The 115,343-nt window shown below is 61.3% G+C and carries 88 protein-coding genes and 1 riboswitch (2 of these 89 running past the window's edge); of the genes, 46 read left to right on the plus strand and 42 right to left on the minus strand.

What is annotated here, in order from left to right; all coding sequences use genetic code 11:
• The 3 genes in view from mutL to E4631_RS05575 are tightly spaced (at most 48 nt apart) and all read left to right on the plus strand, a layout consistent with a single transcriptional unit that may run on beyond the window.
• Positions 1-384 carry the 3' portion of a DNA mismatch repair endonuclease MutL gene (mutL, locus tag E4631_RS05565; RefSeq protein WP_133660113.1) on the plus strand. The gene continues 1,617 nt to the left of window position 1, outside the view, so the window shows 384 of its 2,001 coding nt (coding positions 1,618-2,001); the start codon falls outside the window, past its left edge; the stop codon is at positions 382-384.
• Between the two features lie 48 nt (positions 385-432).
• Positions 433-1,230, plus strand: a complete 798-nt coding sequence (locus tag E4631_RS05570) for a rhomboid family intramembrane serine protease (protein WP_133660114.1) — start codon at positions 433-435, stop codon at positions 1,228-1,230.
• 15 nt (positions 1,231-1,245) lie between these two features.
• Positions 1,246-2,145, plus strand: coding sequence for a rhomboid family intramembrane serine protease (locus tag E4631_RS05575; RefSeq protein ID WP_133660115.1), 900 nt, complete (start codon positions 1,246-1,248; stop codon positions 2,143-2,145).
• A gap of 98 nt (positions 2,146-2,243) precedes the next feature.
• Here the strand turns inward: E4631_RS05575 and E4631_RS05580 are convergent, their stop codons facing one another.
• Together E4631_RS05580 and E4631_RS05585 are read right to left on the minus strand one after the other, a co-directional pair.
• Positions 2,244-2,621 carry a hypothetical protein gene (locus tag E4631_RS05580; protein WP_174805482.1) on the minus strand — a complete coding sequence of 126 codons (378 nt, stop codon included), beginning with the start codon at positions 2,619-2,621 and terminating at the stop codon, positions 2,244-2,246.
• A 39-nt stretch (positions 2,622-2,660) separates the two neighbouring features.
• Positions 2,661-3,269, minus strand: coding sequence for an RNA polymerase sigma factor (locus E4631_RS05585; RefSeq protein WP_133660116.1), 609 nt, complete (start codon positions 3,267-3,269; stop codon positions 2,661-2,663).
• A gap of 294 nt (positions 3,270-3,563) precedes the next feature.
• On the opposite strand from E4631_RS05585, the gene nuoK reads away from it, so the two are divergent.
• The 4 genes from nuoK (at position 3,564) to E4631_RS05605 (ending at position 9,924) form a co-directional block, all read left to right on the plus strand.
• Complete coding sequence (gene nuoK, locus E4631_RS05590; protein WP_133660117.1) at positions 3,564-3,902, plus strand: NADH-quinone oxidoreductase subunit NuoK; 339 nt, start codon at positions 3,564-3,566, stop codon at positions 3,900-3,902.
• Positions 3,903-4,045: 143 nt separating this feature from the next.
• A complete protein-coding gene (nuoL, locus tag E4631_RS05595; RefSeq protein WP_133660118.1) occupies positions 4,046-5,995 on the plus strand; it encodes an NADH-quinone oxidoreductase subunit L in 1,950 nt (649 codons plus the stop codon).
• Positions 5,996-6,161: 166 nt separating this feature from the next.
• Complete coding sequence (locus tag E4631_RS05600) at positions 6,162-8,612, plus strand: prolyl oligopeptidase family serine peptidase (RefSeq protein WP_133660119.1); 2,451 nt, start codon at positions 6,162-6,164, stop codon at positions 8,610-8,612.
• Positions 8,613-8,841: 229 nt separating this feature from the next.
• The gene (locus E4631_RS05605; RefSeq protein ID WP_133660120.1) at positions 8,842-9,924 is read left to right on the plus strand and encodes an NAD(P)-dependent alcohol dehydrogenase; all 1,083 of its coding nucleotides are present in this window, start codon (positions 8,842-8,844) and stop codon (positions 9,922-9,924) included.
• A 102-nt stretch (positions 9,925-10,026) separates the two neighbouring features.
• Here E4631_RS05605 and E4631_RS05610 read toward each other — a convergent pair whose 3' ends face one another.
• From E4631_RS05610 to E4631_RS05660, 11 genes are all read right to left on the minus strand, one after another.
• The gene (locus tag E4631_RS05610) at positions 10,027-10,524 is read right to left on the minus strand and encodes a cupin domain-containing protein (protein ID WP_133660121.1); all 498 of its coding nucleotides are present in this window, start codon (positions 10,522-10,524) and stop codon (positions 10,027-10,029) included.
• A gap of 144 nt (positions 10,525-10,668) precedes the next feature.
• On the minus strand, positions 10,669-13,038 hold the full coding sequence (bglX, locus tag E4631_RS05615; RefSeq protein ID WP_166648270.1) for a beta-glucosidase BglX: 2,370 nt from the start codon (positions 13,036-13,038) through the stop codon (positions 10,669-10,671).
• 307 nt (positions 13,039-13,345) lie between these two features.
• Positions 13,346-13,771: a fibronectin type III domain-containing protein gene (locus E4631_RS05620; protein ID WP_133660122.1), complete on the minus strand. Its 426-nt coding sequence runs from the start codon at positions 13,769-13,771 to the stop codon at positions 13,346-13,348.
• Between the two features lie 40 nt (positions 13,772-13,811).
• Entirely contained in the window at positions 13,812-14,036 is a 225-nt protein-coding gene (locus E4631_RS05625; RefSeq protein ID WP_133660123.1) for a hypothetical protein, read from the minus strand.
• A 119-nt stretch (positions 14,037-14,155) separates the two neighbouring features.
• Positions 14,156-16,201, minus strand: a complete 2,046-nt coding sequence (locus E4631_RS05630) for an ATP-binding domain-containing protein (protein WP_133660124.1) — start codon at positions 16,199-16,201, stop codon at positions 14,156-14,158.
• Between the two features lie 210 nt (positions 16,202-16,411).
• On the minus strand, positions 16,412-16,759 hold the full coding sequence (locus E4631_RS05635; RefSeq protein WP_133660125.1) for a hypothetical protein: 348 nt from the start codon (positions 16,757-16,759) through the stop codon (positions 16,412-16,414).
• Between the two features lie 11 nt (positions 16,760-16,770).
• The gene (locus E4631_RS26750) at positions 16,771-16,983 is read right to left on the minus strand and encodes a transposase (protein ID WP_262709784.1); all 213 of its coding nucleotides are present in this window, start codon (positions 16,981-16,983) and stop codon (positions 16,771-16,773) included.
• Positions 16,984-17,313: 330 nt separating this feature from the next.
• Positions 17,314-18,591 (minus strand): dihydroorotase, encoded by a 1,278-nt coding sequence (locus E4631_RS05645; protein ID WP_135318589.1) that lies wholly within the window; start codon positions 18,589-18,591, stop codon positions 17,314-17,316.
• Positions 18,592-18,689: 98 nt separating this feature from the next.
• Positions 18,690-19,670 (minus strand): aspartate carbamoyltransferase catalytic subunit, encoded by a 981-nt coding sequence (locus tag E4631_RS05650; RefSeq protein WP_135318590.1) that lies wholly within the window; start codon positions 19,668-19,670, stop codon positions 18,690-18,692.
• A gap of 556 nt (positions 19,671-20,226) precedes the next feature.
• Positions 20,227-20,739, minus strand: a complete 513-nt coding sequence (locus tag E4631_RS25815; RefSeq protein WP_166647948.1) for a transposase — start codon at positions 20,737-20,739, stop codon at positions 20,227-20,229.
• Between the two features lie 72 nt (positions 20,740-20,811).
• A complete protein-coding gene (locus E4631_RS05660; RefSeq protein ID WP_133655932.1) occupies positions 20,812-21,108 on the minus strand; it encodes a transposase in 297 nt (98 codons plus the stop codon).
• A gap of 1,003 nt (positions 21,109-22,111) precedes the next feature.
• Here E4631_RS05660 and E4631_RS05665 point away from each other — a divergent pair.
• Positions 22,112-25,168, plus strand: a complete 3,057-nt coding sequence (locus tag E4631_RS05665; protein WP_166647947.1) for a TonB-dependent receptor — start codon at positions 22,112-22,114, stop codon at positions 25,166-25,168.
• A 19-nt stretch (positions 25,169-25,187) separates the two neighbouring features.
• Positions 25,188-26,702: a RagB/SusD family nutrient uptake outer membrane protein gene (locus E4631_RS05670; RefSeq protein WP_133655930.1), complete on the plus strand. Its 1,515-nt coding sequence runs from the start codon at positions 25,188-25,190 to the stop codon at positions 26,700-26,702.
• A 420-nt stretch (positions 26,703-27,122) separates the two neighbouring features.
• On the opposite strand, the gene E4631_RS05675 is transcribed toward E4631_RS05670, so the two are convergent.
• Positions 27,123-27,344, minus strand: a complete 222-nt coding sequence (locus E4631_RS05675; RefSeq protein WP_133655929.1) for a hypothetical protein — start codon at positions 27,342-27,344, stop codon at positions 27,123-27,125.
• On the opposite strand from E4631_RS05675, the gene E4631_RS27020 reads away from it, so the two are divergent.
• The gene (locus tag E4631_RS27020) at positions 27,322-27,603 is read left to right on the plus strand and encodes a hypothetical protein (RefSeq protein WP_368027861.1); all 282 of its coding nucleotides are present in this window, start codon (positions 27,322-27,324) and stop codon (positions 27,601-27,603) included. The two genes, E4631_RS05675 and E4631_RS27020, sit on opposite strands and share 23 nt — an antisense overlap.
• A 179-nt stretch (positions 27,604-27,782) precedes the next feature.
• On the opposite strand, the gene E4631_RS05685 is transcribed toward E4631_RS27020, so the two are convergent.
• The 4 genes from E4631_RS05685 to E4631_RS05700 all read right to left on the minus strand — a co-directional run bounded on the left by E4631_RS05685 (position 27,783) and on the right by E4631_RS05700 (position 36,873).
• On the minus strand, positions 27,783-29,936 hold the full coding sequence (locus E4631_RS05685; protein WP_133655928.1) for a glycoside hydrolase family 3 C-terminal domain-containing protein: 2,154 nt from the start codon (positions 29,934-29,936) through the stop codon (positions 27,783-27,785).
• Between the two features lie 174 nt (positions 29,937-30,110).
• Entirely contained in the window at positions 30,111-32,525 is a 2,415-nt protein-coding gene (locus E4631_RS05690; RefSeq protein ID WP_133655927.1) for an alpha-xylosidase, read from the minus strand.
• Between the two features lie 78 nt (positions 32,526-32,603).
• Entirely contained in the window at positions 32,604-35,384 is a 2,781-nt protein-coding gene (locus E4631_RS05695) for a glycoside hydrolase family 2 TIM barrel-domain containing protein (protein ID WP_240734700.1), read from the minus strand.
• A 124-nt stretch (positions 35,385-35,508) separates the two neighbouring features.
• The gene (locus E4631_RS05700) at positions 35,509-36,873 is read right to left on the minus strand and encodes a glucoamylase family protein (protein WP_133655926.1); all 1,365 of its coding nucleotides are present in this window, start codon (positions 36,871-36,873) and stop codon (positions 35,509-35,511) included.
• Between the two features lie 322 nt (positions 36,874-37,195).
• On the opposite strand from E4631_RS05700, the gene E4631_RS05705 reads away from it, so the two are divergent.
• The 5 genes from E4631_RS05705 (at position 37,196) to E4631_RS05725 (ending at position 47,097) form a co-directional block, all read left to right on the plus strand.
• Entirely contained in the window at positions 37,196-40,231 is a 3,036-nt protein-coding gene (locus tag E4631_RS05705; RefSeq protein ID WP_133655925.1) for a TonB-dependent receptor, read from the plus strand.
• Positions 40,232-40,246: 15 nt separating this feature from the next.
• Positions 40,247-41,794, plus strand: a complete 1,548-nt coding sequence (locus E4631_RS05710) for a RagB/SusD family nutrient uptake outer membrane protein (RefSeq protein ID WP_133655924.1) — start codon at positions 40,247-40,249, stop codon at positions 41,792-41,794.
• A 261-nt stretch (positions 41,795-42,055) separates the two neighbouring features.
• The gene (locus E4631_RS26900; protein ID WP_166647946.1) at positions 42,056-43,681 is read left to right on the plus strand and encodes an OmpA family protein; all 1,626 of its coding nucleotides are present in this window, start codon (positions 42,056-42,058) and stop codon (positions 43,679-43,681) included.
• 441 nt (positions 43,682-44,122) lie between these two features.
• Positions 44,123-45,511 (plus strand): sorbosone dehydrogenase family protein, encoded by a 1,389-nt coding sequence (locus tag E4631_RS05720; protein WP_133655922.1) that lies wholly within the window; start codon positions 44,123-44,125, stop codon positions 45,509-45,511.
• 134 nt (positions 45,512-45,645) lie between these two features.
• On the plus strand, positions 45,646-47,097 hold the full coding sequence (locus E4631_RS05725) for an amidohydrolase family protein (RefSeq protein ID WP_133655921.1): 1,452 nt from the start codon (positions 45,646-45,648) through the stop codon (positions 47,095-47,097).
• A 155-nt stretch (positions 47,098-47,252) separates the two neighbouring features.
• Here the strand turns inward: E4631_RS05725 and E4631_RS05730 are convergent, their stop codons facing one another.
• Positions 47,253-48,320 (minus strand): glycoside hydrolase family 43 protein, encoded by a 1,068-nt coding sequence (locus E4631_RS05730; protein ID WP_205704207.1) that lies wholly within the window; start codon positions 48,318-48,320, stop codon positions 47,253-47,255.
• A gap of 234 nt (positions 48,321-48,554) precedes the next feature.
• On the opposite strand from E4631_RS05730, the gene E4631_RS05735 reads away from it, so the two are divergent.
• From E4631_RS05735 to E4631_RS05765, 7 genes are all read left to right on the plus strand, one after another.
• Positions 48,555-49,184, plus strand: a complete 630-nt coding sequence (locus E4631_RS05735) for an RNA polymerase sigma factor (RefSeq protein WP_133655920.1) — start codon at positions 48,555-48,557, stop codon at positions 49,182-49,184.
• Positions 49,185-49,281: 97 nt separating this feature from the next.
• Positions 49,282-50,328 carry a FecR family protein gene (locus E4631_RS05740; protein WP_135318591.1) on the plus strand — a complete coding sequence of 349 codons (1,047 nt, stop codon included), beginning with the start codon at positions 49,282-49,284 and terminating at the stop codon, positions 50,326-50,328.
• Positions 50,329-50,382: 54 nt separating this feature from the next.
• Positions 50,383-53,784 (plus strand): TonB-dependent receptor, encoded by a 3,402-nt coding sequence (locus E4631_RS05745; RefSeq protein ID WP_133655918.1) that lies wholly within the window; start codon positions 50,383-50,385, stop codon positions 53,782-53,784.
• A 46-nt stretch (positions 53,785-53,830) separates the two neighbouring features.
• Positions 53,831-55,408 carry a RagB/SusD family nutrient uptake outer membrane protein gene (locus E4631_RS05750; protein ID WP_133655917.1) on the plus strand — a complete coding sequence of 526 codons (1,578 nt, stop codon included), beginning with the start codon at positions 53,831-53,833 and terminating at the stop codon, positions 55,406-55,408.
• An 85-nt stretch (positions 55,409-55,493) separates the two neighbouring features.
• Positions 55,494-56,567, plus strand: a complete 1,074-nt coding sequence (locus tag E4631_RS05755; RefSeq protein WP_133655916.1) for a family 43 glycosylhydrolase — start codon at positions 55,494-55,496, stop codon at positions 56,565-56,567.
• 79 nt (positions 56,568-56,646) lie between these two features.
• Complete coding sequence (locus tag E4631_RS05760; protein ID WP_133655915.1) at positions 56,647-58,269, plus strand: family 43 glycosylhydrolase; 1,623 nt, start codon at positions 56,647-56,649, stop codon at positions 58,267-58,269.
• 87 nt (positions 58,270-58,356) lie between these two features.
• Positions 58,357-59,463 carry a 1,4-beta-xylanase gene (locus tag E4631_RS05765; protein ID WP_174805433.1) on the plus strand — a complete coding sequence of 369 codons (1,107 nt, stop codon included), beginning with the start codon at positions 58,357-58,359 and terminating at the stop codon, positions 59,461-59,463.
• 138 nt (positions 59,464-59,601) lie between these two features.
• Here the strand turns inward: E4631_RS05765 and E4631_RS05770 are convergent, their stop codons facing one another.
• On the minus strand, positions 59,602-60,279 hold the full coding sequence (locus E4631_RS05770; RefSeq protein WP_133655914.1) for a hypothetical protein: 678 nt from the start codon (positions 60,277-60,279) through the stop codon (positions 59,602-59,604).
• A 187-nt stretch (positions 60,280-60,466) separates the two neighbouring features.
• On the opposite strand from E4631_RS05770, the gene E4631_RS05775 reads away from it, so the two are divergent.
• From E4631_RS05775 to E4631_RS05795, 5 genes are all read left to right on the plus strand, one after another.
• Complete coding sequence (locus E4631_RS05775) at positions 60,467-62,545, plus strand: hypothetical protein (protein ID WP_133655913.1); 2,079 nt, start codon at positions 60,467-60,469, stop codon at positions 62,543-62,545.
• Between the two features lie 185 nt (positions 62,546-62,730).
• Positions 62,731-62,994: a hypothetical protein gene (locus E4631_RS05780; RefSeq protein ID WP_133655912.1), complete on the plus strand. Its 264-nt coding sequence runs from the start codon at positions 62,731-62,733 to the stop codon at positions 62,992-62,994.
• Positions 62,995-63,392: 398 nt separating this feature from the next.
• Positions 63,393-64,319: an NmrA family NAD(P)-binding protein gene (locus E4631_RS05785; RefSeq protein WP_240734703.1), complete on the plus strand. Its 927-nt coding sequence runs from the start codon at positions 63,393-63,395 to the stop codon at positions 64,317-64,319.
• A gap of 264 nt (positions 64,320-64,583) precedes the next feature.
• Entirely contained in the window at positions 64,584-64,841 is a 258-nt protein-coding gene (locus E4631_RS05790) for a hypothetical protein (protein WP_133655910.1), read from the plus strand.
• Between the two features lie 279 nt (positions 64,842-65,120).
• Positions 65,121-65,843 (plus strand): NADPH-dependent F420 reductase, encoded by a 723-nt coding sequence (locus E4631_RS05795; RefSeq protein WP_133655909.1) that lies wholly within the window; start codon positions 65,121-65,123, stop codon positions 65,841-65,843.
• A 174-nt stretch (positions 65,844-66,017) separates the two neighbouring features.
• Here the strand turns inward: E4631_RS05795 and E4631_RS05800 are convergent, their stop codons facing one another.
• Entirely contained in the window at positions 66,018-66,728 is a 711-nt protein-coding gene (locus tag E4631_RS05800) for an SDR family oxidoreductase (RefSeq protein ID WP_133655908.1), read from the minus strand.
• 294 nt (positions 66,729-67,022) lie between these two features.
• A complete protein-coding gene (locus E4631_RS05805) occupies positions 67,023-67,958 on the minus strand; it encodes an AraC family transcriptional regulator (protein WP_133655907.1) in 936 nt (311 codons plus the stop codon).
• Between the two features lie 158 nt (positions 67,959-68,116).
• On the opposite strand from E4631_RS05805, the gene E4631_RS25820 reads away from it, so the two are divergent.
• From E4631_RS25820 to clpB, 5 genes are all read left to right on the plus strand, one after another.
• Positions 68,117-68,284, plus strand: coding sequence for a hypothetical protein (locus E4631_RS25820; protein ID WP_166647945.1), 168 nt, complete (start codon positions 68,117-68,119; stop codon positions 68,282-68,284).
• 65 nt (positions 68,285-68,349) lie between these two features.
• Complete coding sequence (locus E4631_RS05810; protein WP_133655906.1) at positions 68,350-68,574, plus strand: hypothetical protein; 225 nt, start codon at positions 68,350-68,352, stop codon at positions 68,572-68,574.
• The gene (locus E4631_RS05815; RefSeq protein ID WP_133655905.1) at positions 68,567-68,830 is read left to right on the plus strand and encodes a Txe/YoeB family addiction module toxin; all 264 of its coding nucleotides are present in this window, start codon (positions 68,567-68,569) and stop codon (positions 68,828-68,830) included. The genes E4631_RS05810 and E4631_RS05815 overlap by 8 nt, the downstream gene beginning before the upstream one ends.
• A gap of 319 nt (positions 68,831-69,149) precedes the next feature.
• Positions 69,150-70,613: a hypothetical protein gene (locus tag E4631_RS05820; protein WP_133655904.1), complete on the plus strand. Its 1,464-nt coding sequence runs from the start codon at positions 69,150-69,152 to the stop codon at positions 70,611-70,613.
• Positions 70,614-70,764: 151 nt separating this feature from the next.
• On the plus strand, positions 70,765-73,371 hold the full coding sequence (gene clpB, locus E4631_RS05825) for an ATP-dependent chaperone ClpB (protein WP_133655903.1): 2,607 nt from the start codon (positions 70,765-70,767) through the stop codon (positions 73,369-73,371).
• A gap of 423 nt (positions 73,372-73,794) precedes the next feature.
• Here clpB and E4631_RS05830 read toward each other — a convergent pair whose 3' ends face one another.
• Positions 73,795-74,115 carry a hypothetical protein gene (locus E4631_RS05830; protein ID WP_133655902.1) on the minus strand — a complete coding sequence of 107 codons (321 nt, stop codon included), beginning with the start codon at positions 74,113-74,115 and terminating at the stop codon, positions 73,795-73,797.
• A gap of 393 nt (positions 74,116-74,508) precedes the next feature.
• Here E4631_RS05830 and E4631_RS05835 point away from each other — a divergent pair, with 393 nt between their 5' ends.
• The gene (locus tag E4631_RS05835; protein WP_133655901.1) at positions 74,509-75,816 is read left to right on the plus strand and encodes an NAD(P)/FAD-dependent oxidoreductase; all 1,308 of its coding nucleotides are present in this window, start codon (positions 74,509-74,511) and stop codon (positions 75,814-75,816) included.
• A 149-nt stretch (positions 75,817-75,965) separates the two neighbouring features.
• Here the strand turns inward: E4631_RS05835 and E4631_RS05840 are convergent, their stop codons facing one another.
• From E4631_RS05840 to E4631_RS05890, 11 genes are all read right to left on the minus strand, one after another.
• Entirely contained in the window at positions 75,966-77,249 is a 1,284-nt protein-coding gene (locus tag E4631_RS05840) for a TSUP family transporter (RefSeq protein ID WP_133655900.1), read from the minus strand.
• A 20-nt stretch (positions 77,250-77,269) separates the two neighbouring features.
• Positions 77,270-78,991, minus strand: a complete 1,722-nt coding sequence (locus tag E4631_RS05845; protein WP_133655899.1) for an NADPH-dependent assimilatory sulfite reductase hemoprotein subunit — start codon at positions 78,989-78,991, stop codon at positions 77,270-77,272.
• A 44-nt stretch (positions 78,992-79,035) separates the two neighbouring features.
• A complete protein-coding gene (locus tag E4631_RS05850) occupies positions 79,036-79,713 on the minus strand; it encodes a DUF2490 domain-containing protein (protein ID WP_166647944.1) in 678 nt (225 codons plus the stop codon).
• Between the two features lie 12 nt (positions 79,714-79,725).
• Entirely contained in the window at positions 79,726-81,549 is a 1,824-nt protein-coding gene (locus E4631_RS05855) for an assimilatory sulfite reductase (NADPH) flavoprotein subunit (protein ID WP_133655897.1), read from the minus strand.
• 68 nt (positions 81,550-81,617) lie between these two features.
• Positions 81,618-82,913 carry a sulfate adenylyltransferase subunit 1 gene (locus E4631_RS05860; protein WP_133655896.1) on the minus strand — a complete coding sequence of 432 codons (1,296 nt, stop codon included), beginning with the start codon at positions 82,911-82,913 and terminating at the stop codon, positions 81,618-81,620.
• 162 nt (positions 82,914-83,075) lie between these two features.
• The gene (gene cysD, locus E4631_RS05865; RefSeq protein ID WP_133655895.1) at positions 83,076-83,990 is read right to left on the minus strand and encodes a sulfate adenylyltransferase subunit CysD; all 915 of its coding nucleotides are present in this window, start codon (positions 83,988-83,990) and stop codon (positions 83,076-83,078) included.
• 70 nt (positions 83,991-84,060) lie between these two features.
• Positions 84,061-84,819 carry a phosphoadenylyl-sulfate reductase gene (locus tag E4631_RS05870; protein ID WP_133655894.1) on the minus strand — a complete coding sequence of 253 codons (759 nt, stop codon included), beginning with the start codon at positions 84,817-84,819 and terminating at the stop codon, positions 84,061-84,063.
• Between the two features lie 281 nt (positions 84,820-85,100).
• Positions 85,101-85,194: riboswitch (SAM riboswitch) on the minus strand.
• Positions 85,195-85,399: 205 nt separating this feature from the next.
• Complete coding sequence (pruA, locus tag E4631_RS05875) at positions 85,400-87,064, minus strand: L-glutamate gamma-semialdehyde dehydrogenase (RefSeq protein ID WP_133655893.1); 1,665 nt, start codon at positions 87,062-87,064, stop codon at positions 85,400-85,402.
• A 94-nt stretch (positions 87,065-87,158) separates the two neighbouring features.
• On the minus strand, positions 87,159-87,857 hold the full coding sequence (locus E4631_RS05880; RefSeq protein ID WP_133655892.1) for a YjjG family noncanonical pyrimidine nucleotidase: 699 nt from the start codon (positions 87,855-87,857) through the stop codon (positions 87,159-87,161).
• A 36-nt stretch (positions 87,858-87,893) separates the two neighbouring features.
• Positions 87,894-88,211 (minus strand): ferredoxin, encoded by a 318-nt coding sequence (locus E4631_RS05885; protein ID WP_133655891.1) that lies wholly within the window; start codon positions 88,209-88,211, stop codon positions 87,894-87,896.
• 14 nt (positions 88,212-88,225) lie between these two features.
• Positions 88,226-88,624 (minus strand): metalloregulator ArsR/SmtB family transcription factor, encoded by a 399-nt coding sequence (locus E4631_RS05890; protein WP_133655890.1) that lies wholly within the window; start codon positions 88,622-88,624, stop codon positions 88,226-88,228.
• Between the two features lie 112 nt (positions 88,625-88,736).
• Here E4631_RS05890 and E4631_RS05895 point away from each other — a divergent pair, with 112 nt between their 5' ends.
• Both E4631_RS05895 and E4631_RS05900 read left to right on the plus strand, forming a co-directional pair.
• On the plus strand, positions 88,737-89,411 hold the full coding sequence (locus tag E4631_RS05895; protein WP_166647943.1) for a carboxypeptidase-like regulatory domain-containing protein: 675 nt from the start codon (positions 88,737-88,739) through the stop codon (positions 89,409-89,411).
• A gap of 86 nt (positions 89,412-89,497) precedes the next feature.
• On the plus strand, positions 89,498-90,892 hold the full coding sequence (locus E4631_RS05900; protein ID WP_133655888.1) for an NAD(P)/FAD-dependent oxidoreductase: 1,395 nt from the start codon (positions 89,498-89,500) through the stop codon (positions 90,890-90,892).
• A 75-nt stretch (positions 90,893-90,967) separates the two neighbouring features.
• Here E4631_RS05900 and E4631_RS05905 read toward each other — a convergent pair whose 3' ends face one another.
• Together E4631_RS05905 and E4631_RS05910 are read right to left on the minus strand one after the other, a co-directional pair.
• Positions 90,968-92,392, minus strand: coding sequence for an NADH-quinone oxidoreductase subunit N (locus E4631_RS05905; protein WP_133655887.1), 1,425 nt, complete (start codon positions 92,390-92,392; stop codon positions 90,968-90,970).
• 169 nt (positions 92,393-92,561) lie between these two features.
• The gene (locus E4631_RS05910; protein ID WP_133655886.1) at positions 92,562-94,040 is read right to left on the minus strand and encodes a NuoM family protein; all 1,479 of its coding nucleotides are present in this window, start codon (positions 94,038-94,040) and stop codon (positions 92,562-92,564) included.
• Between the two features lie 109 nt (positions 94,041-94,149).
• On the opposite strand from E4631_RS05910, the gene mnmH reads away from it, so the two are divergent.
• The 4 genes from mnmH to E4631_RS05930 all read left to right on the plus strand — a co-directional run bounded on the left by mnmH (position 94,150) and on the right by E4631_RS05930 (position 97,798).
• Positions 94,150-95,325, plus strand: a complete 1,176-nt coding sequence (gene mnmH / locus E4631_RS05915; RefSeq protein WP_240734705.1) for a tRNA 2-selenouridine(34) synthase MnmH — start codon at positions 94,150-94,152, stop codon at positions 95,323-95,325.
• On the plus strand, positions 95,322-95,711 hold the full coding sequence (locus tag E4631_RS05920; protein WP_133655885.1) for a VOC family protein: 390 nt from the start codon (positions 95,322-95,324) through the stop codon (positions 95,709-95,711). The genes mnmH and E4631_RS05920 overlap by 4 nt, the downstream gene beginning before the upstream one ends.
• 14 nt (positions 95,712-95,725) lie before the next feature.
• A complete protein-coding gene (selD, locus tag E4631_RS05925) occupies positions 95,726-96,787 on the plus strand; it encodes a selenide, water dikinase SelD (RefSeq protein ID WP_133655884.1) in 1,062 nt (353 codons plus the stop codon).
• 129 nt (positions 96,788-96,916) lie between these two features.
• Positions 96,917-97,798 carry a glutamate--tRNA ligase family protein gene (locus E4631_RS05930; protein ID WP_133657772.1) on the plus strand — a complete coding sequence of 294 codons (882 nt, stop codon included), beginning with the start codon at positions 96,917-96,919 and terminating at the stop codon, positions 97,796-97,798.
• 22 nt (positions 97,799-97,820) lie between these two features.
• On the opposite strand, the gene E4631_RS05935 is transcribed toward E4631_RS05930, so the two are convergent.
• Both E4631_RS05935 and nfi read right to left on the minus strand, forming a co-directional pair.
• Complete coding sequence (locus E4631_RS05935; protein ID WP_133657771.1) at positions 97,821-100,514, minus strand: M43 family zinc metalloprotease; 2,694 nt, start codon at positions 100,512-100,514, stop codon at positions 97,821-97,823.
• A 431-nt stretch (positions 100,515-100,945) separates the two neighbouring features.
• Positions 100,946-101,635 carry a deoxyribonuclease V gene (gene nfi / locus E4631_RS05940; protein WP_133657710.1) on the minus strand — a complete coding sequence of 230 codons (690 nt, stop codon included), beginning with the start codon at positions 101,633-101,635 and terminating at the stop codon, positions 100,946-100,948.
• Positions 101,636-101,849: 214 nt separating this feature from the next.
• On the opposite strand from nfi, the gene E4631_RS05945 reads away from it, so the two are divergent.
• The 4 genes from E4631_RS05945 to E4631_RS05960 all read left to right on the plus strand — a co-directional run bounded on the left by E4631_RS05945 (position 101,850) and on the right by E4631_RS05960 (position 105,065).
• The gene (locus E4631_RS05945; RefSeq protein WP_133657709.1) at positions 101,850-102,425 is read left to right on the plus strand and encodes a DUF1990 family protein; all 576 of its coding nucleotides are present in this window, start codon (positions 101,850-101,852) and stop codon (positions 102,423-102,425) included.
• Complete coding sequence (locus tag E4631_RS05950) at positions 102,418-103,104, plus strand: DUF1990 domain-containing protein (RefSeq protein WP_133657708.1); 687 nt, start codon at positions 102,418-102,420, stop codon at positions 103,102-103,104. The genes E4631_RS05945 and E4631_RS05950 overlap by 8 nt, the downstream gene beginning before the upstream one ends.
• Positions 103,105-103,189: 85 nt before the next feature.
• Positions 103,190-104,239, plus strand: coding sequence for an NAD(P)-dependent alcohol dehydrogenase (locus tag E4631_RS05955; protein ID WP_133657707.1), 1,050 nt, complete (start codon positions 103,190-103,192; stop codon positions 104,237-104,239).
• A gap of 235 nt (positions 104,240-104,474) precedes the next feature.
• Entirely contained in the window at positions 104,475-105,065 is a 591-nt protein-coding gene (locus E4631_RS05960; protein ID WP_133657706.1) for a DUF4468 domain-containing protein, read from the plus strand.
• A 25-nt stretch (positions 105,066-105,090) separates the two neighbouring features.
• On the opposite strand, the gene E4631_RS05965 is transcribed toward E4631_RS05960, so the two are convergent.
• The 4 genes from E4631_RS05965 to E4631_RS05980 form a co-directional block, all read right to left on the minus strand.
• Positions 105,091-107,418, minus strand: coding sequence for a M20/M25/M40 family metallo-hydrolase (locus E4631_RS05965; RefSeq protein ID WP_133657705.1), 2,328 nt, complete (start codon positions 107,416-107,418; stop codon positions 105,091-105,093).
• Positions 107,419-107,566: 148 nt separating this feature from the next.
• Complete coding sequence (locus E4631_RS05970; protein ID WP_133657704.1) at positions 107,567-109,783, minus strand: T9SS type A sorting domain-containing protein; 2,217 nt, start codon at positions 109,781-109,783, stop codon at positions 107,567-107,569.
• Positions 109,784-110,180: 397 nt separating this feature from the next.
• Positions 110,181-110,996, minus strand: a complete 816-nt coding sequence (locus E4631_RS05975) for a T9SS type A sorting domain-containing protein (protein ID WP_166648094.1) — start codon at positions 110,994-110,996, stop codon at positions 110,181-110,183.
• Between the two features lie 605 nt (positions 110,997-111,601).
• Positions 111,602-112,411, minus strand: coding sequence for a ribonuclease H-like domain-containing protein (locus tag E4631_RS05980; RefSeq protein WP_205704209.1), 810 nt, complete (start codon positions 112,409-112,411; stop codon positions 111,602-111,604).
• Between the two features lie 88 nt (positions 112,412-112,499).
• Here E4631_RS05980 and E4631_RS05985 point away from each other — a divergent pair, with 88 nt between their 5' ends.
• The 3 genes from E4631_RS05985 to E4631_RS05995 form a co-directional block, all read left to right on the plus strand.
• Positions 112,500-113,798, plus strand: coding sequence for an AraC family transcriptional regulator (locus tag E4631_RS05985; protein WP_166648093.1), 1,299 nt, complete (start codon positions 112,500-112,502; stop codon positions 113,796-113,798).
• Positions 113,799-113,890: 92 nt separating this feature from the next.
• The gene (locus E4631_RS05990) at positions 113,891-114,256 is read left to right on the plus strand and encodes a hypothetical protein (RefSeq protein WP_133657701.1); all 366 of its coding nucleotides are present in this window, start codon (positions 113,891-113,893) and stop codon (positions 114,254-114,256) included.
• Between the two features lie 156 nt (positions 114,257-114,412).
• Positions 114,413-115,343, plus strand: partial view of a TonB-dependent receptor gene (locus tag E4631_RS05995; protein ID WP_166648092.1) — the start only. 1,577 nt of this gene lie beyond the right edge of the window; the window shows 931 of its 2,508 coding nt (coding positions 1-931); the start codon lies at positions 114,413-114,415; its stop codon lies off the right edge, out of view.

A 115,343-nucleotide genomic window follows, 5' to 3' on the forward strand; every position in this document is an offset into this window, starting at 1 on the left:
GCCGTGCTGGGCGAGCTCACGCCCACGCTGCACCTGCTGGGCTTTCGCTTCGCCGAGTTTGGGCCGCACACTATCGCCATTGAAGCCGTGCCCGCCGACCTGCCCGCGCAGGGCGAACAGGAGCTGCTCGAAGGCCTCATTGAGCAGTTTCGGAGCGGGGCCGCGCCGCTGCGCCTCGACCGCCGCGAGGCGCTGACCCGCGCCCTGGCCCGGCGCGTGGCCCAGGCCACCAGCCAGCCCCGCCTACCCGATGTGGAGCTAAGCGCATTGGTGGACAAACTCTTCGCCTGCCAGGTACCCAACTATACCCCCGATGGCCGCCCCACCGTTGTCTTGCTCGACGGCGAGCAGCTGGCTGCCTTTTTCCGTAAAGCCGGCGCGTAGCCGGCCCGGTGCGAACTTTGCGGCTCCGAGCCGCTTCGCCTACCCCCCATGTTCAACCTCACGCCCACCGTTCGCAACCTGCTGCTGCTTAACATAGCTGTTTTTCTAGCTCAGGAAAATCTGCGCAGCATCCCTGTCACGCAGCTGGCAAGCCTCTACCCACTCGGGTCGCCTTATTTCCACTTCTGGCAGTTTTTCACCCACATGTTTCTGCACGGCAGCTGGGGGCATATTTTTTCGAATATGTTCGGCCTTATCTCCTTCGGGCCGCTGCTGGAGCAGCGCTGGGGCGGGCGGCGGTTTCTGGCCTTCTGGCTGATGTGCGGGGTAGGCGCCGGGGTGATGTACGAAGGGGTGCGCACCTATGAGATGCACAAGCTGGAAGCCACCTACACCGAATTTGTGCGCAGCCCCGATGCGGTGAGCTACGACCAGGTGATGCGGCAAAGCGGTTATAAGCAAGCCGAAGATGACGCGGCCGCCGCCGCCTTGCAGCGCAGCCCCAACGACCAGGAGCTCAAGCAAGCCATTGTGGCGCACGTCAAGCAAGTGTATGAGGCTGTGCACGACTCGCCCCGGTCCGGCATGCTGGGCGCCTCGGGGGCGTTGTTCGGCGTGCTGTTCGCCTTCGCCTACCTCTTCCCCAATACCGAACTGTTCCTGCTCTTTATCCCGTTTCCCATCAAGGCGAAGTACTTTGTCTTCTTTTACGGGGCCTACGAGCTGTATAGCGGCGTGCACCAGACGCCGGGCGACAACGTGGCCCATTTTGCTCACATCGGCGGGCTGCTGATTGGGTTCATTATTCTTAAATTCTGGGAAAGCGGCCGTGCTCGCTTCTACTAAAAATCCATCACTTCCATGAGTTTAACCCAGGATATCCGCGAGGCCTTTTCGCGGCGCGATAATGCGTTAAATCAGCTCATTATCCTCAATGGGCTGGTGTTCGCGGTGCTCATCATTCTGCGGGCCATCTTCTTCATTTCGCAGTCCGATGGCGTGTACGTGCTCATCATGCGCCAGCTGGCCCTCTCGTCGGATGGCCTGGTGCTGCTGCGCCATCCCTGGACGCTGCTCACCTACGCTTTCGTGCACGAAGGCTTTCTGCACGTGCTGTTTAATATGCTGAACCTCTACTGGTTCGGGCAGATTATTCGGGAGTACTTGGGCGACCGCCGACTGGTGAGCCTCTACGTGCTGGGCGCGCTAGCCGGGGCCGCGTTTTTTCTATTGGCTTATAATTTTATTCCCGTGCTGCGGCCGGGGGTAGGGCTGCCGGTTATCGGGGCGTCGGCGTCGGTTACGGCCATTATAGTGGCGGCGGCTACGTTGCTGCCCGATTACACCTTCATGCTCTTTATCATTGGGGCAGTCAAAATCAAGTGGATAGCCGTGGCAGTGGTCCTGATTTCATTGGCGGGCATCAACGGCGGCAACCCCGGCGGCGAAATCACGCACCTCGGCGGGGCACTGATAGGCTTTATTTTCATCAAGCAGATGAAGGCCGGGCGCGACATGGGCCAGCCCGTAGTAGCCGTGGGCAACTGGTTTAGCCGCCTCTTCCAGGGCCGCCCCGCCATGAAGGTGACGCACCGCAGCACCGTAGCCGCGCCGCGCGCCACGGCCACCGCCGGCAAGGCCGGGCCTAGCGCTACCCCCCCCGAAGAGGTTGACCTCATCCTAGATAAAATCTCGCGCTCGGGCTACGAAAGCCTGTCGAAAGACGAGAAGCAGAAGCTATTTCGCGCCAGCCAGCAGTAGCAGATGCTTGCTGTTTAACCAAAGAAAAAGGCCGTCGAATCGACGGCCTTTTTGCTGGAACAAATGGACAGAAAATAGGTGAGGGTGACAGGCGAGTTTTATACCGCAGATTCGGCCGTGGCTGTGGCCTCCGTGGCTGCCGGGCGGCCCCAGGAGCCAGCGCAGCGGCTGCGCATCTGCTGCCGGAATTTCTCGCGCTCGGCGGGCGAGAAGGCCTCCATGCGCTGCGTCATCTGGCGCTTCCAGGCGCGGCCGCGGGCCCAGCCGCCCTGCCCGCCGCGACCAAAGCCGCCGGTGAGAATGCGGCTCAGCACGACCAGCCCCAGCGTCTGCCAGAAGTTAAGTATGGGAAGGTGGAAAATCATGGGCATCAGCCAGTTCCACAGGCTCATGGTGGCGAATACGGCGACGGTTACGAAAAGCGCCGCGAAAAAAACAAATTTGGCGGCTTTGGCCAGCCAGAAGGAGCGGTTCATAATGCTGAATAAAGAAAATAGTAGAAGGGAAGGAGCGAGCTAGTCCGTAAACAGCTCGTCGTACAGCTTTTGCAGGCGCTTGCGCAGGTGTTTCACGGCGTAGTGCTTGCGGGAGATGAGGGTTTTTAGCGGCACGCCGGTGTCGGCTACCATCTCGTTGAAGGACTTGTCCTCGAGCTCGTGCCACACGAACACCTGGCGCTGCTCGGCGGGCAGCTCGGCCAGCGCGTCGGTGAGGGCGTCCATGATGGTTTCGCGCAGCAGGCGGTTTTCGGGCGAGTCGTCGGGCGCCGGCAGCACGTCTTGCAGCAGGCGGGCGGGCTCGTCGCCATCGCCGGCGCCGAGCGGCGCATCCAGCGACACCGTGCGCTGGGCCGGCACGCGCCGGTAGCGGTCAATGATGCGGTTGCGCGCCACCCGAAACAGCCAGGCCGCCGCCTGCTCCACGGGCTTGAGCAGGCGGTAGCTCTCCACCAGCTCGGCAAATACATCCTGCAAAATATCTTCGGCCTCGGCGGGGTCGGGCACGCGCCGCTCGATAAACCGCAGCAGGCGGCCGCGCTGCTCGCGCACGGCCGTCTGTATCTGCTGGTCCTGGCCGGCGGCGGTCGTCATGAGCACGGAGAGGGGTAGGGCAAAAGCTTCCATCGTGCCTAAGCAGACGCGGGGCCGTCGCCAATATTTTGTCCGAACCGCGGATTTATCGGATGGGTCGGATTTATCGGATTTTGGGGCCGACCCGTTGGGGATGGGTCGGTTTTTTAGGTGGCTGTCAGCTGGTGGTTCCGGTCCTACGCAGCGGGTCCGGCCGGCAAGTTGCTCCGTAAATAACCAGCCTCAAAATCCGACTAATCCGAAAAATCCGACTAATCCGCGGTTCAGACAATAACTTTGCCCGCTAAGTCGGCCCAGGCCGGCCGGCTTTTCCGCAGTTTTCTTGCCATGACCAACGCTTCCATCGTTCCCGCCGTCATCCACGAAGTGCCCTTGCAGTACTACGTGTTTTTCGCCACTGCCCTTTTCTGCATCGGCGTTACGGGGGTACTCATTCGGCGCAACGCCATCATCATCTTCATGTGCATCGAGCTGATGCTCAACGCCGTGAATATTCTGTTGACAGCCTTCGCCGCTTACCGCGCCGACCCCAACGGGCAAGTGTTCGTGTTTTTCATCATGGCCGTGGCCGCCGCCGAAGTATCGGTGGGCCTGGGCATCATCGTCATGATTTACCGCAACTTCCAGAATACCGACGTCAACCTGCTCAGCCGGCTGAAAGGGTAATCCGCTTCGTCTGTCATTGCGAGCCTGCGAAGCAATCGCACCTGCACGATAACCAAACAATTCGTTCTGGTGCGATTGCTTCGCAGGCTCGCAATGACAGACTTGTTTTCGCATTGACAGCCGCATAGGTGCTACTTTATATCATGCAAGAAACTGTTCTCCCCGGTGCCACGGCGCCTTTCTCCACGCTGCTGTACATCCTCATTCCGGGGCTGCCCTTCCTGGGTTTTCTGCTTAATGGATTGTTAAACAGAAAGTTGTCGGGCACGGTGGCCGGTGCTATCGGCACGCTCGCGGTGCTGGGTTCGTTTGGCCTGTCGCTGTTTCTGTTCCTCAATTTTCAGTACCAGTACACTGTCAACCTGTTCGACTGGATTTCGGTGGGCTCGCTGCAAATCCCGTTCAGCTACCAGATTGACCAGCTCAGCCTGCTCATGCTGCTGCTGATAACGGGGGTAGGCACGCTGATTCACATCTACAGCATCGGCTACATGCACCACGACGAAAACGTGGGCAAGTTCTTCAGCTTTCTCAACCTGTTCGTGTTCAGCATGTTGATTCTGGTGCTGGGCGCCAACTTCGTTATCCTATTCATCGGCTGGGAAGGGGTAGGGCTGTGCTCGTACCTGCTCATCGGCTTCTGGAACAAGAACACCAGCTACAACAACGCCGCCAAAAAGGCCTTCATCATCAACCGCGTCGGTGACCTGGGCTTCCTGCTCGGCATATTCCTGATGTACATGACTTTCAACTCGGTACAATACGCCGAGGTGTTCCAGAAGGCCAGCCTGGGCCAGTTTGGCAACTACGGTGTGGGCGTGGTCACGTTCATTACGCTGCTGCTCTTCGTGGGCGCCATGGGTAAGTCGGCCCAGCTGCCGCTCTACACCTGGCTGCCCGACGCCATGGCCGGCCCTACCCCCGTGTCGGCGCTCATTCACGCCGCGACCATGGTAACGGCGGGTATTTACCTCGTGCTGCGCGCCAACGTGCTCTTCACGCTGGCCCCGCACACGCTGGAAGTCGTGGGCATTATAGGTTTGGCCACGGCGCTGTTTGCGGCCACTATTGGCCTAGCGCAGAACGACATCAAGAAGGTACTTGCTTACTCCACCGTGTCGCAGCTGGGCTACATGTTCCTGGCGCTGGGCGTGATGGGCTATACCTCGTCGTTCTTCCACGTACTCACGCACGCCTTCTTCAAGGCATTGCTCTTCCTGGGCGCCGGCTCGGTTATCCACGCCATGAGCAACGAGCAGGACATGCGCCGCATGGGCGGCCTGCGCAAAGCCCTACCCATCACATTTTTAACGATGCTCATCGGCTGCCTGGCCATCAGCGGTATTCCGCCGTTCGCGGGCTTTTTCTCGAAAGATGAAATCTTGAGCCACGTGTACGAGCATAGCAAGGTGATGTGGGGCATCGGCGTGTTTACCTCGTTCCTGACGGCGTTCTACATGTTCCGCCTGCTGTTCCTGACCTTCTTCGGCGAGTTCCGAGGCACTGAGGAGCAGCGCCACCACCTGCATGAGTCGCCGGCCAGCATGACGCTGCCGCTGATTGTGCTCGCCATTCTCTCGGCCGTGGGCGGCTTCATGGGCGCCCCGATGTTCGTGGGTAAGCACTACCTGGCCGACTACCTGGCCCCCATTTTTACCTACTCCAAGCAGCTGCTGCCGGCCGCCTTCAACACCGAGCCTGAGCGCAATACGGAGCTTATGCTGATGGGCATTTCGGTGCTGGTGGCCGTGGTGGGCATCGTGCTGGCCTATGTGATGTACGTGGCCCGCAAGCAGCGCCCCGCCGAGGACGAGGCCCAGCGCTCGGCCCCCGAGAGCCTGGTGTACCACAAGTACTACGTAGATGAGCTTTATGACAACCTCATCGTGAAGCCGGTAATGGCCCTCTCGACTGGCCTTTACAAGTTCGTTGAAAACGGCATCATCGACCCCATTGCCAACGGTGTGGGCCGTGTGACGCTGGCCGGCGGCCAGCTCCTGCGCAACGTGCAGACCGGCTCGGTCGAAACCTACCTCATCATGATGGTCATCGGCATCGTGCTCATTCTGGGGCTGAATTTTGGCCGCCTATAGTGGTAAATAGCTGAGTGTGACGTAACATTGAACGTCATGCTGAGCTTGTCGAAGCATCTCGCTCGCCTCGTTGGGTTACTACCCCCAATGGCGTGAGCAAGATGCTTCGACAAGCTCAGCATGACGTTCTTTCGGTTTCTTCAACTCTACGCCAGCTGTTTTCCCCATGAAAAAACTCTTACCCGTGCTGCTGCTGCTCGCAGCCCCCGCCATGGCCCAGGAAACCCAGTACCAGCAGCCGCCCGCCGCTATCCGCGACTTGCTGCTGGCCCCGCCTACCCCCCGCGTGAGCCTCGCCGGTGATGGCAGCGTGCTGGCCATCCTGGCCGTGCAGGATTTCCCGACCATCGCCGAGCTTAGCCAGCCCGAGCTGCGGCTGGCCGGCCTGCGCCTCAACCCACGCACCAACGGCCAGAGCCGGGTGAGCTACGCAGTGGGAATGCAGTTTAAGCGCCTGCCCGGCGGGGCCGAAACGCCCGTGCGGGACCTGCCCGCCCAGGCGCGCATCAGCAGCCCCAGCTGGTCGCCTGATAATCAGCACCTCGCCTTTACCCTGACTACACCCGCCGCCGAGGGGGTAGGGGGGCGGGTCGAATTGTGGGTGGCCGACGTGGCTACCAACTCGGCCCGCCGCCTGCTGGCCACGCCGCTCAATGACGTGTTCGGTACCTCTTTCGAGTGGGTGTCGGATAGCCAGTCGCTGCTGGCGCGCACCGTGCCCGCTGGGCGCGGCGCGGCCCCGGCCGCCGATGCCACGCCCACCGGCCCGGCCGTGCAGGAAACCGGTAGCGGCAAGAAGTCGGGCGCCCGCACCTACCAGGATTTGCTGAAAAACCCCGCCGATGAGCGGACTTTCGAATATTACGCTACCGCGCAGCTCGTGCGTGTGAAGCTGGCCGACGGCAGCGCCCAGCCGCTGGGCCAGCCGGGCGTGCTGCGCACGGCGTCGCCCTCGCCCGATGGCCGCTACGTGCTGGTGCGCACGGCCCACCGGCCGTTCTCTTACACATTGCCTATCAGTGGCTTCCCGCAGCGCATCGACGTGCTCGACCTGGCCACGGGCAGCGTGGTGAAGACCATCGCCGACCTGCCGCTGGCCGACAACGTGCCCACCAATTTCGACGCCGTGCCCACCGGCCCGCGCGACCACGGCTGGCGCACCGACGCGCCCGCCACTCTCAGCTACGCCGAGGCCCAGGACGGCGGCGACCCCAAGGTGAAAGCCGACGTGCGCGACAAGGTGTACCTGCTGCCCGCGCCTTTCACCGGCCCAGCGCAGGAGCTGGCCGCCCTACCCCTCCGCTATGCCGGCATGACCTGGGGCACCGACCACCTGGCGCTGGTGGATGGCTACCGCTGGGCCGACCGCCACGAAACCACCTGGCAACTCGACCCCGCTACCCCCGGCCAGCCGTTGAAGGTGCTCTTCGATGGCTCGTCGCAGGATACCTACCACAATCCCGGCTCGCCGGTCACGCGCCGCAATGCGCAGGGCCGCAGCGTGCTGCGCCTGGCCCAGAGCGGCCAGGCCCTCTACCTGATGGGCCAGGGCGCCTCACCCGAAGGCGACCGGCCCTTCGTGGATGAGCTGAACCTGACCACCAATAAGACTACCCGCCTATGGCGCTCCGAAGCCCCGCACTACGAGATTCCGGCCGCGCTTTTCGACGGCAAAAAAGGCCAGCTGCAGCTGCTGACCCGCCGCGAGGCCGCCGACCAGGTGCCCAACTACTACCTGCGCGAGCTGGGCAAGAAGGGCCAGCCGCTGGCCCTCACGCACTTCGCCAACCCCTACGCCGCGTTTGGGGGTAGCTTCCGCAAGCAGGTGCTGCACTACAAGCGCGCCGATGGGGTAGCCCTCACGGCCAACCTCTACCTGCCGCCCAATTACAAGAAAACCGACGGCCCGCTGCCCACGCTCATGGAGGCCTACCCCGTCGAGTTCAAGGATAAGGCCAATGCCGGGCAGGTGAGCGGCTCGCCCTACACCTTCACGCGCCTCAGCTGGGCCTCGCCCGTGTATTGGGTCACGCAGGGCTACGCCGTGCTCGAAAGCGCCACCGTGCCCATCGTGGGCGAGGGCACTGCCGAGCCCAACGATACCTACACCGAGCAGCTGGTGAGCAGCGCCAAGGCTGCCATCGACGAGGGCCAGCGCCTGGGCGTGGTCGACCCCGCCCGCGTGGCCGTGATGGGCCACAGCTACGGGGCCTTTATGACGGCTAACCTGCTGGCGCACTCCGACTTATTCAAAGCCGGTATCGCCCGTAGCGGCGCCTACAACCGCACCCTCACGCCCTTTGGCTTCCAGGGCGAGGAGCGCACCTACTGGCAAGCCAAGAGCGTGTACGATGCCATGTCGCCGTTCAACTACGCCGATAAAATCAAGACGCCCATCCTGCTCATTCACGGCGAGGCCGACAACAACTCGGGCACGTTTCCTATCCAGAGCGAACGCTTCTACGCCGCCCTCAAGGGCCAGGGCGCCACGGCCCGCTACGTGGTGCTGCCCGCTGAGTCGCACGGCTATTCGGCCCGCGAAAACCTGCTCCACATGCTCTGGGAGATGGATTCGTGGCTGGACAAGTACGTGAAGACGCCGCCGGCCATGAACTAGGGGGTAGGAAGAAAAGCGTAAAAAAAGACGGTCATGCTGAGCTTGTCGAAGCATCTTGGTCGCTTCATCCAACGGAGCGGTAGAGATGCTTCGATAAGCTCAGCATGACCGTCTTTTTGTTTCCAATAGTTCTGTTTAAGCTGTTACAGCAGTCCATCCGGCCGTAACTCAGTAGCGGTTTGGGTCGTTTAGTAAAGAGCAATCCTTTTCTAACCTTCCTTTTCCGCTTATGCAAGCTACCATTCCTACCAAGGCCTACGGGGCCAGCGGCTCCATCTTCAACGGCCTCAAGCCGATGGACATCGAGCGCAATCCGCCGCAGGCCGACGAAATTCACATCGACATCCTGTACTGCGGCGTGTGCCACTCCGACCTGCACCAGGTCAAGAACGACTGGCACAACACGATTTATCCCTGCGTGCCGGGCCATGAGGTAGTCGGCCGCGTGGACCAGATTGGCTCCGCCGTTACCAAGTTCAAAGTGGGTGATATTGTGGGGGTAGGCTGCATGGTTGATTCGTGCGGCGTGTGCCCGGCCTGCAAGGAAAAAGAGGAAAACTACTGCGAAGGCCCCGTGAGTTGGACGGCCACCTACAACGGCTACATGAAGCCCGAAAACAAGGACTTCAACACCTTCGGCGGCTACTCGACCAACATGACGGTGAAGGAGTCGTTTGCCCTCAAAATCCCGGCTACGCTGGATATTAAGGCGGCGGCCCCGATTCTGTGCGCCGGCATTACTACCTATTCGCCCCTCAAATACTGGAACGTCGGCCCCGGCCAGAGCGTGGCCGTGGTGGGCATTGGTGGGCTGGGCCACATGGCCGTGCAGCTAGCGCGGGCGCTGGGTGCCACGGTCACGGCCGTGACCCGCGACGAAAAAAAGCGCGAGGCCGCCGAGCAGCTCGGCGCCCACGAGGTGCTGATTTCGACCGATGCCGACTCGATGAAGGCGCACGAGCTGAAGTACGACTTCATCCTCATCACCATCCCCGACATGTTCGACGTGAACGACTACGTGAAGCTGGCCAAGCGCAACGGCATCATCACCACGGTGGGCCTACTAGGGCCGTATAAGCTGCCCCTCAATAATATGGAGGTAGCCCTGCACCGCCGCACGGTGGCCGGCTCGGTCATCGGTGGCATTGCCGAAACCCAGGAAGTATTGGATTTTTGCGCCGAGCACCACATCCTGCCCGAGGTGGAAATGATAAAGATGCAGGATATCAACGTTGCCTTCGACAAGATGATGGACGAGGAAGTGCGCTTCCGCTACGTCATCGACATGCAGTCACTGAAAGACGCTGAGTAGGCTCGCCCTACCCCCCTTAATGCTCTAAACAACAAGCGCCCGGTAGTTGCCAGGCGCTTGTTGTTTAGGGTTGTCATGTGATTGTTTTCGACGCGAAAAGCGTTATTTCTTCAAATAATCGGGTGGAAAAAGCTCTTGGCCGTGTCGCTCGGCTGCGGCCTGCATCTGCTGTAGCTGGGAGGGGGTAGGCTCCTGCTGGGGCAAAAACTCGCCGGCCGCCACGGGCTGGCCAATCTCTTCAAACAGCTTTTCCAGGCCGGCCGGCACTACCACGCACAGCAGGTGCGCCACGGCGTCCGACTCGTTGGTGAAGCTGTGCACGGCGCCACCTTTGGGAATATCCACGAAATCGCCCTGGCGCGCCGTGTACGTCTGGGTTTCCGACCGCACCACTACTTCGCCCGCAATGACATAAAATGCCTCCTGAATGTCGGTGTGGGCGTGGGGGCCGGGCCCACCCCCCGGCGGCACCAGCATATCGATGATGGCGTAGGCGCCGCTGGTTTGCTCACCCGAGGTCACGATGCGGTAGGTATCGCCGACGACTGAGAGGGACGGGCCCGCCTGGGCGGCGAGTGTTCTGATTGACGTGGGACGCATGAGGTATACTATCTGGTGATGAGCTTAATAACCTATACGGCGCCCTGCGTAATGAGGCTGCCGGATGGTTAAGTAATGTGGCTCGGAGCCACAAAAAAAGCGGCGGCAACCGAAGTTTCCGCCGCTTTTTTTGTGCTCAGTACCTCACTTCGTCAGCGTGAAGCTGGTCATCTGCACGTCGCGCGAGTTGCCGCCGGTCATCACCTGAAACTCGCCGGGCTCGGACACGAACTGCAGGTTGTCGTTGTAAAATTTCAGGTCGTTGGCCGCCAGGTGGAAGGTGAGTTGGCGGCTTTCACCCTTTTTGAGGGTGATTTTCTGGAAGCCTTTCAACTCCTGCACCGGGCGGGTGCTGCTGCCCACCATATCGCGCAGGTAGCATTGGGCAATCTCGGTGCCGTCGTACTGGCCGGTGTTCTGCACCGTCACGGTCACTTCGAGGTCCTGGCCGGGGCTGATGCTGGCCTGGCTTACCGTAGGCTTGCCGTAGGTGAACGTGGTGTAGCTCAGGCCGTAGCCGAAGGGGTAGAGCGGGTCATTGGGAATGTCGAGGTAGCGCGACTTATACTTATCGAGTAGCACGCCGGCGTAGGGGCGGCCGGTACTCTTGTGGTTGTAATAAATTGGAATTTGCCCCACCGCCCGCGGAAACGTCATCGTGAGCTTGCCCGACGGGTTATACACCCCAAATAGCGCATCGGCCACCGCGTTGCCGGCCTGCGTGCCGCCAAACCACGTTTCGAGGATGGCGTCGGCGTGCTGGTCTTCCCAGGGTAGGGTGAGCGGGCGGCCATTCACGAGCACCACCACCAGCGGCTTGCCGGTGGCTTTCAGCGCCTTGAGCAGGTCGAGCTGGCGGCCGGGCAGGCCGATGTCGGCGCGGCTGGCGGCCTCGCCGGTCATGCCCTGGCTTTCGCCCACCACGGCCACCACCACGTCGGAGCCCTGGGCGGCCTGCACGGCTTCGGCAATCATCGTTTCGGCCGAGCGGGTGTCGATGTTCAGCTCGCCGCCGTGGGCGTTGAGGCGCTGAATCATCTGCTGGTCGTCGGTCACGTTGGCGCCCTGGGCGTAGGTCACGTGCACGCCTGCGCCGCCCACGTTCTTGATTCCCTGCAGGATGGAGATGGCCTGCTTGCCGTCGCCGGCGCCGCTCCAGTTGCCAATCATGTCGCGGCTGCGGTCGGCCAGCGGGCCCACCACGGCCACGTTCACCGTGTTTTTGAGGGGTAGGGTCTGCTTGTCATTCTTGAGCAGCACCAGCGTGCGGCGCGTGATGTCGCGGGCATCGGCGATGTACGCGGGCTTCATCTCGGTGGCCTTGGCGCGCTCCTCCGTCACGCCCCGGTAGGGGTCCGTAAAGAGGCCGAGCTTGTACTTGGCCTCCAGCACCCGGCGGCAGGCCTGGTCGATGGCCGCCTGGGTCACGGTGCCTTCCTTGAGATTGGTAGCTAATTGCCTAAGAAAAACCTCGCCCACCATGTCCATGTCCACGCCCGCGTTCAGAGCCAGTTCCGATACCTTTTTCTCATCGCCCATGCCGTGAGCTGTCAGCTCCGGGATGCCCGTGTAGTCGGTAGAAACGAAGCCTTGGAAACTCCACTGCTTGCGCAGCAAATCGGTGAGCAGCCACTTGTTGGCCGTGGCCGGAATGCCGTTGATGTCATTAAACGACGCCATCACCGAGCCCACGCCCGCCCGCACCGCCGCCCGATAGGGGGGTAGGTACTCGTTGTACATGCGCTGGCGGCTCATGTCGGTGGTGTTGTAGTCGCGGCCGGCCTCGGCGGCGCCGTACAGGGCAAAGTGCTTGAGGCAGGCCATCACCGTTTCGGGCTTGGTCATGTCGTTGGTCGGCCCCTGAAAGCCGCGCACCATGGCCTCCGCAATGCGCGAGCCCAGGTACGGGTCCTCGCCGGCGCCCTCGGCCACCCGGCCCCAGCGCGGGTCGCGGGCAATGTCTACCATCGGCGAATACACCCAGTTCAAGCCATCGGCCGAGGCCTCGGCGGCCGCGATGCGGGCGCTGCGCTCCATGGCGTCGAGGTCCCAGGAGGCAGCCAGGCCCAGCGGAATCGGGAAGATGGTGCGGTGCCCGTGAATGACGTCGTAGCCCAAAATGAGCGGAATGTGCAGCCGCGTATCCTGAATGGCCTGCTGCTGCAGCTTGCGCGCCGCCACCGGCGTAAAGGTGTTGAGCACCGCGCCCACCAGGCCTTTTTTAATGTTGGCGTCCACGTTCTGGCTCACCACGGGGCCCGTCACGTCGAAGCCCACCGACACGAGGTTGAGCTGGCCGATTTTCTCCTCCAGCGTCATCTTCTGCATCAGGCTCGTCACGAACTGCTGCATCTGCGGGTCCACGGCGGGCGAGCCGGGGGTAGGGGCGGGGGCGGCAGGCTTGGCCTTAGGTTTAGCCGGGGCTTTGGCGCGCACCTGGGCCTGGGCGTTGGTGCCGGCCAGGCCCAGCGCCAGCAGCAAAGCGGCCCGAAATAGCGATTGGCGGTGTTTCATGAGGAAGGGTGGGGTAGGAATGAAAGCGGAAAGTTAGGCCGTAGCGCAAGCTGTTAGAAAATGTCCTCTGCGCGCTATAAAGGCACTTCGTGGCCTTTGTGGAAGTAGCTAAACGGCTTGGCGTGTGCAGTAGCCGCCGGCCAGCTGCCGCTCAACCGGGCACTTGCGCCGCCCAAAGGTGGGTAGGCGTGTGTCGTAACTGCGTGAATACCCCGATTGGGCAATCAGAAAACGGGAAAAGAAGATTTTCAAAAAATAGCTCACTGACCAACGCCGAAGAGCGCCCGCGAGCAATAAGCAGCCGGTTTTACTCCGCCTTGCTAACGGCCGTGCGGCCCGATACGCCGTTCTCATTAATGGCCTCAATGGTGAAATAATACGGTAGGTCCTTGTCCATGCCTTTGAAATAGTAATCGTTGGCCTCGTGCACCATAATGCAGCTATACAGCTTATCGGGCGCCAGCCCGGTGTAGATATTACAGGCGTAAGCACCGTCTACCGGGGCCCAGCGCAGCCAGGCGCTGCGCTTGTCGGTGGCCGTGCGCAGCACCACAAAATCCTTCACTGCTGCCGGCCGTGCGCCACTACCCTGCCCAAATACCCGCAAGCCGCTGAGGGCAACCTTGCCGGTGGGCATATGCACGTTTTCGAGCTTGAGGTAGCGGGTGCGCAGCGGTGTTTTCAGCGCCAGGTAGTCGTGCGGGATGTCTGTTTTGTTGCGGCTTTTATCCACCAGCAGCGTCCAGACTCTACCATCCAGCGAGTAGTAGCGTTTATATTGATGGATAGAGCCCCGGCTGCCGGCTCATAAAAACCGGGTTCACACCCTGGTCGGCGTAGTTGATTTGCACGGCGCGTACGGTGCTCACCTGGCCCAGGTCGGTCTGGAAATATTCGCTGGGGTTGGCAGTGGCGGCGCTCCAGTAGGTCTGGATGCGCTCCTCCACGGCCAGGTTGGGCACGTGGCCACACGTGAGGTTCTTAGCTGAATTCTGCAACAGCCGCGAACAGTTAATGAATGTTATCGCCTGCTCTAGTCATTTGATGGACGAGACTCTGTCTTGGGTGACAAACTCGCTTCAAGTAAGTCCAAAGCTAGTTGGCGAGGCTCAGCAGGTCAGCGTGACAAGAAGGGAGTGATAGCCTGCGTATAAGTCAGCGAGAGCTGATGCATGGCGCGGGTGCACGCCACGTAAAGCATACCCTGGTCTACCTCCGTTTTGTAGGTGGCGGCTGAGGCAAACGGCACAATAACCTCGTCAAATTCGAGGCCCTTCGCCAAGTAGGCCGTAGTGATGATTACGCCTTCTTTAAAAGCGGTGGACTCGGCCGTGAGCAGCTGTACGCCGGGGCCCTGCAGCACCTGCTGCACCTGGGTAGCCTGCCGCAGGGTTTTGCAAATGATGCCGAGCGACTGCTGGCCGCTACTTTGGAAGGCAGTGACCAGCAGCTGCACTGCCTGCAGCTCTTCGGTGGGGCTGTCGAAGCGCGCTACCAGCGGCTCGCGGCCGTGCCTTTCTAGGGCAATGAGGTCGGGGTTAGGCGTGATGCGCTGCGCAAAGGCCGTGATTTCGAGCGTAGAGCGGTAGCTGCGGTGCAGCCTGACGACCTCGGCCTGGGGAAAGACGCGCTCGATGGTTTCGGCGGAGGACGCACTGTAGGGGTTCACCGTCTGGTTGACATCGCCCAGGATGGTTTTGCGGCAGGGGAATAGGCGAGACAGCACGGCGTAGTGCACGGGGGTATAGTCCTGCATTTCATCCACCACCAGGTGCTTTACGTGCTCGTAGGCCGTGAGGCCCTCTAGCCGCAGGCGCAGGTAAATGAGCGCAAACACATCTGCGTATTCCACCCGCTGGCCCGGCTCGACCCGGCAGAGCTCGGGACGGCCTAGCCAGCGGTAGAAATCGCGGTAGAAATCCAGCACCTGGGTGAACTTGAACATGCCCGGAATGGCGTCGCCGATGAGGGATTTCTCCTGCCCGGTTAGCTTGCGCTGGGTGGCGTCGCGCACGTAGGTGCGCACATCCTGGGCCACCAGCGGAAAGCGTTTCAGCATCGGCACCCGGTGGTAGGCCTTGAACCGCCCCAGGATAAACGGCAGCGGCACGAGCAGCCGGCCCAGCCGCAGCTCACTACCCGTGAAGTAGTTGTTCTCCACATGCAGCAAGTACTTATTGAGCTGGCTCAAAAACTCGCCCGATGACTTGAACCGGATGCGCTCGACGAAGGCGGGGTCGGGGTTTTCGAGCAGCGCCGACACCTGCTCGAAAAAGGACTGGAACGGGTACCGGTTTTCGAGCAAGTCGGCCGCCAGCTCTTCCATGCCCAGCTCCGGAATGTGCTCCTCGCCCAGCTCGGGCAACACGTTGGAGATATAGTCGGCGAAGACTTTATTGGGCGAGATGATGAGCACGTCTTTGGCCGCAATCGTGTCGCGGTAGCGGTAGAGCAAAAAGGCAATCCGGTGCAGGGCAATCGAGGTTTTGCCCGAGCCCGCCACGCCCTGAATGACCATCACCGACGCCGTTTCGTTGCGAATCACCGCATTCTGGTCGCGCTGAATAGTGGCGACGATGTTCTTCATCTTCTCGTCGGACGACTTAGCCAGCTCGCGCTGCAGCACGTCGTCGTGGATATTCACGTCGTTTTCGAGCACAAACTCCAGCTGGCCGTCGCGAATCTTGTACTGCCGCTTTAACTCGATGGTGCCTGCAATCGAGCCCGACGGCGTGGGATAGGCGGCTTCCCCCAGCTCATAGTCGTAGAACAGCGACGAGATGGGCGCCCGCCAGTCGTAAATCAGGTTTTGGCGCTGCCGCTCGTCCAGGAAGGAATGCACGCCGATGTACACCAGTGATTTGGCCCCGCCCTGCGCCACAAAGTCGATGCGCCCGAAGTAGGGTGATTGCAGCAGCTTGAGCAGCTTGCGCTTGCGAGCCACGGCGGCCTCCCCCGTGAAGGCCATGCGGTTGATGGACTGGTCGGCGGCCACCATATCCGCGTCGTCCATGCTCGACTGGTGCTCGTGCAGGTACTGCTTTTTCTCCCGCAGCTCGCTGGAAAACTGCTTCACGGCCTCGTCGCCGCGCCGAATAGCCAGCGCTAGCTTCTCCTTGATTTCTTCCAGGTATTCTCTTTCTGCGTGCTCTGTGTCATTCATCCCGGGTAGGTCTTGGCTAGTGGGGTGCAAAGGTGAGCCAAAAGGCTGGTCTAGCGAAAAGCTGGCGGAGGTAGCAGCGTGCCTTGCCTTACCGCAATGGCCTTGGTTAAAAGTTTGGTCCAAAAGTCGCATTTAGCGCACAAGGACGACGCAGGCCCTTGCTGCATGTCGAACAACTGGGTCAGCAGCAAGGCAGCGGTCAACGGCTGGTTAGGCTGGTGCAGCCCCGCAGGCTGGCACTCCGGGCTGACCCAGCAACTCGTGCGTGGTAGCCACCTCGTCCCAGAAGGCAACGGCGGCGGCCCCGTCCACGGCATCCGCAGGCAGCACCCGACTAGCCAGTACATGACCCAGCGTGTCGGTCAGCACCAGGCGTTTACGCCCTTTGACCAACTTGCCCGCGTCGAAGCCCACCGTGGCCCCGGTGGCAGTCGCCGCATTCTTAACGCTTTGCGTGTCCAGAATTACGGCCGTGGGGCAGGCTTTTTTTAGGCCTGTTCCCGGCTCGCCACCGTCAGGCAGGCGCTCACCCGGGCCCAGGTGCCGTCTGCCTCCCACTTGTCGAAATATCAGTACACGGTGCCCCAGGGCGGCAAATCGCCCGGTACATCCTGCCAGACGCAGCCGTTTTTGTGGACGTACAAAGTGGCATTGACAATCTCCACCAGCGGCCACTTGCTGCGCCGTTGCACGACCAGCAACGGCTCCAGACGCCCCCAGTCATGCGAGCAAAGGTCTGAACTATAAACCTTTCGCTGTGAGTGGACTACTTCTTTTATCAAGAAAATTTAACTCAAACAGCTTCTGAACAAGTTTCCTGAACCATGGGGTGTTCCCTGCCTAGGTTGCTCGGTAGCGAACGTCGAGGCATATTGTTCAGTAAAACGGAGGTTTCGCTGAACAAACACGTTCTACGGACCACTGAATGCCGTTTTTAAACGGTGGTCACGGCGTTTGAAGCAACTCGTTTAACTTCCGTACCAAACGTTTAACCGAGGCCAGTCTTCTTCGGCAGTCCAGCTGCCTTTTCGGTCTGGTCACATTTTCTAAACGAACTCCCAGCAAGTGCGACGGAGCAAAAAAGACATTTTAGAAACGAGCGCAACGAACCCTCAGCGCTCCAGCAGGATTTCCGAACCTAAAATCACCACGTCTACCCGGCCTTTCAGCGTCTGGTCGATGAAGGGCGTGTTCTGGGATTTGGATTTCATGAATTCCCGCGTGAAGGTCGTTTCCGCTTCGGTATCGAACAGAACGCAGTTGGCTTCTTGGCCGACTTCGATGGCGGCTACCGGCAGGCCCATCAGGCGGCGGGGCTCCGCCGAATAGCGCTTCACCACCACGTCCCATCCAAATTTTCCGGGCTCGACGAAGTGGTGATGAAGCGAGACAAGGGCCGTATCCAGGCCGGTAATGCCATTGGGCGCGCTGATAAAATCCTGGGCTTTTTCGAACGGCGTGTGCGGCGCATGGTCGGTGGCAATGAGGTCGAATACCCCTTCAATGAGTCCTTCCAGCAGCGCATCACAATCGGCCTGCGTCCGCAGCGGCGGGTTCATCTTGTAGTTCGTGTCGTAGTCGCCAATGTGCTCGTCGGTGAACAGCAGGTGGTGCGGCATCACTTCCGCCGTCACCTTCACATCGCCGCGCGATTTCCACCAGCGGATGGTTTCCATGCCGAGCTTGCTGGACACGTGCTGGATGTGCACGTGTGCGCCCGCCGCGTGGGCCAGGCGGATGTCGCGGTCAATAATAATTTCCTCCGCGCACGCCGGCGAGCCCTTGATGCCAAGCCGGTAGCTCATCACCCCTTCGTTCAGAGCGCGTGGCCCGGCCAGCTCCGATACCTCGCAGTGGCTGGCAAAAAACATCCCAAACTCGGTGGCGTACTGCATCGCCCGCAGCAGCACTGCTGGGTCGGCGGTGGTGTCCCCGTCGTCGGTGAGCATTTTCACGCCGAGTCCGCGCATGCCCTCGATTTCCGCCAGCTCCTTGCCCTCGCGGTTCTTGGTGACGCAGCCGGAGGTGTACACCGGAATACGGGACCGGTGCTTGGCATTTTCCAGCACGGTGGCTATCGCAGTCGCCGAGTCGAGCGCCGGGCGGGTATTCGGCATCATGACCACGCCGGTAATGCCGCCGTTGATGGCCGCTTCGCTCCCGGTAGTGATAGTTTCCTTGTTTTCAAACCCTGGGGCGCGGAAATGGACGTGGGCATCGAACATGCCGGGCATAAGAACCCGGCCGCGCGCGTCGATGACCCGGGCACCCTCGGGAATGGCCAGGTTGCTGCCGATGTCCTGAATTTTTCCTTCGACAATCAGGACATCGCCCTCGATAAGTACGGGTGAATTTTCGGAGGCGATGCGGGCGTTTTGAAGGAGAAGCATGGCTGGATGAGTGCTGTAAACCGGCAAGGGGGGGGTAGGGATATTTGGGCTAGTGAAGAAGAAAATACACGGGCGGCACCAGCCGCCGCTTGCGCCGCTTAGGACGTAAGCAGCGCTGAACCAGCGCGCTGCCGCGCGACATACGATTCCTGCCGCGGAAACTCCCCGCCCGGCGTGAGCCAGTCGAGCACGGCCATGCGAATGGAAATCCCGTTTTCGACCTGGTTGGTGATGAGGCTGCGCTCGTAGTCCATGACGGCGTCGCACAGCTCGACCCCCCGGTTCACGGGGCCGGGGTGCATGATGTAGAGGCCGCGGTCGCGGATTTCCGCCAGCCGGGTATTAGTGATGCCGTAGACCCGGTGGTATTCGCGGAGGCTGGGAAAAAATTGCACGTCCTGGCGCTCCATCTGCACACGGAGCAGGTATACCACATCGGGCGCCCAGGCCATGGCCGCCTCGTAGTCGGTGAAGCGGGGGATGGTGGCCGGGCCGTATTTGGGCACCAGCGACCCCGGGCCGAGATAAGCAACCTCAACGCCCAGCTTTTGCAGCAGGGTGCTGGTAGAGCGCGCAACGCGGGAGTGGAGAATATCGCCGATGATGAGGACTTTTTTGCCCCTGGGGTCAGGAAATTTTTCCCTGATGGTGAAGGCGTCCAGCAAAGCCTGGGTAGGGTGCTCATGCGCCCCGTCGCCGGCATTGATGACCGACGCTGTGGTTTGGCGGGCAATCATGCCGGGCAGGCCGGAGTGGCTGTGGCGAACGACGATGTAGTCGGTCCGCATGGCCTGGAGCGTCTCGATGGTCTCGCGCACCGACTCGCCCTTGGTGATGGAGGAGTGGGCGACGTCGAAATTCGTCACCTCCGCCGAGAGGCGTTTGGCCGCGACCTCGAAGGAAGAGTGCGTCCGGGTGCTGGCCTCGTAGAACAGCATGAGCACGGACTTGCCCTCGAGGGCGGGGATTTTTTTCACCGAGTGGGCGAACAATTTTTTAAAGGACGTGGATTGGTCGAGCAGGAACTCGATTTCCTCACGGTGAAGGGATGCGATGTCGAGCAGGTCTTTACGTGCCATACCGGAGTGGAGGAAAAGTGAGGTTGACTAGCTAAAACGGACTAGGTGAAGCAGTATCTGCCCCTACCCATGCCGGGGAAACCGGCTACCGGTGTGGGCCGCGGTGATGGTGGCAGCTATGGTTAGGGGAGCGGGTGTTAGCGTCCAGGGGGGGTAGGGGGTTGCTGGCTGAAAGGATTACCAGGCAGCAGGTAACGAACTCAACGGGCATAAAAAAACCGTTTCGGAGTCCGAAACGGTGGCGGGGCAACACTCAGAAAAAACAACGGAAATGCCAAAGGCAAAATCAGGAAAACCAATGGTGGCGAAGACCTTCCGGGCCACTCGCGGCTCCCTGCTAAGCAGGGTCCCGCGCTTCGTTAACAGGTTTTTTGGTTGAAGCACGGTGCAAAGCTACGGCATTGTTACGTATCCTTTGAGCATAGTAGGAAAGAATTTCCGTTGAGGCGAACGTACCAAAGCGCCTTTATTCAAGGTGCTATACAGAAGCGTTTCGGGCCGGTTGGCGCCTTAGACGTCGGTTAAAAGTAGGGTCCTAAAGTCAAACGCGCGTCGGCTAAGTCGGCAAAAACCGGCCATTCCCAGCGTTCAAGCTCTTCGGTTTTGAAGCGCGACCACAAGCTTTCTGCTTGGGCATTATCGTAGCAGTCGCCGCGTCGGCTCTGCGAACGAAGGGCTCGGTGCTGGTGCAACAGGGCGCGGTAGGCGTTACCGCAGTACTGCCCGCCGCGGTCGAGGTGAGTGATGAATTCCGGGGTAGGCGGTTGGGCGCGCAACGCAAGCTATGCGCCGAATAGGTCGTGCGCGGGGTGTAAGCCTTGGGCTGGAGCGCGTGCCGGCCCCGGCGGCGCATGGCCGTGCGCAGGCGCTGATGGCCCGCCCGGTGCCCTTTTTGGCGCAAGGCCACCTGGAGGCGGCGGGTGCCGTAGCGGCGTTTGTAGACGTTAACTACCTTGACCAGCGCTGTTTCCCAGGCCGGTGATTCGCTGCTCACTGCCCGTTGCGGGCCTTGTTGCCAGGCATAAAAGCCGCTGGCCGGCACGCCCGGCACCTGGCAGAGCTGGCGCATGGGGTAGTGGTCGCGCTCGGCGGCGATAAAGCGGTAGTGGCTCGTGGCGTCTCGGTCTGCGAGAGCCTGCGCTCATAGCAGGCAACTGGCAATGGCTTTTTTTGAAATTTCCAGTTCCTGCGCCTGCCGCCGGGCCAGGGCCCGCAACTGGCGCAGTTCGGCGGCCGTGGCCGGGTCCAGGGCGGCCCCCAACGCGGCGGCCACCGGCGTTGGGGCGGCTTTCTGCCACTGGCAGATGCGCTTCGGGTCGATATTGAGCGCTCGTGCAGCGGCTTGAGTCGAGCGGCTTTGCTCGGCCAGGCGCAAGGCTTCGGCACGGAAAGGCGCATCGTACCTGCGGCGTTTAGCAGGTTTTGGCGTGTCTTTCATGACGAAGGAAATATACTACCCCGTTCTGTCCAGGTCTACCCGACTACCTCAGAGACTATCTGGGGGCCGTGGTAGCAGCTTGCCAACCCCGCCGGTGGTCCTGATGCCGACTCGACCTTCCACTCGCAGAGCACTTATATTCTGCCGGTGGCGGGTAAAAGCATGCCTTCATTTTTAGGGCCGACCACTGGACGCCCAAGAATCCCATCGACGGCGGTTACATCTGGTTGCCGCTGAGCTTTGAGGGCCAGCAGCCGCGCTTACAGTGGCACGACTGCTGGAACCTGGGCATATTCGACCAGCCCAAGGTCCGGGCTCTGAACCCCTAGCCCGCGCCCGGCCGGCTATCTCGGGCCAACCAGGATGAGCAGCAGCTAAAAATAATTAATTATTTGTCTAATAAATAGTTAGGAGATATGGGCTGAAAAATAAAGGCGAATTTACCCCCCTTATTTACTTAAAAAGCCCTTGCTTTCTTCCTGCCAGGGTCAATACTTTTGAGCAGGCTACCTGGCTGGAATAGCGGCTTTTTCTACGTCGCTGGTTGCAATCAAATTTGCCTGGCGCGGTGCGCTTTCACGATGACTCTTTTCTCCCACCCAGGCTGCTTCAGCCACTTTTTCAGGCCCTATGGAGGTCAATGCGGTACGTTTATGGGAACATACACATCCAGGGGCATCGCTGCGCCAGCTGGCCTGGTCTGCCTATGCCAAAGGTCCGCCGGATAAGAACATAGCCCGGAATGGCACCAGATGCCCCACTGCTGGCGAGAACTAAAAACTGACCTGTTGCAGCGGCTTGCCGACCTGTAATTTCTGCTGTCTGCCTTTACTATTCCCACCCATCTTACGCTGTTTGTATGTCAAACCTTTCTTCACTCAAATCCTGCTCGCTTTTGCTGGTCTGCGCTTTCCCTCCCGCGCTGGCCCTCGCAAAAAGTACCGCTGCAGCGGCTGCTTTTAGTAAGCCGGCAATACCTTCAAAAAAGAGTGGTTTTTTGCCTGTGGTTACGCAATCATTTGTAGATAACTACCTGCTGGCTAACGCTTACGCTGCGCAGGCACCACTGCCCGTAAAAGGCAGGGTAGTAGGCCCAAACAATGAAAGCATTCCCGGCGCTACGGTGGTGGTAAAAGGCACTACGCTCGGCACTACCTCCGACGAGTCGGGTAATTTCAGTCTGAACCTGCCCGATGGCAATGCCACCCTGGTCATCTCGTCCATCGGTTTTGCTACCCAGGAAATTGCAGTGAATGGCCGGGCGACGCTGACCATTAGCTTACAAAACGATGTGAAAGCCCTCAACGACGTGGTGGTGGTAGGCTACGGCACGCAGCGGCGCGAAGATGTGACGGGCGCTATCTCGTCGATAAAAGCCGAGGACATTCGCACGCAGGGGTCCAATACGGTGCAGAAATCGTTGCAGGGCCGGGTCGCGGGCGTGCAGATTGAGTCGTCAGGCGGCGACCCGGGCTCGGGGGTGCGGGTGGTCATCCGGGGCGCCGGCTCGCTCAACAACAACAACCCGCTCTACATCGTGGACGGCGTGCAGGTGGATAACATCAACAACCTCCAGCCCACGGATATTGCGTCGTTTGATGTGCTGAAGGATGCCTCGGCGGCGGCCATCTACGGCTCGCGCGCGGCCAATGGCGTTATTCTCATTACTACGAAAGGCGGCAAAAAAGGCGAAAACCGCCTTGACTTCAACGCCTATTACGGCGTGCAGCAGCAAGCTAAGAAAATTGACGTGCTGAATGCCTCGCAGTGGGCCACCGTCAGCAACGCCGCGCACGACAATGCGGGCCTACCCCGGCTCGACATTGCCAAGAACCCCGAAACCCTGGGCGCTGGTACCGACTGGCAAAAGGAAATCTACCGCACCGCGCCCATGCAGAACTACACGCTGGGCGCCAGCGGGGGTAGCGACAACTTCACCTATAGCCTGTCGGGCGGCTACCTCGACCAGCAGGGCATCGTCAAGAAAACGGATTACGACCGCTGGAACCTGCGCCTGAAAACGGACTTCACCAAAGGCCGGGTGCGCATTGGCGAAACGATTATCCTGACCCGGGAATACTGGCGCGGCATGGCCGGTGGCTGGGGCGGCCAGGGCGGCAACCCCGTTGGCTCGGCCCTGAAAATGATTCCGGTGTTTCAGGTGTATGACCCCACGGCGGTGGGCGGCTACGGCGGCGCCTATGGCCCCGTAACCAACATTGCCAACCCCGTGGCGCAGCTGAACCTGGAGGTGCCGGAAACCAGAAGCACCACCGCCATTCTGAATGGCTTTGCGGAAGTTTCGATTGTAGACGGCCTGAAATACCGGCTTAACCTGGGCTACACCAGCACGTTCGGCTCCTATAGCGACTACGCCTACCCGTACACCGTGGGAACGCTGTTCAACAACGCTGACCCCGATTTAGCGCAGAATAAAAGTGAGCGTAACTACTTTCTGCAGGAGCACACCCTGAACTACAGCAAAGTATTCGGCAAGCACAATGTGCAGGCGCTGGTGGGCTACACCTACCAGGATACGAAGTACAACGCGCTGAGCGGCTCGAAGAGCGGAATGCCCAACGGCATTCAGGTCCTCGACGCTGGCACCACCAACATTGCCAGCGGCGGCTACGCCTACGAGAGCGTGCTGCTTTCGTACCTGGGCCGGCTGGTGTATTCCTATGATAACCGCTACGTGGTAACCGGCACGTTCCGCCGCGATGGCTCCTCGCGCTTTGGGCCGGCCTATAAATACGGCAACTTCCCATCGGTGGCCCTGGCCTGGAACGTGGTGAACGAGAGCTTCTTTAAGCCGCTGGAAGGGGTGATAACCAACCTGAAAATCCGGGGTAGCTATGGCATCCTGGGCAACCAGGAAATCCCGGACTACCGGTACGTGCCGCTCATCAGCGCAAACACGAACTACGTGATTGGCCAGACGCAGCAGCTGTGGCCCGGCGCTATCCAAACTGCTTTTGCTACCCCCGACATTAAGTGGGAAACCTCCAAAACCTTTGATATCGGCACGGATTGGGGCTTTCTGGACAACAAGCTGAACCTGACGGCCGACTACTTCGTGCGCCGCAACTCCGACATTCTGCTGCAGGTGCCGATTCCGCTGTCCTCGGGGGCCAGCGGCACGAGCCCCTACATTAACGCGGGCCAAATCACGAACAAAGGCATAGAAACCGCCTTGACGTACAACAACAAAGTCGGCGAGTTCAACTACCAGCTAACGGGTACGTTCACGGCCATCCAGAACAACGTGGACTTTCTGGGCACCGGCACGCAGCAGATTTCGGGCGGGCAGCCCACGCACCACGGCGCGTCGGCCACCATTACGCAGGCCGGCGGCCCGGTGGGCGCTTTTTACCTGATTAAAACGGCTGGCATCTTCAACTCGCAGGATGAGATAAATGCCTATAACGTAGATGGCAAGCTCGTGCAGCCCGGCGCCAAGCCCGGCGATGTGAAGTTTGTGGATGCCAACGGCGACGGCCAGATTGACCAGAACGACCGGCAGTACTGCGGCAGCCCTACCCCCAAGTTTACCTACGGCTTCGGCAGCAACGCTTCCTGGCGCAGCTTCGATTTGAGCTTCTTTTTCCAGGGCACCTACGGCAACAAAATCTACAATGGCGCCCGCGAGGATTTGGAGAGCATGAGTGTGGAAGCCAACTACTCGCCTGCCACGCTCAATGCCTGGACGCCCGACCACCACACGGATTTTCCGCGCGCCGTTATCAACGACCCCAACCTGAATGCCCAGACCTCGGACCGGTTTCTGGAAAGCGGCTCCTACCTGCGCCTGCGCACGCTGCAGCTCGGCTACACCCTGTCGAAAGGCGTGCTGAGCGCAATTAAGCTCAATAGCTGCCGTTTCTATATCAGCTTTGATAACCTGTTCACCATCACCAAGTACACGGGCTTCAACCCCGACCTGGGCCGCTATAACGCCGGGGCAACGGGCGGGGGCATCCTCGACCGGGGCGTGGACTTTCCGCACGTTGCCTATCCGCTGGCCCGCACATCCCTGCTCGGGGTGCAGGTTTCGTTCTAACCTTTCTATTCCCACGATAATGAAACGTATTGTATATGCTTCGCTGCTGGTCCTAAGCCTTGGTGCCTGCACCAAGAATCTGGACCAGGTAAGTCCCAACTCCATCGTTCAAAGCACTTTCTGGAAAACAGACGCCGATTTTCTGTCGGGCCTGGCGGCTACCTACAAGGTTTTTCACGATGTGAACAACGGCTACTACGGCGTGCGTGGTATTGAAACCACCAATGGCCGCGGCGACGACTTTTTCATTCGCAACGACGTGAAGGACTTGTACCAGCTGTCGACCTTCACCAACAACCCCACCACCGGCACGCCCGGCGGCATTTTTACGGGCCTCTACACCGGCATCTTCCGGTGCAACCAGGTAATAGAGCAGGCGCCCCTCAGCGACATTGCCAGCGACTCCAAAAAGCAGTACGTCGCGGAGGCGCAGTTTCTGCGGGGGCTCAACTACTTTCTGCTGGCCACCAACTTTGGCTCGGTGCCGATTATTACCAAAGTGCCGGTGCAGCGGGCCGATTATTTTGTGAGCAAGTCGCCGGAGGCCGACGTGTGGGCGCAGGCTGTCAGCGACTTGCAGGCTGGTGCGGCCGGCTTGCCGGTTTCCTACCCCTCCGCCTGGGTAGGGCGGGCCACCAAGGGCGCCGCCCTGGGTATGCTGGGCAAAGCCTACGTGTACCAGAAGAACTGGGCGGAGGCGGAAAAAGTATTTAAGCAGCTGGCGCAGCCCGACGGCACCGCGCAGGCGCCCTACACGTATGCCCTGATGGCCAATTTTGAAGACAACTTCTCGAAAGGCTCCGATAACAATGTGGAGTCGCTGTTCGAGATTCAGAACCAGAACGTGGGCGGCTCGCAGCCCTGGGCTGGCGAAAATGCCAATGAAGCCCTGGGCGTGACCACGGCGCAGGAATTTGCACCTACCGAGGTGGCCGGCTGGTTTGAGGTGTCGCCCACCGACAAGCTGTTCAACGAGTTTAAGCTGGAGAAGGCCGTGGGCGGCGATTACGACGCCCGCATGTACGCCACGCTGGTATGGGACTATCCGGGAGCCATGTACTACAACAAGCCGTTCAAGGACTTCAAGCTGGTTTTTGGCTACAGCGCGCTGATTCGCAAGTACCAGAACTGGCACGATAACAACGAGGGTATCTGGATTTCGGACATTAACGAAAAGGTGCTGCGCTACGCCGATATCCTGCTGCTGTATGCCGAAACGCTGACCATGCAGGGCCGCGCCAGCGAAGCCATGCCGCTGCTGAACAAGGTGCGCACCCGGGCCAAGCTGGCCGCGCTAGCTGCCGGCTTGTCGACTGCGCAGATGATGACCGAAATTCGCCACCAGCGCATGCTGGAGTTCTTCCGCGAAGGCCAGCGCTTTTATGATTTGAAACGCTGGGGCCTGCTGGAGCAGGAAATCAAGAACAGCGACAAAGTAGGCAAGGAGTTCTTCGCGCCCAAGTTTGCCTATTTCCCCATTCCGCAGGGCGAGCTGAACACCAACCCCAATATCACGCAAAACACCGGCTGGTAAGTGCGTGCGGTAGTCGCAAAAGCGCCATTAATGCCGCTGAGAGCGGCCGGCCTGTGCGGGGTTGCGCTAGAGGATTACTCTAAGCTTCAAAGTGTTGTTTATCAATATGCTTTGCTAGCGTCCCATAAAACGCTCGTTTTCTGAACTAGTACAGAACCCACGCAAACGCCCCTAAAAATGCCAGTTTTTAGGGGCGTTTTGCTGCACCAAATCCTGGAAAAGGCTTTGTGCGTAGCAAGCGAACCGTCGACACGGAGGCTGGATTTGGCGCTCCTCGTTGCCGGGCTACTTCGTCAGGGTCCAGGTGAAACCAATACCCCGGGCTTCATCCGTCGCCAGATTGGCCGTGATTCCGGTCGGCGGTGTGGGGCCGGAGTACGGGCGCCGTTCTCTCGTGTCCCCTACCAGGGAGAGGTTCTCCTACAACACGAATACGTGAATGCGGCCCCCGGGCTGGGCAGAGGGCGCAAAATCCAGCAAGTCCACCTGGGCCGTAGGCACCAGCTTGGTTGCCAACACTGGGCGCCGGCCCCGAAATAGCGTCACTTCCGCTTCGCGCAACTGGTAGCTCATTGCCAAAGCCGGCCTCTCGCCCCGCGAGTACACTTCTGGCCCCAGCGTGCGGGGCAAAGTCCGTATCACGAAGATGAGCGGGGGCTTAATTCGCGGCAAACTCTTCAGGTGCAGCTTCACCGCCATCAAATTCAATACGGCGTGTAAAGCGCTCTACGACCGATTAGTAGCGAAGGATAAAAACGGAAAGGCAGCCTTGATTGCCGTCTGCAACAAGCCTTTGGCATTGTCAAATCCGGCGTATCCTACCAAGCTGATTTCTACGGCCGACTTTAGCGTGGTCCTTCTCCCGCAACCTACTGACTTTTCAGGGAAGACAATCCACTGAGAGCGAACACCTTGCACATGATAAGTAATACACCCGATTACATGCTTTTAGCCCGGAGTAACGGAACGGAGAATTCCTCAATGTCTGTTTTAGATAGAACAACTAATTAATATTCAGTATCTTAGGCAATACGGAGGCCAGAGGAGGTAACGGCCCTACCCCCTCACCTAGTCTTAGTCTTAGTTCTGCACTACCTGCTGAAATTTCACCGCCGCCGCCGAAGTGCCCACCAGCACGTTCAAGGCGTCTTTTTCCAGCACAAACTGCTGCCTGCCCTGGTCCCAATAGCGCAAGCTCTCGGCGCGTAGGAGCAGGTGCACCGTGCGCTTTTCCTGCGGGTTGAGCGTGACGCGCTGAAAGCCTTTCAGCTCTTTGCGGGGCCGCTCCACGGCCGAGTGCAGGTGGCTGACGTAGAGCTGCACCACCTCATCGCCGGTGCGGGTGCCGGTATTTTGCACGTCGACGCTTACCATAATTTCGCCCGCTTTGTTGAATTTTGACGAGCTCAGCCGGAAGTTGGAATACTGGAACGTGGTGTAGCTCAGGCCGAAGCCAAAGGGGTAGAGCGGCTCACCCTTGAAATACTGGTAGGTGCGGCCGTTGCGAATGTTGTAGTCCATCATGGGCGGCAGCTGGTCCAGGGAGCGCGGCCAGGTTTGGGTGAGGCGGCCGCCGGGGTTGTAGTCGCCAAAAAGCACGTCGGCCAGCGCGTTGCCCAGCTCCTGGCTGTTTTGGGCTAGGTGCACGATGGCGGGCACGTTCTGCTGCGTCCAGGTGATGGCGTAGGGAAAGCTCGACACCAGCACCACAATGGTGCGGGGATTGGCCCGGCGCACCTGCTTGATAAGCAGCTCGTCGGTGAGGGTGAGCGACTTACGGTCCACGGCTTCTTTGCCTTCCGAGGCGTCGGGGCAGTTGGCCCAGCCGGCGTTGCAGGTGGGGTGGTTGCCCACGATGACGATGGCCACGTCGGCCGCCTGGGCGGCATTCACGGCGCGGTTGTCCTGGTTGGTTTCCGCGTAGCTAACCTGCACCTGGGGCCCCACCTTGGCTTTTATGCCGGCCAGCGGGCTCACGGTGTAGGGCGGCGTGCCGCTGTACCAATCGAGCAGCACTTGGTCGGCCCGGGGCCCGATGACGGCGATGGTCTTGACCCGGCTTTTGTCGAGGGGTAGGAGGTTGCCCTCGTTCTTGAGCAGCACAATGGACTTCTGCGTCACCCGGCGGGCCACGGCCTTGTGCTGGTCCGAGAGCCACGGCTCGGGCCCGTCCTTGATGGCGGCGTACTTGTTCGCGCCGGGTGGGTCGAGCAAGCCCAGCTTCAGCATCACCCGAAAATCGCCCCGAATCACCCGGTCAATGTCCTGCTCGGTCAGCAGCTTCTCTTTCAGCGCATTGGTAATCGGCACTTTGTACTCATCCAGAAACTGGTTGATGCCCATCTTCACGGCCGCGGCGGCCGCCCACGCGCTATCGGGGTAGTACTTGTGCTCCCTGACCAGCAGCTTCAGCGCGCCGCCGTCGGTGCAGATGATGCCGTTCTGGCCCCACTGGTCCACTGTCACAGCGCGCAGCACCGGGTTCACCATCATCGGAATGCCGTTCCAGGCGTTGTACGAGGCCATGTAGGCCCGCGAGCCGCCCAGCGTTACCCCCATCCGAAACGGCACGGCGTAGTACTCGTGAAAGAGGCGCTCGTCGAAATTCGACGAGCTACGCTCCCTCCCCACCTCGTTGCTGTTGGCCAGGAAGTGCTTCATCAGCGCGGCCGTTTGCCAGTAGGTGGGGTCATCGCCCTGCAAACCCTTAATCAGGCCCACGGCCATGGTGCCGTTGAAAAACGGGTCTTCGCCGTAGCATTCCTCGGTGCGGCCCCAGCGCGGGTCGCGGCCCAGGTCGGCGTTGGGGGCCCTAATCACGAGGCTGCCCGTGCCGTATTTGGGGTTTTGCAGGGCGTAGCGCGCCTCGTAGCCCTCTACCTGGCCCACCTGCCGCGTGAGGTCCGGGTCCCAGGTTTCGCCCAGGCCGTAGCTCTGCGGAAACTGCGTGGTCGGCACCATATGCTGGCGGTTCCACTTGGCCGGGCCGCCGAGCGCCAGCCCGTGCAGGCCCTCCGAATGGCCCGTGCCCACGATGCCCAGCCGCGGAATGCTGGGGTCGGTGCCCAAGCAAGTAATTTTTTCCTCCAGAGTGAGCAGCGACAGGATGTTGTCGATGCGCTGCTCGGCGGGGAGCCGGGGGTTTTGGAAGGGGTAGGCGGTTTGCGCCGTGGCGCGCAGGGTGAAGGTGAGCAGGAGGGTGCCGGTGGCAAGCAGCTGGCTAAATGATTTCACAGATAGTTTATTTTTAACGAGTTATGAAATAAATTTTCAAAAAAAACGTCATTCCAAGCCTGCGAGGAATCTCGGTCGCGCCGCTCGGATGTCGTGGAAATGTCGTTCGGGCGAGATTCCTCGCAGGCTCGGAATGACGTTCTTTTTCCTGCCTGGTTACTTCCGACGCGCCACTTATTCCCCCGCCTTGGCATACTCTGCGTTCGTCTGCACCTGCCATTTTACCTTGCCTTTCAGCGGGTCATTGGCCAGTTGAAAAGCGCTGCCCTGCTTGGTGAGCGTCACTTCGCGCAACACGTTGTCGGCGGGCAGGCACACGTAGCCTTTGGCCGCTTGCGCATCGGCAGCGTAGGCCACCAGGTGCAGGCTTTTCCAGTCCATCTGCATGGTCGATTGGGCCAGCTTGATGTGCGGAATCATGGCGCCGTCGCGCACCAGCACCACCGCCTGCACCGCGCCGGGCTTGATGGTCTGCCAGCCGCCGGCGTACACCTGGCCCGACTGGTAGTCTATCCACTTGCCGGCCGGCAGGTACACATTGCGCTGCGGAGCGGCCTCAAACATGGGGGCCACCAGCATATCCGAGCCAAACATGTACTCGTTATCCACGAGCCAGGCGCCCGCATCCTGCGGAAATTCCACGAACAGGGCCCGCACCATAGGCAGGCCTTTTTGGGTGCACTGGCGGGCCTGCGCGTAGATGTAGGGCATCAGCTTGTAGCGCATCTCATCGGCCAGGCGGAAGTTTTTCAGAAATTCCGGGCTCAGCAGCCAGGCTTCCTTAGGTGGCGCGCCGTGGCTGCGGGTGTGCGACGACAGCATCCCGAACGCCGCCCAGCGCGTGAACAAGTCCTCCGGCGTTCGCTCCACGAAGCCTCCAATGTCGTGGCTCCAGAACGAGAAGCCCGACAGCCCAAACGAGAGGCCGCCGCGCAGCTCGGCGGCCATCGCGTCGTCGGTGTTTTCGGCGTCGCCGCCCCAGTGCAGGGGGTAGCGCTGGCTGCCCGCCCAGGTGCTGCGCGCCCAGATAATGTTGTCGCCGCTCACCTTTCGGGTGATGTCGGCCACCGCCTTGTTGTAGCGCAGGGGGTAGAGATTGTGCTCGTAGAAGCCCGTGCGGCCCGAGTAGTAAAGCCCGGTGGCTGGCGCGGCCTCGCCAAAATCGACCTTGATGGCGCCGACGCCCAGCTTGAGCAGGCCCGCAATTTTGTCCTGATACCAGGTCACGGTCGCGGGGTTCGAGAAGTCGAGCGTGGCGTCTTCGTAGGGTAGGTTGCCCTTGGCGTCCTTCACCACCAGGCCCTTGGCAATCAGCTCCGGCGTGAGTGTGTTGCGCGGCGTGAAGTAGGGCAGCTGCCACAGCGAGATGTGAAAGCCCTCCTTTTTCAGGTCCGTAATCATGCCCTTGGGGTCGGCAAACCGAGCAGGCGCAAACTTGTAGTCGGTGCGCCAGTCGGTGGTAAACCAGCCCGTGTCGAAGTGAATCACATCGGCCGGAATCCGGTTTTCGCGCAGCTTGCCGGCTATTTCGCGCCCTTCTTTCTCGGAGAAATACGTGATGCGGCTTTGCCAAAACCCAAACGACCACAGCGGCGGCATGGCGGCCTTGCCGGTCAGGGTGGTGTACTCGTCGAGCACGTCTTTGGGCTCGCCCAGAAACACGAATAAGTCCAGCGCATCGTCGCCAATCAGCAGGGAATTGACGGCGTTGAAGTACTTGCCAAAGTCGCAGGTAATCGGCGACGAGGTGTGCATAAACATGCCGTAGCCGCGGCTGCTCATAAAGAACGGGATGGGCTTGTACATCGTCTCGTTCTGCACGCCGTTGGCGTCGTCGGCCCACAGCACCACCTTTTGCCCCCGCTTGTTGAACTGCGTAAACGACTCGCCGCAGCCAAAAATCTTCTCATCGGGCGAGAGCGCAAAGGCCGCCGACATGCTCCGCGAGTAGTCCTGCGCCCGGCGCACAAACGAAAACGGCATCACCGGCGTGTACGACGCGTCGGCATTGTCGCGGTGGTGAATGGTTTTGGTGAGCAGCTTGCCCTGCGCATCCCGAATCTCGACATGCCACGGGTACGTCAGCACCGTCACCGAGCCGTAGGCGCTGGTGTAGCGGTGCCCGCCGGCCACTTGGCTGTACTGCCACGATTTGGTATCGACGGGGGCCCTACCCCCCACTAGCATCAGCGACTCGGCGTTGGGGTGCAGCTGGGGCCCCGACGCCGCCCGAATCCGCACCGTGCGCGCCGACACAAACTCCAGCGAAAACGGCAGGGCCGGCGCCGCGGCGTACTCCGTGGTCGGAAACTCGTTGGCCGCCGCCGGCCGCAGCACGCCCAGCATGTTGTTGAAAGCCTGCCGTGTATAGTAGTTGTAGCGCTTGTACTGCACCTCGCCCGAGGCGGTGGCCGGGTCAAATTTTCCGAGGCTATCGGCCAGATAATAGGTGTTGGTGAAGCTGCGAAAGTCGTCGCTGATGTCGATGGGCTCGTTCAGCAGCTTCATATTTTGCAGCTGCGCAAAGGCCTTGCCGTGGGTGAGGAGCCCGAGCAGGAAGGCGCCGGCGTAAAGTCGGTGTTTTGGCATGGGGTGGGAAAAGGAGTAAGGTTTGTACCGGTTATTTCGCCCTTTCAGGGGGTAGGGCACTCACAAGGAGAGCCTAACTCACCGAAAGTCAAACCACAAGCTACCGCTAACTGGCGTGTAGTTCAGCATCAGGTCGCGCTGGCTCCGCGGCCCCAGCGCGGCGGGCGGCTGAAACTTGGTGCCAATGGGTGCGATGGCCGTCAGAAAACCCAGATTTCCTTCGGGGAAAAGCGACGAGGTATTCTCGTTTTGCGCCCCCACGGGCCGGGTAGGCTTCAGCATCTGCAGGAAAATGCCCTGGTTGTCGGCGTACACCGTGAACGGCGCTTCCTTGTTTTCAACCACCACCCAGTACAGGTCGGCGTGGTAGCCTTTGAACTCCGGATACTGCCAGGTTTCGCCCGTAATGGCGTCGTTATAAGCCTTGTGCCACACGCCGAACTGCTGGCCCTTCAGTCGGTTTTTCCAGACCCGGTAGGGGCCCTGGCCCAGCCATTTCATGCCCGTGATTTTCTCCTCGGGGTAAGTGAAGGTGAGGCCGATAAAGTCGGCATCGCCCCGCTGCGCGTACTGGTATTCCAGCCGCGCGGGCCGGCCCGAGGCAAACGTCCACTTGGCTTGGAAACTGTTTTTGTCGCCTTCGTAAGTGGCTTCTACTACGTGCACCGGGCCCGCCGCGTAGTGCTTGAATTCCTTCAGGTTCTGCTTGATGCCGGCCAGCACCGGCCCGCCCGCCAGCGAGATGGTAGCCTTCGGGTTGACGACGTGTTGGAGGTAGCCCGTCGTTTTATCGAAGGCATAGCTGAGGCCATCCACCTTCACCAGCAGCGTGTTGCCCTGCTCCGTGGCTTCGACGGCGGACGGGGGGGTAGGGCGGGGCATCGCCACTTTGGTCACTTCCCGCGGGTATTTGATGGGCCAGCTCCAGGTGAAGATTTCGCGCTTGTCGGGCCCGTAGGCGGTGAGGTACAGCGCGTCGCTCTGGTGCCAGGTGGCGGGCAGCGGCAGGGCCAGGTAGCCTTTTTCGCCGGGCGCCATGGCGGGGGCCGGCGCGGCACCGCTGGCATTGACCTTAGGCGTCGTAGTAGTGGCGCCCGGCGCGGCAAACGACACCAGCTTCCAGCTAAACGTGCACTGGCTCAGGTTGGTAAACGCGTAGCGGTTCTCCACGGCCAACCGGCCATCGAAGCCCGCGCCGATAAACTTCTTGTTGAATACTACCGGCGACCACAGCTCTTTAATGGTATAAAAACTGGCCTCCTTCTCGCGGTGCGGCCCCAGGATGCCATCGGGTGCCGAGTTGCCGGCCGCGTCGAGCCGGCCGTTCTGGTCGGTGCGCACCACGGCCTCGTCGTGAAACGACCACAGGAAGCCGCCGCCCAGGTAAGGATGCTTCAGCATCAGGTTCCAGAAGTCTTCCAGCCCCGCGCCGTGGCCGCCGTCGTAGAGGCCGTGCATAAACTCGGTCGGCATGAACACCTCCTGGCCGTACAGCACCGAGTTGACCACGTAGTTATAGTCGGGGTAGTGCTTGGTATCGGTGCCGTTGAAGCGCTCCCAGGGGTGCAGCACGGGCCGTTTCTGCGGGTCGTAGAGCGCGTAGTCGCCGTCGAGGGCGCGGTTGAAGCCGCCCTCGTTGCCGTTGTCCCAGAAGATGATGCTGGGGTGGTTCACGTCGCGCACCACCAGCTCGCGCACCAGCTTGCGGCCCACGATGGTGTCGTACTGCGCCTGCCAGCCGGTTAGCTCATCCAGCACAAACAGGCCCAGCGAGTCGCACACGTCCAGGAAATGCGCGTCGGGCGGGTAGTGCGACATGCGCACGGCGTTCATGTTCATTTCCTTCATCAGCTTCACGTCGAGCAGGCTGATTTCTTTGCTCAGCGCCCGGCCCGATTCGGGCCATTCGCTGTGCCGGCACACGCCTTTCAGAATGGTCCGCTTGCCATTTACGTAGAGGCCATCCTGCGGCCGCAGCTCCATGGTGCGAAAGCCGAAACGCTGCGTCACGCGGTGCACGGGGCCTTTGGCATCGGCCAGCGTCAGCACCAGGTTGTAGAGCTTGGGCGCTTCCGGGTTCCAGGCCCGAATGCCGCTGAGCTGGGCGCGGAGGGTGGTTTTTTCTGCGCCGGGCACCGCGCGTACCGCAAACGGCGCGCCCACGGCCTTGCCGCTCAGCTCCTGCACCTGGCCGGTAATGGTCTGGCCGGCCGTGGCGTTCACGGCAAAGGCGTCCACGCGCAGCGCGCCGTTGGCCTGGGCAGCCAGGGCCAGGTGGTCGAGGTAGGCGGGGGGTACAATCTCCAGGTACACCGGCCGGAAAATGCCACCAAACAGCCAGAAGTCGGCTTTGCGCTCGGCCTGGTTGATGGAGGCGTTGGCCGAGTGCTTGCTCACCGTCACTTCCAGCAGGTTATCCTGGCCGGTGGGTTTTAGCTTATCGGTAATGTCGTACTTGAAGCGGTAGAAGCCACCCTGGTGCACGGGGCCCGCCAGCTGCCCATTCACCTTCACCTCAGTATCGGTCATGCTGGCCTCAAACACGATAAACACGTGCTTACCCCGGCCGGCGGCCGGCACCCGAAACGCGTGCTTGTAGCGCCCCTGCTCGTCGGGGTTCTTCTCGTCGCGGTAGTAGTTGTAGGTGCCGAAGCCCTGGGTTTCCCAGTTCGAGGGCACCGCGATTTTGCTCCACTTGCCGCTGTTCTGGCCCTTGGTGCAGTAAAAATCCCACTGCACGGTGTGGTCTTTGTCGAGGCCCGACAGGTATTGCGTGATGGTTTGCTGGGCCTGGGCTGGCATCCGCAACAGGCTCAGCAGGGCCAGTAGCAGCGTTACTCGTAGGGTACTACGCACCATGTGTACAGTTGAAAGTTGGGTATGAGGTCATGGCCGCAGTGTAAGCAGCAAGCAGGGGTTTAAAATGGAGTCGGCCACAAAATCCGACTAATCCGACCAATCCGAAAAAATCCGCGGTTCAGACCTATTTCAAATACGGGCTCTCAAACCCCAGTTTCTTCAGCCCGCGCTGCACCTCGGGCGAGCCCATAAACAGCTTCCACAACAGTCCCGAGCGGGCGTTTTCCATCATCACCACTATCGGCCCCTGGTCGATGGCCAGGTGCGAGCTGGCGGCCCAATCGTGCTGCTCGCTGAAGGCATCCACGAAGCCGTATTGGCTCCATATTTTATCGCCCAGGTCCTCGTAAAAGTGCCGCATGGCCGCCATCGACTCGGCCCGCGCGTAGGGTAGGGCCGAAAGCGCCGCCGTGGGCGAAATCACGCCCAGGTCCTCGGTGGGCGAGTGCGCCGCGTAGCCCCGGTAGCTATCGGAGGCCGTGAGGCCCCAGCAATTGGGTCCGTAGCCCTTGTAGTGTTTGGGGTTGGCCTGGCAGTAGGCGTAGTTGATGCGGGTGTGGGCCTGGTTTTGGGCCCAGTAGTCGGCGTGCGCATCCTTGAGGCCGTGCGGGTCGAGGCCCATAAACGAGTAGTGCGTGAAGAATAGCGGCCCGCCCAGCTCGGGACCGAGGGGTAGGGTGGTGTTGTAGTACTGCTTGCCGTTCACGTACTCGGGGCCGGTGGCCCAGCCCTGGTCATACACCTGCTTATCAATGGCATACTTGGGCGACGAGGCGGCCAGCACGTAGGTAATCAGGCACTCGTTCCAGCCGTGAATCTGGTGGTTCATGCTCCAGCCGTTGTTGGGGCTCCAGTGCCAATACAGCACGTTCTGGCCCTGCGTAAACCAGCTCCACTCCACGCCCTCCCACATCCAGAGGATTTTGTTGCGCACGTTGGTCTCGTCGGGCGTGTCCTTGGTGAAGTACTGCCGGGCGCAAATCAGGCCCTCATACAGAAAAGAAGTCTCGACAATATCGGCCCCGTCATCCTTGATGCCGAAGCGGATGGTGTGGCCCGTTTCGCCATTGAGCCAGTGCGGAAACGCGCCGTGGTACATATCGGCTTTCCACAGAAAATTGACGATTTTATTCATGCGCGCCGCCGCCTCGGCGCGGGTTATCCAGCCCCGGTCGGCCGCCGCAATGAGCGCCATGATGCCGAAGCCCGTGCCGCCGGTCGTCACCACCTCGGGCCCGGTATCAAACGACGCGTTGCTGCGCTCGCGGGCCATGCCCGAGTTGCGCTCGCCCAGCACCCAGAAGTACTGAAACGTCTGGCGCTGCACCTGGTCCAGCAGCTGCTCGTCGGTGAGGTGGCGCGGCCGCTGGCGGGCATCGAACCTGGCGGGGGGGGTAGGGGTCTTGGCTGCGGCCCTGCGCAGGGCCTGCGCGGGAGCAAGTGCCGGCACCAGCAGTAGGCCGCTGAACAGTAGAAAAAGCAGTTTCATGGGTGGGAAAAGAAAGAAAAGAAGAAAAAGCTACCATGTAAAGTACTGCTTTTTGGCAGTACTTTACATGGTTGTAAAACTCAGATAAACAAGCGATTATATGTGAATAAGTGGTTAATTAATAAGCTGGGGCGAATGGGGCCGGTTGGCAGGGACCGGTTGAGCTTGGCAGTTGCACCGATTTGACTTTACGAAAGTATAGCGCTAACAAACGTTTGTTGCGGCAGTAGCTTACTTTTACTAAAGTTTATCGGCAAATAATGCCACTTCGTCGGCAGAATTGCTAAACTTCACGCAAGCTTCACCTTTTCCCGCCCCTTTTATGAAAAACATCCACTTACTCACGTGGCTGCTATTGGCTTTTGCGCTGTTGCCGAGCGCGTTGCGGGCCCAGCAGGCGCCGATTACGGGCGTTGTCACTGACGCCACGTCTCAGGAAGCGCTGATTGGCGTAACGGTGCTCATTAAAGGCAATACGTCGGTGAACGCCCAGACCGGCCTCGACGGCCGCTACTCCATTCAGGCGCCCGCCGATGCGGTGCTCACGTTCAACTACGTAGGCTACGCGCAGCAGGAGATTCCGGTGGCCGGCAAAACGGCCATCAACGTGGCGCTGGCTTCTACTACCAAGCTCAACGAGGTAGTCGTAGTGGGCTACGGAACCCAGAAAAAGCGCGACCTCACCGGCGCCGTGGCCCGCGTGGAGGGTAGCGAAATCGTGAACCAGCCCGTGCAAACGCCTACCCAGGCGCTGCAGGGCAAGCTGGCCGGCGTGCAGATTATCAGCGACGGCACACCCAACTCGCAGCCCACGGTGCGCATCCGGGGCACGGGCACGCTGCTGGCCGGCGCCAACCCGCTCTACGTGGTAGATGGCGTGCAGACTACTGATATTCGTAACCTTAGCAATGCCGACATCGCCTCGATTGACGTGCTGAAGGATGCTTCGGCGGCGGCCATTTACGGTGTGCGCGGCGCCAACGGCGTCATCATCGTGACCACTAAAAAGGGTGCGGTGGGCAAGCCGGTGCTCAGCTACAGCGGCACCTACGGCTTCAAGGAAGCGGCCCACCTGGTGCAGATGGCCAACGCCGATGAGTACAAGAGCTACATCACCGACACGGCGCCGGGCACCACGTTTCCGAGCTACCCCGGCTTCGGGGCGGCTACCACCAACTGGTACAAGGAAATCCTGAAGCGCGGCACCTTCCAAAACCACAATCTGGCCGTGTCGGGCGCTACCGACAACGTGCGCTACTACTTCTCGGGCAACCTGCTGCAGGACGACGGCATCGTGACGCAGAACAAGTTTCAGCGCCTCACAGTGCGCTCCAATACCTCGTTTTCGCTTTCTGATAAGGTCACCATCAGTTCACAAGCCTCGTTCAGCCACGCCAATACGCAGGGCGTGAACCTGGGCGCGGCCTACCCCGATGCCTACCGCGCGGCCCCGATTATTCCGGCCAAGCAAGGCCCGCTCTACGGCAACACCGCCGCTTATGGCAACGTGGGCAACCCGGTGCTTGATATCGACAAAAACAACAACCGCTCGGTTGAAAACCGCTTGCAGGGCAACGTTGGCATCGACGTGCGGCCCGTGGAGTGGCTCACGCTGCGCTCGGCCATCAACGTGGACCTGAACTTCAACAATACCACGGACTACAATTACCAGTTCAACAACGATAACACCACGTTCATCATCGCTGGCGGCAACCAGCGTAACCCCACCAGCAGCCTGGGCGTGATGCAAACCAACTCCTACCGCTACCTGTGGGAGAACACGGCCACGTTTCACAAGGTATTCAACGAGAAGCACGACCTGACCATCCTGGCCGGTACGACCACCGAGGAGGGTCAGTACACGCCGCTCTACGGCTACCGCCGCGGCGTGCCCGCCGACCCCAACCAGTGGTACCTGAACACCGGCGACCCCAACACGTCAGTCGTCAATCCCTACGACCCGAACAACCCCAATCCCGATATGCTGCCGTCCAAAGACCGCCGCTTTTCGGTGCTGGGCCGCGTCAACTACGCCTACAACAGCCGCTACCTGCTCACGGCCAACCTGCGCTACGATGCGTCGTCGAAATTTGCCGCCAGCCGCCGCGAGGGCGTGTTTCCGTCGCTGGGCCTGGGCTGGGTCATTTCGGATGAGGACTTTCTCAAGGACGTGAAGGGCCTGAGCTTCCTGAAGCTGCGCACCAGCTACGGCCGCCTGGCCAACGACCAGATTCCGGTCAACTCCTACGTAACCACGGCCGACATCAACATTCCTTACCTCTTCAATGGTCAGCCGGTGCTGGGCGCCGTTATCAGCCAGCTCAAAGATGGCAACGTGCACTGGGAAACCACCCGCGAGTACGACGCCGCCGTGGAGTTTGGCTTTCTGGATAACCACCTGACGGGTGAGGTGACCTATTACAACAAGCTCACCAGCGACGCGCTCATTCCGATTAACATCCCTGGCATTCTGGGCGACCCCGACAACCAGCTCATTACCAACGCCGCCAACATCACCAACAAGGGGGTAGAGGCCGCCCTGAACTGGCGCTCAACCATCGCCGACGGCTTCACCTACAACTTCGGGGTGAACGCCACCTTCAACCAGAACCGCATCACCAACCTCAACGGTGGGCAGGCGCTGTTTGCGGGTAACAACCTGCAAACCAAGTCTGATAACGGCCAGGCGGCCGGCAGCTTCTTCCTGCTCGATGCCATCGGCGTGTATCAGAGCGCGGCCGACATCGCGGGCTCGCCGACCTCCACCTTCGGCACCGGCCCCAACGGCGCGCCCCAGCCCGGTGACCTCAAGTATGCCGATACCAACGGCGATGGCAAGATTGACCTCAACGACCGCCGCTACTTCGGCTCGTACCAGCCGCCCGTGTACTTCGGCATCAACGGCGGCATCAACATCCATAATTTCGACTTCTCGCTGGTGTTTTCGGGCAACCTCAACAACAAGGTGTACAACGCCAAGAAGCAGGCCCGCTTTGCTGGTACCGACAACGTGGAGGCCAGCTTCGCCAATAGCCGCTGGACTGCCGCCAACCCCTCCAACACCAACCCGCGCGCGCTGACCAGCAGCCTGCCCAACTCGACCTACTTCCTGGAGTCGGGCTCGTACCTGCGCCTCAACAACGTGATTATTGGCTACACCTTTCCGGTGAGCAGCATCGAAAAGGCCCATTTGGCCACGCTGCGGCTGTTTTTGTCGGGCCAGAATATTTTCACGGCCACCAAGTACACGGGCTTTACGCCCGAGCTGTCTGGCGGGCCCCTCAACTCGGGCATTGAGGCCACGACCTACCCCACCAGCCGCACGCTCACGGTGGGCCTGACTGCCAACTTCAAATAAGCCGCTATCCTTCTTATGAAACCCACCCTTTATACAGTAGTTCGCCGGGCCGGCACGGCCGCCCTGGCGCTGTCGCTGGCCGTGGCCAGCGGCTGCAAGCAGTTTCTGGACGTGGCCCCGCAGGGCCAGCTCAGCACCGCTGCCATCCAGACCGACCCCGCCGCCGCCCAGAAGCTGGTCGATGGCGTGTACAACGTGCTTTACCTCGGCGGATTTAGCGCCGATATCAATGGGTTGCAGTACATTATCCTGACGGATATTGCCTCCGACGATGCCGACAAGGGCAGCACGCCCACCGACTACCTCGACGCGGCCACCATCGACAACTTTACGGCCACCTCTACCAACAGCAACGTCAACAACTGCTGGAACGGCTATTTTCAGGGGGTAGCCCGTGCCAACCAGGCGCTCGACAAAATCCCGCTGAGCCCAGCCGATGCCTCCATCAAGAACCGGCAGCTGGGCGAGGTGCGCTTCCTGCGCGGCTACTTCTACTTCAACCTGGTGCGGCTGTTTGGCCCGGTGCCGCTCATCACGACCGTGCCCGCCGCCAGCGACGCCAACAACCCCGCCCTGCAAACCCGCGCCTCGGTGGCCGACGTGTACGCAGCCGTTATCGCCGACTTGCAGTTTGCCGCCGACAACCTGCCCGTGAAGGGCGGCACCGACACCGGCCGCGCCAGCAAGCAGGCCGCCCAGGCCATGCTGGCCAAGGTGTACCTCTACCAGAAGAACTATCAGAAGGCCTACGACCTCACCAGCGCCGTTATCACCAGCAATGCCTACTCGCTCTACCCCACCTACGCCGACATCTGGCGCACGGTGGGCAACAACAACTCGGAGTCGGTTTTTGAGGTGCAAACGGGCATCAACGCCTCCTGCAACAACGAAGCCGTGCAGCTCTACGTGGTGGCCCAGGGCCCGCGCGCCGGCGGCAAGTACGGCTGGTCGGACCTGGGCTTTGGCTTCAACACGCCTTCAGCCAGCCTGGCCAGTACCTACGAGGCCGGCGATGTGCGCCGGGCCGGCACCATCATCTTCATCAACCCCACCGCCCCGGCTGGCCAGAAATCAACCGGCACCGTGCTCTGGGACGGCTTCCGCGTTCCGAGCCAGGACTCGGTGCAGGGTGCGCGCTACAGCTACAAGGCCTACCACAGCCGCACCAAGGAGCCCAACTGCGGCAACAACGACTACCTGCCCAAGAACATCCGCATCATGCGCTACGCCGAGGTGCTGCTGATGCACGCCGAGGCCGCCTTCCAGCTGGGCAAAACCAGCGAGGCCACCGCCGACCTCACCCTGGTGCGCACCCGCGCCGGCCTGGCCGCCACTACCCCCTCGCTGGCCACCATCTGGCACGAGCGCCGCGTGGAGCTGGCCATGGAGCACGACCGCTTCTTCGACCTCGTGCGCCAAGAGAGCGTGCAACCCGGCACTATTGTGCCGGCCCTGGCCCTGCACGGCAAAACCTTCGTGAAGGGCAAGAACGAAATCTTCCCCATTCCGCAGCCCCAGATTGACCTCAGCGGCGGCGTGCTGACCCAAAACCCCGGCTACTAAAGCCCGGCGCCTACCCCCCTGTTTGGAGCCCAGCTTGGCCCGGTCACTTCGGCCGGGTTGCGCTGGGCTTTGTGCGTGCGAGGGGGGTAGGGGCCCGTGCCCCGCCCCAGCCCAACCTACTACCAGGCTGCGTTTTGCCACAGCAGCTGAAAAAAATGTGGGTCAGAAAGGAACCTTTTATTACCGTCAGGTTAATTTTTCCGTAGGTAGGGCCAGCAAACAGTGCTAATGTCTCACTTTTCCACCCAACTTATTTCGCTTATGCACCAACTCTCTTCTACTCTGCGCCGGCTGCTGCCAGGAGCGGTGTTGCTAGTGGCTGGGCTGGCGGCCAACCCGGCCTACGCCCAGACGCCCGACCGCAAAACGGCCATTGGGGCCAACATCAGCATCCTGCAATACCAGGGCAACCTGGGCGGTGATTTTGGCAAGCTCTTCGCCCCCGAGCAGGTAGGCGTAGGTGCCCACATCACCCGCTACATCTCGCCTTCGTTTGACCTGAGCTTGCTCGGCAACTACGAGAACTACCGCTTTGTGGCCGCCTCGGCCCCGCGCAACGAGTTCACGTCCAAGACGGCCATGTTTGACCTGGGCCTCAAGCTGAAGCTCAACAACGGCCACATTCTGAAGGAAGACGCCTTCATTCAGCCTTACCTGATGGGTGGCGGCGGCTTTTTTGTAGCTAATAGCGTAGGCAACTACCTGCGTTTCAACGAAGACCAGTCGGTGGTACCCGGTCGGTTTTCCAACCAGGTGCGTCGGCCCGAGATATTTGGCCAGGCCGGCCTGCGTTTCCGGCTCTCGCCCGCAGTGTTTCTGGATATCACGACCGCCCAGCACTATGCCTTCACCAACGACGGTATCGACATTGATAACTCGCCCACCGGCAAGTACTTTGACCGCTTCTTGGTGCACTCGGCTGGCCTGACGGTAGCCCTTGGCAAAGCCAAGGACGCGGACGGCGACGGCGTGCCCGACCGCAAAGACAAATGCCCCGACACGCCCACCGGCGTAAAAGTGGACGCCACCGGCTGCCCGATTGATACGGACGGCGATGGCGTAGCGGACTACCAGGACAAGTGCCCCGATGTGAAAGGCCTGGCCGCCCTGCAAGGCTGCCCCGACGCCGACAGCGACGGCGTAGCCGATGCCGACGACAAGTGCCCCGATACCCCGGCCGGCGTGCGCGTCGATGCCTCGGGCTGCCCCCTGGACAGCGACGGCGACAAGGTGCCCGACAACCTCGATAAGTGCCCCGATACCCCGGCTGGCGTGCAAGTGGATGCCAACGGCTGCCCGCTCGACCGCGACGGCGATGGCGTGCCCGACTCGCAGGACAAGTGCCCCGACCGCGCCGGCCCCGCCAGCAACAAAGGCTGCCCCGAGATTCCGGCTGAAACTCCGAAGTACATCAACTTCGATTTCAACAGGGCCACGCTGAAGTCGAACTCGACCTCGAAGCTGAGCCAGATGGCGCAGATTATGAACGACTACCCGGACTACAGCCTCAGCATTGCCGGCCACACCGACAGCAAAGGCTCCGACGACTACAACCTGCGTTTGAGCTACGAGCGTGCCGCTTCGGCCCGCAAGTACTTGCTCGATAAGGGCATCCCGGCCGACCGCATCGAAGCCCGTGGCTATGGCGAAACCAAGCCTGTTGGCAGCAATGCTACCGCTGCCGGCCGGGCCCTAAACCGCCGCGTAGACTTCGACCCCTACCTGACGGGCGAAACCAACGCGGCCGAAGCCAAGTACGGCGCGGCCCCGACCATCTCGGAAATCCAGACGGCCGGTAAGAAGCTGCCCGGCAAGAAGACGACTGGTACGGGTGCTTCCCGCCGCCGCAAGTCGTCGATGAAAAAGGCGCCTGCTCGCAAGAAGTAAGCGCCACCCAGCCACTCGGCTAGCCTGAAAAGCAGCCCGTTCCACTTTGGAGCGGGCTGCTTTTTTTTGGTGGGGGTAGGGCTGAGGAGCGGGTAAGAAGCAACCATAATGCGGCAATGGGCGCTTCTATAGTTGGCTTTGTACTGTCCTGGGCAGGGTGCTTGGCTAGAACTTGTAGGTAGCGCAAATTTCAAGTTGGGGGAACGATGGTTGAGCGACTCGCTAGGCAGCGCAGGTGTCAACCGGTCGGACGGCTCCGCCGTCGGACCGGCGCACGCCGCAGCAGTAAAAATTCTGGCGGCGGGTGGGAGCAGCGCGGGCCGCACGGGGTAGTGCAGGAGCAACCCCTTTCGGCATTCGCGCAACCAATCGGAGCTTTGGGAGTAAAATGAAGGGATTATGAGCGTGCGGCCCCGCGGTCGCCTACCCCCTCCTTTTGTTATGACGTTGAAATATGCCGGGCTGCTGCCCGTGCTAGGTCTGCTGGCTGCGTGCGGCAGCGGCCCCAGCCAGCAGGAAAAACAGCAGGCCCAGGCCGATAACCCGGCCACCACCATCACGACTCCCGACGACGCCACCGTGCACCTGCCCGCGCCCTACGCTACCAAATCGGTGAGCAAGCGGGTGGATATCATCGACTGGCCAGCGGGCAAAACGCCCACCGCCCCGGCCGGCTTCACGGTGGCTGAGTACGCGGGCAACCTCGAAAGCCCGCGCTGGGCCTACGTGGCGCCCAACGGCGACGTATTCGTGGCTGAGGCCAACACCCTACCCAAAGGTACCAAGAAGGCGATTGCCGCCGCGCTGCACCTCGATAAGTCGCGCTCGCTGCAAGCCACCAGCGCCAACCGCATCACCCTGCTGCGCGACACCAACGGCGACGGCCGGCCCGACGTGCGCACCGTGTTTCTGAGCGGCCTCAACCAGCCGTTTGGCATGCTGGTGCTGGGCAATTACTTCTACGTGGGCAACACGAATGGGCTGATGCGTTTTCCTTACAAGGCGGGCGACACAAAAATCACGGCCGCCGGCCAGAAAATACTGGGCCTGCCCGAGGGCGGCTATAATAACCACTGGACCCGCAACCTGCTGGCCAGCCAGGATGGCAAGAAGATTTTCGTGACTGTGGGCTCGGGTTCCAACGTGCAGGAGCACGGCCCGGAGAACGAAATTCGGCGGGCTAATATTCTAGAAATCAACCCCGACGGTACGGGTGAGAAGATATTCGCCAGCGGCCTGCGCAACCCCATTGGCCTGGCCTACAACCCCGCCACCCAGCGCCTGTGGGCCGCCGTGAACGAGCGCGACGAGCTAGGCGACGAGCTGGTGCCCGACTACATCACCAGCGTGCAGGAGGGCGGCTTCTACGGCTGGCCCTATTCCTACTACGGCCAGCACGAAGACCCGCGCCGCAATAACGAGCGCCCCGACCTCGTCAAAAAAGCCCTAGTGCCCGACGTGCCCATGGGCGCGCACGTGGCCGCGCTGGGCCTCACCTTCTACACCCAAAAAGCCTTCCCGGCCCGCTACCAAAACGGGGCCTTCGTGGGCGAGCACGGCTCCTGGAACCGCTCGGCCTACTCGGGCTACCAGGTAGCATTCGTACCCTTCCAAAACGGCCAGCCCGCCGGCAAGCCCGAGCCGTTTCTCACCTGCTTTCTGGTCGGCGATGGCTCGGACAAGGCCTACGGCCGCCCGGTGGGGGTAGTAACCATGCCCGACGGCGCCCTGCTCGTGACCGACGACGCCGGCAATAAAGTGTGGCGCGTGAGCGCTGCCAAAACCACGGCCGCCCGGTTGCCGCGCCCAGCCCAAGTAGCCAGCCGCTGAACTGCCCTTCGCATAAAGTGAAAGCCGTGGCGCCCCCAGCGTCACGGCTTTTTTGGGGGGTAGGGGCGAGGTTTTGGCGGGCGCGGGGCGTACTTTGGGCCACCTGCCGGGGGTAGGGATTTTTGCCGACACTTATGAAAAAGACAACCGTTGCGGCGCTACTCAGCGCGGGCCTGAGCGCCTTCCTTGCCACCGCCAGCCGGGCCCAATCCACGCCGCCTACCCCCACCTTTACGCCCCAGGTCAAGGAGTTTATCAAAGTGAGCGCGCCCGTGGTGGCCCTCACTGATGCCAAGGTGATTGACGGCACCGGCCGGCCCGCGCTGCTGCACCAAACGGTGGTGCTGCGCGATGGCCGCATCGAGCAGGTCGGGCCCAGCAAAAAAGTGAAAGTGCCGGCCGGCGCTGAAGTCATCAATTGCGCCGGCAAAACGCTGATTCCCGGCCTGGTAATGCTCCACGAGCACCTCTACTACACCATGCCGGCGGGCGGGCTCTTCAACATTGCCCAGATGCCGTACTCGTTTCCGCGCCTCTACCTGGCGGGCGGCGCCACCACCATCCGCACCGCCGGCAGCATCGAGCCGCAGACCGATTTGGCCATTCAGCGCCTCATCGGCGAAGGCAAATTCATCGGCCCCGATATGGACGTAACGGCGCCCTACATGGAGGAGCCGGGCATGGATATTCCGGCCCTGAACACCATCAAAGGCCCCGCCGATGCGGCCGCTAGCACCAAGTTTTGGGCCGATAAGGGCTGCACGTCGTTCAAGATGTACATGCACGCCACCCGCGCCGACCTGGCCGCCGTGGTGGCCGAGGCCCACGCCCGCCACCTCAAAGTGACCGGCCACCTCTGCGCCATCACCTACCGCGAGGCTGCCGAAACGGGCATCGACAACCTGGAGCACGGCTTCATGGCCAGCTCCGATTTCGCCCCCGGCCACGTCACGGACGCCTGCGACTACCCCGCCGCCCGCCAGGGCCTGCTGCGCCAGCCCGCCAACAGCCCAGCCGTGACTGACCTTATCAAGTTCTTGATTAGCAAGAATGTGGCCCTTACCTCCACGCTGCCCGTGTTTGAGCCCTACACCGGCCGCGAGGTGGTGCTAGGCGGTGGCCTCGGCGCCCTCATGCCGACCTTGCAGGAGCGCGAAACCAAAACCTGGCAGGCCAACCAGGGCAAGGACTCGGCCAGCGTGGCGCTCTTCAAAAAAGAGCAGGGCTGGGAAAAGCAGTTTTACGACGCGGGCGGCCTGCTGGTGGCCGGCACCGACCCCACCGGCGCGGGCCGCACCATCGCGGGCTACGCCAACCGCCGCGAAATCGAGCTGCTGGTTGAAGGCGGATTCACGCCCATCCAGGCCATCAAAATATGCACCCTCAACGGTGCCAAATACCTGGGCCGCGACCGCGACATCGGCACCATCGAGCCCGGCAAGCAGGCCGATTTAGTGCTGGTAACTGGCGACCCCGAGCAGGATATTCACCAGCTCCGCCAGATGGAAATCGTGTTCAAGCACGGCATCGGCTTCGACTCGCCCAAGCTTTTCGAGTCGATGCAAGGCAAGGTCGGGCTGAACTAATGGGGTAGGGGTAAAGGACAATTAGCAAAACAAGAACGTCATGCTGAGCCTGTCGAAGCATCTCTACCGAACGACACCCGAACGGCGCGGTAGAGATGCTTCGACAGGCTCAGCATGACGTTCTTGTTGTCACTAGTCCTAAAAATGCCCGTGCCCTACCCCGGCAGCGGCTGCGGCGTGTACGTCGGCCCGAGGCAGCGCGGGCCCTGCTTGGTCCAGGCCAACTTGTCGATGCAGAGCTCGCGCGCGGTCATGGCCGCGTTCCAGGCGTGGTACACCAGGTATTCGGTGCGGCCGTCGGGGCTGAGCACATGGCTGTGGTGGCCGGGGCCACGCACGTGGCCGGGCACCGAGTGCAGCACCCGCGCCCCGGCATCGGAGCCCGAATCAACGTAGGGACCCATGATGTGCTCGGCCACGCAATAATCGACGCCGTAGCGGTCGGTGAGGAAGTTGGCCCCGCTGAAAAAGCAGTAGTATTTGCCCGCGTGGCGGCGCACAAACGGCCCTTCCAGCGTGTGCCACTGGGCAAAGGTGCGGTTGCCGTAGAGCGGCATGGTGCGGTTGGCCTCGAAGAGCGTCCACTTGTGGCGGGCGCGCAGCACCGTGCGCGGCTGGCCGGCCAGCTGGGTCATGCTCACCAGCTTATCCACCACCAGCCCGGTGCCGGGGTAGTAGCCGTCCTGGGTGTCGGTGAAGTCGCGGGCGTAGAACAAGTACCACTGGCCATCGGTATCTTGGAAGGCGTGGGCGTCGATGGTAAACTGGCTGTCGGCCACCGGCAGCGCCGCGATTTCGGTGTACGGGCCTTCGGGCCGCGGGCTGGTGGCCACTTTCAGCTGGTGGCCCACCGTGGCCCCAATGGCCCCGCCGCCCCGCGAGTAGTACATGTAAAACGTGCCCTGGTGCTCCACCACCTCGGGCGCCCAGAAGTCAAACTCCTCGCTGCCCGGCGGGGGGGTAAGGGCCCCGCCCAGCGGCCGCCAGTCCACGAGGTTGTCCGACGCGAGCAGCGTGAACACCCGGCCGTCGGGCGTGCGGCCCCGGCCGGTGGTGCCAAACGCGTAGTAATGCCCGCCGTGCCGCAGCACGAAGGGGTCGGGAAAATCGCGGGCCAGCACCGGGTTGGTGTAGGTGCGGGCGGCGGCGGCAGGGGAGGGGCGCATAGCGAGCAGGGCTAGCCCCGCCAGCGAGCCGGTGAGAAAGTGGCGGCGGGTGGGCATGGGAGAAAAGGAGGGGGGTAGGCGGCCTTACAACCGCAGAATGAGGCATTTCAAACCGTACTTTCGCCGCTCGCCTACCGCCTGGGGCCAGTTGGGTGAGTAGCGGGGGGTAGGGGCGGAGCCCCGATAGTTTAGCGTAAGTTTACCCGGTCCGGCTGCTGCGGCGCGCCGTAACCCGGCACAAAACAAACCCAAAACCCACATTCTCCACCTTTCCTGTTCGCTGCTTGTTCCATGTCGCTGCCTGATAACTCGCTGTGGGAAAACGTGCTGGCGGGCGACGAGCGGGCCTTCGAAGCCCTGTTTCGGCAGCAGTACCCGGCGCTCTACGGCTACGGCCTGCGCCTGACCGGCGACGAGGAAATGGCCAAGGACGGCATCCAGGAATTGTTTCAGCGGCTGTGGCAGCGCCGCGCCCGGCTGGGCCAGCTGGCAGAAGGCGCCGTGCGGCCCTACCTGTTCAAGGCCCTGCGCCACCAGCTGGCCAACGATGCCCGCGCCCACACGCGCCGCGCGGGCTGGCACACCGCCTACGCCGCCGAGCTGGCCGCCGATTTTCACTACTCGCCCGAGGATTTTCTCATTGCCCAGGAGCTGTCGGAGGCGCAGCGCGTGCAGTTGCTGCAAGCCCTGGCTCAGCTCAGCAACCGCCAGCGCGAGGCCATCTACCTCAAGTTTTTCGACGGCTTTGCCTACGACCGCATCGCCGACATTATGGGCCTCAACCCGCAGTCGGCGCGCAACCTCATCTACCAAAGCCTGCACGTGCTGCGCCAGCACCTGCCGCCGGCGGTGTGGCTGCTGCTGCTGAGCCAGTGGGCGCTGCAAGTCAGGTTATTTTTTAATGTATTCACTAACAATTAGTTAGAGAATACATTAAAAAAACTGCTGCTTTTTATCAGTATAAAAGCCGGGGGGCGGTGTGGTTAAGATATCCCACTTTCCCTTCCTACCCCGGCTTATGGAGTTGACGCGCTACTCGGTTGATGACTTCCTGCTCGACGAGTCGTTTCAGGCCTACGTAGCCGATGCTGAGTCGGCTGCGGGCCTGGCGTGGCAAGTGTGGCTGCGCGAGCATCCGGCCAAGCAGGCCGAGGCGGCCGAGGCCCACGCCCTGGTGCGCGCCCTGCACCAGGCCCGGCGCCCGGCCCTACCCCCCCGCCTGGTCGATACGGAGTTCCAGCGCCTGCAAGAAGCCATCCGGCCGGTGCCGGCCTGGCCGCGCCTGCGCAGCCAGCGCCGCGTGCGCGGGGTAGTGGGTGTGCTCAGTGCGCTGCTGCTATTATTCTTGGGGGTGAGCTGGTGGCGGGGGCAGCACCCGCCCACCGTGCGCTACGCTACCGGGGCCGGCCAGCACCGCACCGTGCGGCTGCCCGATGGCTCGGTGGTGGTGCTCAACGCCAACTCGACCCTGACCACGGCGGCGCACTGGACCGCCAGCTCGGCCCGCGAAGTGTGGCTGACCGGCGAAGGCTACTTTCAGGTGAAGCATTTGGCTACCAAGCCGGTGGCTGATATCGCGGCGGCGCCGGCGGCCGTTAAGTTCGTGGTGCACGCCGCCGACCTCGACATTGCGGTGCTCGGCACGCAGTTCGACGTGAACAGCCAGGATAGCACCACCAAAGTGGTGCTGGCCTCGGGCAAGGTGGCCGTGGCGCGCCGCACCTGGCTAACCCGCGAAAGCCTGCTGATGCAGCCCGGCGACCTGGTCGAAACCTCCACTGCCCGGCCCCAGCTGAGCCGGCGGCAGGTGCCCTCGGCCCTGTACCTGGCCTGGACCAAGGGCTTCTTCGAATTTCACCAAACGCCGCTACGCGACATCGTGCAGCTGCTGCGCGATACCTACGCCCTGCGCGTGAGCGCGGCCGACCCGGCCATGCTCAGCCAGCAGGTGTCGGGGGCCGTGGCCGTGACCAAGGCCGAGTTGCTGCTGCCGGCCCTGGCCGAGATACTCGACCTGCGGGTCGTTCGCACGGGTGATGCCGTGCGCTTTGAGCGCGCCCGCTAGGCGCTGCTACCCCTTCCTACTGCGCTGTTTTCTTCTTTTTCCCACCCCACGCACATGGTAAAATCTACTCGCTTTATGCGGATGGCGCTGCTGCTCGGCAGCCTGCCCGCCGCCAGCCAGGCGCAAACCGCGCTCCCGCTGGCCATGCAGGCCACCCCGGCCCTGCCTACCCCCGCCGACGGCCCCCGCACCGCCCGGCCGCAGTCGCTGGAGTCCTTTCTGCAGGAGCTGCGCCAGACCTACCGGGTCACCTTCCTCTACCGCAGCCAGCTAACGGAGGGCAAGTACCTGGCGCCCCGCCACCCGGACTTCAAAACGCTGCCCGAAGCCCTGCGCTACCTGAGCCGGCACAGCGGCCTGCGCTTCAAGCTGCTCAGCGACGGCACCTACATTGTGGTGCCCGCCGCGCCCGGCCCCACCGGCGATTCGCTGGCCGTGGCCCCCACTCGCCCGCAGAACCTGCTGGCAACTAGCCGTCGCCCCAGCGCCGGGCCGGTGACGGGCCGCGTGACCGATGCCAAGGGCGAGGGCCTACCCGGCGTGACGGTGCTGGTGAAGGGCACCACCAACGGTACCACTACCGGCGCCGATGGCACATTTGCCCTCGATGCGCCCGACAATGCTACGCTGGTGTTCTCCTCGGTGGGCTACGCCGGGCAGGAAATTCCGGTGAATAGCCGCACCACTATTAACGTCACGCTCAGCGAAAGCAACCAGGCGCTGAGCGACGTGGTGGTGGTGGGCTACCTCACCCAGAAGCGTGAAGACGTGACGGGCTCGGTGGCCTCCGTGTCGGCCGTAGATGCCAACCGGGCGCCGGCGCCTACCCTCACCGAGGGCATCCAGGGCCGCCTGCCGGGCGTGACCATCGCCAACTCGGGCGCGCCGGGTCAGGCGCCGGTGGTCAACATTCGGGGCCTGGGCACGCTGGCCAGCGGCAGCGGCCCGCTCTACATCGTGGATGGCCTCTGGACCGACGGCCTGCGCGACTTCAACCCCCAGGATGCCGAGTCGATTCAGGTGCTGAAGGACGCGGCTTCGCTGGCGCCCTACGGCTCGCGCGGGGCCAACGGCGTGATTATCGTGACCACCAAGCGGGGCAAGGCCGGAAAGCCGCAGCTGCAGTTCAACGCCTACGGCGGGCCCCAGAACATTGCCAAGCGCCTGAGCCTGACCAATGCCGCGCAGTGGGCCGCCATTACCAACCAGGCCTATGATAACGCTGGTATTGCGCGCCAGCCCTACGCCAATGCCCTGCCGGCCGGCATCGACACCGACTGGCAGAAGGAGCTGTTCCAGACCGGCGCGGTGCAGAGCTACGACCTGGGGCTGTCGGGCGGGGGTCTCACCGACAACGGCGGCCGCTCGAACTACAACCTCACCGGCAGCTACTTCCGGCAGTCGGGCACCATCAAGGGGCCGCAGTTTGAGCGCTACACGGCCCGCATCAACACGGGCCTGACCAGCGGCAAGCTCCAGATAGGGGAGAGCCTGCTGCTGTCGCGCGTCAACCAGCAGTTTGTCAACGGCTTGCCCTTTATCGACGTGGTGCGGATGCTGCCCGTGACGCCCGTGTACGACCCGGCCAACCCCGGCGGCTACGGCCTGAGCACGCCCAACGCCGTGTCGTACGGCACCAACCCCATCGGGTCGCAGCAGCTCAACGTTAACAACACGACTAATAACCGCCTGCAGGGCAGCATTTTCGGCGAATACTCGTTCGCGCCCTGGCTGCGTTACCGCCTCAACCTGGGCCTGGAATACCTGGCTTTCCACGACCGCTCGCAGAACCAGTTTGGCCTGCTGCGCTACATCGGCGACCCCACGGTGCTCTCGTCGTATGCCGAAAACCAGGGCAACAACTTGTTTGGGCAGGCCGAAAATACCCTCACTTTCGACAAGAGCTTTGGCAAGCACAGCCTAACGGCGCTGGTGGGCTACAGCCGTCAGTACTTCAGCAACGAGTTTACGCGGGGCGTGAACTTCGGCTACGGCACTGGCCCGGTGTACTACTGGGCGCTCGACGCGGGCACCCAGAACCCGCAGGTAATCGGCTCTTCTTACGTGAATACCAAGGAGTCATATTTCGCGCAGCTAACCTACGACTTCGACCAGCGCTACCTCGTCACGGCGGCGTACCGCAACGATGGCTCGTCGCGCTTCGACCCCAACAACCGCCGCGGCAACTTCGGGGCCGCCTCGCTGGGCTGGCGCGTGTCGAAGGAGCGCTTCTTTGAGGGCGTAACGGCCATCAGCGACCTGAAGCTGCGCGCCAGCTACGGCCGCCTCGGCAACGACCAGCTCTCGGGCCCCTACGGCGGCTCGTACCTCTACCTGGGCAACATTAACCCGAACGTGAACTACCCCCTCGGGCCATCGCAAACCATTCTCAATGGCGCTATCCAGACGGCCCTGCCCAGCGCCGGCATTGGCTGGGAAACCCGTAACACGGCCAACTTCGGCTTCGACATGGCCTTTCTGGACAACCGCCTGACCTTGGGGGCCGACTACTACGTGTCGCAGACTACGGACGCGCTCATTGCCCCACCCATACCGCTGCTGTTTGGCAATGCCGGCGACAACCCGTATCAGCGCATTGGCAAGATTGAAAACCGGGGCTTTGAGTTCTTACTGGGCTACAATGAGAACCGCAATGCCTTCAAATACGGCATCTCGGCCAATCTCTCGACCCTGCGCAACCGCGTGCTCAACGTGGGCACCAGCGGCGACCAGGCCAACTACTTCAACGCCGGCCCGAGCGGCGTGACGCGCACTGAGGCCGGCTACGAGGTGGGCTCGTTCTACCTCTACCAGTTTCAGGGCGTGTACCAGAGCGGCGATGCCAATATTCCGGCGGGCCTGCAGGCCGGTGACGCCAAGTATGCCGACACCAACGGCGACGGCGTCATCAACGAGAAGGACCGGGTGCACACCGGCCGGGTGTTTCCCAAAATTCAGTACGGCCTGAACCTGACGGCCAGCTACGGCGGCTTCGACGTGGCGGCCTTCGTGCAGGGTATTCAGGGCAACGACGTGTTCAACAACACCCGCTACTGGACCGACCGCATCGACCAGACCGGCAACTACCGCACCGACCTCAACCCCTGGACCCCGACCAACACCGGCACCAACACGCCGCGCCTGGTGGCGGCGGGCCAGTCGGCCGTCAACAACTCGCAGTACAACTCGACGCGCTGGCTGGAAGACGGCTCCTATTTCCGCCTCAAAAACGTGCAGATTGGCTACTCCCTACCCTCCTCGGTGATGGAGAAGCTGCGGGTGATTTCGCGCCTGCGCATCTATGCCACTGGCCAGAACGTGTTTACGGTGACCAAGTACAGCGGCTACGACCCCGAAACGGTGGGCGGCACGGGCGGCATCCTCACGCGGGGCCTCGATGAGGGCCAGTACCCCAACCTGCGCTCGTTCACGCTCGGCCTGCAGGCCGGTTTTTAAGGCGCCAGCGCCGTTGTTTTCCACGCTCTAACTATTCCCGCCCGATATGAAATTTCTTAACCTCAAGGCGCTGGGCCTGGCCGGCGGCCTGCTGCTCGGCGCCACTGCGTGCCAGAAAGACATCCTCAACCAGCCCAACCCGAACCTGGCCACCACGGCCTCGTTCTGGCAGAATAGCAACGACGCCACCAAGGGCGTGCTGGCGGCCTACAGCGGCCTGCAGCAGCTGGGCACCTATCGCCGCTGGCTCAACTTTGCTTTTGATATTCGCGACGATGAGGGCTTCAGCCAGAGCCCCTGGAATGAGCTGCGCGACTTCAACCGCTTCATTATCGGCAACTACGATTTTGAGGTGAACTTCGTCATCTACCGCGACCATTACCGCGGCATCGTGCGCTGCAACCAGGTGCTCGACAACGTGCCCACCATCACGGGCATGGATGCCACGCTGCAGAAGCAGATTCTGGCCGAGGCCCGGTTTATCCGCGCGCTGCTCTACTTCAATATGGTATCGCTCTACGGCCGCGTGCCGCTGGTGGTGAACCAGGTGACGTCGCTGACCACCATTCCGGCCCAGGCCACCGACGAGGCCCAGGTGTGGAGCCTAGTGTTCAGCGACTTACAGGCTGCTATTCCGGGCCTGCCCCTGAGCTACAGCGGCAACGACCTGGGTCGGGCCACCAAGGGCGCCGCCCAAACGCTGCTTGGCAAGGCCTACATGCAAAACCGCCGCTGGGCCGACGCCTCGGCCCAGTTTGCCAGCGTCATCGCCTCAAACCAGTACAAGCTCACCGGCACCTACACCGACAACTTCCGCCACACGACGGAGAACAACACGGAGTCGATTTTTGAGGTGCAGTTCACCGATACCAAGCGCGGCGGCAACGACGGCGACGATGCTACCTCGTCGGAGGGCGGGCAGCGCTCGCAGTTTTTCGGCGTGCCGGGCTTTGGCTTCAACGACGGCGAGGTGCGGCCCTGGGTGGTAAATGAGTTTTTGAAAGAAGCCACCACCACTGGCCAGCGCGACCCGCGCCTGGCGTCCACGGTGTTCTACAACCGCTTCGACCAGACGCAGTTTCCGAGCGCCCTACCCCCCGATACTGACCGGGGCGTGTACGGTCAGGACAGCTTCGAGACGCGCTACGCCAACGATGCCCGCAACCTGGCCCGCGTGTACTGGCGCAAGTACCAGACCGACTACTACCGCACGTTTGAGGACTTCGACTCGCCCATTAATCAGCGGGTGATGCGCTACGCCGACGTGCTGCTGCTGCAGGCCGAGGCGCTGAACGAGCAGGGCCAGACTGCGGCCGCTGTGCCGCTCATCAACCAGGTGCGCCAACGCACCAGCACCGGCCTGCCGGCCCTCACGGCGGGTAGCTTCACCCAGGCCAGCCTGCGCGCCCAGCTCATGCACGAGCGCGTGACCGAGCTCACCGGCGAAGGCACCCGCTGGTTTGACCTGCGCCGCTGGAACTACTTCGACACCCAGGATGGCATCAACACCCTGGCCGCCCGCGACGCCGACTACGCCAGCTTCAAGCTCAACAAGTCGCGCCTGCTGCCCATTCCGCAGACCGATGTGGACCTGGCCAAGCTGACCCAAAATCCGGGCTGGTAGGCTGTGACGGGCCGCCGGATGTTTCCGGCGGTCCCTTTGGCGGGCCGCATCCCGCGCAAGTATCTCTTCTATTCCCATCCAGCTTATGTATTTCTTCTCCACGCGGCCGTTGCACCGGCTGCTTCCGTTGGCCCTGGCCGTCCTGCTCTCGTGCAGCAGCGGCTCAGACGGCGGCACCCCGCCCACGCCTACCCCCCCGCCCGCGCCGGCCGCTACCACCTTCACCAACCCGCTGCTGACCGCGGGCCCCGACCCGTGGGTGGCCCAAAAAGATGGCTTCTACTACGTGATGGTGACGACCGGCAACAACCTGCAAATCCGCAAAACGGCGAAGATGTCGGAGCTGGGCACGGCTCCGAGCACCATCGTGTGGAACCCCAGCGTGGCTGGTGTAACCCAGCGCGACCTGTGGGCCCCCGAGCTGTATTTCTTTGATGGCAAGTGGTATATCTACTACTCGGCCGACCCCTTGTGCTGCGACGGGCACCGCGTGCACGTGCTCGAAAATGCTAGCTCCGACCCCACCCAGGGCACCTGGGTAAACAAGGGCCGCATTGCCAACCCCACCAGCGACCTGTGGGCCATCGACGGCACGGTGCTGGAGCTGAACAGCAAGCGCTATTTCATTTGGTCGGGCCACGAAACCGCCCCCAACCCTACCCAGATTATCTACATCTCGGAGATGAGCAACCCCTGGACGCTAGTGGGGCCGCGCGTGGAGCTCACGCGCCCCACCTACGCCTGGGAGCAAAACGGCAGCCCGGCCGTGAACGAAGGTCCCGAGATATTGCAGCACAACGGCAAGACCTTTCTCATCTACTCGGCCAGCCACTGCAGCACCGACGACTACGCCCTGGGCCAGCTGACCCTGACCGGTACCGACCCGCTGGCGCCCGGCGCCTGGACGAAGCTGGCGACTCCGGTATTCGTGAAAAACCCCGCCAACAAGGCATTTGGGCCGGGCCATAACGGCTTTTTCAAGTCGAAGGACGGCACCGAGGACTGGCTCATCTACCACGCCAACCCGCTGACCGGCGAGGGCTGCAGCGACACCCGCAGCACCCGCATGCAGAAGTTTACCTGGAATACCGACGGCACCCCCAACTTTGGGACGCCCGTAGCGCTGGGGGCGGCCCTGACCCGGCCCGCTGGCGAGTAGGGTGGCTTTGGGCCATTCATAACCTCTTTTCCTGCACGAATGGCCTGCCCCGCGCAGGCCATTTTGTTGATTCCTGCTGATGCAAACTCTCCTTTTTTGCCGTGGGCTGGCGGCGCTGGCCCTGCTGGCGGCGGCCCCGCTGCTGGCCGCCGGCCAGGCGCCGGCCAAGGCTAAGGCCCGGCGGCCGGCCGCCGCCAAGGCGGCTACCGTCCCTACCCCCCTCGCCATCGCTAATCCCGTGCTGGCCGGCGACTACCCCGACCCGTCGGTGACCCAGGTGGGCAACACCTACTGGGCCACGGCCACGTCGTCGAACTGGGGGCCGACGTTTCCGCTGCTGAAATCGACTAATTTGCAGCACTGGACGCTGGTGGGGCACGTGTTTCCGGGGGCGCGGCCGGCCTGGGCCGACTACTACTTCTGGGCGCCCGAGATTAACCACGACCAGAACGGTAAGACCTACGTCTTCTACACCGCGCACCAGCGGGGCGGCAACCTGGCCGTGGGCGTGGCCAGCGCCGACCACCCCGAAGGACCCTACCGCGACCACGGCCCGCTGGTGGGCCAGCCCGACGGCAGCATCGACGGCTTTCCAATGCGCGACGAAAAAGGCCAGCCCTACCTCATCTGGAAGGAAGACGGCAATAGCGTGCAGAAGCCTACCCCCATCTGGGCGCAGCGCCTGAGCGCCGACCGCACCAAGCTGGTGGGCGAGAAAAAAGAGCTTTTTCGCAATACCGCCGCCTGGGAGGGCAACCTGGTGGAGGGGCCCAGCCTGGTGCGCCACGGCGGCTATTTCTATATGTTTTATGCCGCCAATGGCTGCTGCGGGCCGGGCTGCACCTACGCCACGGGGGTAGCACGGGCCAAAAACCTGCTGGGCCCCTGGGAGAAATATTCCCGCAACCCTATCCTCACCAAGAATGACGTCTGGACCTGCCCCGGCCACGGCACGGCCATTGAGCGCGCCGGCCACTGGTATATGCTGCACCACGCTTACCAGACTGGCAGCTTTCAAAACGTTGGCCGCCAGGGCGTGCTCAGCGAGTTTGTTTGGAGCAAGGCCGGCTGGCCCGAGTTTTTGACGCACACTACCCCCGTGGCCGCCGCCCAGGTACCCGCCGTGGTGGCCGATGAGTTTGCCAGCGCCACCCTGGCGCCCGCCTGGGAGTGGCCGGTGGAGGAGAAGCCCACTTTCGCGCTGCAAAATGGCCAGCTGCACCTCACGGCCCGGCCCGAGCAGGGCGGCGCGGCGCTGGGCCGGCCCACGCTGGCCGCCACCTACACCGCCACGACCACGCTGCTCAGCCCCAGCACCCTACCCCCCGGCACCACCGCCGGCCTGGCCGCCCTCGGCGACCCCAACAATGCCCTCAGCCTGCTGGCTGGCGAGGGCAAGCTGGAAGTGCAGGAGCGCCGCGCCGGCAAAACCCGCACCCTGGCCGAAGCCGCCCTACCCCCCTCGGCGGCCCTGTACCTGCGCCTGCAAAACCAAGACGGCAGCCACTACCGCTTTGCCTATAGCCCCGACGGCCGCACCTGGACCGAGCTGCTGCCCACCGGCCAAACTGCCGACGGCGGCTTCCTGCCCCCCTGGGACCGCGGCGTGCGGGTGGGCGTAGTGGCCCAGGGGCCAGCGTCGGCCACCGCCACGTTTGAGCGCTTTGAAGTGCGCAATGAGGTGCTGCCCCGCCCCGAATAGAACCGCCGCTACATTCCTTACGCTGGTCGGCCGCTGGGCTGGCCCGCCACTCAATTCCCACGCTTCTTTTTCCTACCCCCCTTCCGCATGAAAAAACTGTCCATGCTGCTGCTGGGCCTGGCGCTGCTCGGCGCCCCGCTGGCCCAGGCTCAGAAAGTCAAAACCAAAACCAAGGGCGGCGCGGCCATGCTGGCCACCGGCCCGGCCGGCCGCTGGTCGGCCGATAGGGCCAATGCCTGGTACCGGGCCCGGCCCTGGATGACAGGCGCCAACTTTATCCCCAGCACCGCCATCAACCAGCTGGAGATGTGGCAGGCGGCCACCTTCGACCCGCAAACTATTGATAAAGAGCTGGGTTGGGCCGAAGGCATCGGCTTCAATACCATGCGCGTGTTTCTGCACGATTTGGCGTGGAAGGAGGACCCGGCGGGCTTCAAGAAGCGGGTAGGCGACTACCTGGCCATCGCCGATAAGCACCACATCGGCACCATCTTCGTGTTCTTCGACGACTGCTGGAACAAGGACCCGCACATGGGCCCGCAGCCGTCGCCCAAAACCGGCGTCCACAACTCGGGCTGGGTGCAGGACCCCGGCGACCCCGCCTCGCGCGACTCGGCCACCTTCATGGGCTTCAAGCCCTACGTAACCGACGTGCTCACCAGCTTTGCCCACGATAAGCGCATCGCGCTGTGGGACTTATACAACGAGCCTGGCAATTCGGGCAAAGGCGTGGCGTCGCTTCCGCTGCTGCGCAACACCTTTGCCTGGGCCGAAGCCGTGCGCCCCGACCAGCCCCTGAGCGCGGGCCTCTGGAACTGGGATTTCCAGGCCCTGAACACCTTCCAGGCGCTGCATTCCGATGTCATCACCTACCACGACTACGAGGAGCCGGCCTGGCACGAGCGCGTGATTGATATGCTGCAAACCCACGGCCGCCCGCTCATTTGTACCGAGTACATGGCCCGGCCCCGCAACTCACGCTTCGTCAATATTTTACCTCTGCTCAAGAAGTACAACGTGGCCGCCATCAACTGGGGCCTGGTAGATGGCAAAACCAACACCAAGTACGCCTGGGACACGCCCCTGGCCGACGGCTCGGAGCCGATGGAGTGGTTCCACGAGGTGTTTCGCACGGACGGTACGCCTTATCGGCAAGATGAGACGGAATTGATTAAGAAGCTGACTAGTAAGTGATTTTGCTATAAATAAAAGAACGTCATGCTGAGCTTGTCGAAGCATCTCGCTAGCGCCGAATAGGTTAGTAACCCAGCGGCGCGAGCGAGATGCTTCGACAAGCTCAGCATGACGTTCTTTTATTTTCTATCCAGCTACTTACGCGGCCGGCAGCGTTGCCTCATACGTATCGGCGTACTTGAACTCTTCCAGCCAATAATCGGAGCTGATAACGTCAAATGTCACACTATCAGCGGTTTTATCGCTGGGCGTGCGCTGCCACAGAATGAGCGGAGCCGAGGGAAACTCGCCGCCCGCCAGCTGCTCGCTGAACAAGCGGTGCACCAGGGCGTGGTCGCTGAGGCCCTGGGCCAGCAGGCGCAGCAGCGGCACGGCCGGCTCCGGGTCTAATACGGCCAGGTCTTCGGGGGTAGGGGCCGTAATTTTTACCTTGAACTCAACGGCCTGCGGGTGCGGAAACTTGCCATTGTAGGCCGTGTAAAGCAGCTGCGTGGCGTTGAAGAAGGCCGGGTGCAGCCGCAGCTCGGGGTTTTCCTCCCACAGCTTCTCGGTTTCCATTTGGTGGGCTAGCTGCTCCAGCTGGCCGGTGGTCAGCTCGTCGGCCATCAGGTAGGTGAGCACGACCTCGGCGGCGGCGGCGGGCTCCAGCTCGGTGAGGGCCATCTGGCACATCTCCTTGAGCTCGGCCGGGGCCAGGGCCTCGGGGTTGTCGTAGTCGAGCTGCTTGAGCAGGGCCAGGTAGTCGGTATTGGTCCAGGCGGTGGGTAATTCGCTGAGGTGCTGAAAGGAAAGTCGTTCGACGGTGTAGGTTGACATGGAGGGATACAAGTGATAAAGCGTATTCCCTTGTACGCATCCCGGCCGCCAACAACTGAAAGCCGGCTCCGCCGGGCCCTACCCCCTCGCCGACGGCCAACGCGAAGCAACACCCGCTACACCACCGCCAGCCATCGAAGTAAGCGACGCGGGGCAGGGCGCTATCTTAGTCCGAATTTCGACCCTCATGCAACGTATTCTTACCCTGAGCCTGCTGCTGGCGGCCATGGCGTGCTCGTCGCCGGTGGCGCAGTCGGGCGAGGCCACGGCGGCCCCCAGCGCCGCCGGCCCCCGCCCCTACGTAACCGGCGTGCTGCCCCTGGACCTCAGCACCATGGTGTACCAGCGCAACAACGTGGGCGGGCCGCCCACCACGCTGTTTCGCCCCACGGCCGCCGACCCCAACTCCAATTTCAACCCCGGCTTCGGGCTGTTGCAGCCCGAGCACACGCTTGTTATTGACCTGCCCCCGCAGTGGGAAGCCAAAAACCTGGTGCTCAAGCTCCGAGACGGCCAGGGCGAGTTCAACCCCGGCCAGCGCTACTACGCAGTGGCGCGCGGCAGTGGGGGGGTAGAGAAGCTGGTGTACACCTTCACCGGCGGCGAGTACGGCAAGGACATCAGCGTGCCGCTGCCCCGCGATGTGGTGTACGAGCGCCTGGTGCTGCGCGGCCCCCTCGCGGCCCAGCCCGCCAAGCTCGAAATAAGCGGCGACTACCGGCCCTTCACTGCCGCGCCGCCCGCCCGCGTGCGCGCCCCGCTGGCCGCCCTCACTGGCGCTAATGCCTTCCCCTGGAATTTCAGCCAGCCCGACGGCAGCGGCATCAGCCCGCCCAAGTACGCCGCCCTGAGCACCACCTACGGCGGCGTGCTGCGGATGTATATCGAGCTGGAAAAATTCGTGCCCGTGCCCGACCAGTACCAGTTTCAGTACTGGAACCTCGACGAGTTGGCCCGCCGCGCCCACGCCGATGGCCACGAGCTGCTGCTCACCTTCGTGCACGCCACCAAGGCCGAGCAGGAAACCTGGCCCAAGGGCGAGTACCAGGGCCAGGCCACCCTCGACCAGGATGCCCCGCCCTACGCCTTCACCGCCGACCCGCTCAAGGAAGCCACCTACAAGCCTGCCGGCTCGGCCGGCTACCAGCTGGCCGCCCGCTACGGGTTCAATACCCACATTCCGGCCGCTAATATTAAGTGCTACACCGTGCCCGCCTACCCCAACGCGCCGGTGGCCGGCCCGCGCCAGGGCCTGGGCTACGTGCGCTACTACGAAACCAGCAACGAGCTAGACAAGGACTGGAAGGGCCTGAGCCACTATATGAGCGGCTGGCAGATGGGCCTGCACCAGTCGGCCGTGTACGATGGCGCGCAGGGCCGCCTGGGGCCCACCTGCGGCATCAAAACCGCCGACCCCAGCGCCATCGTGCTCAACGCCGGCCTGGCCCGCGCTACCCCCGATGCCTTCCGGGGCATGATTGACTGCTGGAAAAAGACCCGCGGCTACCGCAAAGACGGCACCCTCGATATTCCGGTGGACCAGTGGAACTACCACCAGTATTCCAACGACGCGGGCAGCACCCAGAACGGCGGGGCCCAAACCAGGGGGGTAGCCCCCGAAAACGGCGGCCTCGGGGCCACGGCCCGGCGCATGGTGGCGTTTGCCAGCACCTACGGCGGCAACAAGCCGGTGGTGCTCACCGAAACCGGCTACGACGTGAACCCGCGCTCGCCGCTGGCCGCCGTGCGCGCCGCCGACCTGCGCGCCTACCCCAAGCGCGAGCAGATACCCGCCGCCCGCATCCAGCGCACGCAGGCCATCTGGACCCTGCGCACCCTGCTCGAAGTGGCGGCCAACGGCCTCGACGGCATTGCCTGGTACCAGGCCTACGACGACAACGGCGACTCGCCCTACGTGTACCAGACGAGCGGCCAAATCAGTGGCGACAACACCCGCCGGCCATCCGGCGACTTCCTGGTGCAGGCGCGGGCGCTCATGGGCGCTTACACCTTTAAGGAGCGCCTGAGCGAGCACCCGCGGGTAGACATCTGGCAGCATGGCAAGGCGCGCATGGCCGTGCTCTGGCTGCCCGTAGAGGACGATAGCCGCAGCACGTATGCCCTCAAGCTGCCCGGCGCCGGCACCTACTACACGCCCACCAGCGGCCGCGCCGCCATGGTGCCGGCCAAGCTGCCCGTAGTGAAGGGCGTAGCCCAGGTACCACTCAGCGAAACGCCCGTTTTCGTGCCGCTCATTACCCCCTGATACTAGAGATGGCCGGCCAGACTACGCCGCCCGGCCAGCGTAAAACCGACTGGCTGGGCTTGGGCTGAGCCGCAGGGGGTAGGGCCCCCAAGCCGGACATAAACGCTTGAGTCGCGGCTGCGTATAGGGTAGGCCGGTAGCCGTGCTGCCGGCCTTTTCCACCCCTTCATTCCCTACCCCCTCCCATGAAAGCCACCCTCCTGTTAGCCGCCGCCTTTGCTTTCGTCACCAGCGCTGCCCTGGCCCAGACCGTAACCCCCGGCACCACGCCCGGCGCCCAAACCGGCAACCCCAGCAACATGCCCAGCGCCGGCACCACCACTACCACCGACCCAGCCATGAACAACACCAGCATGGATAAAATGTCGGCCAGCGATAAGCGCGCGATGCGCAAAAGCAAGAAAACGAAATCGAGCGACGGCATGATGAAGACCAAAACCAAGATGTAAAAGCGGCTAGTCAGCACCATCTGGTTGGTTACAAACAAGCCCTTGCCTTCACCCGGCAAGGGCTTGTTTGTGGCTGGTACGGAAGCTGTTTAGAAACCAGTCCGTCAGTCCGAGCTTATTGAGGAAGCTCGCTCGCAGTCGTTCGGGCTGCGTGCTACGGCCCGCGCTGGATGCCTCTCTGCGGTCGGAATGACGTTCTTTATTGGAATGCACTGCGTGACGAATATAAATCAGGACCTACGCCAAAGCCGTTTGTCATGGCGCACGTGTTGTGCAGCAAGCAAAGGCGTGGCAATCGACCCGGCCCGACACCCGAACAACTCATTCTGGTGCGATTGCTTCACAGGCTCGCCATGACAAACGGCTTTTGCGTAACATCAGCTGCTAACTATCATATTTTGGAAAACACTGACCTTACTACCCCTTCCGCCCCGCCCGCTACCATTGTGGTAGCCGGTGCCACCGGCGACCTGGGCTTCCGCATCGCCCAGGAGCTGCGCAAGCGGGGCGCCATAGTGCGGGCGCTGGTTCGCCCCGGCAATACCAAGCCCGCCATCGCTTCGCTGCGCGAGCAGGGGGTAGGGATTCTGGAAGTCGATTTCAACGACGTGGCCGCCCTCACCTATGCCTGCGCGGGCGCGGCCTGCGTGGTGTCGGCCCTTTCCGGCCTGCGCGAGGTGATAATAGACGCCCAAACCCATCTGCTCGACGCGGCCGTGGCCGCCGGCGTGCCGCGCTTTATCCCCTCCGACTTTTCCATCGACTTCACCAAGCTGCCCGAGGGTAGCAACCGCAACCTCGACCTGCGCCGCGAATTTGGCCACCGGCTCGACCAGGCGCCCATCCGGGCCACGTCCATCCTCAACGGCATGTTCATGGACCTGCTCACCGGCCAGGCCCCAGTGGTGCTCTTCAAAATCCGGCGCGTGCTCTACTGGGGCTCGGCCGACCAGCCGCTCGACTTCACCACCATCGCCAACACGGCCGCCTTCACCGCTGCCGCCGCCCTCGATGCCACTACCCCCCGCTACCTGCGCATAGCCGGCGAAACGGCCACCATCCGCGACCTGCAAGCTGCCGCCAACGCCGCCACCGGCCAGCGCTTCGGCCGCCTGCGCGCCGGCGGCCTCTGGCTGCTACGCCTGCTGATTCGGGTGACGCGCCGCCTCATGCCGGCTCCCAACGACGTGTTTCCGCCCTGGCAGGGCATGCAGTACCTGCACAATATGTTCACCGGCCTACCCAAATTTGCCTCATTGGATAATAACCGTTATCCTGAAATCAACTGGACGTCGGTGCGCGAGGTATTGGCGGCGCGCCAGTAGGCGCCAAGCACCAGAAGTTTGTTGCACTACCGCGGTTCCCAGATTAGGGTACGTGTTCCGGTCCGACGGCGGAGCCGTCCGACCGGTTGACGGGTGCGCCGCTTAGCCAATCGTTCAGCCTTGGTTCCCACGACAATCGGTCGGATGGCTCCGCCATCGGACTGGAACACGTACTCTGACTTAGAAATTGCCCTAGGTTCACCCATAGCCCGCTGCAATAGCCGCAGTGCTACCCCCATTTTCACCCACCAATTTCCTGCTTCTATGAAATCCTTTCTACTGCTCGCCGCCGCCTGCGCGCTTACCGCCAGCGCCGCCCTGGCTCAAACCACCGTGCCCCCCGGCACCGTGCCCGGCGACCAACCCGTCGTTACCCCCGACATGACCAATGCCGGTAGCCCGCGTGCCCCCAAGCGCGCGGCAAAAGTGCCCGGCCTAGACCACCACGACCAGAAAAGGATGCGGAAAATGGGTCACAAAGCAGCCAAGCCCCCTCTCCCGATGAAACCCACTGCCAACTAACCTGGCTACTCACAAGCCTGTCTTTAGTGAATAGCCAAGTTGCTACCCCCCTAGCGCCCGCGCCCGCCACGCCGCTCGGCTACTGGGGCGGCTGCGGGCGCTGCGATTATTCATAATAATTTGATAAGCATTCTATTAGCTTTGCTGGTGCGAGTCTGGCGTAGCTCGTGCCTGCTGTTTTTGGGAGGTATGAGCAAAACAATTCGGCTGGGCGGGTAGTCTTAGTACGAGTCGCTTTATAGAAAAGCGGCCCCTAAAAACCTGCTCATCTACCTGCTTATGAACATTGGAATCATTGGCGCCGGCCACATCGGTAGCGCCCTGGCCGGGCGGCTCACCAGCCTCGGCCACTCGGTCTATATTGCTAACTCCCGCGGCCCCGAGACGCTGACGGACCTGGCCCAAAAAACCGGCGCTACCCCCGTAACGGCCCAGGAAGCGGCCCGCCATGCCGACCTCATCGTGGTGACCATTCCGCTAAAAAGCATCCCTGACCTACCCCAGGACCTATTCGAAGGTGTATCCGCCGACGTGCCGGTTATCGACACCAGCAATTACTACCCCCTGCTGCGCGATGGGCAGCTACCCGAACTGGAAACCGGCGACCTGACCGAGAGCGAATGGGTGCAGCAGCATCTGGGCCGCCCGGTGCTAAAGGTGTTTAACAACATCTTCGCCGCGAACCTTGCAAACAACGGCCAGCCCGCCGGCACGCCCGGCCGCATCGCGCTATTGGTAGCCGGCGATGAGGCCGCCGCCAAGCAGCAGGCAATGGCCCTGGTGGAGGAGTTGGGCTTCGACGCTGTGGATGGCGGCAGCCTGCACGAGTCGTGGCGCCAGCAGCCGGGCACGCCACTGTACTGCACCGACTTATCGGCCGACGAAGTGCGGCAGCACCTAGCCAGCATGGGTACCCAGCGCACGCCCGAGCAGCACGCCCAGTTCGCAGCCAACCAGGCCGCGTCGGAAAAGCAACTGGAGGCCCAAGGCGTCAAGCTGTAAGGCCCGCCGCCCCACGTTGACTAGCCAATCGCTAGCCCACTGCCATAAGCCCCAGCGAACAAGCCCCGTCAATTGTTCGGAGCACGTTCGCTGGGGCTTATTCGCTAAACGGGTGTTGCCAAGCGCCTCATTCAGGAACGCCGCGCTGCCCAAATACCGCTTAACGGCCAGCCCTTACCAGGGTAAGGGACCGGTGGAAGAGGAGATTGTGCCATTAGGGCCATCAGGGGGTAGCAGGGCCAGCCAGATGGCTTCCGCCGCCCCTTGCGCGGGGGTATCGGTGCCCGCAAAGCCGTTCAGGTCGGTGGCCGTGTAGCCGGGCGCGGCCGAGTTTACCTTGATGGCCGTGTCGCGTAGCTCATGGGCCAGCTGCACGGTGAGCATGTTGAGCGCGGCCTTCGAGGCGGAGTACCCCAGCAGGCCCCAGTCGTTCTGACTGCTCAGGGTAAGCGAGCCCAGCGGACTCGACACGTTGACAATGCGCCCCGCCGCGGCCTGCTTCACCAGCGGTAAAAACGCTTGGGTAACTGCCAGCGTGCCCAGAAGATTGGTCTGGAGCACCTGCGCCACGCTATGCACGGCGGCCGTGCTCGGCGCACCGTCGCCGGCCGCATTGATGCCCGCATTATTCACCAGGATATCGAGGTGGCCTTCCTCGCGCTGCAAATGTGCCGCCGCCGCGTCGAGCGTCGCCTGGTTGGCGATGTCCAATTCGAGGAATAGGACATCGCCTGCGGCTGCCAGCTCCGCTACGGCTTGCTGGCCTTTGGCGGCCTCGCGGGCCCCCAGATACACTCGGCAGCCTGCTTGCAGCAGCCCCCGCACAATTTCGAAGCCGATGCCTTTGTTGCCGCCGGAAACCAGCGCAATTTTCTTGTTTGCCATGTTACCTGTGGGGTTGGCCTCCTTAACAAAGGAGGTGAGTAAGTACGCCACAAAGGTCCGGGGGGTAGGCAAGCGGTAAACTTCGCCAGTCAACCCATCTGTTTTAGATTTCAAACATTGTTGAGAACGTGTTTGAATTTTACAAAAGAACCCACCAGGCCGTCATGCTGAGCGTAGTCGAAGCATCTCTACCGCTTCGTTGTTGACGTTAGGAGTTAGTTCACAAGTAGAGATGCTTCGACTTCGCTGCGCTACGCTCAGCATGACGGTCTTTTTGAACTCCCTACCCCCCTCCTAAGCTCCAAACACCGCCAACCGTCGAAAGTCCCCCGGCGTCTGGCCGGCGTGGCGCTTGAAAAAGGTGCAGAAGTGGGCCACGTCGGCAAAGCCCAGGCTATCGGCAATTTCCGAAACGCTCCAAGTGGTTTGCCGCAGCAAGAGCTTGGCTTCCTGCGCCAAGCGACTGCTGATGAGGGCGGTGGTGGTCTGGCCCGTCGTTTTCTTCAGCACACGGTTGAGGTGGTTGACGTGTACGGCCAGCTGCTGCGCATAGTCGGTGGCGGTGCGCAGGCGCAGCGGCGGTTGCGGGCTTGGGCGCGGAAACTGCCGCTCCAGCAGCTCCGCAAACTGCGCGGCCACCCGGGCGGCGGCGCTGTACGTAGCCAGGGGGGTAGGGGCCGGCTGTAGCTTCTGCACCAGGTGAATCAGCTCCCAGAGGTAGGTGCGTAGCAGGTCGTGCTTGTAGGCGTAGCCCGACCCGAGCTCGTGCGCCATCTTCTGGTAAATAGCTTCGACCGCCGCGTAGTCGGCCTCGGCCACTTCCCACACCGGGTAAGCGCCGGGCTGAAAAATCGGCAGCTCGGCCAGCACTACTCCGGTGCGGGCGGGCAGCAGAAAGGCATCGTCGAAGAGGCAGCTATAGCCCCCAAAATCTTCGGTGAGCGGCAGCCACCGGTAGGGCACGCGCGGCGTCACCAGAAACAAGGTATTAGCACCCACGTGCGGGGCCTGGTCGGCATACTCCACCTGGCTGCGCCCGCGGCAGAGCGTGATTTTGTGGTAGGCCCGCCGCGTAAATGCCATCGGTGGTCCCTGGGGGATGTCCGCCAACGGAAACACGTTGAAATGCCCCACGCCCTGCTTCATATCCGGCGGTGGCAACACGCCCCCGGCCGACGCCGCGCTAGGGGCACACGCCTCATAAAAGGCAGCAAGGGAGTTAGGTTTCATACGGGTAGTTTACGAGTCGCGGGGTAGGGGGTAGGCGGCCCTTTTAGCTTTGGATACGGATATACAGTAGTTGGGAAGTAGCTGTCCTAACGTTGTCGGCCGCTGCGCGTCACTCGATACCAATAGTTGCCTAACTTTATTTCTCAACTATCCTCGCCATGACTTTTCGCCAACGCTACCGCCAGCTAGATAATCCAACTTTTGTAAAGCAAATGATGCTACGCTCCGTGTACGGCACAATGGCGCTGGAAAACCAGACTGTGCCAATGGAACGCCTGGAGGAGCTATACGAAAAAGTAGAGGCCGAAAGAACCGCTAAGAGATAAATCAAGAGCAATACACTCGCGCCTGATTGGAGGAACTAAGTCCGCATTCCGTAGTTTTAAAAAGTATGAAAGTCGCCCTTGAATTTCCCGACGAAAAAGCTGCTTTTGTGATGGAATTGCTCAACAGCCTGCCCTACATGAAAGCGCGAACCATCAGCCGCAAGGTCCCGCCGCAGGATGCTACGCAGCACCTGGAAAGCAATCCGGCCAACAAAGCGCGGGTGCTGGCGGCCATTGAGCAGTTGGAAAACGGGCAATACGAAATACACGAGCTGCTGCCTCATGAATAGAACGCTCTGCTGGGCACCCCTTGCCTGGGAGCAGTACCTATACTGGCAGCGCACCGACCTGAAAATACTAGCCAAAATCAACGGTCTGCTGCAAGAGTGCGCCCGCACGCCTTTCAATGGCACTGGCAAGCCCGAGCCATTGAAAGGTGACAATTACAAAGGCTATTGGTCGCGCCGCATCACGCAGGAACACCGCCTGATTTATAAAGCTGAAGGCGATATGCTGCGTATTGCACAGTGCGGCGAGCACTACTGAGTTTACCACGCAATACATTCACCGCAGAAACTCCTACCTGAAACAAACAGGCTGCCTACAAGGCGAGTTCGATAGGCTGATTGGCAGCGTGGCGGTGGCGCACGGCTTGACGCTGGTGACGCACAACACCCGCCACTTTACCGATAGGATTGGTATCGGGTTGGAAGATTGGGTGCAGAAGTATGAGGACGGGCAGTAGGTGAAATAGCTGCCCCCGCCCGCTACGCCCACTGCTGAAGAAACTGGGGCTTCTGTGTAGCTTACTTAACATATAGTAGCAGTTGATGCTAGTGCCTACTATCAAAGTGCAGATTGAAAAATGAAATTCACGACTAAAAAAAGAGTAGCTGTAATAGGTGGGATTGATTTTCCTCAACCACTTGGAATCGAAATCCATAGGTATAACATACGTGGGCTGCAGCCTAAGTCTTGGATTAGGAAATTTGAGGAAATAGACCAGCAAATCAAAGAAAATTATTTGCATGGAGTTATAATCTACTTAGCTACCCCGCTTTTTTTGCAAGTATCCAAACCAGAGTATAATGCGCACTGGAATAGGCTCTTAAAAATATGTGAACAAACCAAATCTATGATAATTATCTATGAAGAAAATATACATGAAAATTTTAATTATTACGATTACACAGAAGAACGTTACCTGTCTTATACAGAGCTGCTAGAGCGGATACTGGTTATTGAGGCTGACTTGTTTGTTCAGGGTAAATACCCGTTTCGGGATGGCCCAAAATTTACAGATGAAGAGTTGCACATTATTCTAGGTGGAGCTCCACCAATTCCAGATGAGCCACGCTTTGGCTATAGTTCTCTTCTGGATAATCTGTTTTTGGCGCAGCAAAGAATAGAAGATTATCAAAATAGAAAAGTCGAAGTGGCTAAGTCAATTGACGTGATTTTGTCTTCTAAAGTGTCTCTGAAAACATTCAAAGAAAAACAAAGTATTGCCCATGTTATTGAGGATTTTTTATTTGATATAATAAAAGATGTTTTCTTTAGTATTTACGTGTCTAATGAACAGATTTTACATGAGGAATTTTCTGATTTCGTAAAAATATTTGAAAAATATATGCGTAATATAGAAGGTGCCAACTTTATTGTTGATTCTGATAGCAGTTCAAATGGAACCACTTACTATTTTAAGTCTAAGGTTTTAGAAGGGGCGGAAGATTTTTCAAATGCTATTCGACGATTTGATAAATTTATAGAAATATATTTGGAGGCTCCGGAAGAGGCTGCTAAACTCGTTGCTAAAGAGTACAGTAACTCAATAGAAGTTTTTGATGCAATGCAAGGTATTATGAAAAAATACCAGAGGTTGTTACTGGACATAAAACATCAACAAGAGAGGATTAAAATGCTGATGAAGCAAGACTTTGAAAATATTGCGTTAGAAAATACGATGTATAATGAGGAGCTAAGTTTGTTGAATTCAAAAGGGCTTATCAAAGACTCAACTTATTTTATTGGAGGTAAGATAAGCTTTTTTGGATTGGATGCGAGTGCGGAAGGCTATTCGAAGAATGATACTGAAATTTTGAAGATAGTGACTAAATATGGTAGTAAAGAAGATTTAACGCTTATTAAGTCCAGTATTGATAAACTAAAAGATGAAGGCGCATCACAAACTGAAAAAATTAGCTCATCAGAAAAAATAAAAGGTTTCCTACTAAAAGCCCTTAAGAAAACAGGAGAACACGCTGAAACTATTGGAGTGAAGGTTTTAACTACGTATTTGGACAACTTGGTAAAAGGTGCATTGCAATAGTGTAAATAGTGCAGCCAAAGTGTCTTATTTATTATTTTTGACTGATGCTTTCCCCGCCAAAAAGTCCGATTCCGCACCCTAGCCCCACGTTTGCTAGTACCCTCGTACAACCTTCCTAACCCGAAGCACCCCACGAGAAACCTAGCGAATTATGGACTTTAAAAACTTCACTATCAAGGCGCAGGAGGCTGTGCAGAAGGCCACCGAGCTGGCCGGGGCCAACCAGCAGCAGGCCATCGAAACGGGCCACTTGCTGAAGGCCCTGCTCCAGAACGACGAAAATACCCTGGCTTTCCTGGGCAAGAAAGTGGGCGCGAACATGGCCAACCTCGGCCAGCGCCTCGATGCCATCGTACTCGCCTACCCCAAGGTGAGCGGCGGCTCGCCCTACCTCGCCAACGACGCGGCCGCTGCCGTGACGCGGGCCAACGACCAAATGCGCGGCATGGGCGACGAGTTCGTGTCCGTCGAGCACCTGCTGCTGGGCATCCTGGGCGGCAAGGACAGCGCGGCCGGCCTGCTCAAAGACAACGGCTTTACGGAGAAGGACCTGAAGGCCGCCATTCAGGAACTGCGCGGCGGGCGCAAGGTGACTAGCCAAACCGCCGAGGAGCAGTACCAGAGCCTCAACCGCTATGCCGTGAACCTCAACGAGCGCGTGCGCCAGGGCAAGATGGACCCCGTCATCGGTCGCGACGAGGAGATTCGCCGCGTGCTCCAGATTCTGAGCCGCCGCACCAAGAACAACCCCGTGCTGCTCGGCGAGCCGGGGGTAGGCAAAACCGCCATTGCCGAGGGCCTGGCCCAGCGCATCGTGGCCGGCGACGTGCCCGAGAACCTGAAAGACAAGACCTTAATGAGCCTCGACCTGGGCCTGCTCGTAGCAGGTGCCAAGTATAAGGGCGAGTTTGAGGAGCGCCTCAAGGCCGTTATCAAGGAAGTAACCGACTCGGAGGGGCAGATTTTGCTCTTCATCGATGAGATTCACACCCTGATTGGGGCCGGCGGCGGCGGCGAGGGCGCCATGGACGCCGCCAACCTGCTCAAGCCCGCCCTGGCGCGCGGCGAGCTGCACGCCATCGGGGCTACCACGCTCAAGGAATACCAGAAATACATCGAGAAAGACAAGGCCTTGGAGCGTCGCTTTCAGGCCGTTATGGTCGATGAGCCGAGCGTGCCCGACGCCATCAGTATCCTGCGCGGCATCAAGGAAAAGTACGAGCTGCACCACGGTGTGCGCATCACCGACGACGCCGTAATCGCGGCCGTGGAGCTGAGCAGCCGCTACATCACCGACCGCTTCTTGCCCGACAAGGCCATCGACCTCATGGACGAGGCGGCCGCCAAGTTGCGCATCGAGATGAACTCCATGCCCGAGGAGCTGGACGAGGTGCAGCGCCGCATCATGCAGCTCGAAATCGAGCGCGAGGCCATGCGCCGCGAAGACAACCACGACCGCGAATCGGTGCTGAGCAAGGACTTGTCGGAGCTGAGCGAGCAGCGCGACTCGCTGAAGGCCAAGTGGGAAGGCGAGAAATCCGTCCTCACCGGCATCCAGACCGAGAAGGAGAACATCGAGCGCTTCAAGACCGAAGCCGAGCAGGCCGAGCGCCAGGGCGACTACGGCCGCGTGGCCGAATTGCGCTACAGCAAGATTGCCGAAGCCGAGCAGCGCCTGAAAACCTTGCAGGACGAGGCCGCCGCCAACAAAGACGGCGGCATGATGCAGGAAGTCGTGACCAGCGAGGACATTGCCGAGGTAGTGGCTAAGTGGACGGGCATTCCGGTGAGCAAAATGCTGCAAGCCGACCGTGACAAGCTCCTCAACCTCGAAGCCGAGCTGGGCCGCCGCGTGGCCGGCCAGAGCGAAGCCATCGCTGCCATCTCGGATGCCGTGCGCCGCTCGCGGGCTGGTTTGCAAGACCCCAAGCGGCCCATCGGCTCGTTTATCTTCCTCGGCACGACGGGGGTAGGGAAAACGGAATTGGCCAAGGCGTTGGCCGAGTACCTGTTCAACGACGAGAACGCGATGGTGCGCATCGACATGAGCGAGTTTCAAGAGCGCCACGCCGTATCGCGCCTCATCGGGGCACCTCCCGGCTACGTGGGCTACGACGAGGGCGGCCAGCTCACGGAGGCCGTGCGCCGCAAGCCCTACTCGGTGGTGCTGCTCGACGAGATTGAGAAAGCTCACCCCGACGTGTTCAATATCCTGCTGCAAGTGCTTGACGATGGACGCCTTACCGACAACAAAGGCCGGGTGGCGAACTTCAAGAACACCATCATCATCATGACCTCGAACACGGGGGCCGACATCATTCAGAAGAATTTCAAAGACCTGAATGAGTACAACCACGAGGAAGTGGTGGACCGCACCCGCGACGAAGTGGTGGAGCGCCTGCGCCAGCACATGCGCCCCGAGTTCCTGAACCGTATCGACGAAATCGTGATGTTCCAGCCCCTCAAGCGCAAGGAAATCCGCAAGATTGTCGATATCCAGTTCAAGCAAATCCAGCAGCGCCTGCACGAGGCCGGCATCAGCCTCGAAGCTACCAACGAGGTGCTCGACTACCTCGGGGAGCAAGGCTTCGACCCGCAATTTGGCGCCCGGCCGCTCAAGCGCGTGATTCAGCGCGTGATTCTGAACGAGTTGAGCAAAGAGATTCTCTCTGGCAAGGTGAGCAAGGATGCCGTGGTAGAAGCGGTGTTGGAGGACGGCTCCGTGCGGTTTGAAAACGTGGAAATACCGGCGGTATAGGCTGCTGGTATTTCCCTGGCCAGTGGAAAGCCTATGCCAAGGCCTTACCCCGCTGGCAACACCGACCTTGTCCCAAAGGTGAAGGGCAGACTAGCATTGTCGAAGCCATCAACTATTCGCTGCGCCAACGTTGTGGCGTACTCGTGCGCAATTCCTGTTCCTTTAGGAAGTCGTTCGCCATGCACACTGCTCGGATTAAGCTCGTGATTGATAAGTGTGATAGCACCTTTGAATTAGACCACCGCCAAATTTTTGTGCGCCCCGGTTGTCGAAGCGGTAGCAAAATAGTCGTTCAATGGGCGTGAGTATAGCCCACCATACTCGGCGACGCAGGCCGGATAAACACTGCTACCCAAACCGCCCCGTTGGCACGCTGCCAGCGGGGCGGTTTGGTGCTTAAGCAAATGGCGGCGCGGTGGCCGCTTAGCCAGCAAAATATTTCCTTTTGAGCCGCCGCTTGATGTTGCTCGGTAGTAGCTTGGTTTTCTGATACATAGCTACCACCTGGTCTTCAGTACCCTCGTTGAAGCGCGAGAGCTTGCCAATACCGATGCCGGCCGGAATACCGCCCAGTACGGCGGTACCAACTACGGTGCCCCCGGCATTGCTAAAGCCCTCGGTGGCCGAGGTAACCAGGATTCGGGTCGCGAAGGCTGCCCCTACCCCCGTCCAGAGCCAGCCACCGGTGCGGTGCTTGCTGAATAGCCGGTGGATGGCCTGTACGGTGTCGGAAGAAGTGGCCATAGCCGGCCGCGCACTAGTAGACGAATTAGTAGGCGCTGTCTGCGCGATTGCGAAGGAAAATGTGCTTAAAAAAAGACTTAATGTGAGTAAGTATTTATGCATGTGCAGAAAAAGTAAAGGATACTGATAAGCTCGCAAGGTATGCTGCCAGCCAGTAATTTGCCTAATCTTTTCGGGGTTTAGTGCCGTGCGGCTAATGCCACTTCAACAGAACGTTTGGCTGGGCGCGGCCGATGGGCCAGTTAGGTACAATAGGGCAATTCTCAAGTCAGGATACGTCAACCGGTCGGACGGCGGAGCTGTCTGACCGGCGCAGGTACCCGATGGGAACCGCCGCAGGTGAGCGGATAGTTGCCCCAGGCGTTCCTTTGTGAGCGTATTACACGACTAGGTATGGCTGCTAACAGCGACGAATATTCTACGGAAGTCCTCATTATTGGGGCAGGCGCGGCGGGGCTGCTGGCGGCCCGCGAGCTAGCCGCCGCCGGCCGGCGCGTGTGCCTGGTAGAAGCCCGCGGTAGGGTAGGGGGCCGCGTGCATACCCTACTACCCCCCGGTTTTACCCAGGCCATCGAAGCCGGGGCCGAATTCATGCACGGGGAGGTGCCCCTGACTCGCTCTCTGCTGCGGGAAGCCGGCATAGCGTGGCAAGCTGCCGAAGGCCAGACCTACCAGATGCAAGGTGGGCAGCTGCAAGCCAACGCCGACTATTTTGAGCAACTGCCGCTACTGCTGGAAAAACTGTACGCGCTGGCCACCGATATGCCGCTGGCGGCGTTTCTGACGCAGGAGTTTCCGGGCGAGGCACACGCGGCGCTGCGCACGTTTGCCACCCAGTTTGCCGAGGGCTACGACGCGGCCGATGCGAGCCGCGTGAGCGCCTGGGCCCTGCGCGACGAGTGGGCCGCCGGCGGGGCCGACGACTCGCCGCGCCCGGTGGGCGGCTACGGGCCGCTGCTGCACTGGCTGGCCGCGCAGGCGCAGGCCGCCGGGGCCACCTTTCACCTCGCTACCCCCATCCAGGAAATAAGCTGGCGGCCGGGTGCAGTAGAAGTCCGGGCCGAAAATGGCGCCACCTACCATGCCCGGCAGGTGCTGTGCACGGTGCCGCTGGGCGTGTGGCAGCTGGCGGCCGGGCAGCCCGGCTACTTGCACGTAGTGCCCGAAATACCCGCGCACCGGGCGGCCGCGGTCCAGCTAGGTTTTGGGTCAGTTATCAAAATTATCCTCGAATTTGAAACGCCCTTCTGGCACGACCGGCTGCCGGAGCTGGAGTTTCTGCTCTCCGATGCGGCGGTGCCCACGTGGTGGAGCCAGCTGCCGGCCCCTACCCCCCAACTGACGGGCTGGCTGGCCGGACCCGCCGCCCACCACCTGCGCGATGCTCCGGCCGAAACGGTGTTGCAGCAGGCGTTGGAGTCGCTTAGCTACCTGCTCGCTACCCCCCTGGCCGCGCTGCAAGCGCAGCTGCGCGCCCACTACGTGCGCAACTGGGGCAGTGAGCCCTACGCGCATGGGGCCTATTCTTACCCCACCGTGGGGAGCGCCGCTGCCCGCGCCGCGCTGGCGGCGCCCGTGGCCGATACCCTGTTTTTTGCGGGCGAAGGGGTATACGAAGGGCCGTACGGCGGCACAGTAGAGGCGGCGCTGGTGAGTGGGCAAGTCGCCGCCCGCCTAGTGCTGGCCCGGTATTCCAGTTGAGGAACGCGGACCGTTTCCGCAAGGAATAGCTACTTGCTCGCGCCAAAAGGCAGCGCACAAAAAGCCCCGCTAGTGCATCACTAACGGGGCTTACGAGCCTATCAACCACAAACCAAGGGGGTAGGGAGAGGGCAATAGCAACCTGCAATTTAGAGCAGTGCAAATACTTTGCGCAGCGCCCACAGGCTCCAGATAATAACGATTAGCCCGACGCCGATGAACATCCAGCGGGTAGGGATTCGCCCGGCCAGGCGGGCCGCCAGCGGCGCAGCCGTGACGCCACCCACGATGAGGCCGGCCACAATCTGCCAGTGCGAGAGGCCGCCCAGCGAGAAAAAGGTGAGCGCGCTGGCGAAAGTCACGAAAAACTCGACCAGGCTCACGGTACCAATCACGAAGTTGGGCGTGCGGCCATTGGCAATGAGCGTGCTTGTAACCAGCGGCCCCCAGCCGCCGCCGCCAAACGAATCCAGGAAGCCACCCGCGCCGGCCAGCCAGCCTGCGTTCTTCACCTTGCGGCGCACCTGCGGCTGCTTGCGCACGGCCTTGCTGATGATGCGGATGCCCAAAATGAGCAGGTACACGGCCAGAATCGGCTTGATGTAGTCGGCATATTTCACCCCAAAGTGCGACAGCAACAGTGCGCCGCTCACCGAGCCGATAATGCCGGGTAGGAGCAATACTTTGAACAGCCGCTTATTCACGTTGCCGAAGCGGTAGTGGTGGTAGCCCGAGGCGCCGCTGGCAAACATTTCGGCGGTGTGAATGCTGGCGCTCACCGCTACCGGGTTCAGGCCCAATGACATCAGGCTAATGGCCGACACCACGCCGTAGCCCATGCCCAGCATGCCATCAATGAGCTGCGCCCCAAAACCCACCGCCACAAAGGCGTAGAATGTGCCCGAATTGCGCGCTACCTCCCACACCTGCGGCCAGGTGAAATAATACGATAAGATATTGACCGCCAGAAAGACCGCGAACGCTACCAGCGAAAACGTAGCCACGCGCTGCCAGTGCTCAATGGCCGCCGCCTCATCAGTAGGGCCGAGGGCGGCCACGGCATGCAGGCGGCGGGCGGCCGCGCCGGCGCGCACCAGGCCGTGCAGCACGGCATCGTCGGTGGCCACCAGCACGAGGTCGTGGCCAGGCAGGTCGTCGGGCTGAAAGGGACGCTCCAGCAGGATTACTTGTGGATGGCGCGCCGCCAGCGTGCGCAGCGCGGGCAGCAGCTGCGGCGCCACCACCGTCACGGCGGCCGTGGGCTGGGCGTCGAGCACGGCCGTAAGCTGCTCCAGCGCCTCCGTATCGCCGCCTACCAGCAGGATTCGCCGGTGCGCCAGGTCCAGAAATACCGGCAGCGGACCGCCGCCCGCCGGCCGGGACCGGGGAGCAGCCGCGGTGGGCGGCGGGGGCGAAAGCAGGTCAGTTGCCATAATCTGAGGTAAAATACGACTTAGGCGTGAAAATCCAATCCGCGCACGGTTGCCTTCACTACCCCCGTCCGCACCACGAAGTCGCCAAAGCCTTCATGTGGCTGGCGGTTAGTGGCGTAAGCGGCCAAAAGGGGAGTTAATTCCTGCAAGATGCCGTCTTCGTCCAGCATCTCGCGGTAGAGCTTATTGAGGCGCTCGCCGGCGTGGTCGGCACCCAGGTAGAGGTTGTAGCGGCCGGGCGCGCGGCCCACCAGCCCAATTTCGCCCAGGTAGGGTCGGGCGCAGCCATTAGGGCAGCCCGTCATGCGGATGAGGATGCCGTTTTCGGCCAGGCCGTGGGCCCGAATGACGGCATCGAGCTTATCGAGCAGCTGCGGCAGGTAGCGCTCGGCCTCGGCGAAGGCTTGCGAGCAGGTGTTGAGAGCCACGCAGGCCAGGGCGTCGCGGCGCAGGGCGGTGAGCTGCTCGGCCTTGGGGGCGGCGCCGTTTTCTTCCAGCACAGCTTGAACCCGAGCCCGGTGCTGCGGCTCAATATTGGCCAGAACCAGGTTTTGGTTGCCGGTGAGGCGAAACTCGCCGGTGTGGAAGCTGCTGATTTCGCGCAACGCCGACTTCAGTCGGTAGCCCGGTCGGTCGAGTATGCGCCCGCCTTCCACAAACAGCACGAGCTGCGACAAGCCGTTGGCGCCCTCCGTCCACCCAAAGGCGTCGCTGGAGCTGTGGAACTGGTAGGGCCGCGCCTCGGCCAGCTCGTAGCCCAGGCGCTGGTGCAGCTCGGCCACCACGGCAGGCAGGCCCACGCGGTCGATGGTGTACTTAAAGCGCGAGATTTTGCGGTTGGCGCGGTTGCCCCAGTCGCGCTGAATGGTCACGATTTTCTCGCACACGTCCAGTACTTTAGCGGTTGGCACGAAGCCGATAAGGTCGGCCAGGCGAGGGTAAGTTTCGGGCTGTCCGAAGGTCATGCCCAGGCCGCCGCCGATGGCCACGTTGAAACCCGCCAGCGCGCCGTTTTCCTCGATGGCGATGAGGCCAATGTCGTTGGAAAAGATGTCGGAGTCGTTGTAGGGGGGTAGGGCCAGCGCGATTTTAAACTTGCGCGGCAGGTACGTGTGGCCGTAAATCGGCTCGTCGTCCACGGCCTCGGTGGTTTCGAGCAGGCTGCCGTCGAGCCAGATTTCGCGGTAGGCCGTGGTGCGCGGCGTGAGGTGCGCGCTGATTTGCTGGGCCAGCGCCGCCACCTCGCCGTGCAGCGCCGACTCGTGCGGGTTGGTGTTGCACATCACGTTGCGGTTCACGTCGCCGCAGCCCGCAATGCTGTCCATCTGCACCTCGTTGAAGCCCTGAATGGCCGCCGGCAAGTCGCGCTTTAGCACGCCGTGCAGCTGGAAGGTCTGGCGCGTGGTGAGCTTCATGGTGCCGTTGCCATAGGCGTCGGAGAGCGCGTCCATGCGCTGCCACTGCGGGGCCGAAGCCACGCCGCCCGGCACCCGCACCCGAATCATAAACGAGAACAGCGGCTCCAGCTTCTGGCGCTTGCGCTCGCTTTCGAGGTCGCGGTCAGTCTGCTGGTACGAGCCGTGAAACTTGATGAGGTGGGTATCATCGGGGTTCAGCGCGCCGGTGAGGCGGTTATTCAGGCTCTCGACGATGGTGCCGCGCAGGTAGCGGCTGGCAACTTTGACGTGCTCAACTTCGGAGTGGCCGGCGGGAGCGGGGGTAGGGGCCAGGATATCAGCCATGAGAAAATTTCGAAACGAGATAAAGTAGAAAGGGAAACCGGCTATTACCGCGCCGCCAGCACCGAAATATCCTTAAACAAGGTGAAGCGCAGCACGTCGCGGTCGTTGTAGCCGGCGTTGTTGGCCCGGCGCTGGTAGATGAACAGGTAGCCCAATTCAGCTGCCCAGCCGGCCCCGAGCTGGCGCTCAGCCCCCGCATAAAGGCGGTTCTGGTCGAAGCTGTCGGTATTGAGCATCAGCTCATCCGAAACCCGGAATTTCCAGGTAGGATTCAAATGATAATCCAGCTGCAAGCGGGTGCGAAAACGCAGCTTATACTGCCATTCATCGGTGAGGTCGGTGCCGGCCAGCTGGCGCAGCCAGCGCTGCTCCACCCGCAGGCGGGGCATCAGGCGCAGGCGGCCAGGGAGGGGTAGGGTGGCGGTGGCTTCCTCAAAAATGCGCCGCTCGGGCACGGCCACGCCGTTCTGAGACTGCCACGACAGCGTGCCGCCCAGGGCCGTATCCCAAGTCGGCGACACGCGGTAGTGCAGGTGCTGATGCGTGATAAACTGCCACTGCCCATCGGGCCAGGCAAAGCGCCGCTCATCAAACTCGCTGTGAAACGTGAGCCGCTCGCTCAGCCGCGTCCGCAAAAACGCCCGCACCCAATAGCCCTGCTGGTGCACGGTTTGGGCCGGCGCAAGCAGGGGTAGCAGCAGGAAGAGGGGTAGGAATTTCACGGGCGGGATAGCTTAATACACGTCTTCGAGGTAGCGGCGCTGCTTGCGCAGGTTCTTCACGTAGGCCGTGGCATCGTCGGCCGAGAGACCAGCTTCCTTCTCCACTACTTGAATAAGCGCCGTGTGCACGGCGTGGCCGAGGCGGGTTTTATCGCCGCACACGTAGAAGTGCGCGCCGTTTTCGAGCCAGCCAAACACGTCGCGGCTGTTCTCCAGCAGGCGGTCCTGCACGTACACTTTCTGGGCTTGGTCGCGCGAAAACGCCACGTCGAGTTGGGCCAGGCCGCCGCGCTTGAGGTGCTGCTGCCACTCGGCCTGGTACAGGAAGTCGGTGGTAAAGTGCGGGTTGCCAAACAGCAGCCAGTTGCGGCCGGTATTGCCCAGCTCCACCCGCTCCTCCACAAAGGCCCGGAACGGCGCCACGCCCGTGCCCGCGCCCACCATGATGATGTCGGTGTCGCCGGCGGGGGGTAGGCGGAAATATTCGTTCTGCTGCACGTACACCCGCGCATCGTCGCCTACCGCCACGCGGTCAGCCAAAAACGATGAGCACACGCCGTGCTTTCGCCGGCCGTGGGCCTCGTAGCGCACGGCGCTCACCGTGAGGTGCACCTCATCGGGGTGCGTTAGCAGGCTGCTGGCGATGGAGTAAGCGCGGCTGGGCAGCGGCCGCAGCGTGTCGGCCAGGGCCTGGGCCGTGAGTTGGTCGGTGGGGAAGTCGGTGAGCAAGTCGGCCACATCGCGGCCGTAGAGGTAGGGTTGCAGGCGGGCCGAATCGGCCAGCAGGCCGTGCAATTCGGCGTGCGGGGCCAGGGCGGCGTAGCGCTCCAGCACGTCGCGGGTCAGCACCGTTAGCTCGCGGCGGCTGGCCAGCGCGGCGGCGAGGGGTAGGCTTTCGTCGCCGAGCTGCACCGGCGCCGTATCGCTGAGGCGCGCGGCTTGCAATACCTCTTCCACCAGCGGGTTATGATTGACGGGCACCACCGCCAGCGCATCGCCGGGCGCGTAGTGTAGGCCCGCGCCCGCCAGGTCCAGCTCGATGTGGTACGTCTCCTTGTCCGAGCCGCGCCCGTTCAGCTGAATGCTGTCGAGCACCTTGGCCGACCAGGGGTTTTCGTGGGTGTATTCGGTAGTTATTGGGGCAATTTCTGCGCCCACGCTTGCCGTGCTGGCAATGCCTACGCCGGCCGAAGCACCGCCTACGGGGCCGGCCAGCACGTCTAACACAGCAGCTACCCACTGCTCGGCCGGCGCTTTGAAAGCCACGTCCACATCCACCCGGTCGAGCAGACGGGTACCGCCCAGCTCGGCCAGCTTGTGGTCGAAGTCCTTGCCGGTCTGGCAGTAATGCAGGTAGCTTTTATCACCCAGCGCCAGCACTGCGTAGCGCAGCTTGGGTAGTTTGGGCGCCCGCGGGCCATTGATAAACTGGTGCAGCTCCTCGGCGCTGATGGGCGGGTCGCCCTCGCCGTGCGTGCTCACGATGACCAGCAGGTTTTGCTCCTGTGCCAGCTGCCGGGGGGCGTAGTCGTTCATATCGCGCACCTCGGCGGCCAGGCCGCGCGTGACGGCGGCCGCGGCGGCCTGCTCGGCTATCTTCTTGCCGTTACCGGTGTGCGAGCCATATAGAATCGTAATTTTCTGAGTAGCCGGCGCCACGGCCGGCGCGGCCAAGGCGGCCGTCGGTACCGCGCCCGATATGCCTGCCGCGCCCTGCGCGGCCTGGCCGTAGAGGTAGCCGCTCAGCCACACCAGCTGCTGCGAGGTGAGGCCAGCGGTGAACTGCTGCAAAGCCGCCTCGTCGAGCGCGGGCGGGAGGGTAGGAAGCGTAGGCATGGATAGTAATGGGGAATTTAGAATGAAGAATTAGAAACAGCGTAATTTTTAATTCTTCATTCCTCATCCTAAATTGAAAAGATGGGTTCAACGGGTACTTCCTGGGTGAAATACTCGGGGTCGGTGGCGGCCACCAGGCCGGCTGCCAGGGTCGCGCCGGTCTGCTCATCCACCAGGATGAAGGCGCCGGTAGCGCGGTTTTGGCGGTACTCGTCCACTACCAGGGGTAGGGCCGTCTTAAGCCGCACCCGCACGATGTCGTTTAGCTTGGCCTCGTCAGTTCCCTGGCTTTCAAAGGTTTCGATGTCGGTTTTTTGCAGAATGGTCGTCACCGATGCCTTCACCACGGCGGCGTGGTGCTGTACCAGCAGCTTGCGGCCGGCGCGCAGGGGGCGCTCGTCCATCCAGCACAGGGTAGCTTCCAGCTCGCGCACCACGGCCGGGTGGGCCGTTATGGGCACGATGGTATCGCCGCGGCTCACGTCCACGTCGTCGCGCAGGCTCAGTACCACACCCTGGGGCGCGGTGGCCGAGGCCACGGCCCGCTGGTCCACTTCAATCACGTCAATCACCGTTTCGAGGCCCGAAGGCCATACCCGCACCCGGTCGCCTACGCTATACGTACCGCTCTGAATACGACCCGCGTAGCCCCGGTAATCGGGTAGCTCCTCGGTCTGGGGCCGAATGACGTACTGCACCTGAAAGCGCGGCTCGTGAGGGTTGGCATCGGCCGGCACGGGCACGCTTTCCAGGTGCTCCAGCAGGCTCGGGCCGTGGTACCAGCCAATGTGCTTCGAGCGCTTCACCACGTTGTCGCCGTGCAGCGCGCTCAGCGGAATGGCCACTACATGCGCCAGCTTCAGCTGCTCGGCAATTTCCTGGTAGTCAGCAACTATCTTCTGAAAAACGGCCTCGTCATAGCCCACCAAATCCAGTTTGTTTATGGCTAGCACAAACTGCCGGATGCCCAGCAGCGAGGCCAGCAGCGTATGGCGGCGTGTCTGCTCAATCACGCCCTGGCGCGCATCCACCAGCACAATGGCCAGGTCAGCGTTGCTCGCGCCGGTTACCATGTTGCGGGTGTACTGCACGTGGCCCGGCGCATCGGTGATGATAAACTTGCGGCGGGGGGTAGTAAAGTACTTGTGCGCCACGTCAATCGTGATGCCCTGCTCGCGCTCAGCCTTGAGGCCGTCGGTTAGCAGGGCCAGGTCCACGTCGGTGCTATTGGTGGCGCTGCGCTTTTTTTCGAGCGTCGCCAGCACGTCCAGCGACACCGAGTCGCTGTCGTACAGCAAGCGGCCGATAAGGGTGCTCTTGCCGTCGTCGACGCTGCCGCAGGTGATAAATCGGAGAATATCCATTGTTTAAGCTACTTGCGCTGGCGGGTGAACCTCACCCCCTACCCCTCTCTAAAAGAGAGGGGAGCCAGCCGATTTTTTTCCTGATAATTTTTTGGTTGCTACTACTTACTCCATCCGGCTCCCCTCTCTTTTGGAGAGGGGTAGGGGGTGAGGTTTCGGGCGTTAGAAATACCCGTTGCGCTTGCGGTCTTCCATGCCGGTTTCCGACAGGTTATCATCGAGTCGGGTAGCGCCGCGCTCGCTCACCTTGGCCAGCAGCAGGTCCTGAATAATGTCGTCAACTGAAGACGCGTCGCTCTCTACAGCGGCCGTGCAGGTCGAGTCGCCCACGGTGCGGAAGCGCACGCGGCGGTTCACGATTTCGTCGGTATCGTCGAGGTTGAGGTGCTCGCTTAGGCCTAGCAGCTGGCCGCTGGGCAGCACCACGCACTGGCGCTCGTGCGAGAAGTAAATTTCGGGCAGCTCGATTTTCTCACGCTGAATGTAGTTCCACACGTCGAGCTCCGTCCAGTTCGAGATGGGGAACACGCGCACGTTTTCGCCCTTCTGAATGCGGCCGTTGTAGATGTTCCACAGCTCGGGGCGCTGGCGCTTGGGGTCCCACTGGCCAAAGTCGTCGCGCACCGAAAAAATGCGCTCCTTGGCGCGGGCCTTCTCCTCATCGCGCCGCGCCCCGCCAATGCAGGCATCAAACTCAAACTCCTCGATTACGTCGAGTAAAGTATAGGTTTGCAGTGGGTTACGGCTTGGGTATTTGCCGCCCGGCTCGTGCAGGCCGCGCTCCCGAATGGTGTCTTCCACCTTGCGCACAATCAGCTTTTCGCCCAGCGAAGCAACCAGCTTATCGCGGTAGGAAATGATTTCCTCAAAATTGTGGCCCGTGTCGATGTGCACCAGCGGAAACGGAAACTTGCCCGGCCGAAAGGCCTTTTCGGCCAATCGCGTGAGGGCAATCGAGTCCTTGCCGCCCGAAAAAAGCAGCGCGGGCCGCTCAAACTGGCCGGCTACTTCGCGCAGAATGTGAATGGCTTCGGCCTCCAGGCGGTCGAGGTAGTCAAGGTGATGGGGGGTAGGCATTTGCGTAGAAATAATTGCCCGTTGAAGGGGCATCTTTTGATAGAAATAGCGTAGGTAAAATAGTGCCCGGCTAGCCTGGTACCTGCTCTACCACCGGGTCGAGGCCCTGGTGGGCGGTGGTGTCGTGCAGGCCGCACTCCTTGGCGTCGGCGTTTTCCCACCACCAGCGGCCGGCCCGGAAATCTTCGCCCGGCTGGATGGCCCGCGTGCAGGGAGCGCAGCCGATGCTCACGAAGCCCTGCTGGTGCAGCGGGTTAGTGGGCACGCCGTGCTGCTGGGTGAAGGAGAACGTGTCGTCCCAGGTCCACTCAAACAGCGGGTGCACCTTAATGAGCTGGTGGCCGCCGTCCCATTCCACCGGGTGCATGTGCTGGCGGTTGGCCGACTGCTCGGCCCGGATGCCAGTGAGCCAAATCTGCTGCCCCGCCAGGGCCCGCGCCAGCGGCTCCACCTTGCGGACGTGGCAGCACTCCTTGCGGTTAGCTATGCTCTCGTAGAAGCTGTTCGGGCCCTTCGTCGTCACGAGCGCTTCGAGGCTAGCGGCCTGAGGCGCAAATACTTCGATGGGCTGCTCGTAGCGCAGCAGCGTCTTGTTCCAGGTCGAGTACGTCTCCTGAAAGTTGCGGCCCGTGTCGAGCGTAAACACCCGCACCGGCAACTCGTTGGCAAAAATGAGGTGGCTCAGCGCCTGGTCTTCCAGTCCAAAAGAGGTCGAAAACGACACCCGGCCGGGAAAGCGCTCGGCCACGGCCCGGATAATTTCCAGCGCGGAATGCCCGGCCAATTCGCGGCGTAGGTCAGTGACCTGGGCCTCAAGCGTACTATCCATGATGAAAGGGGGGGTAGGGGTTTTCGCAGGCCGGCTACCGCCAAAAAAGCGGGCCGACACGCGGAGTTGCTTCAGCTAGACCGCACCGGCCCAGAGAAACAGTAAAAACCCAAATGAGTAAGGTAGCCGACTGGCTGCTAAAAGATTAAGCAGCTTTAACAGCTCCGCATAGCTCCCGAGCGCATTCGGCTGGAGCAGCACATACAACAACACCCATGCTGTAAAGCAGCAAGCGAGGTGGTCGTAAAGCGGAGGTTAAGTGAGCGGCACACGGCAACTTGTTTTTATATGGTCAGGACTTGGCACCGTTCCAGCAAATAGCTGGGGGTTGCCGGCGTTTCGTCGAGCCTGTCTCTCCACGCCTCTGTATAAAAACAATCCTTCTGGCAAGAGGAATTGATGCTGCAAAGGTAGAGCAGGAATTCTGAAAATTCCAAACAGTCTGGTAAACGCCTGAACGTCAACGGGCGGCCCCTCGTCAGAGAAGCCGCCCGTTGGTCTTGACTGCAGTATAAGTCAGGGGGTAGGGATTTTGTTTGTAGCATAGGCTTCAGCCTATGCGTAATTGCGTACGCACGGCCTACAGCCCCTTATCCAAATTCAAATCCTCCTCCGGCTCAGCACCCATAAATGGGTAAGGATACTCCACCGGCGGATTAAACGTTTCCTTGAGCGCGCGCGGCGATACCCAACGCTGCAAGTTGAGCAGCGAGCCGGCCTTGTCATTAGTACCTGAGGCACGAGCCCCACCGAAAGGCTGCTGGCCCACCACCGCGCCGGTCGGCTTATCGTTGATGTAAAAGTTGCCGGCCGCATTCACCAGTTTCTTGGTAGCCAGGTCGATGGCGTAGCGGTCCTGCGAGAAAATGGCGCCGGTGAGGGCGTAGGGCGAGGTCGAATCCACCAGTTCCAGCGTTTGCTCGAACTCGTTTTCGTCGTACACATACACCGTCACCACGGGGCCAAACAGCTCCTCGCACATGGTCACGTATTTCGGGTCTTTGGCCCGAATCACGGTGGGCTGCACGAAGTAGCCTTTCGACTTGTCGTGGTGGCCGCCCACCACAATTTCAGCGTCGGGGCTGGCCTTGGCCTCGTCAATAAACTTGGCCAGTTTATCGAAGCTGGCTTCGGTGATTACGGCATTGATGAAGTTGGTAAAGTCCTCCACGTCACCCATTTTCATCGACTCCACGTCCTGCTTCACGTAGCCCAGTATCTCATCGGCCAGGTTAGACGGTAGGTACACCCGCGAGGCCGCCGAGCACTTCTGGCCCTGGTACTCAAACGCGCCGCGTGAGATGCCCGTGGCCACCGCCTTGGCGTGGGCCGAAGGGTGCGCCACAATGAAGTCCTTGCCGCCGGTTTCGCCCACAATGCGGGGGTAGGACTTGTAGCGGTGGATATTCTGCCCGATTTCGCCCCAGATGGTCTGGAACACCTTGGTCGAGCCTGTGAAGTGGATGCCCGCGAAGTCGCGGTGCTTGAAAATAACGTCGCCGGCCACCGGCCCATCCACGTAAATCAGGTTGATAACGCCCGCCGGCACGCCGGCTTCGATGAACAGTTCCATCAGCACCTGCGCCGAGTAAATCTGGGGGTAGGCGGGCTTCCACACCACCACGTTGCCCATGAGCGCGGCCGCCACCGGCAGGTTGGCGGCGATGGACGTGAAGTTGAACGGCGTGAGCGCAAACACGAAGCCTTCGAGCGGGCGGTGCTCCAGGCGGTTCCACATGCCGGGCGCCGACTCGGGCTGCTGGCGATATATTTCCTGGGCAAAATACACGTTAAAGCGCAGAAAATCAATTAGCTCGCACGCCGCGTCAATCTCCGCCTGAAACGCGTTCTTGCTCTGGCCCAGCATGGTGGCCGCGTTAATCCGGGCGCGGTAGGGACCGGCCAGCAGCTCGGCGGCCTTCAGAAAAATGGCGGCGCGCTCCTCCCAGGGCAGGCCGGCCCAGGCCGTGCGGGCGGCCAGCGCCGCCTCAATAGCCTGAGTCACGTGGCTGGCGTCGCCCTCGTGAAAATGGGCCAGCACGTGCTGGTGGTCGTGGGGCGGGCTCAGTGGCAGCATACGGCCGGTGCGCACCTCCTGGCCACCAATGTGCATCGGAATGTCGCGCTCGACCTGCTTGATGCGCTTCAGCTCTTTCACCAGCTCGGTGCGCTCGGGCGCGCCGGGCGCATAGCCTTTCACAGGCTCATTGACGGGGGTAGGGACGCGGAAAAAGGCGTTGGACATAGGGTAGGGAATGTAGCATACGCTTTAGCGTGTGCAGGTTAGCATCTGGGGTGGGGTAGGGTGGTTGCTAGTACGCACACGCTAATAGCGTATGCTACAAAAAGTCGCGCAGCTCGGCCAGGCTGCTGATTTCGTAGGTCGTTTCGGCAAAGTGCCGGCGCTTGTCGGGGTTGAAATATACCTGGTCGATGCCGGAATTATAAGCCCCTAATACGTCGCATTCGAGGTTGTCGCCCACCATCAGGCTCTCGGCGGCGGTGGCGCCGGTGCGGGCCAGCGCGTGGGCAAACATGCGCGGGTCGGGCTTGAGGTGGCCGCTGTGCTCGGAGGTAATCACTTCCTCGAAGTACCGCTTCAGGTCCGACGATTGCAGCTTGATGTGCTGCACATCCTCAAAGCCGTTGGTAATCAAATGCAAGTGGTAGCCCTTGCCCTGCAAATAGTCCAGCACGTCGTGCGTGTGCGGAAACACGGCCGCCTTATAGGGCAGAATGTCGGTGAAGCGCGCCGACATATCGGTGGGCACGTCGGCCTCGGCCACGCCCAGCCGGGTGAGCGTGCGCACGAAGCGCACCTCGCGCAGCTGCTGCTGCGTCACCTTGTTGCTCTGGTAGAGGCGCCACAGCGCGTGGTTCACGTCGCGGTAGCGGGTGCTGAACTCGGCAAACGAGAACAGCCCGTGGCGGCCTAGGTCGTACTCAGCAAAGAGCTGCTCCAGCGTTTCGTGGGCGTTGGTTTCAAAGTCCCAGAGCGTGTGGTCGAGGTCAAAAAACAGGTGGCGGTAGGCTTTCATACGCGGGAAGGGGGGTAGGGCCGAAGCCTGAATAACTTAGCTTTCGTTGTCTAAAAACTGGCTGGGCTGCTTGGTGTTGCCCGCCAGATACTGCACCAGGCCGGCGACATCTTTAGGCGTCATCTTACCATAAACTTCCCCTTCGGGGTACACGATGAGCGCCGCGCCGGGGCCTTTCTTGCAGTGCTTGCATAGGTCGAGGCAGTTGCAGGTTTGCACGCGGGTGTGCACTTTTTCGCCGTCTACGAGCAGGCTTTTCACGCCCTGGTTTTTTAGCTCTTTTTTGAGGGCCTTGGCGACATCTTCGCCGACGCCCGACTTCTGGTTGGTACAAACAAATATTCGGCGCTGCATACGGGTAGTTAGGGCTAGAAAGAGGGGGTAGGGGGCAGCCAGCGGCGGTTCTGAATTTTGTAGGCCGCCAGCTCGCGGTTGTTCCACAGCGTCTGGTATATCTGCTGGTCGCGCATCAGCTGCGGGTCGCGCTCCATCCAACCCAGGATTTGCGGAAGTAATTCGGCCGTCTCGTCGCGCAGGAAATAATACATCCAGTTATCGAGGCGGCGCACGTTCACCAGGCCCGCATTCTTCAAATACGCCAGCTGGCGCGAAGTTTTAGTCTGGGTAAAATCGAGCACCTGCTCCAGGTCGCCGACCACCATCTCCTGGTTGCGCCACAGCAAATGCAGGATGCGCACGCGGCTTTCGTCGCCAAGCGCTTTAAAAAGTTGCTGCCCGAATGCAACCGAGAAATGTTTTACGCGCATCTGCCGTTGGGAAGGGCGAAGCCGGCCGCGGCGCCGCCCCCCAAAAGTACGACCGCCCGCGCGGGCAGGTTCGTATATTTGTTAACGCATCCTCCCAACTCACCCTTGCTCCGTGAATAGTCGTCGCTTCCTCTTGTTGCTCAGCCTGGTACTCCTGACCGGGCTGCTGGCCGCGCCCCACGCCTGGGCCCAGGGCAAGCGCCGCGTGGTGCAGTTCACGGGCATCGTGGCCAGCGGCGATAGCCTACTGGGCGTGCCCGGCGCCTCGGTCTACGTGCCCAAGGCCGGCCGCGGCACCACTTCCAACGCCTACGGCTACTTCTCGATGCCCGTGCTGGCCGGCGACAGCATCGTGTTTCGCTCGCTCGGCTACCGCAACCAGACCATCATCATTCCGGCTGATTATCAGCGCCAAAGCTTTTCGGTAATCGTGACGATGCAGGATGACCCCACCATGCTGCCCGATGTGCGCATTTTCCCCTACGCCACCGAAAAGGAATTTAAGCGCGCCTTTCTGGCCCTGAAGCTACCCGACGAAAAAGGCACGGCCGCCGCCGATAACCTGAACCAGGAGCTGATGCGCAAGATTTTCAACTCGCAGCCCATGGGCCCCACGGCCAACTACCGCCAAACCATGTCGCAGCAGCAATACAATCTCGACCGGCGCATGGGCACCGCCCCCAACCCCTACAGCAACAACCCGCTGCTGAACCCGTTCAGCTGGCTGCAGCTGGTGAAGCAGGTGAAAGACGGCGAGTTCAAGAAAAAAGAGGGGGTAGACTACTAGCCCGTTGGTAGCTAGTTTTTTATAACCCTACCCTAGGTTTTGGGGTTAAAAAGGTGGCAGTCAATTGCCACCTTTTGTTTTTTCTGATGGATACGAATCTTCCGGTTTCGGCGCAGCCGCGCGTGGTAATAATCGGCTGCGGGTTTGGGGGCCTCAAGCTGGCCCAGTCGCTGGCCGACGCACCCGTGCAGGTAGTGATGGTAGACCGCAACAACTACCACAACTTTCAGCCGCTGCTCTACCAGGTGGCTACCGGCGCGCTGGAGGCCGATAGCATCGCCTACCCTATTCGAAAGATTTTTGCGGGCCAGCAGAACTTCTACTACCGCATGGCTGATGTGCGCGGCGTGGTGCCCGGCACCAACCTCGTGCAAACCAATATCGGCGATATTCACTACGATTACCTAGTGGTAGCTACGGGCTCGCTCACCAATTTTTTCGGCATCGAAAGCATCGAGAAGAACGCGATGCAGATTAAGAGCATCCCGAATGCGCTCAACCTGCGGAGCTTTATCTTCCAAAACTTTGAACAGGCGCTGCTCGAAACCAACCCCGAAAAGCGGCAGGCGCTGCTCAATATCGTGGTAGTGGGCGGCGGCCCCACGGGCGTCGAAATCAGCGGCTCGCTGGCCGAGATGCGGCGGCACGTGCTGCCCAAAGACTACCCCGAGCTGGACCTGAAGAAGATGCAGATTTTCCTGGTCGAAGCGGGTCCGGCGCTGCTGGGGCCCATGTCGAAGGCCTCGCAGGACGATGCCAAGCGCTACATGGACGAGCTCGACGTTATCGTGCGCCTCAATACCGCCATCAAGCGGTATGAGGACGGCAAGGCTTACTACTCCGATACCGAGTACATCGCGACCGAAAACATGGTGTGGGCCGCCGGCGTCAACGGCGCTACCCTGCCGGGCCTGCCCGAGGAGGTAGTCACCCGCAACAAGCGCCTGACCGTGAACATGTGGAACCAGGTGCTGGGCCAGCCCAATATTTTCGCCATCGGCGACGTGGCCAACATGGTCACACCCGACATGCCCAAGGGCCTACCTATGCTGGCCCCCGTGGCCCAGCAGCAGGCCGAGCTGCTAGCCGAAAACCTGCGGCGCATCATCCGCCAGGAGGCGCCCAAGGAGTTCAACTACATCAATAAAGGCGTGATGGCAATTATCAGCCGCAACAAAGCCGTGGTTGACCTGCCTAAGAATGTGCATTTCAAAGGCTTTCTGGGCTGGTTGGCGTGGCTGTTCATCCACCTTATTCTGCTGGTAGGCTTCCGCAACAAGGTAGTGGCGATGGTCGACTGGGCCTTCAGCTACTTCAACTCCGACCAAGCCTTGCGGCTGATTATCCGGCCCTTTTCGCGCAAGGATATGAAAGACGACAAGGGCAAGCGGGCGGCCGAGCAGGCTACAGCTACTACGCAGTATAACCCTACCCCCCCCGCCATCCAGGATATGGCGCCGGCTACCGCCCAAGGGCAGTAGCCCTACCCCCCTAAAAAGCGAGCGCGCTACTTGACTGGTCAGGTAGCGCGCTCGCTTTTTAAGGGGGTAGGAAACCTACAGAATATTGCTCAGGAAGCCGGGCAGAATACCCAGCACCAGCGTGAGCAAGGCCAGCAGCACCAGCGTAGCTGACTGAAAGCCATCAACCACAATGGGCGCGTCGTTGCCGGGCTCAGCCGGGCGCATATACATGGCAATAACCGGCCGCAGGTAGTAGTAGATGCCCACCATGCTCATCAGCACCGCAAACACCACCAGCCAGATGTAGCCCTGCGCCACCACGGCCGTGAAGATAAAAAACTTGCCAAAAAAGCCACCCGTGAGCGGAATGCCACCCAGCGACAGCATGGCCAACGTCATGGAAAAAGCCAGCAGTGGGTTAGTGCGCGCCAGGCCGGCGAGGCCCGCGTAGTCTTCGCGCTGGCGCTGGTCCGACACCAGTTTGAGCACCCCGAAAGCAGCCACCGTAGCCACGGAATAAGCCAGGCTGTAGAAGAAAATGGCCTGCGCCGCCGGGCCGCTCAGCTGGCCGCGGCCGGCCACGAGGCCCAGCAGCAGGTAGCCCGCGTGGCTCACGCTGGAGTAGGCCAGCATGCGCTTGGCGCTGGTTTGCACCGCCGCGCCCACGTTGCCGAGTAGCAGCGTGAGCACGCACATGGCCACGATAGTGGGCAGCCACACGGCGCTGGCGCCGGGCAGGGCCACCAACAGCAGCTTGAGGAACGCCGCGAAGCCCGCCGTTTTCACCACCGTGCTCATGAAGGCGGTGAAGAACGTGGGCGTACCCTCGTACACGTCGGGCGTCCAGAAGTGGAACGGCGCAGCCGATACCTTAAAACCGATGCCAATTACCATCATCAGCACGCCTACGTAGAGCATGGACTGCAGGCTGGCATTGGCGGGGGCTGCAATGGCGGCGGCCAGCTCATTGAGCTGGAACGTGCCAGTAGCGCCGTACACCAGCGCAATGCCGAAGAGTAGAATGCCCGTGGCAAACGCGCCTTGCAGGAAGTATTTGAGGGCCGCCTCGTTTGAGCGCACGTTGCGCTTATCGGAGCCGGCCAGGCAATACATACTGATACTCAGGATTTCAATGCCCACGAAGAGCATGATGAGGTGGTTGTAGCTCACCATCATAATGGCGCCCACCAGCGAAAACAGCAGCAGTGAGTAGTACTCGGCCAGGTTGGGCTCGTTGGCCGCCACGTAAGAGCGCGAAAAAGGCAGCAGCACCAGTGCCGTGAGCAGCACAATGCCGCTGAAGGCCACCGAGTAGTTGTCTACGGTGAGCATCTGCGCCACGTAGGGCGAGTCGAACAGGCCCGTGATGCTGCCGGCGTGGTTCCAGTCGAGCAGGTTGAGGCCAAAAACGAGTGCCAGCACCACCAGCGCAAACGGCAATAGCACCCGGTTGGAGCGCAAAAAGCCGAAGAACAGGTTGATAATGCCGAAGACGGAGAGGAGAACTATTGGGAGCATACTAACTACACTTCAAAGAAGAACGTCGTGCTGAAAACTAGGAAAACGTCATGCTGAACGCAGTGAAGCATCTCTACCGCTTCGTTAAATTACTAACTTGGCGGCGTAATAGAGATGCTTCGACAAGCTCAGCATGACGTTCTCGTCCGCTCAGCATGACACTAAATTGTTATCGGCCAACCGCAGTTAGAATGCTGCTGATGGTCGGCTCGGATAAATGCAGGAAAGTGCCGGGAAACAAGCCTAGCCAGAACACCAGCGCGATAAGCGGGATGAACATCGTCAGCTCGGCCCCGGTGAGGTCGGTCATGGTGTCGGAGTGGGCCGAGTCGGGGCCCAGCATCACGCGCTGGTACATGCGCAGCAGGTACACGGCCGAGAAGATGATGGTGAGGCCGGCGATGGCGCCCGCCCACATATTGAACTCGTACACGCCCGCTAGCAGCAGAAACTCACCCACGAAGCCGCCCGTGAGGGGTAGGGCCACCGTGCTGAGCAGCATCACCAGAAAGCACACGCTGAGCAGCGGCGTGCGGCGCGTGAGGCCGCCCAGGTCAGCAATGTGGCGGGTGCCGGTGCGGCGCTCAATGGCGTCGGCCACCAGAAACATACCCACCACGTTCACGCCGTGGGCCAGCATCTGCACCACCGCGCCCTGCAGGCCAATGGCCCTAAGCGAGAATACGCCGGCAATCATGAGGCCTACGTGCGAGAGCGACGAATAGGCGATGAGCCGCTTGATATCGTGCTGACGGATAGCGATGATAGCGCCGTAGATGATGCCGATAATGGCCAGCACCATTACCAGTTGCTGCCACTGCGTCACGCCCAGCGGCACCACCGGCAGCAGCCAGCGCAGGCAGCCGTAAATACCCATTTTCAGCATAATGCCCGAGAGCAGCATGGTGGCTGGGGCCGGCGACTCGGTGTAGGTATCGGGCTGCCAGGTGTGGAAGGGGAAAATCGGCATCTTCACCGCGAAGGCCGCGAAGATGAGCCAAAACAGCCACGCCTGCTGCGAAGCGGCCAGCTGCTTGCCAGTGGTGTAGAATGCCTGAATATCAGAGGAGTGTGCAGCCAGCGAGCCGGCGGCCGGGCCCGTCTGCAAGTACAAATACACGAAGCCGGCCAGCATAAACAGCGAGCCGATGAAGGTGTACAGGAAAAACTTAAACGTAATCTGAATGCGGCGGTCGCTCCGGCTCCAGACGCTGGCCAGGAAATAAATCGGCAGCAGCGCCACTTCCCAGAAAAAGTAGAACACGAACGCATCCATCGCCGTGAACACGCCTAGCAGGCCGGTCTGCATAAAAAGCACCAGGGCGTAGAACGCGCCGGGATTCTCATACTCCTCGTGCCGGAAGGCGGTGGCCAGAATGATGGGCACCAGCACCGTCGTGAGCAGCACCAGGCACAGGCTCAGGCCGTCAATACCGAGGTGAAAGTTGATACCCGCCGAAGGTATCCAGCTGAGGTTGAGGTCGAAGCCGGTCGGCCCGCTGCGGGCGTAGACGATGGCCGCAAACACGGCCACAGCTAATTCCAGGAAAGAAGCCCCCAGGGCCAGGATGCGGGCCGCGCTGCCTTTGGCAAAGTGAAGCAGCAGAGCGGCGGCCAGCGGGAAAAAAACAAGAAAAGCTGTCAGCATTAGCGCAAACGGGGCGGTCGCGGCCGGAAGCCCGGCGCGCAAAACCGCGAATTAGCTGCAAACTTACTGCGTGCGCCGGGAAGGTAGGCACCCGACGAGGCTAAAAAGAGTGCGAAGCTTCCGCTTTGTGCGCGAGCGTGGTGAGCCGGCGGGGCCGCGCCGCCTGGGCTGCCGGCCCGCGCCGGCTACCCGCCGCGCCTACCCAACCGGCCGCCGCTTCGCGCTGCTTTCCCGTAAGTTTGTAGTAATGCCTCGCCATCCTATTACCGATTTTCTCCGTACGGCCGCCGGCCCCATCCTCGATGTGCGGGCCCCGGCCGAGTACGCGCAGGGCCACATTCCGGGCGCGCTCAGCCTACCCCTCTTCACCGATGAGGAGCGGGCGCGCATCGGCACCACCTACAAGCAGGTGAACCCCGAAAAAGCCGTTTTGCTGGGCCTCGATTTCTTCGGCCCCAAGATGCGGACCATGGTGGAGCAGGCCCGTAAGCTGGCGCCCGGCCAGGAAGTGCGCCTGCACTGCTGGCGCGGCGGCATGCGCAGCGGGGCCGTGCAGTGGCTGCTGGAACTGGGCGGCCTCCAAGTGAACCTGCTCGACAAAGGCTACAAGGACTATCGCCACTGGGCCCTGGCCGAAATGGCCCGCCCACGCCAATTGCGGGTGCTGGGTGGCTACACTGGCAGCGGCAAAACCGCCGTGCTGCACGCGCTGGCCGCCCAGGGCGAGCCAGTGCTTGACCTCGAAGGCCTAGCCAATCACCTGGGCTCGTCGTTTGGGGCGCTGGGCCAGCCGCCGCAGCCTACCCAGGAGCAGTTCGAGAATGACTTGGCCGCCGCGCTGGCTGCCCTACCCCCCGACCAGCCCATTTGGGTGGAGGATGAGAGCCGCAACATCGGCAGCTTGACCATCCCTACCCCCCTCTTTTCGCAGATGCAGGCCGCGCCGCTGGTGGTGCTCGACGTGCCCCAGGCCGCCCGTGTGCAGTACCTGGCCAGTAGCTATGGCCGCCAGGATGCCGCCGGGCTGGCTGCGGCCGTGCTGCGCCTCAGCAAGCGCCTTGGTGGCCTCGTAACCAAAGAAGCTTTGGGTGCCATCGCCGACGGCGACATGGCCCGTATGGTGGAGCTGGTGCTGGCTTATTATGACAAAACCTACGGCTACGGGCTGGAAGGCCGGCCCAGTGTAACGGTGGCTGCCGAGGGTACCGATGCGGCGGCGAATGCAGCGCTGGTGCGGGCAGCGGCTGACCAGCCCGAATTTTTAGTCAATCACTCAGCCTCATGATTCCCAAGCTTCGGGTAGCGCGGCCGACTAATAACCTAGCAGCCGTGCGTCATTTTTACGTCGATGGTCTGGGTTTGCAAGAGTTATATGCTTTTACTGGCCACGGGGGGTTCGATGGGCTCATGCTGGGCCACGCGCAGGCGCCTTATCACCTAGAATTTACTTGCCAGGCCGGCCACACGGTGCCACCAGCGCCAACGGCCGAAAATCTGCTGGTTTTCTACTTGCCCGAATGCCTCGAATGGGAGGCCGCCGTGGCCCGAATGCGCACGCACAGCTACCTGCCGGTGCCGGCTCATAATGCCTACTGGGACCAGCAGGGCCTCACTTTCGAAGACCCGGATGGTTATCGGGTGGTGCTGCACCAAGTCGCCTGGAATTTTTAAAACCCGCCCTTATCATGACTACCCCCGCCCTCGACCACATCCGCCTCACCCAATACAGCCACGGCGCGGGCTGCGGCTGCAAAATCGCGCCCAGCGTGCTCGATAAAATCCTGCACAGCAGCCTGCCGCAGCCCAACTACGAGAACCTGCTGGTGGGCAACGGCAGCCGCGACGACGCGGCCGTGTACCGCCTACCCCACCAGGCGGGGCAGTGCGTTATCAGCACCACCGATTTTTTTATGCCCATCGTCGATGATGCGTTTGACTTTGGGCGCATTGCCTCGGCTAATGCCATTTCGGACGTGTATGCCATGGGCGGGCGGCCGCTGCTGGCCATCGCGGTGCTGGGCTGGCCCATCGACAAGCTGCCGCCCGAAGTGGCCGCGCGCGTGACGGAGGGCGCCCGCGCCATCTGCGCTGAGGCGGGCATTCCGCTGGCCGGCGGCCACAGCATCGACTCGCCGGAGCCGATTTTTGGGCTGGCCGTCACGGGTTTGGTCGATGAAAAAAACCTTAAGCGCAACGACACGGCCACCGCCGGCTGCCGCCTGTATTTGACCAAGCCAGTGGGGGTAGGGATTCTAACCACGGCCCAAAAGCGCGAGATTCTGCGGCCTGAAGACGCCGACGTGGCCCCGGCCCAGATGCGCCAGCTCAATAAAATCGGGGCCGACCTGGGCGAAATTCCCGGCATTCGGGCCATGACCGATGTCACGGGCTTTGGCCTGCTCGGGCACCTGGCCGAAGTGTGCGAAGGCAGTGGCGTGCAAGCTGTTATCAACTACCTGCAAGTCCCGCGCCTGGCCCAGGCCGAGCGCTACTTGCTGCAAGGCGCGGTGCCGGGCGGCACCATCCGCAACTTCCAGAGCTACGGCCACAAAATCGGCCCGCTCACCGACGAGCAGAAATTCTATCTCTGCGACCCGCAAACTTCGGGCGGCCTGCTGGTGTGCGTCGAGCCCGGTGCGGCCGAAGCGGCTGCTCAGGCGGTGTTTGCCCAGTACGGGCTGGCGCTGCAATGCTTCGGCGAGCTGCAAGCGCACCAGGAGGGCCAGCCATGGATTGTGGTGGAGTAGAATAAGTCGTTTGTCATTGCGAGCGCAATGAAGTGGAGCGCGGCAATCTTTCCTAGGTGTTTGCTTTCATTTGATTACTAATCCTAGCGGAAAGGAAAGATTGCCGCGCTCCACTTCATTGCGCTCGCAATGACAAACGACCACCAAGCACCACCCATAATCGGCCGGCTGGCGCCTACCCCCAGCGGCTACCTGCACCTCGGCAACGCGGTTAACTTCGTGCTGACCTGGCTCTTGGTGCGCCGGGCCGGCGGCACGCTGCACCTGCGCATCGACGACCTCGACCGCGCCCGGCTGCGGCGGGTGTATCTGGATAATATTTTTCGGGTAATTGACTGGCTGAAAATCGGCTATGACCACGGCCCCAGCGGACCCGACGACTTTCTGGCGCATCACTCGCAGCTACTGCACCTGCCTGATTATAACCGCGCATTACGTCGGCTCGGCCAGCGGCCGGGCCTGGCGTACGGTAGCCAGCGTACCCGCACCAGCGAGGGGGTAGGCGAGGGGCTAGTGCCCCTCGCGACACCCGGCGCGGCGTGGCGGGCGCACGTGCCGCCGCGCGCCGTTGTCACCTTTGCCGATGCCTGGCAAGGGGTGGTAAGCGTGCCGCTGGGCGCGGAGATGGCCGACTTCATTATCCGGAAAAAAGACGGGGTAGCGGCCTATCAGCTGGCCTCCGTAGTAGATGACCTGCGGCTGGGCACCACGCTCGTCGTGCGTGGCCTCGACCTGCTGCCCAGCACCGCCGCGCAGCTGTGGCTGGCCGCGCGGCTGCCCGAAACGCAGGCGTTTAACGCGGCGCGCGTTCAGTTTCACCATCACCCATTGCTGACCGATGCGACGGGCCAGAAGCTCAGTAAATCAACCCAAGCCGTGGGAGAAGCGGGCGTGCTGGCCCACCCAGCCGGCCCGGTGGTAGTGTATCAGGCCGTGGCGCGGCGGCTGGGCCTGCCCGCCGAAGCGGGCGAGTCGCTGGCAGCGCTGCAAGCCGGTTTTGCCACGATGTAGGGGGGTAGGGATGCGCCGTGCCCTACTGCTTCACCACGTTCAGGCGGACTTCCTGGGTGCCCTGCCGCACAACGAGAATATACTTGGCCGCCAGTAATTGCCCCGACCCGGCTAGGGCCACCACGCTGGTGCCGACCTCCACGCTGGCCACCGGCTGGTCGTAGATAATGCGGCCCAGCACGTCGTAGAGCTTCACATCGAGCGGCCCGGCGGTGGCAGTGGTCACCTGAATCGACAAGCCATCGGCCGTGAAGGGTACCGGGAACGCATTGATAGCGTAGGTAATAGCCGCCGGGGGTAGGGCAGCATTGGGGCTGGCCAGCGTCCAGCGGCCGGCCAGGCCAGCCACGTAGTCGCGGCTCACGAGGTGAGCTGAAGCATCGCGCCGCGAGGCGCCTTCGTTGCTCCAGGTGGCCCCGGCATCGCGCGAGTAAAACAGCGTTAGCTGGGCTTCGGGCAGGCCATTTAGCTCGTGCGGCAGGTAGGCCAGCGCGAGCGTGGTGCCGGCCGCGCTGGTCAGGGCCGGCGTGAGGTCAAAATAGCGGCTGATGCTACCGGTGGTGCCAATACCAACCGCCTGGCCCGTGGTGCGGCGCACGGTAGTAATTCCTAGTGCCGAGGCAGCCGTGAGGCGCACGCCCAGACCGCCAAATGTCTCCGTTGCCGTGCCCACAGCGCGCGTGGTTTGCACCTGGCCTAGCACGTAGCTGGCGTCGGTTTCGGTGAGGGTGGCTGTGGGCGCCAGCGTGAGCACATGTATGTCGGTAGTCAATATCGCCCCGCCCATTGTCAGCGCCGTGCCGATGGTGGCCGTGCCGATGGCTTTGGTGCCGGCGCCCGCGATGAGCAGCGTCTGGTAGGCGCCGGGCCGCAGGCTTTGGGCGCCGGGGCCGCGGGTGGCTACCGTGCCGCCGGTTTGGGTAAGCGGCCCGGCGCCGGCGTAGTCGCCGTACAGCGCCAGCTCGCCGCCGCTCAGCGTGAGGCTGCCCTGCTGGGTGAGCATGCGTACCTCGGCCGTACCACTGCTAATGAGGGGGTAGGGCGTGCTGAGGCCGGCCGGAATGAGCGCGTCGGTGTAGCGGCTGGGCACGCAGCCGTTCCAGTTGGCGGCATCGAACCAGCTGCCAGTGCCCGCCGCGCCGCTCCATACCGGCGCCACCGCCTGCACGCTCACCGTGGCCGACGACGTGCAAGCCGAGCCCACTAAGCCCAGTGTTAGCAGGTAGGTAGATGATTGCGTGGGGGTAACAACGATGCTGGCCGTAGTAGCCACCGCCGGCAAGCCATCGCCACTCACTACCGTCCAGGTATAGAGCCCGCCCGCGGGCGGGTTCGTGATGCGGAGTGTGAGCCCTACCCCCGCGCTGGGACAGAACGTGGTGCTGGAGGCCGCCAGCACCGGCGTGGGCGGGGCCGGGTTCACCACGAGCTTGGTACTGGCCGCGCTGGCGCACTGCCCGGTCGTGACGGATACCCGCACGGTGTAAATACCCGCCTGGTCGGTAGTGATGGCCGGCAAAACCGGGTTTTGCAGCGTGCTGGTAAAGTTGTTGGGCCCCACCCAATCGTAGCTGGCACCGGCCGGGCCGGTGGCGCCGAGCGTGGTGCTGCTGCCGGCGCACACCGGCCCGCCGTTGGTGGCCGAGGCGGCCAGCGGGCTGCCGCTGCACAGGGCCGGCGAGGTCAATAAGATGGCCCGGCGCGGCGTACCGGCGGCCATCACGTCCTGCATCCGTCCCTTCTGGTCCTGCGAAAACAGGGCCATGCAGGCATCATTCGAGTAGTCCAGAAAGTCCTGAAACAGGTCGCCATTCGGCCCGTTCGAGCAGGTGACGTGCGGAAAAGTGGGGCAGCCGTAGTTGGGGCCCTGCTGGGTGGGCGTGTCGGCGCAGTAGTCATCGCCGCAATTAGTGTCGCCCCAGGTGTGGCGCAGGCCCAGGAAGTGGCCTAGCTCGTGGGTGAGGGTGCGGCCCTGGTCGTAGGGCGTGGTGAGCGTCCCTACCCGCCCAAAAGCCGAGTATAGTATCACGACCCCGTCGGTAGTGGCGCCGCCGCCCAGCGGGCTCAGGCCCGCCAGCCCAGCCGTGTTATCCGGAAATTGAGCGTAGCCTAGAATACTGTTGCTCAGGTTAGTTACCCAGATATTGATGTACTGGTCGGGGTTCCAGTCGGTAGCCGGCTTAATGGTGGCGTCGATATATGATTGCGCATAGGGCGGAGCCGTGAAGCCCTGGGCAGTGCGGTCGATGCGGTCGATGCCCGGCTCGGCCAGCGTACGGCCGGCCGGGTCGCGCTGGGCCAGCACAAACTGAAACTGCGCATCGGCCCGCAGCGGCTGAAACGGGGCGGCCACCGCCGCGCCATTGGCGTTGCGGTTGCGGTAGTCCTCGTTCAGCACGTCGAGCTGCGACTGCACCTGCGCCTGGCTGATATTGAGGCCCGTACCCACCGCCTCGCCATCGTACACAATGTGCACCACTACCGGCAGCGTGTAGGTGGTGGCGGCCGTGGTGCGTAGCGCGGCGCGCGGCGCGCTGGCCGCCAGCTTATCGGCGCGGTAGCCGGGCAGGCGCTGTTGCAGCTGCGCCTGCTGCCAGGCATCGGCCTGCTGGGTACCGCAGGTGCGCGGGCCGGCGGGGGGTAGGGCCTGGCCGGCGGCTCCAAAGCTTCGCATCCAAAAACCCACCCAAATCAGCAGCGCCGCGCATTTTGTCATAAAAAACGCCAGCAACTAGCGCTACCAAAAAAGTGAAATCAGCCTTTGAGTAAAGCTAAGGCCAGATGGGGGAATGAACAATGAACAGTGGGCAGTGAGCAAAAAAACGCCATGACGGGCTTGCCGAGGAATCTCGCCCGCGCCGTAGAACGAAGCGCGAATGGCACAGATAAAATTCCTTAGCAAACCCACGTTGCAGACCAGCTTGCTGCGGGGGAAAGGTTCAGTTGGAGGGCCCGCCTGGCCGGTCCGCCGGCGCGAGCCGGCCGACCGGTTATCGTTGACAGCTGCGGCCCACGCAACGACAACCGGTCGGCCGGCTCGCGCCGGCGGACCGGGGAGCATGTCTCGCAACTTGGGTTAGCAAGCTCAGCATGACGTTTTTTTGCTCACTGCTCACTGCTCACTGCTCACTGCTCACTGCTCACTGCTCATCGCACTTCCTTCTTAAACTCCTCGGCCCAATAGTCGGCCAGGCGCGTGGGTTCGGGCAGCTTGTAGCCGCGCAGGCAGGCCAGCGTGAGGCGCGTGGCGGTGGCCTGGTCGCAGCGGTGGCCGGGGCTCACGAACAGCGGCAGCACCTTGTCTTTGCTGCGGATAACTTCGCCAATCAGCTCGCCGGTTTTGGCGTCGAGCAGGGGGGTAAGGCTACCTTTTTCGGGCGCGGGTTCCTGGAAAGTGCCGGTCAGCTTGTTTTTGGCCACGCCGAAGGTGGGCATGTCGAGCAGCACACCCAGGTGCGCGGCAATGCCCATGCGGCGCGGGTGCGCAATGCCGTGGCCATCCACCATTATTACGTCGGGCTTGTGCGTGAGCTTGGCAAAAGCCTGGATAACGTTGGGCGCCTCCCGAAACGACAGAAACCCCGGCACGTAAGGCAGCGGCACCGGGCCGTAGCTATACACTTTCTCCACCACTTCGAGCGATGGAAATTGCAGTACCACAAACACCGACAAAATGGTGTCGGGCGTTGGGAACGACGAGTCGCAGCCCGCAATGAGGCGTGGGGGGTGGGGTAGGGGCTCGGCGCGCACCCGCTGGCGCAGCTCGTGCTGCTGCGCGGTGAGGCTGCGCACCAGCGCCGGGTCGGGCGCCGGGCCGGGAGGACGGTAGTAGGCCATTTCTTTTGAATTATGAAGTAGAAATTATGAGTTGTGAAATGAGGTTTCGAGGTTTGGCGGCTGTTTCTTTTTGCGCTACGCTACGTAAACGAAGCGCGATGCGGGTGAAGTCGCCTAGTGCATAAGTTCAAAAGCTGCACTGCACAAACGAGCGCAACGAGGGCAATACCACCCAATTCATAACTCATAATTTCTACTTCATAATTCAAAAGAAATGCCTCATCCTGAGCAGCCGGCCGCCCGCGGCGATGGCCCCGAACTGGAGCGCCGCTACTACCTCGACGTGGCGCGGCCGCACCACGCGCCCGCACAACTCATGGCGCTGGTGCAGGCCGACCTGCCGCATTTTTCGCCGGGCCTGCTGGCCGATTTTGAGCAAACCAACGGCGAGCACGGCCAGTTGCGCGTCGGCGATGAGTTTCACATCAAGATTCTGGGCCCCTGGAATGGCAGCGTGCGCGTGACCCAGGTCGGCGCCACGTTTTTTGAGCTGGTGACCCTCGAAGGCCATCCCGAGGCCGGGCGCATTCGCTTCGAAGTGCACGCCCTCGACAATTACCCCGATGCCCTGCGCTTTGAGATTCACTCGCTGGCCCGCTCGCGCGACGGGCTGGTGGCCTTCGCCTACGACACGCTCGGCGGCGGCCGGCTAATGCAGGAGGCTACCTGGGTCGAGTTTTGCCAGCGCGTAGGCCAGGCCAGCGGCGGCCAGGCGCTGGGCCCGGTGGTGGTCGAAACCGTGCGCCGCGCCTTAGATGGTACTACTAATCAGCAAGTTTCGCATGAGTAGTCCCCTGCCCTTACCCGCCCCTACCCCCCCCGACGCCTGGCGCCAGTACCGCGACCGGCTCGCCACGTATGCGCACACCAAGGTCAACTACGATACCCAGGACCAGCACGCCTACACGGCGGCCAATGGCTGGCGCCTCGACGACTACGCCACCGACCTGCCCGCCGAGGCGCCTGGCCCGCCCGAGGCGGCCGGCTCGTTTGTGGCCGCCCAGGACATTATGCGCCGCTACGCCTTCCCGCCGCCCGACCTCATCACCGGCTATTTTGACCCCAGTCAGCCGCTCGACCAGCGCGTGATGGTGCTGCGGGCGCACTTTCTGGTGTTTCATTTTTTCTTCGGCGTGCGCATCGTAGATGTGGTGGATGAGGCCGCCCTACCCTCCCCCGGCGGCCCCGAGCGGGTGTGGGGCTACGGCTACCGCACGCTTGAAGGCCACTTCGAGCGGGGGCAGATTAACTTTTCGGTGCATAAAAACCTGGCAACCGGCGCCGTGCAGTTTCGCATTCATGCCATGTCGCAGAAGGGCACCATTCGTAACCCGTTTTATTGGTTGGGGTTCAAGGTGTTCGGGCGTATGTTGCAGCGCCGCTTCGCCCGGAAATCGTTGGTGCGGATGCGCGGGCTGGTGGCCGAGGCGCGGGCCCGGCCCCAACCTTTGCTCGCCCCAGCTGTTTAACTTCCTAAACTACCTAAGCGCCGCCGCTGCCCACCGGGCCGTTGCGGCGTTTTTGTAGGCATTTTTTTACTCAAACCAGCCATTAATGTCTGCCACCAAAGCTTACGCGGCTCCCGCCGCCAATATTCCTCTTGAGCCGTTTACCCTGGAGCGCCGTGCCCCCGGCGCCCACGACGTACAAATTGATATCCTGTTCTGTGGCGTATGCCACTCCGACCTGCACCAGATTCGCGACGAGTGGGGCGGCTCTATTTTCCCGATGGTGCCGGGCCACGAAATCGTGGGCCGCGTGTCGGCCGTGGGCGACCACGTAAAAGGCTTTAAAGTAGGCGACCTGGCCGGCGTGGGCTGCATGGTCGACTCGTGCCGCGAGTGCTCGTCGTGCAAAGAAGGCTTGGAGCAGTACTGCGAAACCACCGGGATGATTGGCACCTATAACAGCCGCGAAATCGCCACTGGCCAGCCCACCTACGGCGGCTACTCGCAGCAGATTGTGGTGGATGAGAAATACACGCTCAAGGTGAGCGAGAAGCTCGACCTGGCCCGCGTGGCCCCGCTGCTGTGCGCCGGCATCACTACCTACTCGCCCCTGCGCCAGTGGAAAGTGGGCCCCGGCCACCGCGTAGCCGTAATGGGCCTGGGCGGTCTGGGCCACATGGCCGTGAAATTTGCCGTGGCCCTGGGCGCCGAAGTAACGGTGCTCAGCACTTCGGCCGGCAAGGAAGCCGATGCCAAAGCCCTTGGCGCCCACAAGTTTGTGGTAACCAAGGATGCCGAGCAGCTAAAGTCGGTAACCAACTACTTCGACTTCATTATTAACACCGTATCGGCTCAACTCGACCTCGGTGCCTACGTGAATCTGTTGCGCCTCGACGGCACCATGATTTTGCTGGGCGTGCCTTCCGAGGCGCCGCACCTGCACGCCTTCAATCTCATTGCCAAGCGCCGCCGCGTGGCTGGCTCGCTCATCGGCGGCATTGCCGAAACGCAGGAGATGCTCGACTTCTGCGCCGAGCACAACATCATGTCGGATATCGAGCTGATTGATATCCAGCACATCAACGAAGCCTACGAGCGCATGCTGAAAGGCGACGTGAAGTACCGCTTCGTCATCGACGTAGCTTCGCTCAACTAAGGCAAAAGCCAGTGCCAGCCGCTAAAAAGCCCGCCAGACCTTGCGTCTGGCGGGCTTTTTAGCGGCTGGGTGTTGATGGAAGGGTCGCAGATAGTGAACTTCTTCAACGGCTTTGGTGGTAAAATATCGTTTCGCCAGCAGCGTTTCGAATTGGAAAGACATTTGCAAAGTATCCGCCAGCCAACCGCATCATGCGGCACAACCTCGCCGCAACTGCTTTGCGTAAACCCTTCTTATGAAATACGTTCTCCTTCTGTTTACGCTGCTTGGCGCGGGCTTACCCGCCGCCGCGCAAACCCAGCTAAAGCTGCCCAAGCAGCACGGCTGGGTCAACCCACTGCCCACGGACTCGCTTACCGGCAAGGTATCGTTTCGGGCGGTGGTGCAGGTGCCGGGCGCTACCCAGGCTCAGCTCTACACCCGGGCCAAACAGTGGTTTGCCACCACATCGGGGCCCGTGAAGCCTATTATCAGCCAGGCCGACGAAGCCGGCGGCATTCTGAGCGGCAAGGCCAGTGAGCTGGTAATGCAGAACCTGCTGGGGGCCAATGTGCAAGTGCCCCTCTGGCGGACCATTACCATTCAGGTGAAGCCCGGCCGCTTTCGCTACATCATCACCGACTTTGCCTTCGACAGCGGCCAGGGCCAGGGGGCGGTTACGCCCATCGAAAACTACCTGGCACCCAATGCCCTGACCTTCGACGCCAACGGCTACCCCCGCCCGGTGCTCCAATCCACCATCGACGCCATTTACCGCAGTGGCCGCCAGCAGGCCAGCAGCGTTCGCCAGCGCGTGAGCGGCAAAGTGGCCGACGACAACTGGTAGCCGGGCCGCACCGTGCGCCTTGCAGCTACAGCCGGAACTCCTGCCGCACTTGGGTCGTGAAGCTGTTGTAGCCGGGCTCTGGCACCGTAGTGGGGGGTAGGGGCCGCAGCCCTGGCACGGGAGGCAGGCCCAGGCTGCGCGTTGTAATGGTTAAGTGCACAGGTCCTTGGCCAGCTACTTTTAGCTCCATAAGCTCCCCCGTGGCGCGCGGCGCGAAGAAGGTGAGGCTGGTGGTGCCCGCCGCGGATAGTAAGTCGGCGGGTGCTACGGCTTGGCCCGCCACGCGCAGCGCCTGCACGCGGGTAGCTGCGGTTATGCTTAGCAGTAAGCTGCTTACCCCGGCCCGGCCTGGTACTAGCCGCACGCGCAGCCGCCGCTGGCCCGGCGTGCGTTCATCGGCCAAAAGAGCGAGGGTAGGCGGGGCCAGCGCCAGCACGGGGGCGGCCTGGTGCAGGATGGGCGCGGCCGACTGCGGGTAGAGCGCCGGTAGCGGCTGGTACTGCGGCCGCGTCAGCACGTGGCTGGTCCAGGCATCGGGCCGGACCAGTGCCGATAGCCAGTAGGCCCGTTGCCGCGGGGCATCGAGGGTATAGAAAAGATGCGTTTGCTGGGGCCGGTCGGCCGTTGGCTGGCGGGTGGCGTGCCCTACCCCCAGGGCCACCAGCGCCGCGGCAAAAGCCAGCATGGGCAAAGCCCAGCTGGTAGCAGCCGGCCGGTTGGGCCCCGTGGGCGGGCTCACAAGGGGGAGCAGCACCGGCAGCAGCAGGCCCAGCAGCACCGCGCTCACCAGCAGCGGCGCCAGTGCCAGCAGGCCCAGCCCAAATGTCACGAAAAGCAAGGCTATCACTTGGCTCAGCAGCGCCACCGCAGGCAGCGCCAGCAGCCATTGCCCCAGCCCGACGCTGGGCTGGCGAGTGGGGCTGGCCGCCTGGTTCAGGCGCAGGCCCCAGGCCACGGTAGCAGCCAGCAGCGGCAGCGGCAGCAGAAAGGCTGAGGAGGCCGCCCGCCATTGCAGCAGCCCCGCCAGCAGGGCCACCAGCACAAGTGCCCCGCCTACCAGCGAGCCCGGCCGCAGGTAGCGGCTCAGCCACCCGTAGTACGCGGCAAATACGCCTACCCCCAGCGCCAGCAATGCAGCTTGGTAAGCGGGCGCATTGTACGAAGCCTGGTCGTAAAACGCCCCGTATTGTGGGTAGAGCGTGGCAATCAGCTTGAGTAAGCTCCAGCCGGCGCCCAGCATCACTACCAGCCCGCCCAGCCAAACCAGCGCGCCGCCCAGCAAGCTGCTCAGGCGCAGCTGCCCCCGCTGATACGCCAGCCCAAGTGCCAGCACCAACAGGCAAATGGCCCCGAGCGTCAGGTAGAGGTTCCAGGCGGCTGGATAGTGCACCAGCCAGTGGCCGATGGGGTTGAAAAACGTTTCGTCGGGTGCCTTGGTCCGGGCCAGCGAGATGCTGCCAAAATGCCGCACCAGGCTCAGCATATACGAGCCGTGATGCTGCAGTGAGCCCAGGTCGAGGTGGGCGGGCGTGTCGGCCGGGCTGTGGTAGTAGGGGTAGCCCCCCACAAATGCAAAGTTGAGGCCCGTGAGGCCCGCCGCGCGCAGGGGCGTAAAATCCGTATCGTTCGGCAGGTGCCGGTAGGCTTCGTAAAACAGCGACGAGGCAATGGGGTAGGGGGCGGCTTTGGCATACTCCCGCATCACCCAGCCGTTTTGGGGGCTGACTTCAAACGTCAGGCTGGGCCCCGCGTTGCCCCGGCCCTCAAAGTTGAGCACTACCCCCACCTCGCGCCGCAAGCGGGCCGTATCGCGCGCATAGGCCTGCGCCCCAAGCAGGCCTGCCTCCTCGCCATCGCTGAACAGCCAGATAACATCGTGCAGCAGCGGTGGCCCGGTCTGGAGCGCCCGCACGGTTTCGAGCATGGCGGCTACGCCCGCGCCATCGTCGCCGGCGCCGGGCGCGTGGGGCTGCGAGTCGTAGTGCGCCAGTACCAGCACTGCCCTACCCCCCGGCTGCCGGCCAGGTAGCCGGGCAATGATATTCTGCACGCGCCCTACCAGCATCTGGCCATTTTTAGCCACCAGCGTACTGGTATCCTGCACGGTAGCTGTTAGCCCCAACTCGCGGCAGCGCTTGAGCAAGTACTCCCGCACGCGGGCATTCGCAGGTGAGCCCAGTGGATGCGGCTGGCTGGCCACCACGGCCACCTCGCGAAGCGCCCGTTGCGCCGAAAATTCGGAACCCGGCGCCGTGGCTGGTACTGGCCGGGGTGGGCGCATCCAAAACACTTCCAGGCTGGCAACCAGCAGCAGCCCAACCAGCGGCAGCCAACGAAGGAAGGGAGTATTCATGCAGTCAGTAGTGCCTTAATGCAAGATGAGCCGGCAAAGCAACGACACGAAACCAGATAAAGCAAGTGATTCACCAGTAGCTCGAAAACAGAACGACCAGCCGAGGCTATCCCGGCTGGTCGTTCCAATTACTTTATTTCGACTGATACTACAGCTTCACAAAGCGCGCGTGGCGTGCGGCCTGGCCAGGCACTTGCACGGTCACGATGTAAACGCCGGCGGCTAAGCTGGATACCGGTAGGCTGAGTGCCCCGCTGGTGCTGGCCTGCGTAGTGAAGTTCATCAGGCGCTGGCCCTGCGTGTTGATAACGGCTACCATAATCCCGGCCTGCCCGGCTTCCGCCAGCCCTACCGATAGGTTATCCGTGCCACCAACTGGTACCGGGCTCAACGTCAGCTCAGTAGAAGCTACTGCCGCCATGCGGCTGATAACTGCTACCGGCGAATAAGTCACTTTGCCATCAATGTCCTCCTGGCGCAGGCGGTAGTAAGCCTGAGTTGAAGCGGGGGCCGTTATCAGGCTCTTGTCCGTGAACTCGTACGTGCTGCCGGTAGTAGCCTTCGCGGCTGCGAAACCTACCGACTGCCAAGCCTCGCTGGTACCCAACTGCCGCTCGATGCCGAAGCCCCGGTTGTTGCTCTCCGTAGCCGTCACCCAGCGCAGCAGCGCCGCGCCCTGCGCCGTGGGGGCAGCCGTGAAGCTAGTGAGCGTAACGGGTAGGGGGTTAGCTGCGTCGCCCAGGGTGAAGGTATTAACTAAAGTGCCTGCAAAACTATTAAGCGTAACGGTTCTTTCTGATTGGTCAGCGCTGGTCTTATTCAATGCCATGAACGGTGCAACTGAGGTTTCAGAACTAAACAGGCGCAGGTTTTGTGGGGAAATACCGTTTAGGTCCGTATCAAGATAGTGAAAAGTAAGGTCGGCAGTAATGGGGCTTGTATAATCAGTACTCAGTGTAAATCCACGTTGAATACTAACGCTAGTGCCAGTTCCTTTATAGACGCTGTTATTACGAGCTATGCCAATATACCCAATGTTTGAAGTGCTGTATATATCTATTCCAATATCACCAAAAGTATTCATTTTATTCGGAACGAACAGGCGATAAGTATAAACACTTCCCGAAACGTAGGCACCTTCTGTTTCGCCTACTAGAGATGCGCCATCTGCCAACTTTACAGAATAATCATCAGGATTACTGGTATTGCCAGTAGCTAATATTCCGGCTGGAGTACCATCAGAATTAGCGGTAAAATTGAGAAGATTACCAATATTAAGCACTTTGGTTATCGTCTTTACACCACCACCAGTAATTGTCAGGTTGCGAAAAGTGATTTTTGGCGAAGCGTCGAAAGTTTGGGCCTGTCCTGCTAAATATAGAAAACCAAGTATGCCTTGCGTAAAACCTCCGTTGAGGTCTTGAAAATCGCCGTGTATATACAAATTCCCTTGATTCAACGAAAGTCGGCTTGTTATCCGAGGCTGAGTAGTGCTACTGGTACCGGCTATTGTTAGGTTATGGACTGCTGCAGTGCCACTGCTTATCTTAGGATAAATAGTAGTGCCTCCATAAGGAATAATAACATCGGTATTTTTGTTAGGAACACTACTGGCGGTGGGTTCAATTTGATTGGTCCAGTTATTCGGGTCGAACCAGTTGTTATTTACAGGAGTCCACTGTAAAGTGACATAAGGCTTATCATATACCACCTGTGTAAATTTTGCTTTATAGAACTTGATAGGGCTACCATTATCGTCAGTAAATTTTGAAATACTGCCCGGATTAGCGCTGCTTGTATAAGCTGCTTCAAATGCTACTTCCACTATGTAGTCGCCTGGCGTGGTAGCAAAGTTTATGAGATTCGTCTTATTAGTAAGGTAACTCCATTTGCTTGACCCATCAGGAGTGCTCGATTGCAGAGCTAAATTGAGTGGAATCTGGTTGCCCGCATTATCTGGATTACTGTCTGCGCGGTAAACTCGGTATAAAAGCTGAGTTGACTGGATATTATCCCCGCTGTTGGTAAACGTATTAGCTTCAGCATTGATGTATAGCTCATCAATGCCATTCAGGTTACGGTTAAAAGCAGCGCCTTCACCCAAGTCATGACCGTCAAAAGGAACGAAGCCAGTGGAAGTTTCTGCCTTGGCAGAATAGGTGGTCTTCGTAATTGGGTTACCCCCACGGCTGCCGCTGATGATGATGAAGTTGTTGGTGAATCTGGTTTGCGCCAGAACTGGGCTTGCTAAGCCAGCTACCAGGAACAATACGAAGCCAATCAGCCAAGTAGACCGGCCAATAGTTAGGTTTTGCTGCAACCTTTCAAAAAGCCCAAGTTTGTTTAGAGATATAGGTTTTTTCATGACGTCAATGAAGCTAGGTGAAAATTGACAGACAAATATACGAAACCTACAGGTTTATCCAGTTTTAGTACAAGAAAATAACGTTTTTCTACATTATGTGCAAGACAATCCTTGTTTAGAAGGTTTTAGTCTAGTTAGATATTGGAAATATTATAATTTTCTAGTTGCACCTATTTTCATTGCTTTAGCTTAAAAAGTATAATCAAGTAGTTGACCGCTAGCTATAAGCACATAAAAAAGGCCCCTCTGAGCAGAGGGGCCTTTTTTAGCAATAAATAATTAAATAATCTGGATAGGGATAAAAAGGCTATCAATAAGTATGCTTTTAAGAAACAGCTAGCAAACGAAACATGTGAATAAGCCACTAGCAATAGGGTATAGCAGTAGTGTTAGGTAGTTATTCGGACACGACAAGGCGTTTCTGCACGGGACTACCCTGGCCAGTAAGGGTGAGAAAGTAAGTGCCAGCCGCCAAACCGGTAGGCAAAAGCGTTTGGTGCCGGCTGGCAGTTGGCGTCAGCGTCTGGCTTGCTACTTGCCGGCCCAGCGCATCGGCCAGGCTAAGCGTCAGGGTTTCGCGCTCAAACCCTTGTAAAAGCACTTGCACCAGCTGGCCTGCACTGGGGTTTGGGTATACTTCCACGTTGCGGGCCACGGGGGGCGTTAAGGTTATGACGGAGCTATAGCGGTTAGCACCGTCGCGGTCAGTTTGCCGCAGGCGGTAGTAAGTGGGGCCGGCCAACGGCTGGGGGTCGGGCCAGGAGTAGGCTAGCGGCTTGGTGCTGTTGCCGCCGGCGGCTACCTGGCCGGCTTCCGCAAAAACCACCCCGTCGGTTGAGCGCTCTAGGCCAAAATAGGCCGTGTTCTGCTCCGTGGCTGTGGTCCAACGCAACGTAGCAAAACCGCGGGTGCTAAGCTCCCCCATAAAAGACGTCAGCGTGACGGGGAGCGGGGCGGCAGTAACCGCTGCGGGCCGTGGCGCGGCGGGTGTCGAGAGCATCACATTGCTGCTGCGGGTATTGTACAGGATAGTAGTGCCATCCGTATTATACTCCGCATTAGTAATATAGTAAACAGTGCTGGGCTGTAAGCCCGTAACTACTACGGAGTGGTCGGGGCCATTATATACAGTATAGCCTTTTCCCAATGCTGTGCCGCGGCCATATTCGGCGTTGGCGGGGTAAAAGGTGCCGTCTACTGCGGCTAGCTGCACAGAGCTCCACCCTGGTGCAGGAGCAATGGCTACTACCCGCCCCTGGCCATTGCCAGTGTTTCCAAAGGTCAGTTTTATTGTGGTAGATGTAACTGCAATCAGGCCAACCTCACCGCCCTGGCTGGGAGCTACTACTTGGGCCAGGGCGGTATAGCTGCTTACTAAACCTGATAATAATACTAGAGATAATAATAAGTGTAAACGCATGGAGTAAAGAGTAAATGTGTAACCAAATAGCAATTTTCTAACAATAATTTGTTTTGATTATAAATTATAATTATTCTTCTAAAAAATAATCAATAAGAAATCGGCAATTGCTTTGTTTTAAATGCTAGCTAAGCGGGAGTAAATGTAAGAAAAAATTTCGTAAAAGCGTGTTTTTAGCCATTTTAAGCAGAATTATTTTCAGTTTTATTGAATTTATTTAAGATTAATAGTTAACTAAAAAGGCTCCTCGTAATTCTTTAAACTAATTGCTGAAAAAATACAAGTTGTATTAAATTAATTAACACAATTGGTGAAAGGTGATTGGTGTATTGGATGGATACAAAAAAAGGTCACCTGGCGGCGACCTTCTGGTAGGAATGCGTAAAGGGAACTGTTAGCTAGGTGGCTGGCTGTGCCGCTAGCCAGGGTACCTGAGTGAGCTGCACTTCGGGCCAAAGGGCCTGCTGGCCGGTATAGTGCAGGTACACGCGCGCCGTTGTGATAACGTCTTTCTCGCAATACACCACGATGCGGCCCAGGTTCCTCTCTTCCCAGTAGACATGGGCTACCTGTGAGCCGTCGATATCGTCTTTGGGCGATGGGATGTTGAACACGCCCGCCAGCAGGGGTAGGGAGATGTGGCCCTTGTTATCGCCAAACTTCCAGAGGTCCATCGTGTCGAGCAGGTGGGGTAGGTCCCAGGGCTTGTGGCCGGCCACATCGAGCATGGGCGGAATGGGCTGCCCGCAGATGAGCATGCGCCGGCCCAAGTAACCGTAGTCGAACTCCCGGCCGTTGTGCGCGCAGAGAAAGTGGCCGTCGGGGGCCGCCGTGTCGAGCTTGGCGTAGCGGGCGGGGCCGTAGGGGGCGTAGCGCTGCAAAAACTGCCCGAAGCCGCGCAGTACCTCACATTCGTCGTCGTTGGCGAAGGACTTGGTGCGAAACTCCAGCGTCTCGTCTTTCAACGGCCGGAAGAAGCCCACCGAGATGCACACCACCTTGCCAAACTCGGCGTAGAGGCCGCCGTTGCGGAATAGCTCCTCGTGGGTTTGGCCATCGGCCAGCTCGCGGGCGTGGCGCTTCTCACAAAATTTCTTCCACAGCGGCTGGTGGGTTTCGGGTAGCTCGGCGTGGGTAGCGAAGCTCGGCACGGTTTCGATATCGACGAAAAAAATACGCGTTAAATCAACGTGGCGGAGGATGTGCATAATGTGGCCAGAAATAGAGGGGGAGTTGTCTCAAAGCTACGGGAGAATAGCAATAAGGCCTTATGGCCCGCGGCGTACTTTCGTAGCTATGCTATTCAGCTTTGGTCCGCGCAGCTCCCTGCTTCTTCCGTTTGTGGTGCCGGGGGCAGTGGCTACGCTGTGGCTGCTGGGCCGGGCCGTGCGGCGCGGGGCGGCCCCCGACGCGCTGCTGGCCCTGCTCATTGCCCTACCCACCCTCAGCGTGAGCCAGTGGCTGCTGGGCTACGCCGGCTGGTTTGATAGCCACGACGGGCACTCGACCATCATGTTCTACGTGCCCTGGCGGGCAATTATGCTGCTGGGGCCGGCCTACTACCTGTATTTTCGCAGCCTCACCAACCAGGAGTTTAGCTGGCGGCGACAGGCCTGGCACCTGGTGCCGGGTCTGCTGGAGTTGGGCTTGTTTGCCGCCGCTGCTATCTACGACTTGCTGTGGTGCCGGGGCATAAAAGGGCAGGTGCTGCCCGACTTCTTTGGCACCAAAGGCGCCGCCGCCACGGCCCTCGATGGATTGTACTTCCCGGAGGCGCTGCTGGGCTACGCGCTGCTACTGGGCTACGGCCTGCGGGTGCTGGCTGACTACCGCCGCTACCGCCACTACCTCAACGACAACTTCTCGGACCCCGAGCGCCTGCGCTTTGCCGGGCTGCGGCAGCTGCTGGTGCTTCAAGCGCTGGTGCTGACCGTGGGCTTCGCTTTTACTCTGCTTAATTACGTGTTTGAGTTTAACTACGATGTATCGTGGTACTTCTTCGCCCTGCGCGGCGTGCTTATCTACGGGTTAATCGTGGTGGGTATTCAGGCTAATTATGCCGCCGCTACTACACCCCTACGCTTCGGGGCCGCGCCCGCGCCCGTGCCCAGCGCGGCCGAAGCGCTGCCCAACGCAGTAGCCGAAGCGCCGCCGGCCGCTGCCGATACGGCCCTGCTGCCTACAGCCGTACCCAGCCCGCCTACCCCCCTAGTGGGGCCCGAAGCCGGCTTGCCTCCCACCGCACTGCCCCCCGAGCTACTGCCCTGGCGCGATAAGCTACTGGCCCTCATGGCTACCGAGCAGCCCTGGCTGGAGCCCGAATTGACCCTCACCGAGCTGGCCCAGCGCCTGCGCACCAACCCCGGCCTACTTTCCAAAGTCATTAATATGGGCTGCGGGCAGAACTTCAACGACTTCGTGAATACCTACCGGGTGGAGGAGGCGCGCCGCAAGCTGGCCGACCCGCGCTTTGGGCACTACTCGCTGGTGGGCGTGGCGCTGGAAAGCGGATTCAACTCAAAATCAACGTTTAATCGCGTATTTAAGAAGCTGTTGGACCAGGCACCCAGCGAGGTAGCGCGGCCCAAATCATAAGTTGGGACGGCCCAGATAATGACCTGGAGCGCCGGAATAAGGGGGGTAGGGGACCTTTGGGTCATCGTTTCACTCTTCATCTCCCGCCTGCCATGCTTACCTGCCTGCTCACCGCCCTGCTGACGGGCACCCTACTGTTTGCCTTCGGCGGCCCCATTATTTCCCAAACTTTTATCGACGCCGGCAAGCAGTTTGTGCTGGGCGGTGGGCAGCGCGGGGCCTTTCGGGTGGCGGCTCACAACGTAGGGCCCGTGCCGGTGAGCGTGGCCGAGCGCCGGGCCGACGGGTCGCTGCACGAGCTAGGCCGCCTCGAACCCGGCCAGCGTACCGAGCTGGCCTTTGCGGCGGGCTCGGCGGCGCTGGTGCGCAACCTGGGCGAGCACCAGGCCGTGCTCGATTTCCGCGTCACCGGCCGCACGTCGGGCCTGGGCATGGGCTACGAGGGACTGCGCAAGTAGCCGCTCGCCAAAAAAAACAACGCGCCTACCCGGTAACAAAACGGGGCCGACCCCGGTAGCCGCGGCAGCGGCTGAAAAAAACAGCTGGCCCTTAAGCAACCAATCTGTAGTATGGGGCATCCATATCGCCATACTGCGCTTTCTAATCATTCGCTCGTGAAAACAACTACGCATTGGCGGCTGGCCGCCCTGCTGCTACTCCTGCTTTGCCTGCGTGGCCCGGTCGCCGCCCAAGTTCCTACCCCCCCCGCGGCTACTGGCTCGCTCACCGGCACGGTGCTTGACTCACTGAGCCGCCAGCCGGTAGCCTATGCTACGGTGGTGCTGCTGCCGCCCACCGGCGATAAGCCCATCACCGGCGTGGCCGCCGACGACCAAGGCCACTTCAACCTGCCTAAGCTGGCGGCGGGCGCGTTTCGGCTGCGGGCCAGCTACGTGGGCTACGGCACTCGCACCCGGTCCGTCACGGTGGGGGTAGGGCCCACGGCGGTCGGCACGTTTCTGCTGCCCACCGCGGCCCAAGCGCTCGGCGAGGCGATAATAGTGGGCCAGAAGCCGGTAGTAGAAGTGCGCCCCGACCGCCTCGTATATAATGCCGACCAAGATGTGAGCAACGCCGGCGGCACCGCCCAGGATGTGCTGCGCAAGGCCCCGCTGCTGGCCGTGGATGGCGACGGCAACGTGAAGATGCGCGGCTCGGCGAATTTCAAGGTGCTCGTCAATAACAAGCCCTCGCCCACGCTGGCCAGCAACCTGGCCGAAGCCCTCAAGAGTATTCCAGCCGACCAGATAAAGAGCGTGGAAGTAATCACTACCCCCTCGGCCAAGTACGATGGCGAGGGCACGGCGGGCATCATCAATATTATTCTGAAAAAAGGTGTGGACCAGGGCGTGAATGGCCGTATTGGGGCCAGCAGCGGCAACCGCAACAGTAACTTCAACTCGGCCCTGAATTTTCGGAAGGGCAAGTTCGGCTTCACGTCGTCGGCCAACGCGGGCGCCTGGTACAACCCCGGCGATTTCAGCCGCGAGCGCATCAACTACACCTCCCTCGGCAACGATACGCTGCGCCAGAGCGGCGGCTCTT

This window comes from Hymenobacter sp. UV11, from assembly GCF_004684095.1.
Classification (GTDB): domain Bacteria; phylum Bacteroidota; class Bacteroidia; order Cytophagales; family Hymenobacteraceae; genus Hymenobacter.

Excerpts from the sequence above, each read along its gene's own strand:
- E4631_RS05790 (WP_133655910.1), top strand. The coding sequence starts at position 64,584 with ATGAAATCCTTTCTACTGCTCGCCGCCGCCTGCGCGCTTACCGCCAGC.
- E4631_RS05750 (WP_133655917.1), top strand. The coding sequence starts at position 53,831 with ATGAAATTTCTTAACCTCAAGGCGCTGGGCCTGGCCGGCGGCCTGCTG.
- E4631_RS05845 (WP_133655899.1), bottom strand. The coding sequence starts at position 78,991 with ATGGCTGATATCCTGGCCCCTACCCCCGCTCCCGCCGGCCACTCCGAA.
- E4631_RS05745 (WP_133655918.1), top strand. The coding sequence starts at position 50,383 with ATGGTAAAATCTACTCGCTTTATGCGGATGGCGCTGCTGCTCGGCAGC.
- E4631_RS05725 (WP_133655921.1), top strand. The coding sequence starts at position 45,646 with ATGAAAAAGACAACCGTTGCGGCGCTACTCAGCGCGGGCCTGAGCGCC.
- E4631_RS05970 (WP_133657704.1), bottom strand. The coding sequence starts at position 109,783 with ATGAAAAAACCTATATCTCTAAACAAACTTGGGCTTTTTGAAAGGTTG.
- E4631_RS05720 (WP_133655922.1), top strand. The coding sequence starts at position 44,123 with ATGACGTTGAAATATGCCGGGCTGCTGCCCGTGCTAGGTCTGCTGGCT.
- E4631_RS05710 (WP_133655924.1), top strand. The coding sequence starts at position 40,247 with ATGAAACCCACCCTTTATACAGTAGTTCGCCGGGCCGGCACGGCCGCC.
- E4631_RS05870 (WP_133655894.1), bottom strand. The coding sequence starts at position 84,819 with ATGGATAGTACGCTTGAGGCCCAGGTCACTGACCTACGCCGCGAATTG.
- E4631_RS05700 (WP_133655926.1), bottom strand. The coding sequence starts at position 36,873 with ATGAAACTGCTTTTTCTACTGTTCAGCGGCCTACTGCTGGTGCCGGCA.
- E4631_RS05765 (WP_174805433.1), top strand. The coding sequence starts at position 58,357 with ATGAAAAAACTGTCCATGCTGCTGCTGGGCCTGGCGCTGCTCGGCGCC.
- bglX (WP_166648270.1), bottom strand. The coding sequence starts at position 13,038 with ATGAAACACCGCCAATCGCTATTTCGGGCCGCTTTGCTGCTGGCGCTG.
- E4631_RS05820 (WP_133655904.1), top strand. The coding sequence starts at position 69,150 with ATGAAATTCACGACTAAAAAAAGAGTAGCTGTAATAGGTGGGATTGAT.
- E4631_RS05670 (WP_133655930.1), top strand. The coding sequence starts at position 25,188 with ATGAAACGTATTGTATATGCTTCGCTGCTGGTCCTAAGCCTTGGTGCC.
- E4631_RS05810 (WP_133655906.1), top strand. The coding sequence starts at position 68,350 with ATGAAAGTCGCCCTTGAATTTCCCGACGAAAAAGCTGCTTTTGTGATG.
- E4631_RS05885 (WP_133655891.1), bottom strand. The coding sequence starts at position 88,211 with ATGCAGCGCCGAATATTTGTTTGTACCAACCAGAAGTCGGGCGTCGGC.
- E4631_RS05660 (WP_133655932.1), bottom strand. The coding sequence starts at position 21,108 with ATGAAAGACACGCCAAAACCTGCTAAACGCCGCAGGTACGATGCGCCT.
- E4631_RS05740 (WP_135318591.1), top strand. The coding sequence starts at position 49,282 with ATGGAGTTGACGCGCTACTCGGTTGATGACTTCCTGCTCGACGAGTCG.
- E4631_RS05930 (WP_133657772.1), top strand. The coding sequence starts at position 96,917 with ATGACAAACGACCACCAAGCACCACCCATAATCGGCCGGCTGGCGCCT.
- E4631_RS26900 (WP_166647946.1), top strand. The coding sequence starts at position 42,056 with ATGCACCAACTCTCTTCTACTCTGCGCCGGCTGCTGCCAGGAGCGGTG.
- E4631_RS05760 (WP_133655915.1), top strand. The coding sequence starts at position 56,647 with ATGCAAACTCTCCTTTTTTGCCGTGGGCTGGCGGCGCTGGCCCTGCTG.
- E4631_RS05570 (WP_133660114.1), top strand. The coding sequence starts at position 433 with ATGTTCAACCTCACGCCCACCGTTCGCAACCTGCTGCTGCTTAACATA.
- clpB (WP_133655903.1), top strand. The coding sequence starts at position 70,765 with ATGGACTTTAAAAACTTCACTATCAAGGCGCAGGAGGCTGTGCAGAAG.
- E4631_RS05650 (WP_135318590.1), bottom strand. The coding sequence starts at position 19,670 with ATGGCACGTAAAGACCTGCTCGACATCGCATCCCTTCACCGTGAGGAA.
- E4631_RS05945 (WP_133657709.1), top strand. The coding sequence starts at position 101,850 with ATGCCTCATCCTGAGCAGCCGGCCGCCCGCGGCGATGGCCCCGAACTG.
- E4631_RS05775 (WP_133655913.1), top strand. The coding sequence starts at position 60,467 with ATGCAACGTATTCTTACCCTGAGCCTGCTGCTGGCGGCCATGGCGTGC.
- E4631_RS05805 (WP_133655907.1), bottom strand. The coding sequence starts at position 67,958 with ATGAAACCTAACTCCCTTGCTGCCTTTTATGAGGCGTGTGCCCCTAGC.
- pruA (WP_133655893.1), bottom strand. The coding sequence starts at position 87,064 with ATGTCCAACGCCTTTTTCCGCGTCCCTACCCCCGTCAATGAGCCTGTG.
- E4631_RS05730 (WP_205704207.1), bottom strand. The coding sequence starts at position 48,320 with ATGCCCACCCGCCGCCACTTTCTCACCGGCTCGCTGGCGGGGCTAGCC.
- E4631_RS05770 (WP_133655914.1), bottom strand. The coding sequence starts at position 60,279 with ATGTCAACCTACACCGTCGAACGACTTTCCTTTCAGCACCTCAGCGAA.
- E4631_RS05755 (WP_133655916.1), top strand. The coding sequence starts at position 55,494 with ATGTATTTCTTCTCCACGCGGCCGTTGCACCGGCTGCTTCCGTTGGCC.
- E4631_RS05695 (WP_240734700.1), bottom strand. The coding sequence starts at position 35,384 with ATGGTGCGTAGTACCCTACGAGTAACGCTGCTACTGGCCCTGCTGAGC.
- E4631_RS05990 (WP_133657701.1), top strand. The coding sequence starts at position 113,891 with ATGCTTACCTGCCTGCTCACCGCCCTGCTGACGGGCACCCTACTGTTT.
- E4631_RS05830 (WP_133655902.1), bottom strand. The coding sequence starts at position 74,115 with ATGGCCACTTCTTCCGACACCGTACAGGCCATCCACCGGCTATTCAGC.
- E4631_RS05705 (WP_133655925.1), top strand. The coding sequence starts at position 37,196 with ATGAAAAACATCCACTTACTCACGTGGCTGCTATTGGCTTTTGCGCTG.
- E4631_RS05780 (WP_133655912.1), top strand. The coding sequence starts at position 62,731 with ATGAAAGCCACCCTCCTGTTAGCCGCCGCCTTTGCTTTCGTCACCAGC.
- E4631_RS05965 (WP_133657705.1), bottom strand. The coding sequence starts at position 107,418 with ATGAATACTCCCTTCCTTCGTTGGCTGCCGCTGGTTGGGCTGCTGCTG.
- nfi (WP_133657710.1), bottom strand. The coding sequence starts at position 101,635 with ATGGCCTACTACCGTCCTCCCGGCCCGGCGCCCGACCCGGCGCTGGTG.
- E4631_RS05960 (WP_133657706.1), top strand. The coding sequence starts at position 104,475 with ATGAAATACGTTCTCCTTCTGTTTACGCTGCTTGGCGCGGGCTTACCC.
- E4631_RS05890 (WP_133655890.1), bottom strand. The coding sequence starts at position 88,624 with ATGCGCGTAAAACATTTCTCGGTTGCATTCGGGCAGCAACTTTTTAAA.
- nuoK (WP_133660117.1), top strand. The coding sequence starts at position 3,564 with ATGACCAACGCTTCCATCGTTCCCGCCGTCATCCACGAAGTGCCCTTG.
- E4631_RS05905 (WP_133655887.1), bottom strand. The coding sequence starts at position 92,392 with ATGCTCCCAATAGTTCTCCTCTCCGTCTTCGGCATTATCAACCTGTTC.
- E4631_RS05840 (WP_133655900.1), bottom strand. The coding sequence starts at position 77,249 with ATGGCAACTGACCTGCTTTCGCCCCCGCCGCCCACCGCGGCTGCTCCC.
- E4631_RS05630 (WP_133660124.1), bottom strand. The coding sequence starts at position 16,201 with ATGAATGACACAGAGCACGCAGAAAGAGAATACCTGGAAGAAATCAAG.
- E4631_RS05610 (WP_133660121.1), bottom strand. The coding sequence starts at position 10,524 with ATGCGTCCCACGTCAATCAGAACACTCGCCGCCCAGGCGGGCCCGTCC.
- E4631_RS05795 (WP_133655909.1), top strand. The coding sequence starts at position 65,121 with ATGAACATTGGAATCATTGGCGCCGGCCACATCGGTAGCGCCCTGGCC.
- E4631_RS05985 (WP_166648093.1), top strand. The coding sequence starts at position 112,500 with ATGCTATTCAGCTTTGGTCCGCGCAGCTCCCTGCTTCTTCCGTTTGTG.
- E4631_RS05900 (WP_133655888.1), top strand. The coding sequence starts at position 89,498 with ATGGATACGAATCTTCCGGTTTCGGCGCAGCCGCGCGTGGTAATAATC.
- E4631_RS05980 (WP_205704209.1), bottom strand. The coding sequence starts at position 112,411 with ATGCACATCCTCCGCCACGTTGATTTAACGCGTATTTTTTTCGTCGAT.
- E4631_RS05935 (WP_133657771.1), bottom strand. The coding sequence starts at position 100,514 with ATGACAAAATGCGCGGCGCTGCTGATTTGGGTGGGTTTTTGGATGCGA.
- E4631_RS05580 (WP_174805482.1), bottom strand. The coding sequence starts at position 2,621 with ATGAACCGCTCCTTCTGGCTGGCCAAAGCCGCCAAATTTGTTTTTTTC.
- cysD (WP_133655895.1), bottom strand. The coding sequence starts at position 83,990 with ATGCCTACCCCCCATCACCTTGACTACCTCGACCGCCTGGAGGCCGAA.
- E4631_RS05585 (WP_133660116.1), bottom strand. The coding sequence starts at position 3,269 with ATGGAAGCTTTTGCCCTACCCCTCTCCGTGCTCATGACGACCGCCGCC.
- E4631_RS05920 (WP_133655885.1), top strand. The coding sequence starts at position 95,322 with ATGATTCCCAAGCTTCGGGTAGCGCGGCCGACTAATAACCTAGCAGCC.
- E4631_RS05815 (WP_133655905.1), top strand. The coding sequence starts at position 68,567 with ATGAATAGAACGCTCTGCTGGGCACCCCTTGCCTGGGAGCAGTACCTA.
- E4631_RS05835 (WP_133655901.1), top strand. The coding sequence starts at position 74,509 with ATGGCTGCTAACAGCGACGAATATTCTACGGAAGTCCTCATTATTGGG.
- E4631_RS05800 (WP_133655908.1), bottom strand. The coding sequence starts at position 66,728 with ATGGCAAACAAGAAAATTGCGCTGGTTTCCGGCGGCAACAAAGGCATC.
- E4631_RS05575 (WP_133660115.1), top strand. The coding sequence starts at position 1,246 with ATGAGTTTAACCCAGGATATCCGCGAGGCCTTTTCGCGGCGCGATAAT.
- selD (WP_133655884.1), top strand. The coding sequence starts at position 95,726 with ATGACTACCCCCGCCCTCGACCACATCCGCCTCACCCAATACAGCCAC.
- E4631_RS05645 (WP_135318589.1), bottom strand. The coding sequence starts at position 18,591 with ATGCTTCTCCTTCAAAACGCCCGCATCGCCTCCGAAAATTCACCCGTA.
- E4631_RS25815 (WP_166647948.1), bottom strand. The coding sequence starts at position 20,739 with ATGCGCCAGCTCTGCCAGGTGCCGGGCGTGCCGGCCAGCGGCTTTTAT.
- E4631_RS05855 (WP_133655897.1), bottom strand. The coding sequence starts at position 81,549 with ATGCCTACGCTTCCTACCCTCCCGCCCGCGCTCGACGAGGCGGCTTTG.
- E4631_RS05880 (WP_133655892.1), bottom strand. The coding sequence starts at position 87,857 with ATGAAAGCCTACCGCCACCTGTTTTTTGACCTCGACCACACGCTCTGG.
- nuoL (WP_133660118.1), top strand. The coding sequence starts at position 4,046 with ATGCAAGAAACTGTTCTCCCCGGTGCCACGGCGCCTTTCTCCACGCTG.
- E4631_RS05600 (WP_133660119.1), top strand. The coding sequence starts at position 6,162 with ATGAAAAAACTCTTACCCGTGCTGCTGCTGCTCGCAGCCCCCGCCATG.
- E4631_RS05950 (WP_133657708.1), top strand. The coding sequence starts at position 102,418 with ATGAGTAGTCCCCTGCCCTTACCCGCCCCTACCCCCCCCGACGCCTGG.
- E4631_RS25820 (WP_166647945.1), top strand. The coding sequence starts at position 68,117 with ATGACTTTTCGCCAACGCTACCGCCAGCTAGATAATCCAACTTTTGTA.
- E4631_RS05860 (WP_133655896.1), bottom strand. The coding sequence starts at position 82,913 with ATGGATATTCTCCGATTTATCACCTGCGGCAGCGTCGACGACGGCAAG.
- E4631_RS05955 (WP_133657707.1), top strand. The coding sequence starts at position 103,190 with ATGTCTGCCACCAAAGCTTACGCGGCTCCCGCCGCCAATATTCCTCTT.
- E4631_RS05910 (WP_133655886.1), bottom strand. The coding sequence starts at position 94,040 with ATGCTGACAGCTTTTCTTGTTTTTTTCCCGCTGGCCGCCGCTCTGCTG.
- E4631_RS05605 (WP_133660120.1), top strand. The coding sequence starts at position 8,842 with ATGCAAGCTACCATTCCTACCAAGGCCTACGGGGCCAGCGGCTCCATC.
- E4631_RS05735 (WP_133655920.1), top strand. The coding sequence starts at position 48,555 with ATGTCGCTGCCTGATAACTCGCTGTGGGAAAACGTGCTGGCGGGCGAC.
- E4631_RS05690 (WP_133655927.1), bottom strand. The coding sequence starts at position 32,525 with ATGCCAAAACACCGACTTTACGCCGGCGCCTTCCTGCTCGGGCTCCTC.